Consider the following 111071-nt stretch of genomic DNA (forward strand, 5'->3'; position numbering starts at 1 on the left):
CGAGCTTGAATTTGATTTCCTCCAAGGTGCGGGCGGCGTAACCCTTGTCCGGCAGCCACTCGTCCGTGAAACGCTGCAGCAGGTTGCTGACGATCGGCAATCGATCCCCAGTCAGGACAGCGAGCAGCGATCCGTCGTCCACGACCAGCTCCGCGAACTTCAAGTTTGCCGCCCTGGCCAGCTTGATCGCTTCCTCCAGCGGCCGGTTGATGCTGGTCATCACGCCGGTGACGGGGTTTCGGTACCGCCAATACTTACCGTTCGGGTAAAGGTTTGGCGGAAGCTTCTTGTTTTGAAGCGTGCGCGGCCGGGCAGCCATCACCCGATCTCCAGCATTTTGGCCAGCAGCGGGTCACTCGAACCCATAATCGCTGCCTGCACATCGACGAAATACATCCCGCCTTTTACCTCTCCAATCACTTCGCCTTCCTCAATCCATTTTTTCAACTGTTGCAGGCTCGGCTTTCCGCCGACGTACCGCAGCTTTCTGTATTCGCCGGCCTCCATGAGGCGCGGCAGCTTGACCGTAATTTGGGCCAGAACTTTTGCCATGATGATGCTCCGCGCCGCGTGGCGGCATAAGGTGGGGTCAGTGTTTGATGAGGCGAAGGCCGGTGCCGTCGGCAACGATGTTGATTCGGCTGGCCTCGAACGAGGGCGAACGCAAAACCGTGGCAATCAGATCCGGTAGAGCCTGAAGCAGCTCGGGGCGCATCTGGTTGTAGTCGACGCAGTGCAGGGTGTGCAGGATGCTGTAAGCCTCCCTGTCTGGTTTCACATCCATCATTTTTATGATGGTGTCGAGCGTGCAGATGCTGAAGTGCGAGCTTTGCACCATCTTCTTGAGCGCGGCCTCGGCCGCCATTACTTTCAATTCAGACACAGGGATTCCTCGCCCGCCGTTCACCGGCAGGCTGGTAGGTGGAAGAGGGGTTAGGACTTTGTCGTCTGCTGGCGTTTGCGCGCCGCTGCAACCAAGGCTTTCGATGTACTGGCAACGCCGCCGGCAACGTCCTCGGGCAGGATGGCGGTATTGCAGTGCGGGCAGAGCGGGGCCATCTTCGTACTGCGCCAGGCTTCGTCCATCACCTTTGCGGCCCGGCTTCGGATCTGGAACTTCTCAGCCTCAGCCAGCTCCGCCGAGCGGCGATTAATTCGGGATGCCGCGGCGCTGAACTTCTCAACCAGGTTGGTGAACGCGTCGAATGGCTCGACCTCCGCCTCGCAATCGCTGCACCAGACGCGCCGCTCTTTTTCGTCATAGACGAGTTGCTTGTGCCGGCAGGAGGAAGCAGGGCGCCGGGTCATGCCGCGAGCCACCCGGATGTCCTCGATCTGCACGACCTTCACGCCGTACAGGTATTCTTGCGGTTCAATCGGTGCATCACTCATCGCCACGGCCCCTTGTAGATGAGCCAGAGCATGTAGAGCGGGGCTGCTATTGGGATGATCATGTGGCCACCGCTGCGACAGAGAGGAAGATGGCGCCCCAGATGCAGGCGCTGACAGCCATTGCTTTCAGGATCATGGCGACACCTGCCGGCTGACATTCCTGACATCCTCAGCGGTAACCGTGTACGGAACGATGTCCTTAACCGTGAAGAAATCCGGCTGGCAGTACTTCCGTGCCCATGCCTTAAGTGGCTCAAGGGCTGCCTCAAGATCAATCAGTGCGGACTTATCTATGGATGGATAATCGTCTACCCACTCGCCCGCATCGCCGGATGCAGCGTTATCCCACATGATTTCCGTGATCTGGTTCGCGTCAGGTAAGTAGCCCGCCGGGTCATCCTTGCATTCAGTGCCGCGAGAAATCGTGTCGCCTATGGCCAGCCCGTTACCGAGGCCGGGGCCAAAGCTTGTACCTTCACTGGCGCTGCCGTAGTTGTCGCGGATCAGATCGGCGAGGCTGTTGTAGTCCCACGATCCGTTCTTGCCACTGATAGACCACTTTTCATTGACTGGCTTTTCCATTGGGCAATACCTGTCCTTGCCGCTATAGCGGCTGACTTTGAAGGGGGAGGGAGTTACTGCGCTGGTGGCAGGAGTTTCTGTGCTGCTTCAACCATCCGGCGGCCATCGGGCAGCAACATGTGAGGCATGAACACCTCTTCGAACGTCATCAGCTGACATTCGACGGCGGTGACCTGGGCTTTCACCCAGTCTCGCAGCAGTGAGCACACGGCGATTTGGGCGACATCGGCTGCCTTCTGCATGTGCTCAGCCGGTGTTGAGCGCATTCTGCTGCTATGCGGGTGCTCGCGGAGCCAGGCTGTAGCGTAACCACCCCAGTGGCCGGGCAGTTGTACGGTGCGGCCGTGGTGCTCGAACTGCACCAGGGTGATCTGCTCTTTCGCCTTGTGCATGATCCCGTAATTGTCGCAGCCGAACCGGCCAAGGATCTTCTGAATTTCAGCGAAGGCCTTGTCGCCGCTGGTTGCATTCTCGTACGGCAGGCTCATGGCTCGTCGTACTCCATTGGAGGCATCGACTCGATGCCGATGATTGCAGCAGCGGCTTTAAGCTTGCCTCGGACAATCCCCAAGGCATAGGCTCGATCCTGAAAGTCGGACGCCTGGTCGACGAGGTCTTCATATTCACCGGCGATGAACTGCCGGTGGTCGTCGATCAGCAGTTGACCGTCCTCCGGGTGCTGCTGAGTCAGCTCATCAATCCGCTGATCCGCTGCGTTCAGGCGCAGCTGCAGTGCGTCACGCTCGGCGATGAGCCGGATGACGTGGGCGCGGTCTACCAGCTCAGTTCCCACGAGCAGCCGGTCAATCCCCGGACGATGCTCAACAAATGTTTCCTTGAAGTACTCGCCTTGCTCATTGACCACAGCGACTACTTCGATTTGCCCATCGGTTGGCGCGGAGGGAGCAGATCCGAGCATGGCCGCCCAGCAAAGCTTCGCGCGGAACGCCGCTTGTTGGCAGCCGCTCATCTCTTGGTACTGCTCCCACACTTCCTCGTCGGTGAAGCACTCGTCTGGTTCCGATTCAAAGCCGTTGATCACCATGGTTTCGGTCGGCTCTACCGGTACAAGCTTCCACTGCCTGTCCATCCTGAGATCTCCGCTATCAGCCTCGCACGCCGGGCCGAGATAAATAATTTTTGGCTCGCTCACCTTGAACCCCCTCAATTGTCCGTACCCGTGTAGGTGCGCCAAGGGACCTTGACGCCGTTGACCAGAAAGCCCCAGTCACCGCGCCACTTGCTGGTGATGAAGAGGGTGATGACGCCGCCGGGGGATACCTGGTCGATGCGGTGGTATTCGCCGTGGTTCAGGCGAGCGGTGTCGCCTGGCTGGCGATCGAGGTGCTCGGTGGCTTGGTAACCAGTGGGCAGGGTGCGCCCGAGCAGAACCGGGTCGTCGTGATCGAGCAGCCGCTGTTCCGTGTACCAGCCGCGCAGGATGATCGTCCTCGCATTCCACGGGTGGTCATGCAGATCCCGATCTTCGTCCGGCCGCATGATGTGGTGGATACGGAAGGACCACGGGAACCACCAGAGCGCCGGCTTATGCGTGGTTCGGGAGTAGGGGTTGAACAGCCACCAGCGGCCCATGTACATCTCGGCGCCGTCGGCAGACATGATGTGCAGGTACGGGGTGCGCTGGGCACGGGCGATGAGCCAAGCGGCAATGGCCGGGCGGGCCAGCAGCTTGGCGACTAGGCGCCAGAAGAGATTGATCATGCAGCCTCCAGGACTGGTTGACGGAAAACGGGAAGGGCGCCGGCCTGCTCGCGCACAGCCTTCATGCCAGCCTCGTCGTAACCCCAGATATTGCTGTCTTCGAACCGTTCAGGCCCGAGATAGCCACGGTTCAGCGGCTCACCGGTGCAGATGTAATCGCGAAAGGCTTCGACCAGACTGCGCAGCGTGCCGCCATGACTGAACCCGCGCCACCGGCCACCCCAGACTGTTTCATGCGTGAAGACGCGCTTGCCGCTGTAGTCGTCAATGATCCACACCTTGCCGCGGTGATCGACTTCCATGCTGGCGTAGCGATTTACCGCCTGGCTGTAGAAGAATCGGCGGCCGTGGTCGGCGATTATCCGGATAGCCTGATTGACGTGCTCGGCGCGCTGGCGCTTCAGAGCGAGTTTGTTTTCTGTGGGCATGGGGCGTCCTATGCCGGGTCATGCCCGGGCGGTGGAGTGGGTGAGTTACGCTGCTTCGGCTTGGCGTTCGGCAATTCGCCATGGATCGTTGGCGCGAGCCAGAGCAGCCATCGGCGGCGGGCTGACGCTGTTGCCGCACATATGCACCTGCTGGGTCTTGGTGAATGGCTTGCCGTCGGCGCCGTGGCTGATGATGTAGTCAGCCGGGAAGCCCTGAGCCTTGTAGAGCTCGGCCGGTTGCAGCATCCGCAGGCAGATGTCGACGATCACATAGGGGGTGCCCTTGATTGTCACGGTGACAAGGCCGAGGCGATCCTTGGTGGTGATCGTTGGTGCTGGCGCATCGGCAGCGCTCATGTTCTCCGTGCCGTAGTAACTGATCAGGAACGCGGCGACGCGCAGTGCACCGGCTTCAACCTCTGGCGAGAGCTGGAACTCGACCAGTGAGCTCTTGCCGCCACCTCCGGCCGTGATGGTCGGCGCTGGCTCGTCCACTGCCTGGCCAACGCTGGCGCCGAACTGACGCTCCATGAACGCGGTGACCAGCCCGTGGTGAGTGCCGCCGGCGCTGATGGTGTGCAGCGGGTCGGCGGCGTTCCGCGCATCGCAGTTGCCGCGCAGGTGCACCAGGTTGGCGGTCACCAACTGCTGCTGGCTGCCGGTGTTGGTCACCGTGGTCATCGGGTCCTCTATGCTCTTGGCGGCTGTGGTGTTGAAGCCACCATTCATCTGGGCCATGAACACCGTCGAGATTCCCATGGCGTGCGCAGCGCCGGCCGGGCGCTGATAGTTACCGCCACTGGTGATGGTCGGTAGCGGCTCGTCGAGTGCCTTTCCCTCATCAGCAAATCGGAACTTCACCAGATGTGCCGCGGCCAGTGCGTGTTTCACGCCGCCGGCGACTACTGTGCCCAGCGGTTGGTCGAGTCCCGGCACTCGCGGATGCTGGCCCTCGCGCTCGCCATAACCGGTTTGAATCAGGGTGGGACTGATCAGCGTCAATTCGCCACGATTCGCGCAGGTCACCGTCGGCAGCGGGGCGTGCGGATCGTTGACCCGGTCACTGCCCTGGTGCGTGGCTGGCGCGATTATCGGGCTGGCCATGGCGAATGATCCGCCGCGTGGCCAAGAGGTCACGGTGCGTAGCGGGTCATTTGCGGACTGGACGCTTTCGCCGGACCAATTCGCGATCGGCACAATGAACGGGTCCGCGGCATCAATGACGAACTTTTTCATACCCTTTGCGATCCGGCGCAGGGTGGCGTCGGCCAGCGGCTTCGGCCGACCGAAGATGCTTTTGCTCGGCACTGTCCAGTCGATGCACTCGGCGGCGGTGCGCCACTTCTTCTGGCCTTTGACGGGGTTCTTCGCGTGGGTCGGCTCAGGCCACACAATCGGCTGTCCATCGCATCGAGCGATCATGAACAGTCGCTCACGGCTGGTCGGTGCACCGAAGTCGCAGGCCTTGATCACTCGCCACTCAACGTCGTAACCCAGGCGCTCTAGTTCGGCCACGAAGACGGCCCATGTCTGCCCGCGGCGTGACGGATCAGGAACGAGAAATTGATTGTCCACTGGTACCACCTCGCCTTGGTCTGCGATGCGGTTCACCATGCTCTTCGGTTTGGTCGGGTGCGGCACCAGGTCGAGAGTCACCACGCGGCCGGTGGCCTTGCAACGCTTGGCGATCAGTGGACCCCACTGGAGGATCTGTTTCACGTTCTCCAGGCTGATGACTCGCGGCTTCTTCTTGCCGGCCCACTTCAGGCCGATCCACGACAGGTTCCGGATCTCGCGCTTGCGGGGCTGGCCGCCGGCGGCCTGGCTGTGGTGCGTGCAGTCTGGCGACATGTGAAACCAACCTACTGCCTTGCCGCCGCATTCAGTATCCGGATCACCGTCGAACACGTCGGTGGTGTAGTGCACAGCGCCCGGGTGATTCACGGTGTGCATGCTGATCGCCTGAGGACTGTGATTCTTCGCGACATTCACCGCGCGGCCCAGGCCCATTTCCAGCCCGGTACCGGCGCCGCCACCACCACAGAAGAAGTCGACAACGATCTCATCGTCCTGAGTGCTGAAGCCGAGTCCGTATTGAGTTTTGAAATCGAAGTGGTGTTTCTTCTGTTGTGCGGACATAGGGGATCCTCGCCGGCTGGCGTGATTCGTAGAAGTGGGGTATTTGTGTTCGGCCCGGCATGGAGCCGGATCAAGGAGAGCGGCGTGATAACAAAAAAGATATCGAGAGTGATGGAGTCAAAACTTTTAGGAATTATTTACGACAAGTACATCCATCGCTTTGGGCACGGCGTTCGCAATTTGGGTGAGTTCCCCATATACATTACGAGTGCTGAAGTTTATGTAGGAGACATGCCGGAACTTCAGGAGCAGGAGGGGAACGTCATAAGGCATCGTTTCATTGACATCATGCAAGAACTTGAGGCCAGCGGTTACGTTGTGTATGACCAAAAAACGTCTTTCTTTCTGACTGACGCTGGATATAAGCGCGCTGCGATGTCGGTGAAAGACAAGGTGCTAGATTTCTGCAACAAAAACCAAGGGTTAGCGGTACCAATATCTGTGATCAGCCTGATAATTTCGATCATTGCACTAGGGGTCGGTAAATAAAACACTCCGACCGGTTGCGCAGCGTGCGTGTGTTTATTGCGGGGTTTCAATTTCGTCTTCAGGCTCTGGCGGATCGTCGGTGAGCGACTTCATGCCGGCTTCCTTGATGAGTCGCGACACCTTTTCGGTAATGACAAAAGGTGTCGTGACACATTGCAGCATCTTGGCCTGGGTTTCGAAGTCGGCGGCGATCAGGTTCATCAGCAACCGCTGGTGAATGTCCTGCTGGTTGTTGATGCCGTGGGACTTCATCACTCGCTGCAAGTCAGGCTTGAACACCCCGGCCACTTCGATCTGAAATTTCCCAATGCCGAGTGCGGCATCCTTCAACGCTGATTTCTCGCGCTTCCGTCGCTGCTTGAGTGCTTCCGCCGTCGGCTCCTGCTCCAGCTCCAATTCCTCGGCCATGGCCTGCCTCTTCAATTCCGTGGGCCGGTAGATCCAGCCATGTCTGTCGTCGGCGCTGGCGCACCTGGTTGCTGATGCGCTTCATTTGGGCGAGGCGAACTTAAAGCCGTTCTCTTTGGCTATCAGCTCGATGCGCTTTTGCCGGATGCGGGTTTGAGTTGCTGCTGCGCTGGAGGTGATGCCGGTCGCTGCCAAGGCCTTGAGCATGGGAGCGAGCTTGGTGCGCTCATTACGTAGGCGTTCGCTGTGGCCGCTGGCGCCGGAAAGGCTTACCTCACCGCTGACGCCTGCTTCGATTTCCTGCACGGTGCGGCCGGCGCCGAAGAACTGGTCCAGCTGCTGGCTCAGGGTCGCGATGATTGAATCCCGCGGGTTGGGCATTGGTACGCCGATCATTTCAGTTCACCTGACAGTGAGACCTTGATGCCGTCGGCGCGCGCTTCGAGTACCTGGGCGAAGTTGATGGCATCTTTCCACGTCCAGCGGAAGCCCTTCACCTTGCCGGTGGAGCGCTCGACGATATGGAAGGCGTTGCCCTTCGATTGAACCTGGTAGCGAATCTCGGGCACGGGCTGATCCTTGCCGATCATGGCGTAGAGCTCAGTGGTTGCGATGCTTGCCCGCACACGGAGGGCGGCAAGTCCGGCATTGCGTTGTTGCATTGATGGGTGCATGACGACCTCCAGTGTTTGGGGTTAGGCGGTTGCTATGACCGCTTCACGAAAGCGCGATGGGCTCCAATCGCACGATTCATCAGCAGGGATGTGGCCGAACATCAGCGTGCAGCGACGGCAATGCACGCAATCGCCGCAGGTCTTGCCCTCGGGCAGGTTCATCTGATCAGCGTTGTCTGCCGACCGTGGATATGGCGCTCGTTGCTCGCTCATGAATGTCTCCTTTGATTTGGTTCACCTGTATTCGTCAGCACTCGGTCCGCCTGCTGGTTGCCGTTGGGCGCAGGGGAGAGTGCTGACGGATAAAGGCAGGCGAAAAAAAGCCCGAGATCACCCGGGCTTTTGTTTGCGTCAAGTAGACCTCCCTACGTAACGCGATGTGCCGCCATGAGGGCGGGCTTCGGTTGGGCTGTTACATGGCTGCCAATCCTCCGTCTGTTCGCTCACTGGGTTGGCAGTGGCCACCGTTTCTCAATGGTTGTTGCAGATGGCAGGCTAGGCGAACCGTTCCTGCTCCCGGCGTTATCACCTCGTCGCGCTTTCAGCTCTACAGCCGCGATCAGGTATCCGGGGACGGATGGGCAATTCCCGCGCTCGGCGGTTCATCTGCGATGCAGGTGGCCGGTATAAGCCGGAGATTCGTCCGCATCGGGGTGGACGCTGAAGCACTCCGCTTTGCAATCACGGCGCTTGCATTGTCACAACGTCCACTCCGATGCGGCCTGGTGCTGGGGAGTACCAGGTGCTCGGGCAGTTAACGTCAGGCTGACGTGGCGCTGGTTGTTCAGTCGTACGGCAATTCAACGGCTTCGCTACCGCTCTCCATTACGCCGAGCGCAGCCTGGTCAAACGCGAGATGGATCGATGTGGCGCCTTGCTCGTCGTCCCGTTCAAGCTCTCCCACGAGCTCCTTGAGGAACTGCGCTCGGTCGAGAATCTTGCAGGGTTCGCCGTCTTCGTTCTTGGCAGGCCAGGTGTCTGCCATCTCCGTGATGTTGCAGAGGCAGTCGACACCGATTCGGATCACCAGGTGATCACCCTCAATGCCAATGGAAAGTGCTTCTTGAGCGGGTTCTACGTTCATGGCTGATCCTCGGTTGTCATCCCGCTGCACCCTGTTGCCAAAGTGCAGAAGTGATGCTGTCCTTTACCCGCGATAGCGGTCTTTCAGGATGCGAACCCGGTCTTCGTCGAACCACTCGGGTTGAAGCAGCACGTTGTTTTTCAGCGCGCAAGGAGGCTGCAGGCGGTATTGATCTGGCCCATTAAGCTGCTGGGCACGCGCGGTGATGACGCCGTAGAAGCCGGTAATCGTGTCCTCCGCTTTCTGTCCGAGCTCGATCATGATTTTTCCTTGGGGTGTGGGTTAGGCGGCGCGCTCGAGCGTTTCGGCGCGACGTGTAATGCGGATCTGGGCGATTCGAACTGAAGGCGGCCGGCGATCGCGGCGAGCTGGTTCGACTGACTGGATGTTGGTGATGGCGTTCATGGTCATCAGCGTGGCCAGGACGAAGCACATCGGCGAGATGATCTGGCGGCGCATTGCTTCGGCGACCAGAGCGGCGCGGCGGGTGACGCCGAGCTTGAACATTGCGTTGGTGAGGCGCTTGGCGACGGTGGCCGGTGATATGCCGGCTTCCCGTGCGATTTCCTTGGCGGTAAGCCCAAGGGCAACCCACAGAAGGAACTGAAGCTCTCTCGGCGCGAGGCCGCGACCCAGGTGACCCTTCCATGCGCCATTTACGATTTGTGATTCCATCGCGTTGACTCCCGGTTGTTTTCCCAATGCACCCGGCCAACCAGGTGCATCAGTGAAAAATTCCGTGTCCCTTCGGCGCTGCTGGCGCGGTACGGGCTCAATCAAGTTGTTCGTCCGGCCGCGACTCAGTCCGCCGGATAACTGTTTGCGGTGCTTTACGCTGCACACCTGGGTCAGTTGCCAACCCTCTGAACCGTTGAGGCCGGTTCATCGCTGCCTTCCATCTGGCCGGTTGTTATCCGGCGATGGGCAAAATATAGGGCAGCCTTTATTTTGAGTCAACAGGTATGCCTTTATTTTTTTAATGAGACGAAAAAAATCCCGCACAAGGCGGGATCTGTTCAGCCAGTAAGCAGAAAATTACCAGAGGGCGGAGGACCAGAAGACCCGACCCAGCACTGCAATTTCCTTCTGAAGCATTTCTTGAGGCGTGTACTCTTCATCGGGATGTTCATCACGATTGAAGCTGCGCATCCGAATCCCGCCACCAGGCAACCGGTAAAGGGTTTTTACCCGGAGCTGTCCGCCGTGGTCCAGCGCGTACATTTTCCCATCGGTGATAGTGGTAGTGCCACGGTCTACACCAACTGTGCTTCCATCAGGCAAAACCGGTTCCATGCTGTTCCCAGAAACCGTAACGCATACTGCTTCTGAAGGCTGAACGCCTTGGCGGCGCAAAGTCACCTTTCCAAAACGCAGCTTCTGTTTGTGGGACTGTTGGACGGCCGTGATCCCTGCGCCTGCAGACAATTCGACTTCCTTGAGAAACGGCACATAGACCTCGTCATCATCCAGCGGTGTGTCATCGTCCCATACATCTATGGGGCCGAGAAGCACCGCGTTTGATTCGACATTCGCGTATCCGTTTTCGGTATTCGTTGAGGGTTTCCCCTCAGGTGATCCCGTTCCCTCGGATAACCAAACAGGATCGACACCGCATATCTGAGCCAACTTAATTAAATGCCCAGACGTCCTGGTAAGCCCGCGTTCAATTTCTGAAACGGACGCCTGCTTTATACCTGCGCGCTCCGCTAACTCGACCTGAGTAAGGCCAGCGTTCTTGCGTGCGCGTTTCAATCTGTCTTTGAGTTCCATACCCGCCAATTTATAGGCCAGCCTTTAGAGTTGCAAAAAGGTATCCCTTTCCATAACATAAAGGCATCCCTTTATATGGGCGGAGATTTGATGAACAAACATTTCAAAAAGCTCGTGGCTTATTTCGGTTCCCAAGCCGCGACTGCTACCGCCCTGAAAGTAAAGCAAGGGTCGGTGAGCGGTTGGGTTCGAGGACTTCATGGCTGTTCGGCTGAAGTCGCGCTGCGGGCAGAGATCGTAACTGGTGGAAAAATCCTTGCCCGCGATTTGCGCCCGAGTCTTCCGGATCAAGCGGCCTGATCCTTGAGCTGATTATCCAGGCTCTGAAGGGGAAGGGCATTACTCCGGGTTTAGCTGTTGATTCATCCAGTACCTAAATGACAGGCACAAAAAAGCCGGTGGCTAGACCGGCTTCTTCACAACGCAAACACTTGAGGGGCCATTATGAACACGATCGTCACCCCCGGCAATACCCGCCATGTCGCGACACTTTTCGGCCAATCGCAAAACGTGTCGCGCAGCACCATGTCTTCTCGCGAAGTTGCAGAACTGACGGGCAAATCGCACGACAACGTTTTGCGTGATGCCCGCGGCTTGCTCGCATCGGGTGTCCTCAAATCTGAGGAGACCACCTACCGGCACCCACAGAACGGTCAGCTCTATCCGGAATTCATTTTGGATCAGCGCGACTGCCTGGTTCTTGTTTCCGGCTACAACGCAAAAATCCGGGCAAAGATCATCGACCGTTGGCAAGAGCTGGAATCCCGCGTTGTTGGCCAGCTGCAAATCCCGGCCAGCTTTGCCGAAGCTCTTCGGCTCGCAGCAGATCAGGCCGAGCAGAATCTTCAGCTCCAACAAGTCATCGCGAAGCAGGCCCCGAAGGTTGAAGCGCTTCATCGCCTCGCGAAAACCCACGGCGACGTCTGCATCACCACTGCCGCCCAAATTCTCGGCATCCGTCCAACGAACCTGTTCGCCTGGCTCAATCAAAACCGCTGGATTCACCGCCGCACCGCCCATTCAAGCTGGGTGGCCTATCAGCCACGCCTGAACAATGGCTGGCTGAAGCACAAGCTGGTCAAGGTCGGTGGCGGGGAAGGGCAGGACATCAAGGTTGTTGAGCAAGTAATGGTTACCCGCTCGGGCATCGTCACGCTCGCCGAACAAATTCAAGGAATCACGCTGTGAGCGTTCAAGCAATGTCCTGGGCGCTCTCTTTGCCCACCGAGTCACTGAAAGACTCCAGCGCGCGTCACGTGCTGCTGTGCCTGGCCAACTATGCCGGCTCGAATGGTGCCGGCGCCTTTCCGTCTGCCTCTACCCTGGCTCAGGACACCGGCCTTTCCGAGCGCACCGTTCGCTACAAGCTGGACGATCTGGAGAAGTCCGGGCTGATCCAGAAAGGCAATCAGGCCATCGCGGCTGTGCACATTGATCGTCATGACCGCCGCCCAGTCGTTTACGACCTCCAACTATCGCGGGGTGCAAATCCTGCACCCCGTACAAAACGGGGTGCAGATGACGCAACGGGGTGCAACTCACAACAGAACGGGGTGCAGCCTGAGACAGAACGGGGTGCAGCGGCTGCACCCAATCCATCACTTAACCATCAGGTAACCGAAGAGCAGCTGCAGCGCGAGTTGGCTGACGAAATCGAGCAGCAAGAGCAGTTCGCCGCCGAATGCCCTGCGGCAAATCGACGCTTCGCCATGTTCGCCGCTTGGGTTCCACCGACCAAGGCTCTGTCGGATCAGATTTCCATCGCCGGACTGCCTGCCGACTGCGTTCCCGATGAAGCCATCCGCAAGTTCAAAGGCTTCCACTGCGCCAAGCCGAACACCCTGGATTCCGCTGCCGGCTGGTGCTACCGCCTTGTGCAGTGGGTCAAGCGTGAGCGCGTTCAGGCCGCTGGGCGTGGGCAAGAACCCGACTTCAATGACACCAGCTGGGGCGATGACCTAGGAGGTCTGTGATGAAAACCGTTTCGAACGTGCTGCAATCCCTGTCCAACGTTCCGACTGCAGAGGTCGTGCCCCTCAAAGCGGATTCGGGCACCGTGCAGGTGATCAATGCGTTGTTCCGTGAGCTGATGGCGATCTTCCCAGCGTGGAAGCAGGCCTGGCCCGACCAGGAAGCGATCAACGCGGCAAAGGCAACCTGGACCAAGGCCTTCATGGCAGAAAAAATCACGAAGATCGAGCAGATCCGCTTCGGCATCGAGCAGTGTCGGAAGGTTGGTTCTGACTTCGCGCCGAGCGTTGGTAAATTCATCACCTTGTGCCAGCCCACCCCAGAAATGCTTGGTATCCCCGAGCTCCACGCGGCCTTCCGTGAGGCTTGCCGCAATGCCCACCCATCTATGGCCGGCCAGGCCACCTGGTCCCACGACGCGGTATGGCACACGGCGAAAGAGGCCGGGTTCGAGAACCTGAACCGTCTTGAAACGTCGCTGGCTAAGAAGCTGTTCGAGCGCAATTACGTGATCACAGTTCGCCGCTTGGTCGATGGGCTCCCTCTGCAAAAAATGCCCTTGGCGCTTCCAGCTCGAGCGGAAGAACGCCGTACCCCCGAAGTCGGGAACAAGGCCTTGGCCGAACTGCGCGCTCGCCGCGCCGGAGCTTCTCGATGAACGACAAATTGAACCTGCTACTTGGCGACTTCGACAAGAAGCGTTTCGAGCTGGAAGAGCTAAAGCTCAACATCGAGATCCATCTTGAGTACGTTGAGCTGGGTTGCAAATTTACCCGCACCAAATTTCTCGCCCTTGTCGCACAGGGTTTTACCGAAGCTCAGGCACTGGAGTTGTGCAAATGAGCGCGCTCGAAAAACAAGTGTCTGGCGGCCATTACAAGTCGCTGAAGATCCAGCCGATCGAGTACATCCACGCAAACGGAATCCCCTTCGCAGAAGGCAGCGTTATCAAGTACGTGACCCGCTGGCGGGAAAAGGGCGGTTTGGCCGATCTGGAAAAAGCGAAACACTTCCTTGAGTTGCTGATCGAGCTGGAGCAGCGGTCGAGGGATCCGGAATGAAGGTGACCTCGAAGAAGCTGCGCGCCTCGGCCAACGGCCAGGACTGCACCGTCCGCCTGCCGAGCGTCTGCAACTTCAACCCGGCCACGACCGTTCTCGCACACCTGCCGTGCGGGCAGAAGGGCATGGGCATGAAGGGCTTCGACACCGTGGCGGTTTACGCCTGCAGCGCCTGCCATGACGTCATCGATGGCCGCGCCGCCGGCGACGTTGATTGGTCGGACATGCCGCGGGCCATCGCTGAAACACATGAGGCCCTGATCGGGGCCGGAATCCTGACCGTAAAGGGGGCTGCATGAACGACATTCTGATCCACCTGTGGTTTTCCTTCCTGCTGATCACTTTCGGTGGTTGCGTCGAGGGCATTCGCCGCCTGTGTCGCCGGGAGCGCATCACACGGGGGGAGCGCAATTGAAGGCCTTGACCATAAAACCTTTCGCGCTGAAGCCGGTGCGCAAGAAGGTCATTGACCGCGAAGGCCAGGAGCAGGCCGCGCTGCTGACCGAGCTGCGCATCCGCATGCCTGAAGTCGCCGACCTGATCTTTCACGTCCCCAACGGCGGGCACCGGGTGAAGGCCGTTGCGGCGAAATTGAAGGCCCAGGGCGTAAAGGCCGGAATTCCCGATCTGGTCCTACCGATGGCGCGCGGTGGTTACTTCGGCTTGTACATCGAGTTCAAGGCCACGCCGCCAAATGACGCTGCGATCTCCGACAGCCAGCACGAGCGCATTCGCAAGCTCAATGCCCATGGTTATCTCGCGGTGGTGTGCCGTGGCCACTTCGACACGATGGAGCAGATCCGCGCCTACCTGCGGCTCGCTCCTACAGTGGTGGCCGCATGAAGCTCGCTGACAACCAAGAAATTCAGTCAGAAGCCCTAAAGCGAATCGGGTTTCCGGCATCCATGGATGCATCTCAGCTCACAACGCCAAACTTCGATCGGTTACTCCGGCAAATGGACGACCTGAAGGCTTCGGCAGGGCAGTATCAAAACGTCGTAATCTGCGTGGACTGCCTAAAAGTGCATGACTGCCCATTCGCTGCCAAGTTTGAAAATTCTTTCTCGCACAGGCGGGTATGTGGACATTGCGGGAGTCGCGCGGGGTTTCGTGACGTTGTAGGGCGCTGGATATCATTCACGAAACCTTGGGCAATTTGGACATGGGGTAGCGGTTGCTGGGCGTTCGATTTCTGCACGGAGGCGAAGCCATGAGCAGCGCGGCCGTGAAGTTGTCTGACGCCGAGATCAAACGCCAAGCCAGCGGCAACGTCCGCGATCTGCGTGATACCGACAATCGCGGCCTGTACCTACGCTTCACCAAGGCTCGCGATCGCGCGTCCTGGTACCTGGTGACCAAGGGCGAGTGGAAGCTGATCGGCAACTACCCCGACCTGAACACCAAGCAGGTAGTCGCGGCCTTGCCGGGCATTCGCCTGCGCCTGGAAGCGGGTGAGGGCTCCAACCTGTCGAAGTGGGTGCTGACTGATGAGCTGCTCGACTGGTACGCCGACCGGATGGCTCGCGACCGCAGCCTGTCGAGCAAGCGCAAGAAGACGGGCGCCTCGCTGATCAAGTGCCACCTGAAGCCGCTGCTGGGCGACGTGCCGCTGGCATCCATCAACAAGGCCACGCTCGATGACAAGTTCATGTGGCCGGCGCAGGAAACCATCGGCATCGATTACGTGCGCTCTGCGTTCCAGTTGCTGGCCTTGGCCTTCCGTCAGGCCTTTAAGCTGCGGCTGATCTCGGTCAACCCGATGAAGGACGTCAAATTCAGCGACTTCTCCAAGGCCAAGGTCGGTGTGAAGCCGTCCCGGCTGCGCGTCACCCAGTTGCATGACCTGATTGCCCTGCTGCTGGAGGCCAAGGCCAGCGCGCCGGCGGATGCCATGCTCGCCTTGATGATGCTCTGCCACGGCACCCGCATCGGCGAGACACGGCAGGCCCAGTGGTCGCACATCAGCCTGGCCGAACGTGAGTGGTTCATCCCGGCCGCGAACACCAAGACCGGCGTCGAGCATCACTTGCCACTGACCGACCAGGTGCGCCAGTTGATGATCAGCTACCGCGAGCTCCAGTGGGCGAATGGCTACGACGGCCAGTACCTGTTTCCGGCACGCAACGGCAAGGCGCTCAGTGAAGGTCAGGCCAGTGCCGTGTTCACACGACTGGGGCAGGGCGAGTGGACCAGTCATGACCTGCGCAAGGTGGCACGCACCGGCTGGGCAGACATCGGCATCGACCACCTGATCGGTGAGCTGCTGATCAACCATGCCATGGGCCACAACGTGAAGGTGTACATCCAGTCCGACGTGATGAGTCGCAAACGTGATGCCCTGGAGAAGTGGCATGCGTATCTAGACCAACGTGGCTTTGACCTGATTCACGGATTGACCGGCTTTAGAACGGGAGATTTCGGTAATTCTCTAGAAGCCACGGAACACAAGGCATGCGAGGCCATTCAAGAATCAACCATAGGCGAGGTTTAAAAATGGATAAAAAGACCCACGGCCCCGCCTTTGTGCGTTGCCTGATCCCTCTCACCGACTGCCCGTCCTGTGCCGGGAAGGGGATCATCCAAGGTGTGTTCCACCAGCTCGACTGCATCGGCTGTCACGCTTCCGGTCTGGTGCACGCAATCACCCTGGAGCCGTTGCCGGTGGAAGACCTGGCGGTGCAGTTGGGCATGCTGCTGCGTCGGGAGCGTCACCTCGCAACCCTGACACCGGCAGCGAACGACACCGTCGAGCAGTACCAGCAGTGCAATAGTCGCGGCGCCGGCCGCTCGTCTTTCAAGGGGGATTGAATCATGGCGAGAACAAAAAGCTTCACCGAGCGCACTTCTGAAGACCTGCTGGAACATTGGGGTCGCTGGGTGGTGTTGGGCTCAGGCGTGTCCTGCTGCGCATCCCGCGAAAACACTCTGCATACGCCGATGATCACCGACGACGACGCGCTGATGATCGATGGCTTGATGGGCCGCCTGCTCAAGCGGTACCCGGAATGCGGTAACGTGCTAATGAAGTACTACACCGCACGTGACAAGGCGCTGGTCGACGTAGGCAAGAAACTGGGCTTCGGTGAAGAGAAGACTAGGCAACTTTGGAAGGCCGGAATTGCGTGGATTGATGGGGCTTTAGATATTCGTCGAGAGGCCGCTTGACAGGACCGGGGTCGGTATATAGATTTCAGTTACTTTGCGGTTTTTCCGCGAGCAAAGCCCGACCCTGAGTTGGGCTTTTTGCATTCTGTAATGCGGATGAATGCGCAGGCTGATGCGCTACAGGCTGGAAGAGATCGAAGAGCGGTACCGGCCACTCATTACGCTACGGTTCCCCTCGAAGCCGGAGATCAGCACCGGCCATCTGCACCAATTCAAAGCCTCGGCATACGCCGGGGCTTTTTTCGTTTTCGGCTCCACCACACCCATTGCTCCGAGCTGGGAGTGCTGTTGGAGCCGATTCTATTTAAGACATGCCCCACGGAGTCGAGCGCATGGAGTTTCTACAGCGCCTGTTCGAAAAGCTCGACTGGGCATTCGCCGGACTATTGGGTGCCATCGCTGCCAGCTTCTGGCACCGGGATGACCTGGTAGACCGAAAGGCCTGGGCAATTTTCATTTTCTCCGGCGCAGTCTGTGCGCATTACCTAACCGGCTTGATCAGCTCCTACTTCGGTGTGGTCGAGCCTCGCAGTGTCGCTGGAGTCGGGTTTCTACTCGGTACGTTCGGCGGATCATTGATCGCTGCAATCACCCGCGCCATTAAAGCCGCTGACCTCTGGGCGTTCATCCGCCAGCGGTTTGGGGGAGGCAACCCGCCATGAACTACGAACTGATCAGCTCCATCGCCTGCGGGCTGATAGCGCTGTGGGCAACTTGGTGCGTGCTGAGTGGCAAGGTAAGGGACGGCATCCTTGGGAAGCTGATTTACTCCACGGTTGCCATCAGCGGCTTCGTGGTGATGACCCGCACTCAGAACGTTTTCATCGGCCCGACCACTGCTGGCGTGACGCTGCATGTGGCTCTGGCATTGGCAGGAGTTCGGCACGTGTTCATGGTTACCTGGTGGCAGAAGGTAAAGGTCTGGCTGTGTCGAACACTGAATTGCGAGCACTGCATTGGCTGTGACAGGCAGTACGGCCCGGACAAGATAGATCGCAGAAAGCACTAAATCTACGAGGTGAGGCATGGTCAAGATCGATGCCAGCACCAATGTGGAAGAGCTGTCGAAAGCCTTGCGTACTTTGGGTGCCAAGCAGTTGCCCTTCGCTTTTGCGTTGATGGCTACCCGATTGGCAGTGTTGGTGAAGAAAGGCGAGCTATCCGTCATGCGGCAGCGCCTGGATCAGCCGACTAACACCACAATGAACAGCCTCTACGTGAAGGTCGCCAAGAAGGAAAAGCCCGAGGCGCGGACCTTTTTCAAGGATGCGTGGACCTCTGGCGTTCCCGCTGATACTTACCTTCAGCAGGCAGTGAAGGGCGGGCGACGACCACACAAACGTTTCGAAAAAGCCCTCATCGCGAAAGGCCTGATGCAGCCAGGGCAGTACGCAATACCGGCGCCATCAGCGCTAAACCAATTCGGCAACGTACCACGCGGCACGATCATGAAGATCCTGTCAGGCCTTGGCGCTGCCGAGACTGTCGGTGGCGTGGGAGCCAATGCCACGGGCAGCAAGCGCAGTAAGCGCAAGGGCAACGCCGAGAAGTATTTCGCGGGTGATGTCGATGGTACCCAAGGTATCTGGGAGAGGAAGAAGACTGCGTTCGGTGATGCCGTTCGCCCTGTCTTCATCTTCAGTGATAGCGAGCCCGGGTATCGAGTGATCATTCCGTTCTACAAGATCGCAGACAACATCGTGAAGGCGAACCGTGAGCGAGAGTTCGCCAGCGCGATGGATCAGGCGCTGTCGTCAGCTCGGGGCTGACGGGCAGGGCAGGGGCCACCCCCCCCTTTGGGTCCTTCCCAGGCCCCCAGCCCCATGCGGGTAATTCGGGCCCCGCCCATCAAATATGTATGACCTTTTTTCAGAGGTTGGTTGTTGTTTAATCATGGCCAAAAACGAAACAACCAAACAACGCGGGTGGTTGAACAAATCCGAGATGGCTTCGAGCCTTGGGATTTCCCCGCAAGCCTTTGACAAATGGGGAGTTGCGCCTGTCGCACGCATCGGTCGAGAGGCGTTCTACACCGTTCAGAACGTGGTCGAAAACCGCGTTGAACACTCGCAACGGAAACAACAACCGGCGGGTGATGGAACCGAAGCTCCGAATCCGTTGGTCGAGTATCAACTGCTCGAAGAGCGCCGCGGACTCACCGCTGCTCAACGCATCGCCCAGGAGAAGAAGAACCTGGTGCTGGACAAGCAACTGGTTCCGGTCCCGTTCGCCACATTTGCCCTTGCCAAAATCGCCGCACAGATCGGCTCGAAACTGGACACCGTCGGCAAGACCGTCACCCGTCGTCACCCTGAGGTTGACCCTCGAATCATCGAGTCGGTGGAGCGGGAGATCGCGCTTGCTCGAAATATTGCCGCCAGCTTTGGTGAGCAACTTCCGGAATTATTAGATGAGTACGTTGAGTCCATGGCTGAATGATCTGCGCAAGTCGATCAAGCTAGGACTCCAGGCGCTCTATAAAGAACCACCGCAAACCGCCGTCGAATGGGCGGATGCAAATTTCTACATGTCCGCGGAGTCCTCCTACAACGAGGGCAAGTGGACGACCGAGCCGTTCCAGGTTGCGATCCTGAACAGCATGGGCAACGACCTGATCAACGTCGTCAACTTCATCAAGTCGGCGCGGATCGGTTACACCAAGCTGTTGATGGCGAACATCGGCTACAAGATCCAGCACAAGCGCCGCAACGTCATGATGTGGAGCCCGACTGACCCGGACGCCGAGGACATCAGCAAGAGCCACGTCAACGGCATGGTCCGTGACGTACCAGTGCTGGGCGACTTGGCTCCGTGGTTCGGCCGCAAGCACAGCGACAACACCCTCGACCAGAAGATATTCGCGAACCGGCGGACACTCTGGATCCGGGGCGGCAAGGCTTCGCGCAACTACCGTGAGAAATCAGCCGACGAGGTGATTTACGACGAGCTCTCAAACTTTGACGAAAGCGTCGAAGGCGAGGGCGCGCCGATCACTCTGGGCGACAAGCGACTCAACGGTGCGATCTACCCCAAGTCAATTCGCGGCTCAACGCCGAAGCGCGTTGGTTCCTGCCAGATCACCAAGGCCGTCGAAGAGTCGCCCTACCTGCTCAAGTTCCACATCAACTGTCCGCACTGCCGGCAGGAGCAGTCACTCAAATGGGGCGGCAAGGATTGCGAATTCGGCCTCAAGTGGGAAAAGAACGCGCTCGGTGAGGCCGAGAAAGCCTGGTACGTGTGCGAGCACGCCGCCTGCATCATCTGGCACAACGAGATGGTCGAGTCTTCCAAGACCGGCCGCTGGATTTGCGAACACACCGGCATCTGGACTCGCGACGGCATGGACTGGTTTGGCGCTGATGACGAAATCATCCGCACCCCTCGCTCCGTCAGCTTCAGTATCTGGGCGATCTACAGCACCTGGAGCACGTGGCTCAGCCTGGCAGAAGAATGGCTGAAGGTGAAAGGCGACGTCTCGAAGCTGATCACCTTCATCAACACCACCCGCGGCGAAACGTGGGACGACGACCAGGGCGAGAAGCTCGACTCCGAAGTTCTGTACGGGCGCCGCGAAGTTTATCCGCAGGTCCCGGCCCTCGGCCTGGTCCTGGTCGGTGGCATCGATACTCAGGACGACCGTTTCGAGGGGCGCGTCTGGGCCTTCGGTCCAGGCGAGGAAGCTTGGCTGGTCCATCGCTTCATCCTGATGGGCGACCCGGCCAGCGAAGAGTTACGCCGCAAGGTTGGCCTCGAGCTGCATCGGCAGTTCACCCGTGTGGATGGCACCATCATGAAGGTGGAGCGCTGGGCGTGGGACGCCGGGGGCCACTATGCCGATGAGGTCTATGCCGAGAGCCGCAAACACGGCGTGCATTGGGTCGTTCCAATTCGTGGTGCGACCATCTATGGCAAGCCGATCGCGAACTTCCCGCGTACGAAGAACAAGGTGCACAAGGTTTTCCTCACCGAGGTCGGCACCGACAACGCCAAAGAGCTGCTGTACAGCCGGATGGGACTGCCCATCGATACGGCTGCGTCCCAGGCTGGCGTTTCGCAGCCAGGGGTTGTTCACCTTCCGGCTAACGACAAGATCTGCGACGAGCCAGAGGTGAAGCAACTCACCTCAGAAAAGAAAAAAGCAGCCATCTCCAAAGGCAAGCGTGTCATGCGCTGGGACAGTGGCGGCCGCCGAAACGAGGCGCTCGATTGCTTCGTGTACGCGCTCGCCGCACTGCGCATCTGCCAGCAGCGGTTCGGGCTCGATCTCGATCTGTTGGTCGCTGCTGTACCTGGTGGCAATGATCCGGACGCTGAAGAACGGCCGCGGAAGAAATCCTCTCACTGGAATAAAAACTGATGGCCTACACGATCGAGCAATACAGCGCCCTACAGGCGGCCATCGCCGAAGGCGCGTTGTCGGTCCGCTATGCCGACAAGAGCGTCACCTACCGATCACTCGACGAGATGATGCGGATCCTAAAACTGATGGCCACCGAGCTTGGATTGAATTCCTGCAACGACGGCGGCCGTCGGTACGCCTCCTTCTCCAAGGGGTACTGACATGGGGATGATTGATGATCTATTCCCCGGGTTCGCAGCCAAGCGTTCAGAGCAGCGGTTGAAGAAAGCGCGCACTGACTTAGCGTTGCAAATGATTGAGCGTCGGTTTGAAGGCGCCGCCGGCGGTCGCCGTAATGATGGCTGGCGTGCGACTGGTGCCGATGCCAACGTTGAGAACGCCCCGGCCCTAGCTATTCTTCGTAACCGGGCACGGGACCAGCGTCGAAATAATCCATTCGGCGAGCGGGGTATCACGGGCATTGCCGATAACGTAGCGGGCGTGGGCATCGTTCCGCTTCCAATGGCGAAGCGTGACCGGGACAACCTACGGCTGGTTGATTTATGGAAGGCTTGGGCAGAGACGACTGACTGTGATGCTGATGGGCTGGATAATTTCTACGGCCTCCAGCACATGATCACGGAAGCAGTAGCTGAAAGTGGCGAGTGTCTTGTTCGCCGTCGTCGTCGATTTAGTTCCGATGGTCTTCCAGTACCCCTGCAACTTCAGGTTCTTGAAGCCGATTTTCTTGATGAGTCCAAAGCACAAATCGTCGGCAGCAACCGCATTATTCAAGGCGTTGAATTCGACGCGCTTGGTCGGCGTGTCGCTTATTGGCTGTTTGACGAACATCCAGGAGCAAACGCCGCTTGGGGTTCGCTTCAGTCTCGCAGGGTCCCCGCAGAAGATGTGATTCATGTCTTCCTGCGAAAACGCCCAGGCCAGGCTCGCGGTTATAGCTGGCTGGCACCGGTCATCCAGCGCATGCGCAAATTCGACGAAATGGAAGACGCCGTGATGGATCAGGCGAAGGTCGCTGCCTGCTTCGCCGCATTCGTTACCAAAGACGAAAACACAGCCGCGCCAGGTGGCAAGAAGCCTCCACTTATTGATCGTGTTGAACCTGGGATTGTTCAGGAGTTGGGGTTTGGAGAAAGTGTCAGTTTCGGCACGCCTCCGACATTCAACGGCTACACGACATATTCCTGGCAGCAACTTCACGCCATGGCCGTCGGCTTAGGCGTTCCGTATGAATTGCTTACTGGCGACCTCAAGGGCGTCAACTTTTCGAGCGGGCGAATGGGGTGGTTGCACTTCGCTCGCCGGGTGGATGTTTGGCAGTGGCGGATGTTGATTCCTCAACTGTGCGATCAAGTCTGGCGCTGGTTTATGGAAGCTCAGGTACTACTGCCTGCCGGTGTCACCGACGACGTCAAAGCTTACTGGGTACCGCCGCGCCGCGACATGGTCGACCCAAAAGCGGAAACGGAGAACGTCATCACCCGCGTGCGCAACGGCCTGACCACCTGGCCTGATGCCCTACGCGAGCTCGGGATCACGGACCCAAAACGGCATGCCGAGCAGATCAAGAAATCGAACGAAATGATCGACAAGTACGGGTTGGTGCTGGATTGCGACCCGCGCCGAGTAGCGGCCGCAGGTTCGCCGAGTCAGCCACCATCAAACGAAGAGAATACAGACGATGCCAACTCCGAATCAGGTGATGACGCGAAAGACACATGAGACGCCGGCGTTCAGCCTTCGTGCGGCCGTACGGCCTGGCTCAGTCGATATCGACGCGCGAACTGTCGAACTGACCTGGACGACCGGCGCTAAAGGTCGGCGCTGGTCTTGGGACGTCGGCAGTTACATGGAAGAGCTGGATGTCAGCGACGGCGCAGTCCGTCTTGATCGGCTCAACAACGGGGCGCCGCTGCTCGATACCCATAACCAGTACCAGCTGAGTGCAGTTCTGGCTGTAGTGGAGAGGGCCTGGCTGGAGGGTGGCGAGGGTCACGCTCTTGTCCGGTTCAGCAAGCGTGAAGATGCAGACGTGGTCTTCAAGGACGTTGTCGACGGCATCCTTCGCAACATCAGCGTCGGCTACGCCGTTCACCGTTACGAAGTTGTCGATGAGGAAGACGACAAGCTACCCACGTACCGCGCTGTCGACTGGGAACCACTGGAACTCTCCCTGGTCCCGATCGGCTTCGACGATGGCGCAAAGGTTCGCAGCGCTAAAACCCCGGCCGAGTACGAAGGCCATCGATTCAACACCATTTTTGAAGTTCGGTCAGCTGTTGAGCCGACCGTAGAACCGGCCGCCGTGCCTACTATCCAAGAGGAAGATGCAATGACCGAAGAAGAGAAGCGCGCGGCCGAAGAAACGCTTCGCCGTGAAGCTGCTGAAGCCGAGCGCAAGCGTAGCCTGACCATTCGCACTATGGCCCGCAAAGTGGGGCTTGGTGACGATGCGGTTGTCGATGATCTGATCGACCGCGGTGTGTCGGTGGCTGATGCGAGCTCCGCACTGATCGACAAAGTTGCCGAGCGCCAGGCTGGTGGTCAGCCAGAAACCCGGAACAGCCAGCCAACCATTGTCGGTGGTGTCGATACCGCAGTGCTGATTGCAAAGCGTTCCGCGATGATGAACGCCCTCGACCACCGTTGCGCACCAACCACCATCAAGCTGGAAGAAGCAGGTCGCGAATTCCGTGGCATGCGTCTGGTGGACATGGCCCGCGAGTGCGTCGAAATGGTTGGTGGTAACACCCGCGGCTTGATGCCTGCGGAAATCGCCAAAGCAGCACTTGGTTGCGACCGTCAGGCCATGCGCTCCGCTGGCATGCATTCGACCAGTGACTTCCCGCTGTTGCTGGGTAGCACTGTGAATCGCACGTTGCGCGCAGCCTACGAGCTTGCCCCGCAGACCTGGCGTCCGCTCGGCCGACCTACAACCGTGCCGGACTTCCGTGCAGTAACTCGGGCTGCTCTGGGCGACATCGCCGCGCTGGAGAAAATCAAGGAACACGGTGAGTACCAATATGGCACCCTCGAAGAAGAGGGCGCCCCGATCAAGGTCGCCAAGTTCGGCAAGATTATCGCGATCACCTGGGAAGCCATCGTCAATGACGACCTCGGCGCATTCACCCGTGTACCGCAGGCGTTGGGCGCCGCCGCTGCTCAGACCGAGTCTGATGTGGTCTGGTCGCTGTTGTTGGGCAACCCCAACTACACCGATGGGACGCCGATCTTTCACGCCGATCACGGCAACTTGGCCGCGTCTGGCGGTGCGATCAACACCACTACGTTGGCCGCTGCACGCGCTGCGATGCGCAAGCAAAAATCCAAGGCTGGTGCGTTCCTCAACCTGTCGCCGGAGTTTTTGATTGTGGGTCCAGACAAGGAGCTGGAAGCCTATCAATTCACCAGCTCCAACTACGTACCGGCCAAGAACGCCGACATCAACGACAGCCGCAACGCTGCGCTGACGGTGATCGTCGATGCTCGCATCACCGGCAACCAGTGGTACCTGTACGCCTCACCGGGTGTCGTCGATACCTTCGAGTACGCGTACCTGGAAGGTGAGCAGGGCGTATTCACCGAAACCCGCGAGGGCTTCGAGGTAGACGGCATGGAAATCAAGGCTCGCCTGGTCTTCGGCGCTGCGTGGATTGACTTCCGCCCAGCCTATAAGAATCCGGGCGCCTGATCCGGTGGGCGCCGAGAGGCGCCCGCTTCAACTTCCATCCCCTGTATCCATAGGTGAACCATGAAAAATTACATCCAAGCGGGTGACAACCTGACCGTTGTCGCGCCAAGTGGCGGTACCGTTTCGGGCGGTCTGTACAAAGTCGGCGGGATCATTGGTGTGGCTGCTACCACTGAGGTGGCCGGCGATCCGGTCGTTCTCAAAACCCGCGGCGTCTTCGATTTGAAGAAAACCAGCGCTCAAGCCTGGACCGTTGGTGATCTGGTGTTCATGAATACCACGACCCGCGATGTCACCAACGTATCCGCCACCGGCCTGGTGCTTGTTGGGGTGGCCGCCGAGATCGCGGCCAACCCGAGTGCGGCCGGTGCTTGCCGCCTCAACGGCGTATCCGCTCCGGCACCGGTGTAATGGGCTGGGCCTCGATGGCCCAGCGCATGCTCGGCGTTTCGATCCGCACTTTCAGCGAGCCATCAGCGACCCTCGATCCTGAGGGCGCTGTGTACTGGCTGACCGATGGCGCCGCGCCCGGCGTGCCTCTGGCCCAAGCCGTTTTCGATACCGCTCACGTCTCTGTTGATCCAGAGACAGGGGCGCCGGTATCGAGCAGCAACCCCATCCTCGGCGTTCGCCTGGTAGATCTTCCCAACAAACCAACGAGCCGTGACCGCGTCCAGGCTCGCGGCGTTTTGTACACCATCAACGACGTACAGGCCGATGGTGTTGCAGGTGTGACGCTCTTCCTCCGTAAGGTTTAAACATGGCTCACCCACGAGAACTGATCCGCAAGCAGGCCGTTGCGGTCTTGCTGGGCGCCACCAATGCCGGTGCCAGTGTATATGCCAGCCGCGTAGCGCCTCTGATTTCAAACGGCTGGCAGAACGAACTCCCTGCCATCATCGTTTACACGATGGACGAGTCGGCCGAAATCTTTAACCAAGCTCCCCGGGAGTACCGGCGCCGAGTTGAGTTGGTGGTGGAGATCCACGCTGAAGGCAACGTAGCGCTGGACGACACCCTCGATACGCTGGCTCGACAAGTCGAACGCCTGCTGCTCATGGACGACACCCTTGGCGACACCGTCAATGACTTGCAATACGTGCGTTCGCGCATGGTGCTGCTCGATCAGTCGGAGCAGTTGACCGGTGCCTGTCGCCTCATCTTCGAGGCTGAGTACTTCGACCGCCACCCCGACGACCTATTCAACGAAAGCCTGCCGGGCCTGAACACGGTTACGACCGAGTACAGCCTGGACAACGCGCAGCCGGATCCGGCTGACCGCGCCAAAACCATCATCGAGGACCTGAACCCATGACCACGCGTGTGCTCGTGAAGCCGGCCGAGGGCCGCCTGGTGCGACATCCCGACACCTATGAACAGATCAAGCCGGAAGGTTTGCCTGTGGAACTGAACAGTTACTGGATCCGCAAGGAAAAGGCCGGTGACGTCGTTATCGAAAAGGCTGTAGTACAGGCCGAAACCAAGGGTGAAAAACAATGACCATTGGAATGGATACGATTCCTGGCGCAGGCACACTCCGCAAGCCTGGCGTGTACAGCGAAATCGACAACAGCAAGGCGGTGCGCGGGCCTCAACCTGTCAGCTATCGTCGATTGCTGATTGGTCAAAAGCTCGCCTCCGCGCCGGCCGCTGCCAACACCCTGATTCGCATCACCAGCCCAGCCCAAGCCGACACACAATTCGGTAAGGGCTCAATGCTGGCCGGCATGGTCCGCGCCGCGATGGCCATCGACACCTATACCGAGCTGCAAGTGCTGCCGGTGATCGACAATGCTGCGGGTGTGGCCGCTACAGCCACCCTCGCATTCACTGGTACCGCGACTGCCTCGGGCACCATCGAACTGATGATTGCTGGCCGCCGTGTGTCCGTGGGCGTGATCAGTGGGGATACTGCGACGGCCATTGGCGCTGCCGTGGTCGCGGCGGTCACTGCCGCTGATGACATGCCCGTCACCGCAACTGCCACAACTGGTACCGTCACGCTGACCAGTCGCCACAAAGGCGAGGCGGGAAATACTCTCAACGCCCGGGTGAACTACTACACCGGTCAAGTTTTGCCAGCAGGTGTGGCGGTTACCATCAGTGCCTTCGCTAGCGGTGCCGGTAATCCGGACTTGGGCGCCGCGCTCGCCGCCTTGGGTGATGAATGGTTCCAGGTCTGGGGCCTGCCGTACTCCGACGCAGCAACGCTGGCCACGGTGAAGACCGAGCTCAACAGCCGCTTCGCCTGGGATCGCGAGATCGAGGCGCATGCCTTCACTGCCGCGCGGGGCACGCAGGGTTCGCTTGGATCGCTGGGTGACAGTCACAACAACCAGCATCTGGTCATCATGATGGCCAACGATGAGCCCATGCCTGCGTATGAGAAGGCGGCCGAAACCATGGCCATTGCCGCTCTCTATGCTGCGATTGACCCGGCACGCCCGATTCAGAACCTGCAATACGCGTGGTGCCTGGCGCCGGCGGCTGCCGACAAGTTCACCAATCAAGAACGCAACCTGCTGCTGTTCGATGGTATCGCCACCAGCAAGGTCAACAACGACGGCACGATGGTCGTTGAGCGGCTGATCACTACCTACAAAACCAACACCGCCGGCGGCGCGGACATCAGCTACCTGGACAGCGAAACGTTGTTCACCCTGATGTACATCCGTCACGACTGGCGCGACTACATTCTGCGCAAGTACCCGCGTCACAAGCTGGCGAACGACGGCACTCGCTACGGCGTTGGCCAGCCGGTTGTCACCCCGGTGTTGATGAAGGCCGAAGCCGTATCGAAGTTCCGCGAGTGGGAGCGCTTGGGGTTGGTCGAAAACATGGCCGACTTCAAAGCCAACCTGATCGGCGAGCGAAACGAAAGCGACCCGAACCGCATGGACATGCTGTTGCCGCCGGACCTGGTCAATCAACTGCGCATCGTAGCCAACAAAATTCAGTTCCGCCTGTAACGGCGACCGCCAGGAGAGAAACACATGGCAGGTAAAAACCGCATCGGCGGAATCATCGCCGTCAAGGTCAATGGCGATATCTATTTCGCCAAGGGTAACTGGACCTACAACCTCGGAAAACCGAAGCGCGAAGGCGTGGTCGGTGCCGACACGGTCCATGGCTACAAGGAGACCCCTCAGGTTCCCTTCGTCGAAGGCGAGATCAGCGATCGCAACGAGCTCAGCCTCGAAGATCTGGTAACGCTCGACGACGCCACCATCACGCTGGAGCTCTCCAACGGCAAGGTCATCACCCTGAGTGAAGCCTGGTACGCGGGTGAGGGCACCGGCAACACTGAAGAAGGCAACATTGCTTGCCGCTTTGAAGGCATGTCTGCCGAGGAAGTGAAGTAATGGCAAAGGAAAAAGTTCTGCCACTGGCTGAGCAGGTCACCTTCGGTAAAGACACTTTTACCGAGCTGACCGTCACCCGCAAGCTGAAATACCTGCGCGGCCATGCGTTGCGTATCACTTCTGATGGCAAGGGCAACGGCGGCGCGGATATGGATTTTGCCACGCTGATTGACCTCGGCGCCAAGATGGTTGGCCATCCTCCTGCGTTGCTCGACGAGCTGAGCGAGGACGATCAAGCCGCCGTCATCGGCGAGGCCCGCGATTTTTTGCTGAAGCACCTCGGGGGTGGGAAGGAGGCGTAACAGTCGTCGTCAAGGTTATGAGTGTTCAGCCGTCGGAAGTCATGGAAATGGATTTTGACGAGCTGAACTGGTGGCTTGAGCGCACCGAGGAATGGGTTGAATGGCAGACAAAGGATACTCCCTAAGCTTAATCATCAAGGCCGTCGACCGGGTAACCGCCCCTTTGCGGGGGATATTCGGCAAGGTCAAGGCGGCCAGTGCTGGCATTACCGGGGCGCTCGATCGGGTTGGGCTGCCGGTCTTCGCCAATAGCCTGAAGAACGTTGGCGGTGCCATCGGCGGAGTCGGCAACGCGGTCGCGTCCAGCACCAAGAGATTACTTGGGCTCGGGGCGACACTCGGCATCACCGGTGCAGCACTGAACCTGTTCTTCCAAGGCTTCGCGGATGCAACTGGCGCAATTGGCGATACAGCGGAGCGGACCGGCATCAGCCGCGAGCGGTTCCAAGAGCTGAGTTTTGCGGCGAAGTTGACAGGGTCATCCGCAGAAACTCTCGGCGGTGCTTTGCAGAAAATGCAGATCAATGTCGGCGCAGCCACGGCAGGCTCGAAAGAACTCAAGGAGATGTTCAAAGGCCTGGGGATCAACATCAAGGATGCATCCGGCAAGCTGAAGAGTTCGGATGCACTGTTCGATACCTTCGTCGATCGCATCTCGAAGATCAAAGACCCATCGCTCCAGGCCCAAGCCGCCGTGAAGATCTTCGGCAAAAGTGCAACCGAGCTGCTGCCGCTGATCCGTGGCGGCGGTGCGGGCATCAAGGAAATGGCAGACGAGGCTCGTCGCCTGGGTTTGGTGATCTCCGATAGCGCGGTTCGTGAGGGCGAGACCTTCGGCGATACCCTGGACACCTTGCATGCTGCACTGAGTGGCGTGGGCAACACCATCGGCAGTGCGCTGGTTCCGCAGTTGAACAAGCTTGGTACCCAACTGATCGAGACCATCGTGAAGTACCGGCCGCAGATCGAGGCGTTCGCCACTGCGTTTGCGGCGAACCTGCCTGGCAACATTGAGCGGGTGACCGGCTTCCTGGGTGATCTCTACGACGGCGTGCAGCCGGTCATTCGTGTTTTCGGGATGCTGTCGGACACCTTTGGTGGCGCCAACGTGGTGCTTGCCGCCGTTGGCACTTACATCGGGGGAGGGCTTGTGGTGAGTCTGTACAGTCTCGCCGTCGCACTGAAGGGCGTCGGTGTCGCCATTCTTACGACGCCGGTCGGATGGTTCCTGGCTGCGATCGCTGCCATTGGCGCGGCGGCATTCATCATCTACAAGAACTGGGACACCATCGTCGCGTTCTTCGAAGAGAAATGGGCTGGCGTGAAAGCCGCTTTCAGTGACGGCATCATCAACGGCATCTGGAAGCTGTGGAAGGAATTCAACCCCGTCACGCTCATGATGGAGAGCTTCAATGGCCTGATCAAATACCTGACGGGCTGGGACCTTGGCGCAATCCTGGGTGCAAAAATCTCCGAAGCAGTTGCCGCCATCAAGAATGGCTTGCCTGACTGGGCCAAGAACCTTCTGGGTATTGATGGTGCAAGTGTCGGCGGTGGCGTTGAGGGTGGCGCGCCCGCGGCTGCCACTGGTGCGGCCGATACAGATCTGGGTCGCCGGGCCGCGCAGATCGGTCAAAACGCTGTTCAGCAAATGGCCCAACCGCCGCAAGCGGTCAGGGTTCAGGTCGACCTGAACAACGTGCCGGCTGGCTCCAAGGTGAAGACCGAGGGCAGCCAGGGCGCGACCTTCGACACCGATATCGGGTATTCAATGATGGCCCCATAACCGGAGCTCCCCATGGCTTGGAGAGACAACTACCGCGCCGCGACCTTTCGCGGCGTGGGCTTTTTTGTGGCCACGGCAGACAGCAGTCACGGCCGGCGCCAGGCTGTTCACGAAACAGCACAGCGCGATATTCCATATACCGAAGACCTCGGCCGCAAGTCGCGGGAGTTCGGCATTACCGGCTATTTGCTGGGCAAGGAATACGATGTCGTCCGCGAGGAGCTGATCAAAGCTTGCGAACAGCCCGGGCCGGGAGTGCTGGTTCACCCGTATCGCGGCGAGCTGACGGTTGTGTGCCGTGGACTCACCGTCAGTGAAAGTTCGGAAGAGGGGGGCATGTGCACCCTCACGATGACATTCCTGGAGGCGGGCGAGGCGTCGTACCCATCGGCGAAGGTCGATAGCGTCAACGCTATCAGCGCAAAGGCGGGTGAAGTCACCGAGGCAGGCAAAGAGAATTTCGTTTCAGACTTCCTTACCAAGGGTTACCCGTCGTTCGTGGCTGAGGCCGCGACGACGCAAATTCAGGGGCTGAGCGATTTCCTCAGTTCGCCCGAGTTCATCGTCTCCAGCGACATACAGGCGGTGTCTGATTATTACGACAAGGTCAAAAGCATAGGCTCTGACGCGTTCGACTTGATCCAGAAACCGTTCGAGTTTGCCGACCAGGTCGTCGATGCGATCAGCAGCATTCGGTCTGCCTTCGGTGGCAGTTCCTTCGGAATGCTGATGAGCCTGTACAACCAATACTTTTCCAGCAGCGACAGTGGTTCCAGCAACAAGACGCCAAGTCGTCAGCAGGTAGTGACGAACACCAACGCCGTGGCCGGGTTGGTTCGCCAGGCCGCTATCTCTCAGGCAGCGGTGGCGGCGGTGGTCACGCAGACGACCGAGGATGTCTCGAACGGTGGCACGAAAACTACGTCTTCACCGACGAAGTACGACAGCTACGAAGCGGCTATTGCCGTGCGCACTGAGCTCGCTGACCGCCTGGACGAGGAAAGCGAAACGACCAATAGCGATCCGGTCTACATCGCGGTCACTGATCTCAGGACCGCTGTGGTCCAGGCCGTTCCCGCTCCGGAGCAGGACCTGCCACGTCTGGCGACATTCTCGCCGCGACAGACTCTTCCTTCATTGGTCGTTGCCTATCAGCTTTACGGCGATGCCAGTCGTGCCGAGGACATCGTGACGCGTAACGATCCGCGGCGACCAGGCTTTCTGACTGGCGGCCAACAGCTTGAGGTTCTTGCAAATGGATGACCTTGAACTGCTGGTCAACGGGACAAACTATTTTGGCTGGACTTCGCTCGGCGTTACCCGCGCGGTCGACGCTTCCTCGGGCGCTTTTACAGTGACGCTGACAGAGCGCTGGGAAGGGCAGGATGGAATGGCCGCACAAGAGGAGCCTTGGCCGATCCTTCCCGGCGACCGCTGCGAGGTGCGCCTTGGCGGAATTCCGATGGTGATCGGCTACATCGATATCTTCAAACCTTCGTTCAGTGCCAACGACCACACCATCAACATTCAGGGTCGTGACCGCACGGCTGACCTGATCGATTGTAGCGCCGTGCACACGCCGGACGAGTGGAAGAACATCGATCTTTTCCGTTTTGCCCAGATTCTGGCAAAGCCTTTCGGGGTAGATGTATCAGCTGACGTACCGGTGGGCGAGGTTTTCCCGGTGTGCAAGCTGCAGCAGGGCGAAACGGCATTCGAAGCGATCGAGCGATATGCACGGCAGCGCCGCCTGCTGCTCATGCCGGACGGCGCGGGCGGCCTGCTGATTACCCGGGCCGGCAATAAGCGGGCGTCAGTGGGGCTGGTACAGGGCGAAAACATCCTCAGCGCCTCGGGCAGCATTGACCACAGTCAGCGATTCCGTAACTACCTGGTGAAGGGACAGGCCGCATACGACCCGACCAGCGAAGGCGAGACGGAGGCGCACATCGAAGGCGGTGCCAGTGACAGCGGCATCAGGCGCTATCGCCCCCTATTGGTCGTTGCTGAGTCCGGCAGTTCGTCCGGTAGCGCCCAAGAGCGCGCCACATGGGAGGCCAACAGCCGACTTGGCAAGTCCGCTTCAGCGTCCATCACCGTACAAGGCTGGCGCCAGACCCCGGGCGGCCCGCTGTGGGAGCCGGGCATGTTGGTTCAGGTCAAGTCGCCGTGGTTGCGCATGGATGGGCAAATGATCATCCGCCAGGCCACCTATGAACGCGGCGAAGGCGGCACCACCACAAAACTCGACATCGTAAGCCCGCAGGCGTTTTCGCCTGAACCGCCTGACTCGAATAAAGGGGTGAAGGGGAAGGCAGGGAAAAAGGGCGGTCGAAACATTTGGGCGGAAGCCATCGGGGAAGAGGACAGAAAGGATGGGTAACCCAATTCGCGAGCTCGGTAACCGCGTGATGATGATGTTTGGCCGGGGCGTGCTGCGGGGCGTCAACGACTCGAGTGGCCGTCAACAGCTGCAGGTTGAGTTGTTGAAGGACGAGCTGCGCGATGGTGTCGAGCACATGCAGAACTACGGCTTCACCAGTCACCCGAAGGGCGGCGATGTCGCTGTGGCTTTCATCGGTGGCAACCGGGAGCAGGGCATTGTTCTGGTGGTTGATGATCGCCGGTACCGCATCAGCCTGGAACCGGGCGAGGTGGCCATCTACGACGACCAGGGCAACAAGGTCGAACTGCTGCGCGACATGATCAAGGTCACGGCCGTGGCAAAAGTCCAGATTGATGCGCCTGTGGGCGAGTTCAACATCACTCAACTCGACATCAACGGTACCTCGCTGAAGCACAACGGCAAGGATATCGGGGCCACCCACAAGCACGGCGGCGTGACCATCGGTACGGCGTCTTCTGGAGTACCTGTCTGATGGCCGATGCAGCGATGGTAATGACCGAGTTCGGCGGCGACCTGGTGCTGTTCGGATTCGACCTTGAGCGTGATGACGGACTTGAAACTGCCGTCATCATTAGCCTGTTCACCGACCGCCGCGCCAGTGCCGAACAGATCCCGCCCGAGTACCCGCAGGATGATTTTCGAGGCTACTGGGGCGACATCAACAATGCCTCAGCTACCGACCAGACAGGTTCACTGCTCTGGCTGCTGGCGCGTGAAAAGCAATTGCCACAGACCCTCAGCCGGGCGGAACAGTACTGCCGCGAGGCGCTGGCCTGGATGATTGACGACGTGGTCTCCACGAAGATCGGCGTCACCGCGACGTATTACTCCATGGGCGTGATGCTGTTGGAGATTGATATCGACCGGCCTACCGGCCCCGCGGTTCGCTTCCGATACAACTACGAATGGTCGGCTCAGGCCGGCAAGAGGGCTGCCTGATGCCATTTGCTCGACCCACGTTACCGGAACTCATCGACCGGGTTACCACCGACATCAGCGGCCGCGTGACAGGCGTTCAAAGTGCGGTGCTTCGCCGCTCATTGCTGGGGATTCTCGCCCGGTCAGAGGCAGGCGCAGTGCACATGCTGTACGGCTTCCTCGAATGGGCAGCCAGGCAGGCGATCATCGACACCGCTGAGAAGGAATATCTTGAGCGCTGGGCGGCCATCTGGAAGGTTTTTCGCAAGGCTGCCGACTATGCGACGGGTGCGGCGCTGCTCACTGGCGCGATCGGCCGGCCAGTTCCAGCGGGGACGATTCTTCAGCGTCAGGATGGTGTGCAGTATCGCACCTTGGTGGACACGGAATTTTCTGGCACCACACTCCAGATCGCCGTTGTGGCAATGGAGGCCGGTGCTGCTGGCGACACACCTACAGGCACACCGCTTTTTCTTCTGTCGCCCTTGGCTGGCGTGCAATCGACCGGTTCTGCCGCAACTGATATCGAAGGTGGGCTTGATGTTGAAACTGACCCTCAGTTGCTCAGTCGCTTATTGAAACGCATCCGGAAACCGCCGCACGGTGGGGCTGAGTCCGATTACGAACTTTGGGCGTTGGAGGTGCCAGGCGTTACCAGAGTCTGGGTTTACCCCCTGCAGATGGGAGCGGGTACTGTGACGGTCCTTTTCGTCTGTGACGGAGAAACGGACATCACTCCTTCCCCGGCAAAGGTCGCGGAGGTGCAGGCCTACATAGATGACCCAGCACGCAGCCCCGTGACCGCCGAGGTATTTGTGGCGGCCCCGGTCGCAGATCCCCTCAATATGACCGTCAAGCTTTCGCCGAACACCGCGGCCGTGCAAGCAGCGGTTCGCGCTGAGTTTGATGATTTGATCATTCGCGATTCGAAACCGGGCGCAACAACCCTCATCAGCCGATTGAGAGAGGCGGTCTCGATCGCTGCGGGCGAATCTGACAACGCTATCACGTCGCCGACTGCAGATGTTCCGCACGCCACCGGTCACATGGCGGTACCGGGAACCATAACCTTTTCCAGCTTTTAAGGAGGCGTGATGCCGACAGCTGCCGACTACCTGGAGCAGCTGAAAACGCTGCTGCCCCCCGGCCAGGCATTCCCTCGGGAAGCCGGTACCACGCTTCACAACTTGCTGGATGGCATGTCAATCGAACTGGCTCGCGTCGATGGTCGGGGCGAATCACTGCCGATCGAGGCCAACCCCGCGAGCACAAACGAGATGCTTGCGGACTGGGAGCGAGTGGCTGGCCTGCCTGACAAATGCTCTGGCGTGCTGGAGGAAACTCTTCAGGGGCGCAAAAACGCACTTCTCACAAAACTCACGAGTACAGGTGGTCAGTCGCCCGCGTACTTCATCGAGCTCGCAGCATCCCTCGGGTACGCGGTAACGATCGAGGTATTCCGGCCGTTCCGCGCTGGTAAGTCACGCGCCGGCGACCCTCTAACCAATGGACCTTGGGCTTTCACCTGGTTGATCAGAGCGCCGGAGGTCAGCGTGACTGAGTTTCGAGCAGGTCGATCGGCTGCCGGTGAGCGGCTGCGCACATGGGGTAACGACACCCTCGAATGCAAAATTAATCAATTGAAGCCAGCGCACACGATCGCGCTATTCGCATATGGGGAATAAGCATGCACAGAATTGACGGCCCAGGCGCTACGGTCGACAACAAGTTCACCGATGGCGATCCGGTGGGCGGTATCCAGGCAACCCTAGTCACCGATGACTGGTTAACTGCAGTTCAAGAGGAAATTTGTGCCGTTATTACCGACGCGTCCGTTTTACCTGCGGTGCCGCTAAATAAGGCAGCAAATAATCAGCTGATCACAGCATTGAAAAGACTTTTTGGGCAGCCAGTTGGCCGGTTAATTGGCGTTCAAACTTTTTCAATAGGCGGAACGTATACTCCCACTCCTGGTACTACCTCAATAATCGTTGAAGTAAATGGAGGCGGTGGTGCCGGCGGTGGGGCTCCAGCCACTGGTGCAGGTGTAGCGTCTATCGGGACCGGTGGAGCCGGCGGCGCGTACGGTCGAAGTCGCCTAAGTTCTGGTTTTTCTGGTCTAACGGTAACTGTTGGTGCTGGTGGCGTTCCTGTGTCAGGCGCAGCTGGCGGAGCCGGCGGAGCATCTTCCTTTGGTGCTTTAATTAGCGCGCCCGGCGGTCCCGGCGGCACAGTTATATCCGGTGTTTCAAGTTGCCTTGGCGGCGGTGGCAGTGCTATTGCTACCGGTGGGAATTTGCTTAACGCTGCCGGCGGTCCTGCTGGATTTGCCACTATTTTATCTGTCGGTGCTGCTATCGGCGGCGCAGGAGGGAGTTCAATTTTTGGCGGCGGCGGCCGCATTAGCAGCGTAGGCGTGGCAGGTGTAGCTGCTTCCTCTCCTGGGTCTGGCGGGGCAGGTACAGCCCAAAATGCAAGTAGTGCAGCACTCTTAGGAGGCGCAGGTGCGCCTGGTCTTGTTATTATTTATGAGTACGCATGAAATGAAAATTTACGCTTTGATTGACAGATGTGTTGTTGTTGAAATTATCCTTCCTTTTTTTAACAATGAAGGTGAGTACGTTCCCATTGATCAGCGATATACACCTCAGATGGTGGCTCAGATGGTAGATATCACAAATCTTAATCCTCAGCCGGAATGTTTTTGGACTTATGACGGCTCTGTATTCGCTGCACCGGTCCCGTATCAGCTACCTCCTGAGGAGATCGAGGCTGCCAATCAGGCTCAACGCGCTGCGTTACTGGCCCAGGCCTCCCAAGCCATGGCACCGTTGTTTATGTCCTTGCAACTCGGGGACGCTACTGACGAGGAGACAATCAAGGCCAAGGCGTGGCAAGCCTATTACCGGGCATTGCAGACCGTGGATGTGACGGTTTCTGAACCCGCGTGGCCGCAATTGCCAGCGTAATCACAAGGCCCGCCACTAAGCGGGCTTTTATTAGTTTTGATCAGTTTTTGAATTCTCGTTAGTTACCAGATCAACAAGTAGCTTTTTTGCTAAATATTCGGACGCTAATGGCGTTAGGTGTCCATAATCCCAGCTAGTGATGCCTGTTTTAATGTCATCTCCCAAATAGGTCATACAACCATCTTTATTGCAAAAAGCGTTTATGATGTCCGCATATACTGCTCCAGAGTTAGCTAAACGTTTTTTCAACTCGGTATTTTGGTCTATAACTACGGTGTTTAGTCCTGAATTGGTACGTCTTGGCGTGTTAATCCATAGCGATTTCATAATTATTTTAGGAAGTTCAACCGCCCAGTGTGGTGTGGGTCCTGTAAAAATAACGCGTTTAACTCCAGCTTTTTTCAATACTACGAAGATGCGTCGAAGAGTTGCAGCGTCATGGTTCTCATTTTGTCCAACTATTACTACGTCTGGAGTTATTTGCTTTATCTGCTTTAGAGCAAACCAGTTCGACTGCGCACAGAAATCAGTCGTTGAAGGACTATTTATATCCGGCGACGCCACGCATCCTGAACTGGCGACTTGTAAAATGTCCCAATTCTCAGGCATTTCTTTTCTTAGTCCTGAGTAAAGCTGTTGAGCGTGAGAGTCCCCCCAAATAAAAAGCGTCTTGCCTTTTGGAAATTGCTTTGTATAGCAACTGCTGTCTATTTCGGTGACTGGTGCATTTGTTGAGTTTCCTTTAACGTACTGGGCTGTATTTTGAAAATTGCATTCGCCACGATAATTCTTGAATAGATCAAGTTTTGCAAAGTATTTTCGTTCTGGTAAAGAGTTTTCAAAATAATCCGCGAATTCCGATCTGTCATTTAAGCGAGACTTGAAGCCGTCATTCGCGTATGTGGTGTATCCGGTTATACCGGAAACTAACATGAGAGCGATCAGCGCTGTTGTTTTTGTATTGTTGTAACCGCTAAGACGCAATGGCTGCTCGACAAATTTATATGTCAGCCAAGACAGAAGTACGGAAATAACAACGGCTAGGCTCAAAGTCGTTGGTGAGGCTGTGCTCCCTTCCAAGATATGGACAAATGATAGAAGAGGCCAATGCCAAAGATACAATGGGAAACTGATCAGGCCGAACCAGACCAGGAGCCTGCTGGATAGCACAGTTTTGTTGATCCAGGCGAAAGGGCCTGCAGCGATGATCAGCGCTGCGCCGATTGTAGGCAGCAGCGCCCACCAGCCTGGGAACTGGTGGGTTTTCGTGGTCAGGGCAAATGCTGAAATAAGCATAGCCATCCCGGCCAGCGATTGAAGATTTCTGACTGTCGGGCCGCTTGCCGCTCTCCAACTTGGGAAAGCCTGAGATTTATGGAGTGTCACATAGGCCAGCAATGAGCCCACCAACAACTCCCAAAATCTGGTTTGTGGCGAATAGAACGTCGCCACGGGATCGGCGTTTACGCTCATGACATTGATCGTGAAAGATATGCCACCCACCAGCACTATCAAGATCAGCGCATTGACTCGAGCTTTCCAGGCTGCCCAAACCATAAGCGGCCAGACCAGGTAAAACTGCTCTTCAATCCCTAGCGACCACAGGTGCAATAGCAACTTGGTTTCGGCGCTGTTATCGAAGTAACTGGATTCACCGAGCAGTACGAAGTTCGATACAAACGCAGCCCCGCCAGCCATGTGTTTGCCCAATTGCGTGTATTCATCAGTGAGCAAACTGAACCACCCGAAAATCCAGGTCGCGGCCAGCATGATCAGTAATGCAGGGAATATTCGGTTAACGCGGCGGGTGTAAAAATTCAAGAAGCTGAAGCTGTTTTTCTCAAGGCTACCGAAGATGATGCTGGAAATGAGGAAGCCGGAGATCACAAAGAAAACGTCAACACCTACAAAACCGCCCTGAATTATGGACGGGAAAGCGTGGAATGCGACCACGGATAGAACAGCGATCGCGCGAAGCCCATCGATATCGGGGCGGTACGTTGGGTGGCTGAGTTGATTTTCAGTCGCCGGCAGCGGCGCTTCAGATAGAGCGGTCATTGTTGATATCCGTTTAATAAATTCGCCATGCTCGGGCGCTGGGCATCGTACCAGCACCACAAACCTTTCCCGCCATCGAGCGGGTATTTTTTTGCCTGGAGAAAAGTGATGAAAGTAACTGAAAAGGACCGTGACATCCTCGCCCGCACGTTGTGGGGAGAGGCGCGCGGCGAAAGCTTGGCGGGACAGATCGCCGTAGCCTGGACGATCCGCAACCGGGTGAATGATGGAAAGGATAAGTCGTGGTGGGGAGAGGGTTATGCCGGTGTGTGCCAGAAGCCGTACCAGTTCAGTTGCTGGAACAAGACCGACCCGAACTATCAGTTCCTGATTGGCGTGAAGCAGATACCGTTTCGCGAACTGGCGCAGGCGCGGATTGCCGCTGACCAGGTGATCGATGGAAAGGTGCCGGATCCAACCGGAGGCGCCACGCACTATTACGCGGTCAGCATGAAGAAGCCGCCGGAGTGGGCTGCGATGGCGAAACAGACCCTTAAGCTTGGCGGCCACGTCTTCTTCAAGGATGTGCCATGAGTCCGGCCGCACTGAAGCTGGCTGGGGTTGTGGTGATGCTGCTGATCACGGCTGGCGGCGTGTGGCAGGTGCAGGACTGGCGATACGGCAAGCAACTAGTCGAGCAAGCCGGCCTGCATCAGGGCGACCTCGCCAGCATCAGTAACGCAGCCGCCGCCCAAGTGCGCGCCGATCAGGACAAACGGCTAGCGCTCGAGCAGCGCCTTTCTGCCAGCGACAAATCCCATCACGAGACTTTGACCAATGCTCAAACCAATCAGGCTCGCTTGCGCGATCGCCTTGCCACTGCTGATCTGCGGCTGTCAGTCCTACTCGACACCACGGATTCAGCCGGTGGCTGTTCAGTGCCAGCCGGTCCCGGCCCCGGCGGCGTGGTTCATGGAGGAGCACGCGCCCGACTTGACCCAGCGCATGCTCAACGAATTGTCGCCATCACCGACGCCGGTGACCAAGGACTGATCGCGTTGGCCGCTTGCCAAGCCTATGTGCGGGCTATTGGCTCCTCCGATCACTTTTCTCCATGAGCAACCTTTGGTTTTCTCGAAAGAGGTGATCCCTCTGATCGGAAACACGTAATAGGCTGCCGACTTGTCCAGCTAGGTCAGAGTTTTCCTCTCGGAGGCGGGATGTATCCGCCTGAGCCGCAGCCAACCGTGAGCGCAGCGCATCACGATCATTTGCCACTTCGGCGTGCAATTCGACGAGTTTGAATATCCTTTCCCGGGCCTGGCGCAGTTGCAGGGTCAGTTCCTGGACTTCGTTCTCATAGATGCGCAACGAATGGCGGCAGGTTTCGAGTGGCGTCGGGCTGCCGAGCCAGTCGTCGGTGTCTTCGATTTCGTGCGGGTCCATCGTAGCGCCTTACTGATACTGTTTTTATATACAGTAATCGAGGCGAGAGGTTTCGGCGAGGACCGCGCGACGAAATGTTTTCACTCCGGCGTCATCATGACGGCGAGCGTCATCTTGATGAATTCCTCGTTCCGGTCGATCGCTTCCAGGGCACCGCGCACGTTTTCGGCAACGTCGGCCGCGCCGCGTTGTTCGACCCAATTGGAAAGTTCCATGATCGCGGCTTCGAGGGCGAGCTGGTTCTCGTTGATTTTGAAGAGCAGGGAAGGGAGTAGATCTGAGTTCGGCATGTGCTTTTCCTCCGTGGATCAGGGAAGCGTAGCACCGCATTCAAAGGATATTTAACGGTCGGCAGAACGCCTTGGGAAGGGAGACTACTGTAGGAATATACAACGCTAAGTTATTGATTCTTATAGGTTGATGTGGCGAAGTTGAGCCCCCTCGAAAGCACTACATTTTCCTTTTATATCAATTGCTTGCGTCGGTTTCGGGGTCACCTTGACATGGTGGGGGTCGTTGGTTCGAGTCCAATCGCGCCTACCAAACAAAATCCGCTCTGCTGGGCGGTCTAGAGGGGTCACCGGAAACGGTGACCCCTTTTTGCTCTATGCCTTTGGGCAAACTTTGGGAATATTTTGGGCAAACGACCTCCGCGCTATACCTTCAGGTCGGCTTTCACCTTCATATAAACAACCGCGTCATCACCGTGCCCTGCCTGGTAGTGCTCGGTCATCTTCACGTCAGCGTGCCCCATCAAGCCTTGGATATATTCCTGCTCGAAACCCTGCTGCTCGTACAGCCAGGCGCCGAGTGCCCGTATCTCGTGAAAGGTTGGGCGCTCACCGGCCGGTATGTCGTCGTAGGCGTATGAATCGTCCCGCGCCTGGGCGAACGACTTGGTCAAGTAATCCGCTGTCACCGCATTCCAGTGTAGCTTGGCGTCGAGCTGGCTCCGCCTGTCGGCCAGCGAGCAATCCCACTATAAGGAACTGAGCGATGCTCAAACCAGTCAGACGCGCCTGCGCGATCGCCTTGCCACTTCTGATTTGCGGCTGTCAGTCCTACTCGACACCACGGATTCAGCCGGTGGCTGTTCAGTGCCAGCCCGTACCGGCGCCGGCGGCGTGGTTCATGGAGGAGCGCGCGCCCGACTTGACCCTGCGCATGCTCAACGAAATGTCGCCATCACCGACGCCGGCGACCAAGGACTGATCGCGCTGGCTGCGTGCCAGTCTTATGTAAAAGCGGTGTCTGGATTACAGAGAGAGCGCTGATAGTAAGCTTTTGAGTTTTTTGCCAATTTTATCCATGGGGAGGTTACGCAAAAGCTCATGCTTACGCATTCTAGGAAGGATTGATAAAGGCAGGTAGACTACCCGACTTTTTACTCTAGAAAGAATCGCATGGACAGCCTGAGCAAATCTAAACCTGTTACGCACCCGGTGAAATTAGCCTATCGACCGGATATTGATGGCCTACGTGCGGTGGCAATTCTTTCTGTTATTATTTTTCATGCCTTCCCCGCGAGATTTCAGGGCGGATTTGTTGGGGTAGACATATTTTTTGTCATCTCAGGTTTCCTGATATCGAGCATTATATTCAAGGGGCTTCATCGGGGTGATTTCAGTTTCACTGAATTTTATGCTCATCGTATTAAACGTATATACCCTGCTTTAATTGTTGTGCTGGTGGCGTGCTACATATTTGGGTGGATTTCTCTGTTGCCAGATGAGTTTCAACAACTGGGTAAGCACATAGCGGCAGGAGCCGGCTTTGTTCAGAACGTCATTCTTTTGAATGAGGTGGGGTACTTCAATGTCGACGCCGAATTGAAGCCGCTGCTGCACTTATGGTCGCTAGCAATAGAAGAGCAGTTTTATTTGGTCTATCCAGTTCTTGCTTTTTTTGTTTGGCGCGCCGGTCTGAATTTGCTAACAATTGTTATATTGCTGAGTCTTGTGTCTATCGGGTTGAATGTCGATGGTGTCAGCCGAGATCCTATTTCTACATTTTTCATGCCTCAAACAAGATTTTGGGAACTGTTGGCAGGTTCCATTTTGGCGTACATTCAGCTCTATAAAAAAAATCAATTAACTCGGTTTTTGCAAAATTTGCTGTTCCATCCAGTTTTGTTTCGTCATCCTCCTCAGTCAGATCAGAGAGGCGCGGTACTAAATAATTTATACTCAATATTCGGGTTATTTTTTCTAATTGCAGCATTTTTTCTTATCGATAAAAGCAAGTTGTTCCCCGGTTGGTGGGCGATATTGCCGGTTTCAGGCGCGTTTTTACTCATTCTCTCTGGCCCAGATGCATGGGTGAATCGCGTAGTTCTATCGAATAGGCTAATGGTATTTATTGGGGTAATCAGCTATCCGCTTTATCTCTGGCATTGGCCAATTCTCTCGTTTGCAAGAATTGTCGAGTCCGAAATACCATCGCGGGAAATTAGAGTTGGGGCGGTATTGCTAAGTGTATTACTAGCATGGCTTACCTATATTTTAATTGAAAAGCCTATCCGTCTTGGGCGGAAAAGTTGGATGAAAACTGCTGTTTTGAGTATTTCAATGGTGGTTGTAGGTCTTGTGGGTTACAGCACGTTCTTGAAGGAAGGGTTGCCTTTTCGAGTAGAGCGGTTTGCAAAAATTTCAAAAGCCGCCGGTGAGTGGGAATACCCTGGAAGGCTAGTAAATGAAAAGTTCAGCGGCATTAACTATTACGCTCAATATTCGAATAAGAAGTCGCTTACGCTGTTTGTCGGTGACTCTAATATTGAGCAATATTACCCTCGAGTTCGCGCTTTAATTGAAGATGATGCTATCGATGCCAATGGGGCTATTTTCAAAACTGGCGGTGGATGTCTAGCTATACCGGATGTGGAATACGATCTTCAGCATAAACATTGTTCCGCATTAATGCAGGAGGCATTTAGGTTGGCGCAGGAAAGGCCTGATATAAGTACTGTGGTGATTGGTTCGCTGTGGAACGCATACCTTACGAATGGCACGTTCATGGCTGCGCGATTTGGGGTAGGGAGTTCGGAGTACGTTGAAGCTTTGAATAAACTTGGCTTGTATATAAAGAATCTACGGTTGTTAAATAAGCGAGTATATGTTGTGCTTAACATACCAGCTGGTAATAAGCTTGACCCAAAATACATGGTTCAGCGTGACCTGATGTCATTTCCAAGTGTTTTGTCCATAAGGGATAGCAGTGTAAGGCGCGATGATTTAGACCAGCTTTATGGGCAGGTCCAATCTGATTTAGCGAGAGTGGCTAAGACTTCCGGAGCTTCCACAATCAATCCGATGGATTTTTTATGTGCGGATAATTGCCCGGGCGTTGATGCTCAGGGCGAGCCTATGTACAAAGATGCGGATCACCTTAGGCCAAGGTTTGTGCGCCAGAATGCGAACTTCATCGATGAAGCTCTCAGATAGAAAATCTCATTGGCATGCGCGCAGCGGGCGTTGGGGTGAAACAGGTGTAAACCTATTTCAGGACTAGACACTTGGATTTCACGTACCGAGATCCAGGTACTTTGGCAGCCTGTCACTCAATACTCTTCAACCCCACCGTATTCCGAGCCAACTTCGCACGCTCACTCCATGCGATTGTGTGGCTGGCCTTGTTCCATCGCACCTTCCTGATGTCGCGCCTCGAAGCTTTTTCAATGGCGTCAGCGATGTAGCGAATGTTGAAAGTGCTGCCCGCGCACTCTCCATGGTGAAGCAGGGCTGCTTTCCAGGCCTCCAGATCGCTCATGCTTGAGCCTTCGATGATGATGACTTTCTTGAATCCGCCAGCCACAAAATGGATCTCGTAACGTTCCCTCATTACCAGGCTGTCCCCGCCAGCAATTTTACTTGAGAAATATTATCATTTGCGGAGTCGGATTAGGATGTCCGTGCTGCCAAATGAAAATCATTTCTACCCGATGTTGAACTGTGGGCAACGAACTGCATCCAACCAGAACAGGCGACCAGGCGTTTGATTGGCTCAGTGAAGCTGGAGGGGAGATGATGGGGAGGCGAGCGATGATCCGATTCTTTGCGGCTTACTTGTCCATTTGCCTTTTGCTTCAATGGACTGTGGTTGAGGCATCCCCCTGGATTGCCACTCATGTGCTTCTGAGATGGATCCTGTAACGCGGTGATTCAGGCGTAAAATGGGCGGTGCTCCCTCATCTAAAGGAGTCACATATATGATCTCCGACCAAATCAACAAGCAGTCATCCGACAGCCAAACTGCTTGGGATCGATACTTCTGCGCTGCGTTGATTGCAGAGAGCAATCTGACGGCACCCGTAGTAGGCGGGGCCACTCACGAAGACAGGCAGAATCTGTTGATCGAGAGGGCCAAAGCCCTCGCCGACAAAATGATGGAAAACAGAAAATAACCAGAGCCCAGCCATCGTGCTGGGCTCTTCACATCTGGCACTTTTTACCGATGCCCTATGACTCAGGCAATCAGTTCGACCTTCCCGGTCGCCAGGCGATAGATGCCCCCCACTATTTTCAACTTGCCGTTGCCGAGCGCGTCGGTCAGCAGTGGTGTGGCCTGCTTGAGGCGTGCAACCGAGTCTTTGACATTTTGTACGGTCGCGTTTTCCATCAGGTCTCCAGGTTGTTTGATCACTGTTTCGATAGCGGGTTTGAGTGCGTCAGTCAGTTTCGGGATCTGTCCGGGGAACACCGTTTTATCCTTGACGGCTTTGATGCCGGCCTCGATAGCGCCGCAACTCTCATGCCCCAATACCAGAATGAGCGGCGCGCCAAGCACGGCGACACCGTATTCGATACTCGCCAGACCTTCGTCCGTAACAAAGTTACCGGCGACGCGGATGGCGAAAAGATCGCCCCGTGCGGTATCGAATGCGTACTCGGGGGCGATGCGCGAGTCGGAGCAACTCAGGACCGCGACGAACGGGTTCTGACCGGAAACCAACGCCTCGCGCTCGTCCTTGAAGTCATGGGTTTCTGAGTTGCCGCTGACATACCGTTCATTTCCCGCCATCAGTCTTTTGAGGGCCTCATCAGGGCTGATGACGTTTTTGGGTTTGGGGGGCGCTGAGGTTTTTTCGGCTGCCTGAAGGATTCGGTCGGGCAGGGCACCGGCGAGTAGCAGGGCGCCGGCTCCTAATCCGGCAAGGCGAAGAAAGCGGCGACGCTCTTGGGTTTTTGAAGCAGAGTTTGAATCACATGATTCACACATGACTTTGTGTACTCGGGTCAATTCGGTGGGAATGACTGCTTTTGGGCAGTGCGGCAAGAACATGTCGCACTGGCGAGTTGGAGTCTAGTCGGTCTCTGTAACGCCATGTCTTTGCCGCTTGCGGGTTGGCTCCCATGAGCAGAACAGAGGCATCTGCTAATGGTTGGACAGATGCAATCATCGATTGATGAGCTACTACTGACAGGTTTATTCATCTTCGTCCTGACAGGAGTTTCACGATGCTGGCTCACTGGTTTCTTGCGGCGGTACACCTTTTGGCGTTAACGATGGGGTTTTGGGCGGTTCTGGTTCGCGGTACGAATTTTCGGCGTTTGGCGAGCGGCGTGGGAGAGGCTCGCAGCGTGCTGATCGCGGATAACCTTTGGGGGATTTCCGCACTCATTCTGCTCGTCACCGGTGGGATGCGAGCCTTTGGCGGGTTCGAAAAAGGCACGGATTACTACCTGCATCAGCCGTTGTTTCACCTCAAGATGACGCTTTTCGTTCTGATCCTGCTGCTTGAAGTAGCGCCGATGGTGACCCTGATCAAATGGCGGGTGGCGCTGGCACGTGGCGCGGCAATCGATACCGGGCGCGCGAAGTTGTTTGCGCGGATCAGTCATGTCGAAGCGTTACTGGTGCTGCTGATGGTTGTCGCGGCCACTGGTATGGCGCGTGGTGTGACGTTTGGGTAGCCAGGGGCGAGCGAGGAAGATGGAGGGCGTAGCGGCAGATGAATCTTTAGCCAGCCGTCGTTCCGGGGCGAACGGGCTGGCTACTGAATGCATCAGGATTCAGGGAGTCTGCGGCTTGTCCGGGGCGGTCAGGCCAGCTTGAATGCGCTGATAAATCTCTTCGCGATGCACCGCAACGTCTTTCGGGGCGTTGATGCCAATTCTGACTTGCTGGCCGCTTACGCCCAGGATGGTGATCGTAATGTCATCACCAATATTTATGCTTTCACCGACTTTGCGGGTGAGTATCAGCATGGTCTTCTCCTTGATTGCTTTGTGGGGCACCTGATTCGGACAGTGCAGAGGTCGGTGGTATGTATAGATTAGTGCGAAGTCTCACAGTTTGGGTGCCTCTTTCTGACGCGCAGATGCAGCATTAATTCCCAAGGCGTAACTATACAGAGGCCGCAACCATGATTCTCGTTGTTTTGTGCCCATTTTACGGCACTCGGGAAGTATTCATGAGTGTTAAAATTCCAGCTTTAAGCATTCAGAGGGAAACGCTGTGCGCAAAATGGTTTTGGTAATGGCGGTACTGGCGCTGGCGGGATGTGGTGAGGGCAAGCGTGGGGATGCGCAAAAGCCGCAGCCTGCAGCGGCGGCGGTAGCGCCGGCGCAAGTGTCGGGACCGCAATGGGATCTCGAAGTGCGAGGCGAAACACCTCAGGCAGTCAGCGACCTCAGCGGCTGGCTGATCGAGCACAGCTTCATGTCCAATGTCATCAGGGAAAATGGCAAGACCCGGATTCTGATGGGGCCATACGGTTCGAAGGCTGAAGCCGACGCCAAACAGGCGCAAGTGAACGCAGCGCTGGTCAAGGCGAAGAAACAGAATATTGAAGTGCTGGTCCTCGAGCGTCCGGCAGCCCAATAAGTACCGCGCTTCTCGATGAGAAATTAAAAAGGCCTCGGGTATTGAACCCGAGGCCTTTGTGTTTTCAACGCGTATTCAGCCGCAGGATTTCATGTCCACCGGGCCGACAAACTCGTTGCCGCGCCCCATGACGCACGCCACGCTTTGGTTGCGTTGACGTTCCCAGGCCTGAACCGGATAGGTTTTGTCCCAGGCTTCGTACAGTTGGCGATCCTGTTTCGACAGGCGCAAGCCGTATTGCTTGCTCATGTAGAAATACGTCCGGGCGATCATCCCGCGAATGGATGGGCGAGGCATGACCTTCTTCGCCTTGAAGTCGACCTGGGTCAGGCACGAGCCGTATTGACCCGATTGCTCGGGCAGCCAGCCGAAACTGAAGTTGCTGCGATCGCCGTTCACCTCACCGATGCTTGGCACCAGGTTATGCAGATCGGCCTCGGCCTTTTGGTAGGTCGGATCGTAGCGCGTACAGTTCTTGCGTCCGCCTTCCTGCCAGCATTGGCGCTGGTGACCGATCTGCCAGGCCGGAACGATGTGTTCCCACTCGATGCGCGAGGCGCGCTTGGCATTTTTACGCGGCACGTAGCCACATGCTGCGAGGTTCACCTTGTTGCCGGTGTATTTGCAGCCGCAATAAAACTCGGTGGATTGGGGCGCGTACAGCTTCCAGGCGACTTTCTTGGCTTCGTTGAAGGTGCGGGGCGCATCGGCCTGGGCGCCCATGGCGAACAACAGAAACAGCAAAGCAAAACAACGGACACTCATTGACTCAGTCTTCCTTCGGCACGACCCAGAAAATCTGCACACCGCCGTCATCGCGATAGGCGAGGGTGACGTTGTCGTTTTCATCGATTTCTTCGAGCAGGCGTTCCCACTCATCCACAGGCTCGTCCGGCAGACGGAAGATCAGTGCGGCCTTGGCTTTTTGGGCGGTGGGGGAATTGATGATTTTCTGAACTCGCGTGCCCATGCGGACATAGGAGTCAGGTGAGGCAGAGGTGGTGTCCACGGGATTATCCTTATTAAGCTGTACGTGCATACAGTATTTAACTGTAGGCATTTTCGCAACTGCTTAAAATTCAAGAAAATCCTCTGACAGCGGTTTGCTCCATTTGGTGTAGGACGAAGGAATATTTTTTCGAAAGGCAAGGCGGTGCCCGACCGGAATCGGTCGGGCGAGGGTGAATCAGTATTCCCAGAACATCCGTTGCAGCTCTTTGCTGTCGTTGGTCTTGGTCAGGGCGACCATGGCCAGGATGCGGGCTTTCTGTGGGTTCAGATCGTGAGCCACGACCCAGTCGTACTTGTCGTCAGGCTGTTCGGCGTTACGCAGTACGAAGCCACCGGCGTTGACGTGGGAAGAGCGGATGATTTGCACGCCGTCCTTGCGCAGGGCTTGCAGGCTTGGAACGACCCGCGAAGACACCGAGCCGTTGCCGGTACCGGCGTGGATGATGGCTTTGGCGCCGGACTGAGCCAGCGCTTTGTAAGCGGTGTCGCTGACGTTGCCGTAGGAGTAGGCGATTTCTACGTCAGGCAGGCTCTTGATGTTCTTGATGTCGAATTCCGAGTCCATGGTGTGGCGCTTGGCTGGCAAGCGGAACCAGTAGGATTTGCCTTCAACCACCATCCCGAGGGGACCCCAAGGGCTTTTAAACGCCTCGGTCTTGATGTTGATCATCTTGCTGACATCGCGACCCGATTGGATTTCATCGTTCATGGTCACCAGCACGCCTTTGCCGCGAGCCTCTTTGCTGCTGGCCACAGCCACGGCGTTGTACAGGTTCAGCATGCCGTCAGCCGACATCGCGGTGCCTGGGCGCATCGATCCGACCACGATGATCGGCTTGTCGGTTTTCTCTACCAGGTTCAGGAAGTACGCGGTTTCTTCCAGGGTGTCGGTGCCATGGGTGATCACGATGCCGTCGACGTCAGCGCTGTCGGCCAGTTCGGCGACGCGGCGACCCAGTTGCAGCAGGTTTTCGTTGGTGATGCTCTCGGACGCGATCTGCATCACTTGTTCGCCGCGAACATTGGCGACCTGGCTCAGTTCTGGAACGCCGGCGATCAGTTTATCGATGCCGACTTTCGCCGCCTGGTACGTCGCGCTGTTGGCCGCGCTGGCGCCAGCGCCGGCAATGGTGCCGCCGGTGGCTAGAATCACCACGTTCGCCAGTTTCTGTTGGGTTTCGACTTCTTTTGCCTGAAGGGCAGTAGGCAGGAGCAGCAAGAGGGCCAAGGCGCCCGGAACAAAATGTTTGATAGCAGATGTCATTATTTTTCTCTCTAGTAGTGACGGTGCTGATGCAAGTTCATCTAGATGCGCCCCGAGCGGATCTGAACGCTTGGGGTGCTGGAGAAGAGCAGAATCTGTACCAATTACACTTTGTATTGAGCGAATCGCTTAACTTGCTGATTTGTTTAAATATTTAAACGCGATTTCAACATGATGGTGTCGCGGGTTGTCCGGGTTTCCGACTGATTGCGGGTTTTCCGTTCGGCTCTCCGACAGTCGGATCGTCGCTTACTGCTAAAGAAACCGGTACGCAGGCCGATCTCTCCATGAGGAATCATTTTTTCATGGAGTTCACATGTCGCTGACCGTCGGTTTTTCAAATGCGTCCGTGATCAACATTGGCGGGAAGTCTCCCTCGACTGTTGAGACCTTGAGCGAGGCGGCGGCTGATACGTCGACACAGCGCCTGGGGCTGGAAGCGGACGAGAAAAAGTCTGTCAGCCTCGGCGGCGGAACGCAGGGTAGTGAGAAAGCCGAAAGCGCGGGCAGCAAGCAGAGCATTGCCGTGCAGATGTTGCTCAAGCGCATGCAGGAACTGCAGGAGCAACTGCGCGAACAGCAGCAGCAATTGGCGGCAACCCAGGCTGCGAAATTCCAATCGGCGGAAGCCAAGGCGACCGCAGTCATGTCGATCCAGTCGCAGATTGCCGATACGTCCGCGGCACTGATGCAAGTGGCGGCGGCGCTGGCGAAGGAGCTGACAGGTTCCGGGAATGTTGTCAGTACCACAGCGTGAACGGTTCCCTCAGATGGCGGTTTCTCGTCATTGACAAATCTCGACAAGATTCGCATAGTCCGGTCTACGCAAACGTTTGCGCGACAGTCCTGATGGGCTAAATCCATCAGCGAACGCCACGCAGCTTACGCCAGCGCAAGCGTTGCTCACAATAATCATAAGATCGGAGTGAACCCATGAAGCTGCCATTCGCTGGACGTCTTCTTGCTGTCGCTATGCTGGCTGCCGCCTCTGCTGCGCTGCCTGTCTCTTCGGCTTTCGCTGAAACGCCTGCCAAACCCAAAGTCGCCCTGGTGATGAAGTCCCTGGCCAACGAATTCTTCCTGACCATGGAAGACGGCGCCAAGGCCTACCAGAAAGATCACTCCGGCGAGTTCGAGCTGATTTCCAACGGCATCAAGGACGAAACGGACACCGCGGGCCAGACGCGCATCGTCGAGCAAATGATTCTGGCCAAGGTCGATGCGCTGGTCATCGCGCCGGCTGACTCCAAGGCCATGGTGCCGGTGATCAAGAAAGCCATCGATGCCGGTATCACCGTGATCAACATCGACAACCAGCTTGACCCGGCCGTGGTCAAAAGCAAAAACATCAGTGTTCCGTTCGTAGGCCCGGACAACCGCAAAGGCGCGCGTCTGGTCGGTGAGTACCTGGCCAAGACACTCAAGGCCGGTGACGAAGTCGGCATCATCGAAGGTGTGTCCACGACCACCAACGCCCAGGCTCGCACCGCGGGTTTCAAGGACGCGATGGAAGCCGCGCAGATCAAGGTTGTGTCGGTGCAGTCCGGTGACTGGGAAATCGACAAGGGCAACAAGGTTGCCGCGTCGATCCTCAGCGAATACCCGCAAACCAAAGCCCTGCTGGCCGGTAACGACAGCATGGCGCTCGGTGTAGTGTCGGCGGTGCGTGCTGCGGGCAGGGCCGGTAAGGTTGAAGTCGTCGGCTACGACAACATCAACGCCATCAAGCCGATGCTCGCGGACGGTCGAGTGCTGGCCACGGCTGACCAGTTTGCCGCCAAACAAGCGGTGTTCGGCATCGAGACGGCGCTGAAAATCATCAAGGGCGAAAAAGTCGACAGCAGCGCGAACGGTGTGATCGAGACGCCGGTAGAGCTGGTTACCAAGTAATCCTCTGGCGACACAATGGTGCTCGCCCGTCCGGGCGAGCGCATGGAGAGTTTTTATGTCCGTTCGCGACCCGAACGCTGTCCTCACGGTCAGTGGCATCGGCAAGACCTACGCCCAACCGGTCCTGACCGGCATCGACCTGACGCTCATGCGCGGTGAAGTGCTGGCGCTGACCGGTGAGAACGGCGCGGGCAAAAGCACGCTGTCGAAGATCATTGGTGGGCTGGTCACGCCGACCACTGGCCAGATGCAATTCCAGGGGCAGGATTACCGACCGGGCAGCCGCACTCAGGCGGAAGACCTCGGCATCCGCATGGTCATGCAGGAACTCAATCTGCTGCCGACCTTGTCGGTGGCGGAAAACCTGTTTCTCGACAACTTGCCCAGCAACGGCGGCTGGATCAGTCGCAAGCAACTGCGCAAAGCAGCGATCGAAGCCATGGCTCAGGTCGGCCTCGATGCGATCGATCCGGACACCCTGGTCGGCGAACTGGGCATCGGTCACCAGCAAATGGTCGAGATCGCCCGCAACCTGATCGGCGATTGCCACGTACTGATCCTCGACGAACCGACGGCCATGCTCACAACCCGTGAAGTCGAGATGCTGTTTGAACAGATCACTCGCTTGCAAGCTCGCGGCGTGTCGATCATCTACATTTCCCATCGCCTCGAAGAGTTGGCGCGGGTTGCCCAGCGCATTGCGGTATTGCGCGACGGCAATCTGGTGTGCGTCGAGCCGATGGCCAATTACAACAGCGAGCAACTGGTCACGTTGATGGTCGGTCGTGAGCTAGGCGAACACATCGACATGGGCCCGCGCAAGATCGGCGCTGCGGCGTTGACGGTGACGGGCCTGACCCGTGCCGACAAGGTTCGTGACGTGTCCTTCGAAGTGCGCGCCGGCGAGATCTTCGGCATTTCCGGCCTGATCGGAGCAGGGCGCACCGAGTTGCTGCGGCTGATCTTCGGCGCCGATACCGCAGACAGCGGCACAGTGGCGCTGGGTTCGCCGGCGCAAGTCGTCAGCATTCGATCCCCGGTCGACGCAGTCGCTCACGGCATTGCCCTGATCACCGAAGACCGCAAGGGTGAAGGCTTGCTGTTGACGCAATCGATCGGCGCCAACATCGCGCTGGGCAACATGCCGCGTATTTCGAGTAGCGGGTTCGTCAATCCAGGCGACGAAGCGTCCCTGGCCCAGCGTCAGATCGACGCCATGCGCATCCGCAGTTCCGGCCCGGCGCAATTGGTGTCCGAGCTGTCCGGTGGCAATCAGCAGAAAGTGGTGATCGGCCGTTGGCTGGAGCGCGACTGCTCGGTGCTGTTGTTCGATGAGCCGACTCGCGGTATCGACGTCGGCGCCAAGTTCGACATTTATGCGTTGCTCGGTGAACTGACCCGCCAGGGCAAAGCGCTGGTGGTGGTCTCCAGTGACCTGCGCGAATTGATGCTGATCTGCGACCGCATCGGCGTGCTCTCGGCCGGACGGCTGATCGACACCTTCGAGCGCGACAGCTGGACCCAGGATGACTTGCTTGCCGCCGCTTTTGCCGGCTACCAAAAACGTGATGCGCTGCTCAACGAAGCCGCGCCTAGGGATCTTCCATGAAAACCGTATCTTCGCCCGGCAAACGCAGTGGCAACTTTTATGGCCTCGGCACTTACCTGGGCCTGGCCGGTGCGTTGCTGGCGATGGTCGTGCTGTTCTCGGCCCTGAGCAGCCACTTCCTGTCCTACGACACTTTCAGCACCTTGGCCAACCAGATTCCGGACCTGATGGTCCTGGCGGTCGGCATGACCTTTGTGTTGATCATCGGCGGCATCGACCTGTCGGTGGGCTCGGTGCTGGCGCTCGCCGCCTCGACGGTCAGCGTGGCGATTCTCGGCTGGGGCTGGAGCGTCCTGCCCGCGGCGTTGCTTGGCATGGCGGCGGCCGCACTCGCGGGGACCATCACCGGTTCGATCACCGTGGCGTGGCGCATTCCATCGTTCATCGTGTCCCTCGGCGTGCTGGAAATGGCTCGCGGTGTGGCGTATCAGATGACAGGTTCCCGCACGGCGTACATTGGTGATGCCTTCGCCTGGTTGTCCAATCCGATCGCCTTCGGGATTTCGCCATCGTTTATCATCGCCTTGTTGATCATCTTCATCGCCCAGGCTGTGTTGACCCGTACCGTGTTCGGTCGCTACCTGATCGGCATCGGCACCAACGAAGAAGCGGTACGGCTGGCGGGGATCAATCCCAAGCCCTACAAGATCCTGGTGTTCAGCCTGATGGGATTGCTGGCGGGTATCGCCGCGCTGTTTCAGATTTCGCGCCTGGAAGCGGCCGACCCGAATGCCGGCTCCGGCCTGGAACTGCAAGTGATTGCTGCCGTGGTTATCGGCGGCACCAGCCTGATGGGCGGTCGCGGTTCGGTCATCAGTACGTTTTTCGGGGTGTTGATCATTTCCGTGTTGGCGGCCGGTCTGGCGCAGATTGGCGCATCCGAGCCGACCAAGCGCATCATCACCGGCGCGGTGATCGTCGTCGCGGTGGTGCTCGATACCTATCGCAGTCAGCGCGCAAGCCGGCGGACCTGAGTCATGGCAACGATCAAAGATGTGGCGGCACTCGCAGGGATTTCCTACACCACGGTTTCCCACGTGGTGAACAAGACCCGGCCGGTCAGCGAAGAAGTGCGGATCAAGGTCGAGGCGGCCATCAAGACCCTCGACTACGTCCCCAGCGCGGTGGCCCGGTCGCTCAAGGCCAAAACCACGGCGACCATCGGTTTGCTGGTGCCCAACAGCCTCAACCCGTACTTCGCCGAACTGGCCCGGGGCATCGAAGATTACTGCGAGCGCAATGGCTATTGCGTGATCCTCTGCAACTCCGACGATAACCCGGACAAGCAGCGCAGCTACCTGCGCGTGTTGCTCGAAAAACGCATCGACGGGCTGATCGTCGCCTCGGCGGGCGGCGATAGCGGGTTGGCGCAGGGCTTGTCGAACGTACGCACGCCGATGGTGATTGTCGACCGCGGACTGGACGGTGTCGATGCAGACCTGGTGCGCATCGATCACGAATACGGTGCCTACCTGGCCACCCGGCATCTGCTTGAGTTGGGGCATCGGGACATCGCCACCATCAGCGGCCCGGCGACGACGAGCGTGGCGCAAATGCGTCTGGCCGGATTTTGCCGGGCCCTGAAACAAGCGGGCATCGAAGTGCCGAGTGAGCGCATGCTTGAAAGCGATTTCACCAGCACCGGCGGCTACAACGCCGCGGCGATCCTGCTGGAGCGCAACCCGCCCAGCGCGATCTTCGCCGCCAACGACATGATCGGCATCGGTGTGCTTCGAGCCGCTGCCGAGCGCAATGTCCGTGTGCCCAGCGAGTTGTCGGTGATCGGCTTCGACGATATCCAGATGAGTCGCTACGTCTATCCGGCGTTGACTACCGTGGGGCAGTCGATCCTGCAGCTGGGCGAGATGGCGGCTGAAGTGTTGTTGCGCCGGATCGCCACGCCGGCTCTGGCCACCGAACAAAGGATCGTGACGCCCAGCATCGTCATGCGCGAATCGACCGCGCCATTGGCCGGCGTATTTGCGCAATTCCGTTAAATCAAAAGCGTCGCTGAAACCGAATGAATGAGTAGCAATGTATGTCAGCAAAAGTAGTGGTAATTGGCAGCCTCAACATGGACCTGGTCACTCGGGCGCCACGGCTGCCACGTGGTGGTGAGACGCTGATCGGCGAGTCGTTTGCCACGGTTTCCGGTGGCAAGGGCGCCAATCAGGCAGTGGCGGCCGCGCGGCTGGGTGCGCAAGTATCGATGGTCGGCTGTGTGGGCAGCGATGCCTACGGCAAAGAGCTGCGTGAGGCGTTGTTGGCCGAGCAGATCGATTGTCAGGCGGTCAGCACCGTGGAAGGTTCCAGCGGCGTGGCGTTGATTGTGGTCGACGACAACAGTCAGAACGCAATCGTGATCGTTGCCGGTGCCAACGGCGCGTTGACGCCTGCGTTGATCGGCTGCTTCGATTCGGTCCTGCAGGCCGCCGATGTGATCATTTGTCAGCTGGAAGTGCCGGACGCCACGGTGGGTCACGCGCTCAAGCGCAGTCGCGAACTGGGCAAGACTGTGATCCTCAATCCGGCCCCGGCCAGCCGTCCATTGCCGGCGGACTGGTACGCGAATATCGACTACCTGATTCCCAACGAGAGCGAAGCCTCGGCATTGAGTGGTTTGCCGGTGGACTCTCGGCAAACGGCGGAAATCGCCGCAACCCGGCTGATCGAGATGGGCGCGGGCAAGGTGATCATCACACTCGGTGCTCAGGGTTCGCTGTTCGCCGATGGAAAAGGTTTTGAACACTTCCCTGCACCGACCGTGAAGGCGGTCGACACCACGGCGGCCGGCGATACCTTCGTCGGCGGTTTTGCTGCCGCGCTGGCGGGCGGCAAGAGCGAGGCCGAGGCGATTCGCTTCGGTCAGGTCGCTGCGGCGCTGTCGGTCACCCGAGCTGGCGCGCAACCGTCGATTCCCTCCCTTTGCGAAGTACAGGCGTTCAAGCCAGCATGAAAAAGACTCCGTTGCTCAACGTTGCACTGTCGCGACTGATCGCCTCGCTTGGTCATGGCGACAAAGTGGTGATCGGCGATGCGGGCCTGCCGGTACCGCCAGGGGTCGAACTGATCGACCTAGCGCTGACCCACGGCATTCCGGATTTCATCAGCACCCTGAAGGTGGTGCTCAGCGAAATGCAGGTCGAAAGCCATGTGCTGGCCCAGGAAATCCTTGAGAAAAAACCATCGGCACTGTCGACCCTGGACGAACTGAATGCCGAGGGGGCACTGGGGCAGCGTGAGTTACTCAGCCACGAACAATTCAAGGTTCTCAGCCGACAGGCCCGGGCGATCGTGCGCACTGGCGAATGCCAGCCGTACTGCAACATCGTGCTGGTTGCCGGGGTAACGTTTTGATCGGGCCGGAACAGATCGACCTGATCATCGACACCGACCCCGGTGCCGACGATGTGGTGGCGTTGCTGTTTGCGTTGGCATCACCCGATGAGTTCAACGTCCGTGCGTTGACCACTGTTGCCGGTAACGTGCGCCTGGACAAGACCTCGCGAAACGCGCGGCTGGCGCGCGAATGGGCGGGGCGCGAGGACGTTCCGGTGTATGCCGGGGCGCCGAAGCCGATGATGCGCACGCCGATCTATGCCGAGGACATCCATGGCAAGGAAGGCCTGTCCGGTGTCGCCGTGTACGAACCGAAGGCAGGCCTGGCCGAGGCCAATGCCATCGACTACCTGATCGATACGCTGATGGCCGCCACGCCCCGCAGCATCACCCTTGCCATTCTCGGACCACAGACCAACCTGGCCCTGGCGCTGATCCAGCAGCCTGGAATCGTTCAGGGCATCAAGGAAGTGGTGATCATGGGCGGGGCGCACTTCAACGGCGGCAACATCACGCCAGTGGCCGAGTTCAACGTGTTCGCCGATCCGCACGCGGCCGAGGTGGTGCTCAAGAGCGGATTGAAGCTGATCTATCTGTCTCTGGATGCGACCCACAAGATCCTCACCAGTGACGAGCGCCTGAAGCAGATAGCTGCGTTGAACAACCGTGCCAGCAAGCTAGTAGTCGATATTCTGAATGACTACATCAAGGCCGATATGGAGCACTACGACATCCCCGGTGGCCCGGTGCACGACGCCGCCGTCATCGCCTGGCTGCTCAGGCCGCAGCTGTTCAGCGGGCGCGAGGTCAATGTGGTGATCGACAGTCGCGAAGGCCCGACCTTCGGCCAGACCATCGTCGACTGGCATGACCGTCTCAAAGCGCCCAGAAATGCGTTCTGGGTAAACGACGGCGACGCGCAGGGCTTTTTCGATCTGCTGACCGAGCGGCTGGGTCGTTTGAAGTAAGTCTCACAGACCCAGGCTTTCACGCCGAGTCAGTTGCACTCTTGTGGTCTGCCAGGTGCTTCTCGAACACCTGTTCGATGAAGGACTGGGCTGCCTCAGTTCCCAAGTCTCGAACCAGCAGATCGATGCCGATGATTGCAAGCTCTTCCGTCGTGCCCGGGCTGTAAGAGCTATGGCCGTCCTGCCACTTTGCTTTGATGTCGGCGTCGATACTTACAGTGGTCATGATGGCGCTCGTGCGGTCGGGGAAGTCTGAGCCTCGAGTTAACCATTTTGCGGCGCGTTTGGCACTCCGACTTAGGCATGAGTGAAGGGCTATGCGACACTTGGTCTTTGATGGATTTTCAAGGATTGTGCTGTGCAGATCGATTTGAACACTCCCGACGGCTTGACCCTTGAAGCCGTGCGCCAACTGTTGGCGGCGGCCAGCGACGATGAGCATACGCAGTTGCGTGTGACCAAGGGCGGCATCGCCTATATTTCATCGGGTGTCGTGGGCGGCACCGATATCGATGGCTTGTTGTTCCGTCTGGAAACCTGGGCCAAGGGCTCCGGTTATGTTGGGCGGGTCGCGGCCAGCGATGAAGTCTGGGTCATGCAGATCTTCAATGCGCTGAAGCAGAACTGGCCACGTCCGGCTTTCGATTACATCGACGTGTATTGAGCACCGTTCATATTCAGTCACGATTGAAGGGTGAAGGGCAGGGCGATGCTCAGGCAAACTTGCCGTTTGTCCGAGGCGAAGGGCAGGGCGCTCGGGCTCCCTGTGAAACCAAACGCCGGATTGGCGGTCGCACGATCTCAGCTTAACTCTCGAAAATAGGAGGCTTCATGCCTTGGAAGCTCGCGTCATTGGGTACTTTGTTGGCCGTTTCCCTGCTGGCGGGTTGCAGCACTGCCACCACCGAGTCGGCAACTGACCCTGTAACGACGACTGACACAGGTCACAGCCGTTGCGAGGCCAAAGCGGCCGAATTCACCATCGGCAAACAGGCTTCACCCGAGTTGCTGGAGCAGGCGCGTACCCGTGCCGGTGCGCAGAACGCGCGATTCCTGCAGCCGACCGACATGGTGACGCTGGAGTACCGCTCCGATCGTCTGAACCTCAACACGGATGCCAATCGGGTCGTCACTCGCGTCAACTGCGGCTGATCGCTCAGGCTTTTACGACGCCCACAAAAAACCCCGTCACATGGACGGGGTTTTTTTAGTGCGCCTGGAAATTACTCTGGGCGAACTTGAGCAGCTTGCATACCCTTTTGGCCTTTCTCAGCCACGAAGGAAACGGTTTGGCCTTCTTTCAGGCTTTTGAAACCGTCGCTTTCGATAGCTTTGAAGTGTACGAACAGGTCGTCACCGCCACCTTGAGGAGTGATGAAGCCGAAGCCTTTTTCATCGTTGAACCATTTAACGGTGCCGGTTTGGCGATTAGACATGGTGTATCTCCAAGAAACATATATTTTCAGTAGTACTGTGCTGCTCAGGCCAACTGGGCACACCGGGGTATCATAGTCGAAATGTTCGCTTTGGGAGCCCCCCACAGGTGCTGTTTGCCCTACAGTCGCACATTCTTTGTTGCCTGATATGGCTGAAAGCCCCGTTTTAAAAGGCTTTCAGCCGAAAGTAAAGACGATAAAAAAAGCTGCAAAACCTGCGTAATTTGTCGAAAAAAGTGTTTTTCAGCGGTTTTTCACCGGTTGAAAGCGCATTTTTTACGTGGTTTCAGGCTTATTTTTTCGCCGGATTGTTGGCCTTGCACTTGGAAATCTGGGTCAGGGCCTGTTGCTTCAGCGAGTCGCTGGCCGTGTTGTCCATCAAGGACTGAAGGTCCTTGGCCGGGTACGATTTGATCGCGTCGGCACCGCAAGCACAGTGGGATTTGGCACCAGCTGCGCCGATCTGCGGAGTGGCCGCTTCGGTGCACTGAGCCATATACTTCTCTCGCTCACCCTTCGGCCATTCGGCGTGGGCGGCCAGTGGCAGCAACAGGACGATGGGGGCGACTACAGCGAATAAACGATTCAGACGCATGCCGGGATGCTCCTTTTTGGGGTCAGTGTCTTGTTATCTGAGGGGTAAAGCGGGGATCAAGTTCATCACTCTGGCACAAAAACGCCGGATTTGCCCTGGCAGAAAACCTGCGCACCGCCACGACCGTTCATCTGTGCTAGCATGCCTCGCTCGGGCGCTTGCAGGCGCCGGTCGACCTTCAGTCCCGGCTGCGGCGAATGCCCGAATAATCCTGATTTGAATCCCAGTCACTCTGGTTCGATTTTCCGGTTGGCCGAAAGGCTCCTGCCGCTGTAAGGCAGGCGTTCGTCATTGAATGGCCTGGATCGGATCTTGTACTGGCTCATCCCAACCCACGTGACCTTTGGTAGGGGTCACCACTAGGAGAGGAGGCGCCATGCCAACTATTACTCTTCCCGACGGCAGTCAACGTTCATTCGATCACCCGGTTTCCATCGCCGAGGTCGCCGCATCCATTGGTGCCGGTTTGGCCAAGGCCACCGTGGCCGGCAAGGTCAATGGCAAACTGGCTGACGCCAGCGACATCATCGACAGCGACGCTACGCTTCAAATCATTACGCCAAAGGATGAAGAGGGGCTGGAGATCATTCGCCACTCTTGCGCTCACCTGGTTGGCCATGCGGTCAAGCAGCTGTATCCGACCGCCAAAATGGTCATCGGCCCGGTCATCGACGAAGGCTTCTATTACGACATCGCCTTCGAGCGTCCTTTCACTCCGGACGACCTGGCGGCCATCGAACAGCGCATGCAGCAGCTGATCGAGAAAGATTACGACGTGATCAAGAAAGTCACTCCGCGCGCCGAAGTGATCGAAGTGTTCAAGGCCCGTGGCGAAGACTACAAGTTGCGCCTGGTCGAGGACATGCCGAACGAACAGGCCATGGGCCTGTACTATCACGAAGAATACGTCGACATGTGCCGCGGTCCGCACGTGCCGAACACGCGTTTCCTGAAATCCTTCAAGCTGACCAAGCTGTCCGGCGCCTACTGGCGCGGCGATGCCAAGAACGAGCAGTTGCAGCGCGTTTACGGCACCGCTTGGGCTGACAAGAAGCAGCTGGCGGCCTACATCCAGCGCATCGAGGAAGCCGAGAAGCGCGATCACCGCAAGATCGGCAAACGCCTGGGCCTGTTCCACACCCAGGAAGAGTCGCCGGGCATGGTGTTCTGGCACCCGAACGGCTGGACTCTGTACCAGGTGCTCGAGCAGTACATGCGCAAGGTTCAGCGCGACAACGGCTACCTTGAGATCAAGACGCCTCAGGTCGTTGACCGCAGCCTGTGGGAGAAATCCGGGCACTGGGCCAACTACGCCGACAACATGTTCACCACCCAGTCGGAAAACCGCGACTACGCCATCAAGCCAATGAACTGCCCTTGCCACGTGCAGGTGTTCAATCAGGGCCTGAAAAGCTACCGCGAGTTGCCGATGCGTCTGGCCGAATTCGGTGCCTGCCACCGTAACGAGCCATCGGGTGCGCTGCACGGCATCATGCGCGTGCGTGCATTCACTCAGGATGACGCCCACATCTTCTGCACCGAAGAGCAGATGCAGGCCGAATCCGCGGCGTTCATCAAGCTGACCATGGACGTTTACGCCGACTTCGGCTTCAAAGATGTCGAGATGAAGCTGTCCACTCGTCCGGAAAAACGCGTCGGTTCCGACGAGTTGTGGGATCGAGCCGAAGCTGCATTGGCTGCAGCCCTTGATAGCGCTGGCCTGCCGTACGATCTGCAGCCGGGCGAGGGTGCGTTCTACGGTCCGAAGATCGAGTTCTCGCTGAAAGATTGCCTTGGTCGCGTCTGGCAGTGTGGTACCCTGCAGCTCGATTTTAACCTGCCTGTCCGTCTGGGAGCCGAATACGTCTCCGAAGACAACAGTCGCAAGCACCCGGTGATGTTGCACCGGGCGATCCTGGGCTCCTTCGAACGTTTCGTCGGAATCCTGATCGAGCACTACGAGGGTGCATTCCCCGCGTGGCTGGCTCCGACCCAGGCAGTGATCATGAATATCACTGATAAACAGGCCGATTTTGCCGCCGAGGTTGAAAAAACCCTCAACGAAAGCGGATTTCGTGCCAAGTCTGACTTGAGAAATGAAAAGATCGGCTTTAAAATCCGCGAGCATACTTTGCTCAAGGTTCCTTATCTCTTGGTTATCGGAGATCGGGAAGTCGAGATGCAGACTGTCGCTGTGCGTACTCGTGAAGGTGCTGACCTGGGCTCGATGCCCGTCGCCCAGTTCGCTGAGTTTCTCGCGCAAGCGGTTTCCCGGCGTGGTCGCCCAGATTCGGAGTAATTACTATTAAGCGTGAAATGAGACAAGATAAACGAGCTGCACCGAAAGCCCCGATCAACGAGAATATCTCGGCACGCGAGGTTCGGTTAATTGGGGCTGAAGGTGAACAGCTTGGGATTGTGTCAATTGAAGACGCGCTTCTTAAGGCTGAAGAGGCCAAACTGGATCTGGTGGAGATTTCCGCCGATGCAGTACCCCCTGTTTGCAAACTGATGGACTACGGCAAATCGATCTTCGAGAAGAAGAAGCAGGTTGCCGCGGCCAAGAAAAACCAGAAGCAGATTCAGGTAAAAGAAATCAAGTTTCGTCCAGGGACGGAGGAAGGGGATTACCAGGTAAAACTGCGCAACCTGGTACGTTTCCTGAGTGACGGGGACAGGGCCAAGGTATCCTTGCGATTCCGCGGCCGTGAGATGGCCCACCAGGAGCTGGGGATGGAACTCCTCAAGCGAGTTGAAGGTGACTTGCTCGAGTACGGTTCGGTCGAACAGCATCCTAAGATGGAAGGACGCCAGCTGATTATGGTCATCGCCCCGAAAAAGAAGAAGTAATCAACAGGGCACGGCAGGCCTTCTGATTATGTTTATCAACTGAATGCGGAGTATCCGAACATGCCAAAAATGAAGACCAAAAGTGGTGCTGCTAAGCGGTTTCTGAAAACTGCTAACGGTATCAAGCACAAGCACGCTTTCAAGAGCCACATCCTGACCAAAATGTCGACCAAGCGTAAGCGTCAACTGCGCGGTAGCAGCTTGCTGCATCCGTCTGACGTGGCAAAAGTCGAGCGCATGCTGCGCCTTCGTTAATTTTAGTCAAGAATAGAGGAAGTAACTCATGGCTCGTGTAAAGCGTGGCGTCATTGCCCGTAAGCGTCACAAAAAAATTCTGAAACTTGCTAAAGGCTACTACGGCGCACGCTCGCGCGTATTCCGTGTTGCCAAGCAAGCGGTAATCAAGGCAGGCCAATACGCCTACCGTGACCGTCGTCAGAAAAAACGTCAGTTCCGCGCTCTGTGGATCGCTCGTATCAACGCTGGTGCTCGTATCAACGGTCTGTCCTACAGCCGTTTCATCGCCGGCCTGAAAAAAGCGTCCATCGAGATCGACCGTAAGGTTCTGGCTGATCTGGCAGTGAACGAAAAAGCGGCGTTTGCTGCGATTGTCGAGAAAGCTAAAGCCACCTTGGCTTAAGTACCCCCGACAGTCACCCGGCCTCACCTCCGTGGGGCCAGGTGTTAAACGTCATAAATAGGGGAAGAGCCTTCAAGCTCTTCCCCTATTTTGTATCTGGAGTCTGTACATGGAAAACCTGGATGCGCTCGTCTCTCAAGCACTAGAGGCTGTGCAAAGCGCTGAAGATATCAATGCCCTGGAGCAAATCCGGGTTCACTACCTTGGCAAGAAAGGTGAATTGACTCAGGTGATGAAGACCCTGGGGAATTTGCCGGCAGAAGAGCGTCCGCAAGTCGGTGCGCTGATCAACGTTGCCAAGGAACGTGTCACAGACGCTCTCAATGCGCGCAAGGCGTTGTTTGAAGAGGCCGACCTGGCCGCCAAACTGTCCGCCGAGTCCATTGACGTGACCCTGCCGGGCCGCGGTCAGACCTCCGGTGGTCTGCATCCGGTTACCCGCACTCTGGAACGTATCGAACAATTCTTCACCCACATCGGCTACGGCATCGCCGAAGGCCCTGAGGTCGAAGACGATTATCACAACTTCGAAGCGCTCAACATCCCAGGCCATCACCCGGCCCGGTCGATGCATGACACCTTCTATTTCAATGCCAACATGTTGCTGCGCACCCATACCTCGCCGGTACAGGTCCGCACCATGGAGTCGAAGCAGCCGCCGATCCGCATCGTCTGCCCAGGCCGCGTATACCGTAGCGACTCGGATATCACCCATTCGCCGATGTTCCACCAGGTCGAAGGCCTGCTGGTTGATCGCGACATCAATTTCGCCGATCTCAAAGGCACCATCGAAGAATTCCTGCGTGTGTTCTTCGAAAAAGAACTGGCTGTGCGTTTCCGCCCTTCGTACTTCCCGTTCACCGAGCCATCCGCTGAAGTCGACATGGAATGCGTGATGTGCAGCGGTAAAGGCTGCCGCGTCTGCAAGCAGACTGGCTGGCTGGAAGTCATGGGCTGCGGCATGGTTCACCCGAACGTGCTGCGCATGTCCGGCATCGATCCGGAAGAGTTCTCCGGCTTTGCTTTCGGCATGGGCGTTGAGCGTCTGGCCATGCTGCGTTACGGCGTGAACGACTTGCGTCTGTTCTTCGACAACGACTTGCGGTTCCTCGCGCAATTTCGCTAGTCGTAACGAATTCTTAGGAGAGCAGGATGAAATTCAGTGAACAATGGCTGCGTGGCTGGGTTAGCCCGCAGGTAAGTCGCGACGAGCTGGTTGCTCGTCTGTCGATGGCCGGTCTTGAGGTCGATAGCGTTACGCCGGCCGCCGGTGTTTTCAGTGGCGTGATCGTGGGTGAGGTGCTCAGCACCGAACAGCACCCGGACGCCGACAAGCTGCGCGTTTGCCAGGTCAGCAATGGCTCGGAGACTTTCCAGGTCGTGTGCGGTGCGCCGAACGTGCGCCCGGGCCTGAAGATCCCGTTCGCCACCATCGGTGCCGAACTGCCGGGCGACTTCAAGATCAAGAAAGCCAAGCTGCGGGGCGTCGAGTCCAACGGCATGCTGTGCTCGCAAGCCGAACTGCAAGTGGGTGAAGGCAACGATGGCCTGATGGAACTGCCGGCCGATGCGCCAGTGGGTCAGGACATTCGTGAGTACCTGAATCTGGACGACGCCAGCATCGAGGTCGATCTGACCCCGAACCGCGGCGACTGCCTGTCCCTGGCCGGTCTGGCCCGTGAAGTCGGCGCGCTGTATGCCGCTCAGGTTACTCGTCCAGTGGTTGCCAGTGTTCCGCCGGTGCACGACGAAGTGCGTTCGGTAGAAGTACTGGCCCCGGCTGCGTGCCCGCGTTACCTGGGTCGCGTAATCCGAAACGTTGACCTGTCCAAGCCAACACCGCTGTGGATGGTCGAGCGTCTGCGTCGTGCCGACGTGCGCAGCATCGATGCTGCCGTCGACATCACCAACTACGTGATGCTCGAGCTGGGTCAGCCGCTGCATGCCTTCGATCTTGCCGAAATCAATGGCGGCATCCGCGTGCGCATGGCCGAAGAAGGCGAGAAGCTGGTTCTACTCGACGGTCAGGAAGTCAGCCTGCGTAGCGATACGCTGGTCATCGCCGACCACACCCGCGCTCTGGCCATTGCCGGTGTCATGGGTGGCGAGCACAGCGGCGTCAATACCGCGACCACTCGCGATATTTTCCTGGAAAGCGCGTTCTTCGATCAGATCGCCGTTGCTGGCAAGGCTCGTTCCTACGGCCTGCACACCGACGCCTCGCATCGCTACGAGCGTGGCGTGGACTGGCAACTGGCCCGTGAAGCCATGGAGCGCGCCACTGGCCTGCTGCTGGAAATCACCGGTGGCGAAGCCGGCCCGATCATCGAAACCGTCAGCGAACAGCACTTGCCGTCGATCGCGCCGGTTACCCTCCGCGCTCAACGCATCACCCAGATGCTGGGCATGGAAATGGATTCGGCTGAAGTCGAGCGTCTGCTCAGCGCTTTGGGCCTGACCATTACTGCCGACGGGGCAGGGCAGTGGCGCGTTGAAGTGCCAAGCCATCGTTTCGATATCAGCCTCGAAGTCGACCTGATCGAAGAACTGGCTCGCCTCTACGGCTACAACCGCCTGCCGGTTCGTTACCCGCAAGCGCGTCTGGCGCCGCAAGCCAAGGCTGAAGCCCGCAGCGATCTGCCTGAACTGCGCCGCCTGCTGGTCGCCCGTGGTTATCAGGAAGCGATCACCTACAGCTTCATCGATCCGAAACAGTTCGAACTGTTTAATCCGGGTGTCGAGCCGTTGCTGCTGGCCAACCCGATTTCCAACGACATGGCGGCCATGCGTTCGTCCTTGTGGCCTGGTCTGGTCAAGGCGCTTCAGCACAACCTGAACCGTCAACAGGATCGCGTACGTCTGTTCGAAAGCGGTCTGCGTTTCGTTGGTCAGCTCGAAGGCCTGAAGCAAGAGCCGATGCTGGCTGGTGTGGTTTGCGGTAGCCGCTTGCCGGAAGGCTGGGCGCAAGGTCGCGACACCGTGGACTTCTTCGACGTCAAGGCTGACGTGGAAGCGGTACTGGGCTTCGCCGGTGCTCTGGATGCGTTCACTTTCGTGCCGGGCAAACACCCGGCGTTGCACCCGGGGCAAACCGCGCGCATCGAGCGTGAAGGTCGTCTGGTTGGCTTCGTTGGCGCTATCCACCCTGAATTGTCGAAAACCCTGGGCCTGGATCGTCCGGTCTTCGTTTTTGAGATGGTTCTGGCGGAAGTGGCTTCGGGCAAAATGCCTAAATTCCACGAGTTGTCGCGCTTTCCTGAAGTGCGTCGTGACCTCGCACTGATTGCATACAAAGACGTTGCAGCCTCGGCTGTACTGGACGTAATCCGTGAAAATGCAGGCGAATGGCTGACAGACCTCAGGCTATTTGACGTATATCAGGGTAAAGGCATTGATCCTGATAGAAAAAGCCTTGCAGTCGGCTTGACCTGGCAGCATCCATCGCGCACTCTTAATGACGATGAGGTGAATAATACGACGCAAAATATCCTCACCTCGCTCGAACAAAGGTTGAACGCCACGTTAAGGAAGTGACGTATGGGGGCTTTGACGAAAGCTGAGATGGCGGAACGTCTGTATGAAGAGCTGGGCCTGAACAAGCGGGAAGCCAAGGAATTGGTCGAACTGTTTTTCGAGGAAATCAGGCACGCTCTTGAAGACAACGAACAGGTGAAATTGTCCGGTTTCGGCAATTTCGACCTTCGGGACAAACGCCAGCGGCCTGGCCGCAATCCGAAAACGGGAGAAGAAATCCCGATCACGGCTCGCCGTGTGGTCACCTTTCGTCCAGGGCAGAAGTTGAAGGCCCGAGTTGAGGCTTATGCTGGAACCAAGTCATAACGACGAGCTACCCGTCATCCCAGGCAAACGCTACTTCACCATTGGTGAAGTTAGCGAGCTGTGTGCGGTAAAACCGCACGTACTGCGCTATTGGGAGCAGGAGTTTCCTCAACTCAACCCCGTCAAACGCCGCGGAAACCGCCGGTATTATCAGCGCCAGGACGTGCTGATGATCCGGCAAATCCGCGCGCTCCTTTACGATCAGGGTTTCACCATCGGCGGCGCGCGCTTGCGTTTGTCCGGTGACGAAGCCAAAGACGACACCACCCAATACAAACAAATGATCCGCCAGATGATCGCCGAGCTGGAAGATGTTCTGGTGGTCCTCAAGAAATAAATTCCTGCTTTTAAATACTTTCAGTTTTCAAAAGCTTGCGATATATTCTTGAGCGTTCTTCGAGAAGAGGAACAGGTTTCACGCCTAGTCGGGGCGTAGCGCAGTCCGGTAGCGCACTAGCATGGGGTGCTAGGGGTCGAGTGTTCGAATCACTCCGTCCCGACCAAATAATCCTAGAAAATCCAGTCACTTAGCGGTGATTGGATTTTTTTATGCCTTCAGGTTTTTCTTGTCACTTTGAAACTGTGCTTTCTGGTTGCCAATTGGTTGCCAATTGAGATTGTCTTGTCATCATTGTGGAGATGGGATCAATTCTTAGGGTGGAGTTGGTGTTCGGTAAGTGTCCGGCGAGTAAACCTTGTCGGTGTGAGTGAGGAACTCTGCGGTGTGACTGCAAAGAGTTGGGTTGTCAGTTCTTTCAGTTGCAGCGGTCTTTGGTGGCTAAAAATGGCTGTAATTAGTCTTTACCCAAGCTAACCCGACTTAACCCATGCAAATAGGTCTGAATATCTGTAAGCTCATTTCATATCCCTATACAGCAAGAAAGCAGGATCTCGCTATGGACGACCGCTGGCTCTCCGTCGATGAAATCGCCGATTACCTCGGTGTGGCCAAAGACACCATCTACACCTGGGTGACCTCCAAAGGCATGCCGGGGCACAAGGTTGGGCGCTTTTGGAAATTCAAGAAGGAAGACGTGGACGCCTGGGTACGAGAGGGCGGTGCCGCTTCCAGTAGTGATGACTTTGATGACAAGGGGGCGCGCAATGCCTAAACAGCGCTCCATACAGGACAACAACGACATGATAGACCTTGATCAAGAAGCCCAAGCGCCTGAGCGCGCGCTCGAAGAGGGCAAGGTCTTTGACTACATCACCGGCAACCCGGTGAAAGACAGTGACAAAGAAAAGGTCCGCCAGCGTATTGCTCGCGCCATCATCCATGAATACGGCATCGCAGCCGAAGACATGGAGCCAGATTTCAAGATCAAGATGCTGGGCAAGAATCGCAAGCTCGATATCGCTATTTTCAAGCCCGGCCAGGCGCACACAGTAGAAAACCTTTATCGCGCCGTGGTGGTCGAGAAAGAACCCAAGATCGGTACTAAGGGGGCGTACCGTATGCGCGACCCTGAAGAGGCGCGCAAAGAGTTCGAGGTGCTGGAAATCGTGATGGCCGAGGTCGAGAGCTGCGACTACGGCCTGTGGACTAATGGCCTGGAATTCTTCTTTTTTAAGAAGGAGGTCACCCGTTTCGATACTAAGTTCAAACCCATCGGTGACTGGCCATTAGGTGACGACACCTTTAGCGTTGAAGGCCGCTCCATGGGACGGATGCGCCGTGCGGACCCGGTGATGCTGCGTACCGCTTTCCGTCGTTGCCATAACTACATCCACGGCAACGAGGGCATGCCCAAGGACGCCGCTTTCTGGCAGTTCCTGTACCTCATTTTCTGCAAGATGTACGACGAGCAGCAGCCAAATGAAGCCCGAGGGTTCTATGTAGGCCCTTTCGAACCGTTTGACCCCGAAGGCCAGAAAGCCATCCGTCTTCGAATCAGACCACTCTTTGAAAGAGTAAAGAAGAAGTACGATGGCCTCTTTAAGGGCAACGAAGAAATCACCCTGTCCGACCGGGCTTTGGCTTTCATCGTTTCGGAGCTGGCCCGTTACGATTTCGGCCGTACCGATGTTGATGCTAAAGGCACGGCCTACCAAGAGATCGTGGGCACCAACCTGCGTGGAGATCGCGGCCAATACTTTACGCCGCGTGGGGCCATTAGCCTCGCTGTCAAGATGCTCGCACCCAAAGAACACGAGCGTGTGCTGGATTCGTCATGCGGTACGGGGGGCTTCCTGGTTGAGACCCTGAACTATTTGAACAAAGTCTTTCACGAAGAGAAACGCGTCAAGGCGGGCGACGAGAACACCGAAGAGTTCGTATCCATTCGTGATCGACTTGCCAATTACGCAGCCAAGAATCTGTTCGGCGCCGACTTCGACCCCTTTTTGGTACGGGCCGCGCAGATGAACGTGATGATGGCTGGCAACTCGCTGGGTCATCTTTATCACATGAACTCACTCGAGTTTCCGGTGGGGCACCTGCCTGGCGTTCAGGCAGCGAAAGAGTCCATCCCTCTCGGTACGATTGATGTCTTGATGACCAACCCACCGTTCGGGTCAGACATCCCTGTCACCGAGAAAACCATCTTAGAACAGTACGAATTGGCTCGCCGCTGGGAGCGGCAAGGTGATGGATTTGTGATGACCAACGCGATCAAGCCTGCGGTTTCGCCCGAGGTCTTGTTCATCGAGCGTTGTGTTAAATGGCTCAAGCCGGGAGGCCGTGCGGGCATCGTCTTGCCCGATGGCATCTTGGGCAACCCTGGTGACGAGTACATCCGCTACTGGATTCTGCGCCATTGCTGGGTGCTCGCTAGCATCGACTTGCCGGTGGAGTCGTTCATCGTCGAGGCCAACGTCAACATCCTTACCAGCCTGCTCTTCCTCAAGCGCAAGCCTGCGGAGGTCATTCAAGCCGAAGATTTGGGCCAGAAGAAGGACTACCCCGTGTTCATGGCTGTTGCTGAGAAGGTGGGCTTCGACCGCCGTGGTAACACGCTGTATAAGCGTCACCCCGATGGCGAAGAAATCCTCGTCGATGTGAGCCATGAAGAAAAAGTCCGCATCGGTGGCGGTCTGCAAGTGCGTACGCTTCATCGCAAAGAGCGCATCCTCGACGACGACCTCCCGGAGATCGCCAAGGCCTATGCCGAATTTCGCGCCAAACACCCGGAGCCCAGCAAGTGATTACACGACTGGAGGCCACACGCTATCGTTGCTTTGAACGCCTGGCTGTTGATGTCGGCGACTTTCGGGTGCTGGTCGGGGCTAACGGGTCGGGCAAGACCACACTGCTAGACATGCCGGTGCTTTTTGGAGATCTGCTGCGCGCAACTAACGTCTCCGCTCCCTTCATGGAGCGTCGGTCCGAGCTACCGCCGCGGGCGGGTAGTTTGAACGAATTGGTCTTCGCAGGGCGGGGTAGCGACTTTACGCTTGCTGTCGAAGCACGCCTGCCAGACGCTGTGCAATCTAAGGTGATTGAAGGCATGTTCGCCAGGAAGCGCAGCGAGCGATCTCGTCAGGTATTGCATAAAGACCGCCGTCATTGGCCGACCCACATTCGTTACGAAATTGGCTTGCGGATCGGTGCCGATCAGGCACTGCAGGTGGCTTACGAATACCTGTTCATGTTCCCTGAATTGGATGGGCCTGACCGTCGCCAAGCGGGCTTTCATGGCGTTGCCGCTGGCAATAAAAAGCACTGGCACCTCACCTTGAAACGCGAAATTGGCTACGAGTCTGAGTTCGCACCTGAAACGCCACAGGCGAACGTAGCCAAAGTGGGCCTTCCCGAAACTCTGCTCGCCATGCCGCGCGTGCTGTTTGAGTCCGAGGCGGGTTACCCCGCCGCCCGCTGGTTACACAGCTTGTTGACTACCGATGCCGTTTTCCTCGAGCCTAATTGGTCCGCCATGCGCCAAGCCAGCCCACCAGGGCAGCCCAAAGTCATCACGGCCAATGGTCGCAATATCCCTTGGCTTGCGCTGGAATTGAAACGCGAAGGCGCGCCGGATGGCGTCCCTGTTGACTTTCGTAGCGAACGCTATGCCGATTGGATTGCCCACGTGCAAACCGCGCTGCCTCAGGTGACGGATATCGACGTGCGTGAGCGCGAGGACGATCACCACGCCTACTTCGTGGTCAGCTACAAGGGGGATTTCAAAGTGCCTTCGTCAGGTTTGTCAGATGGCACCCTACGTGTTCTCACGCTGACGCTGCTGCCTTACCTCAGCAAACACCCATCCATCCTGGTGACCGAGGAGCCCGAGAATGGCATCCATCCGCGCGCCATCGAAGCTGTTTTGCAATCACTCTCGTCCATGTACGACAGCCAGGTGTGGGTATCTTCGCACTCACCCGTGGTGCTGGCTCGTGCCAGGTTGGATCAGTTGCTGTGCGCAAGGCTTGTCAGTGAAGGTGGGGTAGAAATGGTAGCTGGTACCAATCACCCTCGCCTACAGGAATGGCGCGGTGGTATCGATCTCGGCAGCCTATTTGCAGCGGGGGTACTGGGATGATAAACAAGCGCCCCTGCGTCATCTTGGTGGCCGACAGCAACATGGCCGCCACCTTCCGTGGCTATTTCAAGCGTGACCGCTGGCATCTCAGCCTTGGCTGTGCGCCCTTTGAAATCAACACCGATGTCGGTGCGGACATGCTCGTGGATGAAGGCGGCAACGATCCAGGTGTCTACACCAAGGGCCATGAGCTGCTACGTCCCTACCAAACCAGTCACCATCGCGCGCTGGTGGTCCTGGATTGCGAGTGGGAAGGCTCACCAGGCAAGGCCGCCATTGTTGAACACATCACCGGCCACCTGGTCGCAAGCGGCTGGTCGGAAGATGCGGTCAAGGTGATCGCCATCGATCCGGAACTCGAAAACTGGCTATGGCAAGATAAGCCGCAAGTAGCTGACGCGCTTCGCTACAACGGCAAAATACCGTTGCGACAGCATCTGGCTGACAACAATTGGTGGCCTCTTGATGTCGCCAAACCGCCCCGGCCAAAGGAGGCGGCAGAGTGGGTGCTGAAGCAAACTCGGCAGCCGCGTTCCTCGGCGATTTACCAAAAGCTGGCGGAACTCATCTCGATCAAAGGTTGCACGGACTCAGCATTTGCCGAGATGCACGCAGCGTTTCTGGCGTGGTTCCCTGTGGAGGTGGCGGCATGACCTTCACAAGTTTCAATAATGCACGAATTGTTCAGTCCGCCTGGCTTGAAGAAGGCGGGCGGCGGCTGGATTGCAATCCGTATATGTCTGGAGCATTGGAAGCCCGGGATGCTTTAAAAAAACTCGCTTGCAAAAAGGACAGACTTGCAGACGTTACTCTTGCAATGTTCGATTCTGGGCGCGAGAGCCGTAACTGGGTTGATGATCCTCGATACGGCGTACGTTACATGGGTAGTTCGGCTATCAGTTTGGCAGACCTTTCAGCCCTGCCATTGATCTCGAACAAACAGGTTGCACGCAATCCGAAACTTCTGGTTGAGGAGGGATGGTCTCTAATCACGCGATCCGGGACTATTGGCCGAATGGCCTATGTGCGACCAGATATGGCCGGATTGGCCTGTTCTGAGGATGTGCTGCGTGTCGTTCCCAACTCAGAGCGGATTCCGACTGGATATCTGTTTGCCTTCCTTTCCTGCCGCTATGGCGTACCGCTAGTGGCCTCAGGAACCTATGGCGCGATCATTCAGCATATAGAGCCACACCATATAGCCGACCTCCCAGTTCCACGATTTACGAATGAATTGGAGATGCGAGTACACGAGGCGATTGAGCAAGCTGCCTACCTCAGAGCAAGGGCAAATCAGAAGCTGCAAGACGCACAAACGCGCCTTGCACAGGAGATTGGTCAACCAGAACCCTTTGGAAGAAGCGCGTCTGCGCGCGAACGATTGACGCGAGTTGTACATGTCTCAGACATACAGAGAAGCATGCGCATGGAGGGGAATTTTTTCAATCCTAACGCTGCTCACGTGGAAGACTGGATACTGTCTTCCGGCAACTGGACTCAACTAGGTGATGTTGCGGACGTCTATGACGTCCCGATGTTTAAGCACATCTATGTTGAGGAGGGTAATGGGGCGCCGTTCTTTACAAGCGGCGACCTGTTTGATCTTGATCGAAATGCCAGAAAATTTTTGTCAAGAAGTCGAACTGTCAACCTGTACAAGTACATATTGAAGCGCGACTGGGTGCTACTGGCTAGATCTGGGCAACTCGGTGGAATTATTGGTCGTCCGCAATATGTCGACTCTGGTCTCGAAGGAGCCGCCACGTCTGATCACGTCTTACGCATAGTCCCCAAAGAAATTCCTGGCGGTTACCTATTCGCATATCTGTACAGCACGAAGATTGGGTATCCTCTCCTTACTCGCTGTGTGACGGGGCATTCCATTCCGGCCCTCTGGCCTTCGCAATTGAAATCGCTGCCGATTGTTTTAGCATCGCCTGAAGCGATGGAGGAGATTTCCCAGTTAGTTGCCGAAGCATTTGAGGACAGAGTCAAAGCTACTCAAGCCGAAAGTATTGCACGGCTGCAAATTGAGAACGCGATAGAAGGCAAGGAATAGTTCATGGCTAAAGTGATCCCCGTTGGTCAGCCGGTCAACGATGCAGAACGCAGCGCTATCGCTTACCTGAGGGATCGCTTGCCAGACAGCTACATCCTGCTACACAACTTTGAAATTGAACGTCATGGCGAGCGTTTCGAGATCGACATCGCGCTGCTGACTTCGCATACGCTGTACCTGATTGATGTGAAAGGCACACGCGGCACCATTGATGTATACGGCAACAAGTGGTATCCCGAAGGGCGTGCGCCATACCCTTCGCCGCTGGGCAAACTGCGCGGGCATGCGCGCACTGTGAAGGGCTTGGTCACTCAAGCCCATCCGGGGCGACATGAGCTGGACGACATCTACGTGGATGCGGCCGTTCTGCTTACCGCGCCGGATGCGCATCTGAACGACCGCGAGCAAATAGACGCAGACCGGGTGGTGAAGTTGAAGGATGCCGAGCGCTACTTCAAAGACGCTACGCGCATTCCTGCACGCTTTTCGAAGAGTATTCTGCAGCAGCAAGCGTTGATCCTGCATGCCTTAAAGGTAGTGAAGCCGGCGTCTGCCATGCAGCGCTTTGGGCACTGGGAGGTGAAGGAAAAACTTGGTGCGGCCCAGGCCTACGTCGAGTTCCGCGCAGAGAACGTCTTTGCGGGCGGTACGGCCCGTTTGCGTGTTTACCAAGCGGACCCTTACCAGCCTGAAGAAGTGCGCAAGGCTCAGGTCAACCGTATCGCTAATGCCTATCGGGCATTGTCCAAGCTGCCCCTGCATCCCAACATCGTCGCCGCTAGGGACTTCTTTCCCACTGACGACGACAAATCATTCATCCTAGTCTTGGATGACGCACTCGGCCAGGCGCTGACTGTGCACATGGCTCGGCCGCAGTTGGCGCTGACCCTGGATCAGAAGTGGCGCGTGGCCAAAGACCTGCTGGCTGCTCTGGTTCATGCCCATCAACATGGTGTGGTGCATCGTAACCTCACGCCGGGCGCGATCTTGATTGGTCAAGATGGTACCACTCGCATAACGGACTTTGACTTCGCCAAGCCCCGCGTGGACCGCAGCTCGACGATTGCGGCGGACATCGTTGATTTGGTCGAGAAAGCCTACGTAGCCCCAGAGGCATTTCGCGAGCCGGGTGCGGCGTCAGTCGCGTCGGACATCTTTGCGGCTGGAGTCATCATCTATGAATTGTTCACCGGAGAGCGTCCGTTTGCAGGCGAGCCCACCACCGTATGGGATCGCGACGGCGAGTTTCTGAACAAGCCTTCTGCGCTGCGGCCTGAGTTGAATGACGCTTTCGATGCTTGGCTGCAAAGTCTGTGTGCGTTTGACGAGTACAAGCGGCCACTGGCTCCCAATGCGTTGGCGGCATTGAATGCCTTGCTACAGCCTGTGGCACTACAATCTGCGACTCCCGTTGAAGTATCTGGTTCTGAACCCGCGGAGGTGTCTGATGACCAAGCCGACTACCTGAACCTGGTGGCAGGCTATCGGTTGACCCACAAGTTCATCATTGAGAAGAAGCTGGGGCGTGGCAGCTTCGGCGTGGTCTACAAAGTGATCGACACACTGGGCGATGTGGCACGCACGGTGAAACTAATTGTCAGCGACCGGCACTCGACCCTGGATCGTCTAAAGCAGGAGTACCGCCACCTGGTGCATATTCCTGAGCACCCGCACGTGGTGCGCGTCTTGGACGCGGATGTGATCCAGGGTCGTGACATTCCTTTCCTCGTCTTTGAGTACGTGGAGGGCTCCGACGTTGGCGACATGATTCAGGAGCGACTGCTGTCACCTGAAGATGCTTTGGAGCTGGGCAAACAGGTGATTGAGGGCCTGGTGCATCTGCATACACATGGCTTTCATCATTGTGACATTAAGCCGAGAAACCTCCTGTGGACGCAGAAGGGTGCGAAGATCATTGACTTCAATGTGTCGGTGCGGGCTGATGATAAGGATTCGCGAGGAGGCGGCTCGCGTCGTTATTTGCCGCCTGATTTCGACCCTGAGGTCATTCCGCATAACGGGGAACGCGCAGACCGCGATCTGTATGCCTTGGGGCTGACGCTGTATGAAGCGCTGACTTCGCGGTATCCCTGGGACACGACAGAGCCACCCATCAATAGGTCTGCGCCAGACCCTCGCGAGTTGTCGGGGTTCTCTGACCTTGAGCCAGAGCTGGTGAACGTGGTGCTGAAGGCCATCGCCCCGCGTCGTGCGGAGCGATTTGCCGCTGCTACAGATTTTCGTGATGCCCTAACCGAGATACGCCACGCGCGGCGCATCCAAACCACGAGCTTGGCGACGATGGCCGCAGCCGCTAGTTGCGGCAATTCCGTATTCTCAGGGGCCGCGCCTAACAGCAACGCCTTCGTGTCGCACCTGCTCACACTCTTCAGCCAAAGCCGCCGCAGTAATGCCGGTACGCGCGGCATGGACGCACTGGGTTTTTCTACCTATGTGGACACCGCCTTGGATCGGGCACTGTTGCCAGCGGTACTGTCGGGCGAGTTTCGTTTGGTACTGATCTCCGGCAACGCGGGCGATGGAAAAACGGCCTTCTTGCAGCGTTTGGAGAAGGAGGTTGAAATCCGCGGCGGATCGTCCAATCGCGGCCTGCCCAATGGCAGCGAGCTGGCTTTGGACGGCAAGCGTTACCTGGTCAACTACGACGGCAGCCAGGACGAAGGCAACAAAGACAACAGCCAGGTGTTGTTGGACTTCTTGGCCCCCTTCAAGGGCGGTGAAGCAAGCGATTGGAAGCCGAAAGAAACCCGCCTCATTGCAATTAATGAAGGCCGCTTGGTGGACTTCCTTGCGACGCACGAGCGCGACTTTCCTGAGCTGACTGCCCTGGTTCGACGGTCGTTTTCGACGGGTGAAGCCGAGTCCGGCGTCGCGGTGGTGAACCTAAATCTGCGCAGCGTGGTGGCAGAGGCTGAAGGGGGCTCGATTCTAGAGCGCACACTGCAGAGCATCGTACAGACCAAGAATTGGTCGGCCTGCGAGAACTGCGACCTAAAAGACAGCTGCTACGCCTTGCATAACGCGCGCAGCTTCCAGGATGAGATTGCTGGCCCGCGCTTGCTGGAGCGACTCAAGACCCTCTACACAATGGCGCACTTGCGTGGGCGCTTGCACATTACGATGCGTGATCTGCGCTCGGCGCTGTCGTTCATGCTGATAGGCAACCGCGATTGCGGCGAAATTCATGCGCTGTACGCGGCCGGTAAGCATGACGAAGTGGCTCGCAGCTATTACTTCAACAGCTGGATGGGCGGTGGGCAGCCGACTTCGGATCGATTGCTCACCTTATTGAGCGATCTAGATGTGGGCAAGCAGGAAGACCCACGCTTCGACCGAGGACTGGATTTTGTGCAGCCGGATGACCGTGCGCTGTTCCGTTTCGAGCAGCGGGGGAAATTCGATTTCGAGGTGCTGAAGCGTCTGTTCGGGGATCTGCCTCGCGGGGTTTCTGACGTATCGGTTCTACAGCGCGCACGCAAGCATCGTGAGTACGTGGCGATGGCCCGGCGCAAGCACTTCTTTGAGCGACGTGACGCGAGCTGGGAAAAGATGCTGCCGTACCGCTCGGCTAAACGCATGGTCGAAATCGTTCGTGGCGAAACGTCAATTGACGCACTGATAAGCGAAATTCTGCATGCCATCAACCGAGGCGAGGGCCTGCAACGACCGGAGCGCTTGGGGGCTAGCTTGGCTTTGCAGTTGCGTCAGGTTGAGCGCGGTACGGTCCGCAGCTATCGGCTCTTCCCCGTAGAGGGGTTTGGTCTGCAGGTACAGGACTTCGCCGCCAAGGCACGCTTCGTCGAGCACCTGCCAGCAGGCCTGCTATTGAAGTTTCAGGGCCAGGGTGCCGGTGCTATCTCCAGTGAGTTGATTATCAACCTTGATGTGTTCGAGATGTTGATGCGATTGAATGAAGGCTACCGGCCCAGTGTGGAGGAAATGCAGGGCTTCTACCTCTGCTTGGGCGTGTTCAAGAACAGTCTAAATGCTCAGCCCTATCGGGAGATTCTGTTGACTACCACGGGACATGATTTCTACCGTTTGGCGCGTCATGACGACGGCCGGGTGGAAATGCGTTTGCTGCAGGGTACGGTGATCAGTGGGCTCAAACAAGAGGCCAAAGAACGAGGTCTTAGGGGGAACTGATGGCGTTGCAAAAGAAGGACAGAGAGTTCCGCCTCCCGAAAGTCAGCTACCTCGATTTCAAGACCATCGAGATGGACCGCGTGCTCACGGGCTTGTTTGAGCGCTTGGAGCACGGCGGCTATCCGAGCGTGTTTCGCGACAAGCGCGAGCTGACTGTGGACAAGTTCGTGGACGACATCCTAGATGCCGGTGACCGCTTCTTGGGGTTCGCTCAGCACCGAGATATGGTGCAGCGCTGGGTTGAAACCCATCTCATGGACATCGTCAATCGCGGCAAAAAGAATGCTGCGGTGGCTGGCCCACGTCCCCTCCATGGTTATACCTACCGCTTTCGCAACCCCAAGCATTCACGTGACTATGGTGCTGCCCAACACCTGTATCAGATGCTTCACCACGCTCGGCATCTTTCGGGGCACAAAGCCATCGAGCACTTGAAAGCCTTCTTCTTTGATGGCTTCGACAAGCTCACACGAGAGCTGAACGACAAGGCGCTGACTGACATTGAAACGTCCACGCTGCTGCACTTCCTGTCGCAGCGCAAAGATACTGCGGATACCCGTGCCGGGGGCGACCGCTTCGCCCCAGTGTGTATTGGATCAGCAGACTTGATGGCCGAGGACATTCAGCGACTGCTGTTCTACAAGCCCTTCATGCCGCGCTCGGTGATGGTGGAGTACCTGAAGATATTGCTCTCGTTCCACCTAGCCCTCTACCACTTGCGGCTACTGAAGCTCTTGCCCGCCTGGCAGAAACTGGGGGGGGCAAATTCGCTTTGTGCAGATACAGCATGCCCGATGAGGCCGCGTGAACAGCGTAAACCGCAGGGGGACTGCCCTTATAAGCTGGGGTTGTTTGTTGACCTCACCGGCAGCGCTGACTCGACAACCGCCACCCTCGCTGAGCGTAGTGCCGATGGCTATTACCGGCGCATCCCTAGCTTCATCCGTGCGTACTTTGTTGCGAAGAAGCTAGACGAGTTCTCTGAACACCTTGTTCGGCGCGGCAAATTGATACGTCCATTGAATTCGGTGTTCACCGTCGGTGAACTGTATGGACTTCAGGCCGAGCCATTTGCGGAGGAACGGGACAAGTTCTTCGGTGAGCGCCTGGCGGGGCTCTTGGAGTCTTTGTCAGAGGGCGAGGCCGGGCTGGATGCCGAGGTTGAGGCCATCACCAAGATGGGGCTATCGGATTTTGAGACCTACATCGAGATTCTTGTTGCCCTCCGTGGAGCATTCCACAGGAAGTACATCGTCGAGTCGCTTGACGCGACGATGCTTAAAAACAAGCCCGGGGCGCTTCTGGCTCAATCGCGTGCGCGGAGTGCCCCGCGCCGATTTGCTCTTGAGAGTCGTTTGCTGGAAGTGTTGCTGCAGATCGCGGTGCTGCGTCCAGGAGGTGATGCGGGCTACTTTACGGGTGAGATGCGAATTGACGATCTGCTGTCCTTTCTGCGCGAGCGTTACGGCCTCTACATCGATCAGTTGCCTCCCGGCGAGGGTTTTTCAACGCCAACCATCGATGAGCGTAAAACCCTACGAAGCAACGTTCAGGCATTTACTGGACGCCTGCGGGAGATTGGCTTCTACCGCGATTTGTCCGATGCCTATGTGACCCAGACGGTTGTGCCGCGTTATACGATTGCAGAACTAACAGAAGGAACGCGCACATGACGCAGGGACTGCGTGAAATCACTAGCCAAGAACTGAGCGCGGCGCTTGAGTCTGTCTTGCTACCGAGGCTTTGCAAAGTCTTGGCTACTCGTGATCTTGGGCATTGCATGCGTGTCACCGACCTGGACCGTGAGCTGATGATCCGCTTAGCAGGGGGGCTGCGTGCGGCCATACCCTCTGCCAATGTGGTTGTGCTCGCAGACGACGCACTGCGTGCCCACGCACCGGAATTAGCGGTGACGAGCACCAAGCTCGTTGAGCTGCGCAACCCATTGCCTAACGATGAGCTAAGGCCCCCGTTGCTGGTCTTTGTGCCGAACGATCTACGTGCCTCTGCCGAGGATTCGTTCGGTGTCGCGACGTTTGAAGAGGTGTCGATTGATGGTGCCTACGCTGAGCTGAATACACTGGTGATCACGCAAATTCCGGCCAATCTTCGGGTTTCGGTCGAAGCCTGTTTGGGTGAGTTGCGTCGGAGCGATTCGCGCTGGCGATATGCCGACGACGCTGCTGTTGCGCGATACTTGTTGACGTGTCAAGTCAATGGCTTTGACCCGGAGGCGATGGGGGCTGCGCTGTTCGAGATGGCCCTCGTGCCAGATTTCGAGTTGTTCCAGCAGGCGGAACGCGCCCCTGCGAGGCTGGCGCGCAACCGCGAATGCGTAGAACAGGTCACATGGTCAACCAAGACAGAACGGGTGCGCGCCCTTGAGTTGGGCCTACTCGATCCGGTTTTCTGCAAGCAGCTTGGTGAGTTCTTTTCGAGGGTTGGTGTAGCCAATCCAAAGGAATGGACCCAACTGATCGTCCGCGACCGGGTCAATTGGCCCCTCGCGTTCAACAACTGGCTATTCGAGGACGGGGGCGTCAATCCGGATGCCATCTTCATTGGTGATGTTGAGCTGCCAGATTTGCCGGTGGTGAAGGATGACAATGAAGATATCCGTCTGGCAGAGCTGATCGGTCACCGAGTATTGCCCATCTCGAAGACGGGGCTGAAGAAATTCAGTGTGTCCTTCAGGGTCGATCCTGTGCCGTCCAAGGTGGAAGGCTTGTCTCGATTCGTGGCTGAGGTGGTGTCGCGCGACAATGGCCCCACAGGCTTGCGCCGCCGCAAGGCAGCATGGGGCAAGGGAGCGGATTCTGGCGTGATCGCATTTTCGTCGATTGGCAAGATCGACTGGGAAGAGGGTTGGCACTTTGTGCGCGTATACGGGGAGACCGAAGATGGTGACCGTATTCCGCTTGCTGATGGGGAGGGCAATCTTGTTCGCCTCAACAGCGATGCTTCCGAGACCTTTGCCAATGCCAACGAGAGCGATCTTTTTTATGTGGTCACCGACGACGAGATAGAAGTTGAGCCTCCACAGCGTGCGGTGCCGCGCGAGCCAAGCTTGATGCATGCGCTGCTGCGTGCGCGCTTTGCTGCTGTGGCTCAGGATCGAGACCCCAGTTCTGTCTCGATCACAGGTTGCGCTTGGGTGGAGCGAAGCAGCAAGGCTGCCGCTAGTGGTGAGACCCTGGAGGTTCGGCTGGGGAAAGAAGGGAAGGCGAATGTCTTGGTGTCCGCTGTGTTGGCTGGCCTGGAGCGCGCCTTTCTTGGCGACCCGGATGGCCTCAATCGATTGAGGCTGTCGATCAACGCTTCCGGCGTTACCACGCGATCAACTATCTCCTTCAAATGGCCGACTTCGGATGAGGCGGCGAGGTTTCGGGAGTCTCGGGCTATCTTCTTTGGCGTAGTCCTGCAAGACGATCAGCGGCTGATCATGCAGGCCAGCGACCTTTTGAGCCTGCAGGAGCCCGCTCAGAACTACGCAGCAGCCTACCTGGCCTGGATTGATGCTGTGTTCGTCCGATGCAGTTCAACAGATGCAGTCATTGTACGCCAGGCCTTTGAGGAGTTGCGTTGCGCACTCACCATCGATTCGGTTGCTTTGGTGTTGGAGGATTATCAAGGTAGGCGGCGTGACGCCGTTCTTTTGGGCCCGACTCATCCGCTTCGTGCCAGCTGGCATGTCGCCTGGAGCCAGCTGGGGCAGACCTGGATGGAGCGCAGCCAGGCTAGTGGCCGCGAGTTTGTGGTGCCGACCCGAGACGCTGTGATCAAGCAGCTTGCACCTGCGGCGTTTCCACCTGTATTACCTTTCGGTGAAGAGCTGGGGCGCACGGCGCTGGCTGTGGACAACATCAACCCGTTTTGGTCGCTGTATGCGGCGACCGACGAGAAAGACCCGCGTGGTTTAGTTGGAGAGGTGTGTGCTGCCCTAGGGCTGCCCGAGCCCGCAATTGGTGGCGCGACCATTGATAGCGCCTACTTGGCGGCTCGGGTACAGCGCTATCTGATCCAGCACCCGTATGTTGAGACGTTGACAGTCAATGCATTCAATGCAGGACGGGCAACAGCCTTGGCTGAAGTGCTGCTTGCCCTGCAGCGTCATCCCGAATTTGCCGATCTTCGGTACGATATCAGGCTGTTCGTGCCCGATCCGGCGGCTCCTTCAACGGGGGATGCGCTGCTGGAACTGTTAGCCCCCGACTCGGGAAACAGCGCAAAGGAGGCTGACGCATTCTGTTCGCCGACCGACAGCCACTTGCACCCCAAGTTGCGGTTGGCGATTCGCGCGATCAAGGAGTTCCGAGACGAGCCTGAATCGCATACCGCGCACCTGTCGTTCTTGTTTGACATGTTTCCGGCGGAGGAAATCCGCGCTGTTGACGTTCAGGAGTCAGATGACTCCTCATTCGTCCATGGCCTTGTCCAGCCCTTCCAGGTGGATTACGTGGAGGATGAGCAATCCATCACTTGGCTTCGCCGCCCGTTGCACGGTATGGCTCAGCCGATTGAGGGGGCGGAGGCTTTGTCCGACCTGATGGGAGGCATCTCCCGCGCTGTTTCGGTTGCCGTGGCGACCGTTGCGCGCAGCCAATATCTGCCGCATGCGCGGCCGGTGGTGGCGTTGAGCTTGTCCGCCGACGAGCGCGCGATGCTCCATCAGGTGCACGAGGTTAGCGATTGGGTGCTCACCATTGATCGGAACCTTGGCATCGAATTTTTCGACCATCGGCGGCATTCAACGCGCCCCGACTACCTGATTGATCACTCGCCCGACATGGCCAACACAATGAGCCATCGGCTGGCAATCACGTCCCGTTCGGTGGCCGAGCTGGAATCATTGTTGGTGCCAATATTGGGCGAATACGGGCTACCTAATTCAGGTAGTCATGCATTGGTGATGCTGGATCAGCTTCGCTCGCTGTCTGGTCGGTTGGCCCTGAAGCTGTTGTCGTCGTCTTCGCAAAGAGCGGAGGCGATGGGACTCGCGCTTTCACGGTTGTTTCTTGAACATCAAGGTGTGTTTCAGAACCAGGTTGTTGTGCCCTTGGATGCGCACCTGGAACTGTACAAGGCCCTTCGTCAGAACGCCGAGGAAATGGGAGATGAGGTCAATTTCCGGCGAACGGATCTCGCACTGTTCGACCTTAATCCGACGACTCGGGTCGTGACCTGTAGGCTGGTCGAGGTGAAGTGTTACAGCCAGGTTGGGGACGTGGCAGCGTATGGGCAATTGAAGGTATCCATTGCTGAGCAGATCGCGCAGACGGAGCACGTTCTCGCCTACCACTTTGACCCTAGCTTGGCTGAAATAGATCGTCCGGATCGCCCAATCAAGAACCGTGACTTGGCAGCTCTGCTGGGTTTCTATTTGGACCGCTCGGAACGGTACGGTGTTGTTCTGCCCGAGGCTGCAGAAGAGGTGCACTTCTTCTTGCGCCGTTTGGATGAGCGGCCTTACACACTGCAGTTTACGCGGAGTGCCGTGGTGTTCGACTTCAGCAAGCCGGGCACGGAACCGGCCGAGCATGAGAACGGTATCGAGTTCTACCGCATTGGCAGTGATCTGATTCGCCAACTGGTCGAATCCGCGGTGACCGACACCGAGACAATTGCGAGCTTGCAGAGTGCGCCGTCTACCGATACGGCGCGCGAGATCACCCAAGAACTGCTGCGTCGCAGGACTTTGGCACCAGCTGTCCCGACCTTTGAAACCGCTGCTTTCTTAAGCCCGCCTCGTGATCGAACTCTGGCATGGGGCGACAGTCCACGGGCTTCGCAAAGCCTATCAAACCTCGCGCCTGTAGTGCTGGTGTGCGAACCAGAGCCTGCTGTGGTGTTAGCCCCAGAGGTGATTGATCCGCCTCAGCTGCCGATCACGCCAGAGCCGAAGCATTCCGCCATGGCTGACACCGAGCCCGCACCTGCGTTATACGAAGAGAAGGTGGAGACTCCCATAGCCCCAACAGTCTCTGCTGCTTCGCCTGAAGTGGTTCAGCCTCTCAATAGCTGTGTCGCCTACGACATCATGCTCGGCGCGACCGGATCAACGCCTCAATACGGTTTGCTCGGAGAGGTATCTGGGCGCAAGGTTGCTCTAGACCTGAACCAGACTCACACCATCAGTCTGTTCGGTGTGCAAGGGGGCGGAAAGAGCTACACGTTAGGCAGTATTGCGGAGATGGCCTCGTTGCCAATCCCAGGTATCAACTGCCTGCCTGAGCCGCTGTCTACGGTGATCTTCCATTACAGCCCGACCATGGACTACAAGCCCGAGTTCACGTCGATGGTGGGTGCCAACAGCGTTGAAGATCAGGTCCGAGCGCTGAAGGAGGTGTACGGCGCAGAACCGAAGGCTCTAACTGATGTCTTGTTGCTTGTGCCGGCAGATAAAATTGAAGAGAGGCGGGCGGAGTATCCGGACATCGAGGTGTTGCCACTGCAGTTCTCTGCATCGGAACTGAAGGCTTCGCACTGGAAGTTTCTGATGGGGGCCGTGGGCAATCAGGCCACCTACATCCGTCAGATCATGCGCATCATGAAGTCCATGCGCGATGACATTACTCTGGAGGGGCTGCGAGTCGGTGTCGAGGCGTCGTCGATCCCGGAGCATCTGAAGGAGCTGGCCAGGATGCGTCTGGAGTTGGCTGCCGAATACATCAACGATTCAACTTCGCTCACCGAAGTGGTCAAGCCTGGTCGCTTGCTCATCGTGGACCTTCGAGATGAGTACATTGAGAAGGACCAGGCACTTGGACTCTTCGTCGTGCTCCTGCAGCTATTTGCAGAGGCACGAATCGAGGGGAGGAGCTTCAACAAGCTGGTGGTGTTCGATGAGGCGCACAAGTACATAGAAAGCCCAGACCTCGTTGCGGGGCTGGTCGAAGTTGTCCGTGAAATGCGCCACAAGGGCGTGAGCATCATGGTGGCTAGCCAGGATCCACCATCTGTTCCGGTCAGCCTGATAGAACTATCCACCCAGATCATCATGCACAAGTTCAATTCGCCCGCCTGGCTGAAGCACATCCAGAAGGCAAACGCTGCATTGGCCAATTTGACCCCTGAACGCATGGCTCTGCTCAAGGCCGGCGAGGCTTACATCTGGTCAAGCAAGGCCACTGACGAGGCGTTCTCTAAGGGGGCCGTAAAGCTCAGATGTCGGCCACGAGTAACCGAGCATGGCGGAGCAACTAGGGTCGCCGTTAGAAGCTCGTGATGGATGCATCATGAGCAGGCTCAATCACAATTAGCGAAGTAAATAAAAGAAAGGGGTAAGCGAAGTGCTTACACCTTCTATATTTAGGGCTATGGGGGGGCGCCCGGGGGAGCGCGGGTGTGTGATTTTTGTGCCAAGCTGTATTGAAAATACAAATGGGCGTTACCAATGACGGGACGAAGAGCAACGGTAATGGATGGTAGCGGAGTGCGAACATCAGCAGCGAGAGGGTGACTGCACAGCATGCTAGAACGCCGAAAGACACAAAGAGCCCGAGCGAATACGGCTTTCAATTTACGTGACATCCCGCTTCCGGCGGGCTTTTTGGGCGCAAGCATCTCGGTGGAATTACCTAAGTATCTAAATTTCGCAATGTACTTCGATTGTCCTAGCATATTCCCTTAGACATTGTTTCAGTTGATACCAACGATGCGATGTGGAAAAACTATGGAAAAACTTCTTCAGGGTAAGCGCTCAAAAAAACCTGGCCGACCTCGGTTAGAGACGCTGTTCGCTCGGTATGAAATACAGATCACAAGCTGGGATTTTAGCTGGTCATTCTGCCTAAATCGCCCCACGGATCGTGGCAAGGGAAGAGCCACTTCAAGGAGATGGCAACCTTAACCTTGGATGGGCGTGTTATTGAGCCAGAGGGATTCAAATATCCAAAAGCACTCCTGCGGCTAGTAGCTGATCCATGGCTGGAAACCTTGATAGAGCAACCAATGGCCATCGGCTCAGTCCACATCAATGACAAATAGTTCACGGTTATGTGTGTATTCCCAGCTATCAGATGCCAATGCTGGTGAGCGCGGCAAATCGACTGTTATCTGTCGAGCTCAATGGAACACCGTTGCGGTATCGCAAAGCTTTGATCAAAGACCTCCATTTAAGTACGGCCCCAGAATAATTCACCCATACCCGAATCCGTTCCATATCATCCAGGCTGACGCCATCGCTGTGTCGATCATAGAGCTGCGTGGTGAGGGTGGACGCGTGGTTGGCCATCGCTGCCGCGTTCTCCAGCGTGCCGCCGTTTTTCAGGTAGGCTGTGATTCCGGTCGCTCGAAACGTGTGAATGCCGATCAAACGTCTGGATTCCAACGGCTAGGCGCGCCGGCGTTCCATGGCGTCGGCGTCGGCGTCGGCGTTGGCGTTGGCATTGGCATGTGGCTGGGCGGTAGCGCTCAGCTGCCCGGTGCCGCGTTGAATCGTACGAAACAGCGGCGCTTTCAGATCGCTTTCGATGCCGGTTTACACTCCCCCCTAAGCAATCGTCTTGGTTTGGTCATGCCTTAGCTGATACGTGCACATTCAAATTTATCTTCCCTTTCCGCTTGATAAGTGACACTCATAGTGCAACAGTATTAGTAGAGCACCCTAACTGATACGGAAGGCACATCATGTTCATCCGCGCATATCTCCGAGCATCCACTGAAGAACAAGACGCCAGTCGCGCCCAAGCCTCGCTTGACCAGTTCGCCAGCGAACATAACAAGGTCATCGCGAGCGTGTATTTGGAGAATGCCAGCGGCGCCTCCGCAGACCGGCCAGAGTTGCTGCGTCTGCTCAAAGATGCGCGCAAGGGTGACGTGCTGCTGGTGGAGTCGATAGACCGGCTCTCCCGCTTGCCGGTGGAGGACTGGCAGAAGCTCAAGGCCACAATTGATTCCAAGGGCCTGCGCATCGTCGCGCTCGATCTCCCGACCAGTCACCAGGGAATGCAGGACACGAAGGGCGACGAGTTCACCGGGCGGATGCTTGGCGCTATCAACTCGATGCTGGTGGAAATGATGGCAGCCATTGCGCGCAAGGATTACGAGCAACGTCGCGAGCGTCAGGCCCAAGGTATCGAGAAGGCCAAAGCTGCCGGTAAGTATCAGGGCCGGCCGATTGATGAAGATCTACACAAGCGCGTTACGGAGCTGCTCGGTGCAGGCCTTGGCATCCGCGCAACAGCCAGGCACGCTAACTGCTCAACCACCACAGTCCTCAGGATCAGGGACTTGGCCAGCGCCTGAATGCGAATCCATGGTCGATTTCTGCCTGTCGCCGCTGTCAGCTATGGGTCGTTCTCTCGCCCCTTCTAACAGGCAGAAATCGGCCGATTCTGTTGAAAAAGTCGCTTCTTCCAGAGTGCCCGGACACTGACCGCTGAAAACGCCTTTTTTACGCGCCACTACGCGAAATCTGAGCCCGGAGCCTTCTGTTCAACGCAAAGATTTCAATCTCAAGCGCGAACTTTTTGTCGTGGAAACCATGACGGATTTTTTCAACAGAATCGGCCAAAAGCAGACTTTGCGCGCTCAGTGTTCGGCAAAGCTCCTGGCGGTAAGGGCCTCGTTGACAGCACCCTGAACACAACTTTTTCAAACTCGTCATTTTCAGGTGGAATCAATAGTGTCACTTTGATAGCTTCTATGCCCGTAGTTCGCCCCTAAAACAGGAAAGTTCTTTCGAGAAGGAATCATGGGCCCACAATACGAACAAAAGTCGCTATCTCCATTGGCGAACCTTATCGTTGATCGCGCGATCGAGAACACCAATCGAAAACTGATCGCCGGCTTTCGCAACAAGAAGAACTCCCGCCCGAACGCTAAGACAGCCGACCCTTTGCAGGCGGGCAAGGACACCCTTGCCGCCACGTCGGCGAAAAGTGCGATGGATGTTGCTAATCGGGGGGTAGCGTGGAAGGAGATTCTGCTCAAAAGCTTGTCAGCGGGAATCGGTTCACTTGCTACCTTGCAGTTCGATGGAGAGTTCGATCTCAGCGCTGCCGACACCTCCCGTACCAGCCAACTGCCCGAGAAGCCAGGCGTTTATGTGGTGTATGACACGAGCGGCAAGCTGGTCTATATCGGCGATAGCACCAACATGCGGCAGCGTTGGCAGGACGGACACCTGAACGACCATCGCAATGGCAACAAAAAGGGCGAACCGTACAAGCTTTCCGAGCAACTGGAAGCGGGATGCAAGGTGAAATTCGTGACCATGGACTCGGCCGAAACAGCTGCTGCCCTGGAAGCACACCTCATCAAAACTGAAAACCCGCCCATCAACAAGCGCCAGGAACTGCATCAGGAACAAGGCACTCGCAGCAACATCGAAGCCAAAAAGCTCAAAGACACCCTGGGCAATGCCACTGACGTCGCTCTGGGTGCTGGCAAAGAAGCGTTGAAAAACTCAGGCTGGCAGTTGCTGGAACAACTGACTTCAGCCGCGATCATGGCCGTTAAAGACGAACTGGTCGACGTGTTCATGGGTGGCGCTGCTCGCCTGAAACAGCGCGTGGAGCGCTTCCTCAAAAAGATCTGGGCGGTGATCGAAAAAATCATCGAGGCGCCCCTGAAGCTGCTCAACGGCATCGTCGAATTCATCGTCAATGCCTTGTCCAAGGCGATTCGCCAAGTCTACAACCTCGCCCGCAACCTTTTCGACCTCGCTCACGGCGCCTGGCAACTGTACAAAGGCGCGCAATCGATGAGCCGGGAAGAGTTGATTCAGAAGATCGTCGAGACTGTAGTCGTCAGTGGCACGCTGGTGCTCTGGGACGGCCTGGAACCGGTGATCGAGTCGCAATTGATTCCGCTGACCGGGGTGGCAGCACCCTATATATCCTGCGTGTTGTCGGCCATCGGTTTCGGGCTGTGCAGTTATCACTTGCAGAACCTCGTGCCCCCTATCGTTGCCTACTTGGTGGATTTCAAAACCGGGTGGAGCGAGGCGCTGGAAGCCAAACGAGAGGCGGCGCTGCAGCTTATCAAGGTGCAGGAAAACGAATGGCTGATGGCCGAAGGGCTGATCGAATATGCACATTCGGTAGATGTGCTGGCCAGGGAAGCAATAGACCACCGCGAACGGCTGGCTCGGCACACCAGTGTGCGTGCAATCGATTTTTCGGCACTTTTGCCAACCAAACGTATTTCGCAGGAGTCCTGACGTGTTCAATTTTCTGGGTGGCAGGGTCGTACTTACCGTGTCGCCGGCCGATGAAGTAGCCCTTCAACCGGTACAGCAGTTGCTGCCGGCGCCGCGTTCCGAAGAGAACCAGCTGAAAGACTTCCATGAAGGCCTGCAAAAGCTCAACGCCGCGATACAGCGTGGTTCGAAGACCAGAGCGCAATTGAACGACTTTCAGAACCAGGGCAGCTGGGACTCTTTCTGGGGCGGCTTGTCGGGCAGGAATGACAAAGACTTGGCCAAATTGCTGACCGAATTTGGCGCGAGCCTTGAGGTGACGCAGAGCGTGGTGCAACTGGTCACCCAGGTGCATACCGTGAACAACAATGTACTGCGCGGTTTCAATGATGCCCTGGTACGCGAGATCGAACGCCTGCAAGCGGATACACAGACCCTGGAAGGCAACCAGAACGGGGCGTTGGTGGTGCTCTACGAGTTCAAACATCAGATCGACGAACTGTTGGCGTTGGCAGACGGGTATGAGTACTGCAGGCATGCAGTGAACCAATTGGCTACCGCGCAGAATAACCATGAGACGGAGTTGCAGGCATTGGGCCTGGCCTTCTTGAATGGCACCCGGATGCAGGAACAACTCAACGCGGCGTCCTCGCGTCAGTTAGTCCAGCAAGGGGAGGTTCAGCGGACCCAGCAGAAGCAGGTCGAGCGAGTGACCAAGCTGCTCGGCAGTGAAATCCAGGCGAGGGAACGCCTGTCGACCTCTACGGCGGCGTCATTGAAAGAAGTGAGCGACGCATGCGAGGCGCTAGCCCAGCGTCTGGAACACGTCGAGTCAAAGATGGGCGAATTACTGGAAAACCAGCAACAAACCCAGGCTCGAATCGAGCAGCTAGAAGCGCAGTTGCTGGCCAAACCGGGCTGGCTGCGGCAGCAGGTCGTGGCCCTTGTCGCGGTGGTGTTTTCAGGCGCGGCGCTCGCCTCGATGTTTGCCTTTTGATGCAAGCGCGTGGGGAGTATCGACCTCGACGACTCTCACCATCTGAATCGTTCCTGGTCTCGTAGATTCCTCCAAGCCGGTTAGTGGGTTCTGCTTTGCATCGACTGCTGCCCCTACCGAGACCGCGCTAGCCAGAGTGATCGCGGTCTTCGGTGCGGCGAAGCCGCACTGCGCTTATTTGTTTGCCAATCGCCGGGCCAATCGCATGAAAGTGCTGGTAGGTTGGTCCATTTAGAGGGGGACTGACAAGCAATAATTTATGAGCCTGTCAGAATTTCATCAGTTCCCAAAGGACTGTTGATATACCCATGTTTGCGGTAATTTTCGACCTTGCAGGGTGCAGTCGATACAGGTCAATTTTTTTGGATCGGTCCCATCAAATGCCAACGTTTGTCCGTATTTTCTGACGTTGTTTTCGGTGTAAACCTCGGTCCAGATTAGTGAGGAGCCTTTTCGACGTCCTTCGAAAATGACGAACTTCTCGCGATCGGCGCTCGACCAAATCATTGAACCATTCCCTTCTTTCCCAATTTTCAGTACGAAATGGTCAAGGTTGTATCCAGTTGCTTCGTATACCCCATCCTTCGGGCCATTCTCTCCGCAGCAATCCTCTGCTTGGCCGACAACAACCCCCTTTGACCATAGTCCTTGGCCAATCACGTTTGGCATTTTTCCCCACCCCGAGCTGAGCACGGCGTGATACATGGGTTTTGCTTCGGCAAAACTTGCGAAGTGCTGTCCCTGTGCATCATTCAAATAGAGATATTTTTTGCCCTCAGGGTACTCGACCTCGAAATCTGTTTCTCGAATCCCAGTTGACGAGCTTTCAATGAGATGAGCGCCGTTTCCTTTGATCAGCAAAGTCATGTCCATAAGGGGAGCATAGGATCGATATTTATAGGCACCATTCGCGTCGAACGTTGCTTCGCTCGCGTTCACAATGCATGTAGTAAAAAAAGTAATTAAAGCGAAATTCGCTAATTTCAACGTAAGTCTCCTTTTAACTTGTCTTTCAATTGGATGTCAGTTGGGGAGCGCTATTTTGGCAAGGTGAAGAACTGCCAAGTATTGGGAAGGCCGCTACCCAGTCCACAGTTAAGGCAGTCCAGATTTTTTTCATCCAAGGCACGAGCAAAGACGAATGTTTTACCTTTGACATTAGTTACAAGAAGTTTTCCGTATCTTTCTTTAACGCTAAATTTGTCTTCACTCAGGATGAGTTTGCGAAAGGGGTCGATTCTTATCGCTTTGGCTTCACTTCCATTTATCGAAAGTACGATCATGGGGCCGATAATTCCGTCCATTGACCGATACATACCGTTGTAGTCGTTTCCACAACCGCTAAGCATGACAATGGATGAGAAAAAACCTGCCCACATCATGTTTTCTAAGTGCATTTTTTCATTTCCATTGATTTACTGAGTGGTCAATGCTCAGCCCAGCTCATCCGTGCCAGAAGCTCTATGTCAGAATTTTTCTGATCATTTCCTGTGGTTGATGCAGAATTTTTCAACTCATAATAGGCGAGGGGAGGCAGTCCGTAGATCTGCCTCCCCTTCATCCAGCAGACTGAGCACCCTTTCATTTCTTGAGTGGAACGCTCCTTCCAATGCTCTACTGACGCTGCATGGAGCCACTGTATTGGAATTTTGGATCATGTCAATAAGCCATCAATGGCGTGTGTGAAGCTCTTCACATCACCCCGGTAGCTCAAATTCACGGGCGAATCTCGCTCGTTGCACGGACGCATCTGATGACAGGCATTCTCCCCAACAGCTATCTAGTAGTTGTTGTCTAGCGACCTCTTGTGTTTCTGCCAAGATGTGCAGCAGACAGTCTCGTACGACCCCATGATTCGTCATTAATGCGATGGCGCGGATTGCATAATTCTCAACGGCGTCAGTGTCAACCAGCCTGCTACTGACAGTCAGCGCTTGTTCCAATTGAAGGAAGCCCGATTCGAGCACGAGGCTCCAGCTTGAGTTTGAAACGGCTTGTCGAGCCTCATCTATCGTCTCGCCTAAAACCCGTAACAAGGCTTCGCGAGCTTTCTGGTCAGGGCAAAGTAAGGCTACTGCTCGAAGGGGATTTCTGGCTCGTGTCATGTAAATAGGTCCTAACTGTGGATGAAAATCTGCGATGCGATCATCCCGGTTCCTAGGCCGATGAGGACACTGAACATCTCTTTGGCTAACTGCTTTTCCTGCCTACCCCGCAAAACGAATATGGCAGTCGCAGTCGTGAGGAGTGCCGCCAGTTGGCCTGTTAGAAAACCCGGCCAGGCCGGCACGGCGGCTATCGGCGGTATGCTTAAGAGCAAGGTGGCCAACCAAACAGCACGAATTTGAGTCGAGCTCATGTCAGGCGCTTCCCACATAAGTGACGGTGGCAGCCGGAAGTTGTTCCACCAGGCGTTGGTACCAGCACAGGTGTATCTCCTCCAGTCGCGCGTCTAATCGATTCCGCTTGTTCAGTTCGGCCAATACCAGAGCGAAAGTAAAAACATCAATCTCGGGTGTTTCTACCAGCCGTACTTCAATAGGTGTCTGTTCCTGCCAGTCAAACGCAGGGATGCCACTCAGCTGAGGGCGTAGATGCTCCGGGTCGCCACGCAAAACCCAACACAACCCAGGCCATGGCGCGAGCGCATCAAACAGGTATCGAAGATCTACTGGGGTATCCCAGGTTTTGGTCCAATCAGCAGTTAGGTGATCATCAAATGTTAGGCCCATGATTGGCTCTCAATAGTTTGCTGGAAGCCGCATCGTTACTGAGAGTTTTGTGTGCCAGTAGCTATTTCGTGTTTCCGATCTTGGGATCTGAAATCAGGGTGTGACGAGTACGCAGCCCAAAATTAGGTTTGATCATCACGATCTTTCGGTGACCTCGTTTTCTGGCTGCGCGGAGTCCGTCCTTGGGCGAACTTGTTGGCGTTGCTCGCTGGGCGCAAGTTATCGATACTCGTTCGTTTTGGATTCAAGCTTGGTCCGCTGTAATTACCTCGGTCGGAGCCTTGAGTGTTCTGCCGTGCTGCAGGATTCAAAACGACCGCGCGGCCCTTGGTGCCGCTCCCACCGCCACCACCACCTCCGTTGTTTTTGCCGGACGGACCAGCCTGGCTCGCGAATTTAAGTGCAGCCTTTTTATATCCGGCAAGCGACGTGACTAAATCTGCCGTTGCCTTCATCGCTTGAGGTGCAGTCACCGCTTGAGCGCGGGCTGCTCCGAGAATCGCTGTGACGCTAACTCCGGTGAGTTTGGTGGCAAGCCAGGTTGCAGTTAATAACAGCACACCAAAAACCATCTGAATCATGCCGTACACCATATCGATATCAGCACCACCACCCTGCCAACCCGCCGCAGATGCGGCTTGGGCCAGAGCCGCGCTGCTCATTACCACCGACGAGCTCACGGCGATTAGATGAGCGAAAAGAATACATAGCACGGGAAAAACCAGCATAGAGAGCCAGCTCGTCAAACTGTGGAAGCCACGTAAAGGCGATAGTAGAAATGCAATTGGTCCGGTGATGAGAACAAGCCAAAATATGCCAGCCATCGCTCCCACAAACATCGGAAGTAACGTTTGAAGTTCGAGCCAAGCGACCGCGTTTTTTCCCATCTGCCAGGTAGACATCGTTCCAGAAACGATGGCATTCAGACTGCTGGGGGCTACCTTTTCTCCGCCCGCAAACGTCGCCTGTTGGACACGCATCCATGCTTTTTGAGCGGCTAACACGCCAGTGTCGCTATCGATATTTTGTCCACCTGACGCTTTCACGCTGCCGGTTTCTACTAGCCCGTTGTAGGCTTGCTCGGCGGCAAACTGGGCGACTTGGTAAGCCTCGACGCAGTTTTTGGGGGCGTAGCCTAAGGCTGCTTCCTTGCCTCCTTCCTCCGGTTGCCAAGCTGCGACATTGTTTATCATCTTCGTCGCTAGCTCGGCGGGGGCATCATTTATCTTCAAGTAGCTGGGATTTGATTCCGGGTTGCCAGAAGCAATTGCCGTCCAATATTCCCTAGTGGGAAGCGCATAGGCTCTGGCGGTTACAAACGGTTTTGCATCTTTTTCTAAGGCGCTTATCCCCTCTGCTCGACGGTCTCGTACCGAGCCAGCATCCAGAATGCTATTAGCCATGTTTTGCATTGTTTGAATCTGTGTCCAAGGCATGCTGCCGATAATCTCTTTCGCGCCTTGGCCCGCGATTTTCATTTGCGCGATCCGACTGATCTTTTCATCCGGTATGCCCAGTCCACTACCACCTAACAGCCCAACGGCGTGGTAGGCCTCTATTGAGGTTCCGTCGGCATAGTCCCTGATTGCGCGTGGGGATGGCGAACACTGCCCGTTGTAGTCACGGATGAGCCTTGCCAAATCGCTATTCGCATACTCATTAGCCGAACGCTCAACGCTGTATTGAATCAGCGCAGAGGTTGGTATGAAGGCACCGTCAACATGCATCTCCGCCATGGTGTTGCTAAGCGTCGCATTCAAGGTTCTATTGAAGGACATCACAAGGGAATAGGCTATCCGTTGGCCATGAGTGGCCTCAATCGTAGAGCCTCCCGTTAATGTCAAGGTGGTCGGGCTGAGGCCGTATGTAATAACCAGAAAAATCGCCGCTGTGCTGAAAATTGCTTTGAAAGGGCCATCGGCAGGCAGGCGAATAAGCGCGATGATCAAGGCGATGAAGCCGACTGCTGGTAGCCAAGCATTGATACTTTTACCCAGGGCAGAAAAAAAAGGCGCAGTCGCAACGATCAGGAAGTCGAGTGCGCCGTCAAACAATCCGAACAGCCATTCAAGGCCAGCCAGTGAGTCGGCGCCCATTTTTATAGGCTCCTGTCGTCGTTGATTTTTTTCCCGGGGGCAAGCCAAACGAGTAACAAGGTACCTAATAGCAGTCCAGGCGCGTGCCCCATGTAGGGAACCTGATCAATGCCATACCGGGCCAGCCAACCACAAAGACCAACTACCATGCCCATCCCCGCAATTCGAAGAACCCTGACTTTTCTTCCTGCTGCTTGATTGCCGCAGGTGTTCATTGCCCAGGAATCGGCATCGCCTTTTTTGAGGCGTTCGAACAGGCGGGCGATTTTTTGCGTCGGCGTGTCGCTGCATTTTTTCTTGCTGGGAGAAGGGCGCATATTTTTGCTATTACGCATATCAAGCTGTCCTTTTGATGACCTGGTAGGCAGTAAATCTCACCGTAAATGTGGGTGCCAGCCAAAATAGGCCCTAGAAATTCACCCATGGTGTGATCGACTTATTTACTTGATCCGAGGTAAACGCTGGTGATCGAAATTCGTTCGTGACCGAGCTCCAGCGAGATGAGCTGCCGCGCTTCGCGATCGCTCAAACCCGCGTGGGTCGAGTCTGTGAGCGAAGGTATTGACCCGACCCGGCCTAGCCAACCAGACTCGAGACCACCAATCAGTTGGCCTTGTTCGATACGCTCAATAGAGGCCCTTACCGCGGGGGCTTGTTTGCCGGTGAGCTCCAAATATCGCTGTTGTGCATAGTGATGGCGCAGCCCGTGCATACGAGTAAGTCCCGCAGCTCGAAGCTGATCTTCATAGCGCCTCAGTTGCTCCCGATAGTTAAGTTGTGCAGGAATCAGGCTGGCATTGCCCGCAAACGCTCTGACCTCGTCCAACACCGTCCGCTGGAGAAGTGTTCGAACCGGGATGGATCTGGATTTTCCCCCTTTTGTCCAGGAAGCTTTCAATTCGATTCGGTTTCCCTTGTCGGCGACTGCAACGATGAACTTGATTGCTTCTTCTCGACGCAAGCCGAATGCCGCCTGCAGGCGCAGGCTCTGACGGACATGTGGGTCTGTGATTTTTTCGAGATTGGCAGCTGGCAAATCGCGTGCTTTGCTTTCCTTCGCGACATAGGTGCGCCGAGCGATACCCAGCTCATCATTGGTGATTCGCGCAACGCCGACACGTCCTGCTTTTTCGAGTGCCCAGCGCAGATGACTCATTCGGTTTTTTTGGACTCCGGGACTGATGCCGGTTTCCTGCCAGTGGGCTACGAGCGCCTTGATATGTCGTTGTCCAAACGTTTCGGAGCGTAGATTGCGATATCCCAAGTCGCGCAGTTGCTGGGCGCTTAATTTCAGCGTTGCCGCCCGCGCCGTCTGAGTCGAATAAGAACCGTCGCGGTTGCGCCTTTGCTGCTGGGAAAAGTCCCACTGTAATTTGTCCATAAGCTCGTCCCATCCGTTGCTAGAAATCCACAAGACTCGTCGAGTTCGAAACGCCAAAATTTCGGTAAGTGTTGGTTCCTGTCCTCGTCGCAGGAGCGAGAGGAGCTGAGCTTTCGCTCAGGAGCGGAACGGCGTTTCCACAGGCGGCCCAGTTGGGCATCGACTACGGCATATCCCGGGGGAATTGCGGTAACGATAGGCGGGCGCTTGATCCCGGAGGAATAGCTGCAGCCACCATCAGCTGTGCGCGGTTTTAGACCGCAATCTCGTCGAGCATGGATCGACAACCCAACCAATTCTGGTTGGTGGACGGGAGCCCGAGCGCCATGCTGCGCCGGGAGGACTTGCTCCGAAGAGTCTGCCCATTACTGATTAGATCCCTGGTCTAATCAGGCCTTTTTTCGCGGTGGGCACGACTCAGTTTTAAGTCCGGAGCTGGACGTTTGCTCTACACCCCAATCAGCAGTTGAGCCATCTACTGATTGGTCCGGTTTACGACTTGGCTGTCGGGTGATGAAGCACATCAGGTCGGTTACCAATCCGATCGATGTTGCCGTGTCGTACACCTGCAGTAGCGGGTGAGCGACTTGGCGACGGCACGTGATCAGAAAGGCTGATCACGTGCCATCTCTCATCAGCAAGGTCTCAAGAAATAACGAGAGGCCCCGGTTGCTGATGATGAGAATTTGTAGGTCATCACTAGGCTGTCACTGAGCAAATTAGCTCAAAAGTAGGCAGTGGCAAAGTGAAAATGAGGGCTGAAAAATCCGTAGGCGTACTTGGTGATTTTAGGGGGTACTGCCTTTGTCGGATTCACCTCCATGCGGCGGCCAGTCTGTCCTAGTTGGGATGATCGGATCACTAAATAACTCCGCTTCCAGACTGAGTCGCAGCAATTTTTTATAAATTCGAAAGGGCTGCTGCCGGCTCGTATCGCGAGCCGCTGGGGGCCGCTTTGCGGCCCTACGCTTCGCGTCACTACCGAGGTGTAGTGACGCGAAGCTAAAAGCTGCGTGCGCCTATCCCTGAAATACACCTTATTATCCCCGAAGCGCCCCGAGTCTCCCTGAAGCACACCTCAATATCCCCTCATTTTTACCCAAAAATTCAGCGCGGAAAATCACTGTGTCTACCTGTTTTCCTCAGAAATCCCTCATTCTCCCCATAATGGCCAAACGCTCCCCGAGGCTCCCCCTGTTCTCCCTAATCAAAACGTGACGTCCGGCGCCGTGCGCATGGCCAAGTGTAGATCTGAGCTTGTCATCGGATCTACTGTGAAGGGTGTAGTGGTCAAATAAGACGATGATCGATAGGGCTGAAGGGCATTGCGATATCACGCCGGAATACCTCGTCGGTGATACCGCTTACGGTACCGCATCATGCTGACCTGGATGCAGGAGGAAAAGCCATTGAGCCACATGTGCCGGTGTGGGAAAAAGCCAAGGAAATCTGGACGTCCTGATTGTTTTTGACATTGCTCATTGTCATCATTTTGCCATCGCGTATGCTTCAGGGTCGTTGCTAAAGGGGGGCAAGGACGACAAAGTAAGCCTCTCTCATCTCGCTATTCCGGGTCGAAGCAGCTAATCCCTACTATCAAAATTTTGGTTTTTCTTTCGGTGCCTCCTTGGACAACACTCGGCTTCTCTACCAAACGGAAGAGCGCTAACTTGAATGGTTACACAAAAAAGCGCGGTTTTTTCTGCCGTGCTTGATCTCCGGTAGCTGCTTTCGCAGGAACCGATAAAATTCTGGAGTATTCATAGTTGCCAAAAAAAGAATTCAAGGACTGGCTGCGTGCAACGGGCAAGACGCCGAACACTGCCAGTTCCTATTTATCCGGTGTTAACACGGTTTCCAAACACTTAAAAAAAGATGTTTTCGAGATCTGCGATAGCGATGAGCTAGCCGGGATTTATCAGTTGTACGGCCCTCAGGGCGAGCACGCGCTGATTGGCGCCAGCAATAGTAATAACGTTCAGAATGGGCTCAAGCAGTGGCTGGTTTACCAAAAACAGCTAGCCCTGCCTGGTGGTGTCGAAGCAGTTAAAGGGTTGGTTGCTCGGTCGTACTCTCCGGCTTTGAACCAGATTTTTTACGGCCCGCCTGGCACCGGTAAAACCTACGCGACCATTGATGCCGCGCTGGAAATTCTCGATCCGGAATGTTTGATTGCCAATGGCGAGAATCGAGAAGAGCTCAAGAAACGATTCGATGAGCTGTCAACAGATGGTCAGATTCGTTTCGTGACCTTCCACCAGAGTTTCAGCTATGAGGATTTCGTTGAAGGCCTGCGTGCTGTCAGCGACGACGAAGACAAGCAGCTTCAGTACATGGTCGAGCCAGGCGTATTCAAGCGCTTGTGCGATGACGCCCGCACTCAAGGCGTTCAGTCCGAAACCGGCATTCGCGGCAATCCGCGTATCTGGAAAATTTCGATTAATGGCTCGGGAAGCTCCCAGACCAAGTCCTACTGCCTGGACAATGGTGAGGCACGAATCGGTTGGGGCAAAACAGGTGACCTCCGGCAAGACCCCGATCAGAACCCTTATTACCAGAACTTGGGTTCGGGCGATAAAGGCACGCTGAGTTACTTCGGCGGGGAAATGGTTGTTGGCGACATTCTGCTGTGCATCCACTCGGCTGATCAGATTGGAGCCGTGGGCGTGGTCACCAGTGATTATCGCTACGAGGAGAACGCACCCGCAGGCGTCATTAGCGATTATCAGCACGTCCGTTCAGTGAACTGGTTGTACCGGGAGGTGAAGCAATCGATTTTGCCGCTCAATGACAACCGACAGTTTACACTCAAGACGGTCTATCCGATGGGGCGCTTCGGTTGGGCTGACCTGCTGAGTTACCTCGAAAAGCAGGGGGTGAAGCCGCAGATGCCATCGATCGCCATCAGCAACCAGCGAATACCTCATGTGTTGATCATCGACGAGATCAATCGTGGCAATGTCTCGCGCATTTTTGGTGAATTGATCACCTTGATTGAACCCTCCAAGCGCGAAGGTGCGGCAGAAGCTCTGAGCGTCGAGCTGCCCTATTCGAAGCGTCCGTTCAATGTGCCGGGAAATGTTTATCTTATCGGCACGATGAATACGGCAGACCGCTCGCTGTCCGGACTGGACATTGCCCTGCGCCGACGCTTCAATTTCCGTGAAATGCCCCCACAACCGGAGCTGCTGGATGATTTGGCAGTCGAGGGAGTGAACATCGGCCAACTGCTGCGCGTGATGAACCAGCGTATCGAAGTATTGCTGGACCGCGATCATTGCTTGGGCCATGCCTACTTTATGTCGCTGAAGGCCGATGATCCCTTGGATAAGCTTGGGCTGATCTTCCGCAACCAGATTCTGCCGCTGTTGCAGGAGTATTTCTTCGAGGACTGGCAGCGCATTCAGTGGGTCCTTAACGATCATCGCAAGAGTACAGGCGATCGTTTTGTTTACCAGCGTAAGCGGGACGTACAGTCGTTGTTCGGCGCCAATGTAAATGTGTCGGTGCACAACCTGCCTTGGACCATTAACGACGACGCCTTCGAAAGAGTTTCGGCCTACACCGGCATCATCAAAGTGCAGGCAACGACGGAAGACTTCATGGAAACGCTTTTGGGTGAAGAGGCGTGATCACACAGGTCACCGTTCGAGAATACGCTCGGTTGACGACTGAGCCGATCGAGAGTTCGCTGGACTGTGCTCAGGTCTCCGTTAGTGCATTCGACTGGCTTTGCGAGTTGAGCGCTTCGTTCAGCAAGTCCGGCGCAACCTTGTTGTTGGTCGAGGGGCGGCGCTCGCTTAAGCTCGATAGTTACGTTGGGGTGATAGAAACACCCTGCGGCACGCAACTGGAAATCCTTCCTAAGCATACCGAGCGTCTTGATTGCCTGGAGGACAGTCGGGATCTTTTGCAGCGGATGATTCAGGCTGCTTTGAAGCTGCCTACGCGAGAGGTTGGTGCGGCAAATTTGAAGCTGTTCAACGCGCCCTTGTCGGAATGGGTGATGCGTCAGTTTCTGGAGGGGCTGGATTATCTGATCAAGCGCGGTATACGTTTCGATTATCAGCGCGTCGAGGAAGAGCAACGCTTTCTGCGGGGGCAGCTCAATGTAACGGCACAGATGCGTCAGCCACCTGGACGCCAGCATCGTTTCCAGATTCGCCATGATGTATTTCTACCGAACCGTCCAGAAAACCGCTTGTTGAAGCTGGCATTGGAGCGGGTGTGCAAGAGCACTCAAGCGCCGGAAAACTGGAGGCTGGCTCACGAGCTTCGAGGCGTACTGACAGATGTGCCTTCAAGCACTGACAAGCGCGAAGACTTCAAGTTGTGGCGCAACGAACAACTCATGGCGCATTACCAGCCGATCAAACCCTGGTGCGAATTGATTCTGGGTGAGCAGTCGCCTTTATCTGTGAGCGGAGAATGGCGGGGTATAAGCATGCTGTTTCCGATGGAGAAATTGTTCGAGCAGTATGTTGAGGTGTTGCTGCGCGAGCAGTTGGTCGAGGGAGTGCGTCTGCTGCCTCAACGCGCCAGATACTCGCTATGCACACATCAGGACAAACCTATGTTCAAGCTCAAACCAGATTTTCTGCTTGAGCATGACAATCAAACCTGGGTGATGGATGCCAAGTGGAAGTTGATCAACCGCGCTGACCGTTCAAGTAAGTACGGGCTGAGCCAGGCCGATTTCTATCAGCTGTTTGCGTACGGGCAAACCTATCTGAAAGGCACTGGTGAAATGGTGCTGATTTATCCAAAGACCGAACGCTTTGCTTTTGCATTGGATGAGCCGTTCGTATTCTCAGACAAGCTGAAGCTTTGGGTTCTGCCGTTCGATCTGGAGCACGGCAGGTTGACCGGTGGAGGGTTAGCGAATTTGCCGTTAGCAGAGCGATTCACGGGGGCTGCTTGATCGATGCAGCTTGTTTTGCCGGGCTGAGTTTTCTGCTTGGCTATTCCGGAAACGAGTGCGGCCGTTGCACTCCTTATCCTCCATACAGAGTCAGCGCGCTCTGAAGCGTGTCACGTACATGAGCTCGGAGGTTTGCCGGCTTTTTTACCTCATCAGCAGCCAATTCCTGCTCTATATCTGATATGGCTTTTATCCACCTATTTGTTGAGCCAGCTTTTGATTGTTTGGTGGTGAACCCCAAGCGTGCGTGCAACGTCGCGTAAGCTTTTACCTTCGCCCACCATCGATTTAGCCATGGGTAGCAACTGCTCCCGTATCACGGAGCCTTTCCTTCTCCCTCTGGCGGACTGTATCGCTCGGAACTCGGTAGGTGTGAACCGCTCCCATGTCCATTTGCTGATGCTTCGCGCGATCGTCCGGCACTCGCTCAACTGCATCGGATTGCCTATTTCGGTGTGATTTGCAACCAAAACTAAATTCAGTACGGATGCGGCAAAGGAGGGGCCTCCACCCGGCCGCCAATAGTCGCGAACGGCGCTGTAGGCCTGCTTGCGTACGATCTCAAAAACGGTGCAATTGCGGCCAAGACCTGCATAGTCAAACTGCCGGCTGCGGCATTTCATCTCTGCTGGGGAGGGCAGGTCTATGTAGTCCGCCAAATCGTCAAGTTGGTAGGGCGCATAAGCCCATTGCCGGGTAATCCAATGGTCATGCATTGGATTCTTCACAATCAAGCCCGCATAGCACCTGTCTGCATCAAGCCTGCGGCGTAGGCCCTCCTGAATTGCAGCCAAATATTTTGCAGGCTTGACTCGGGCAACGTCTGATACCGGCACAGGTGTTGCCAGCAGATAGATTAAGTGCGCGTGTCCGTTGGTCGGGTTCATCATCGCTATGCTAGGTGGCGGAGCATTGCGATCGCTCCAGTCCAGAGCACCGCCAAGTCTATCGATGTCGAATACAAGATTCGAAATTAGACCTGATGAGTTAGGTTGAATTAGTTTATGTAACAGAGCGCTCGAAAGAGGAAGGCGGTAAATTCCCTCGGTAGTCAGATCATTACTGCAGTATGGACGTCTACTAAGACGCTTTTGAAATAGTTCTGCGGCATCTTGTCTTTGCATAAGACGTGGCTCATTGAGCCGCGTCGAGGCGTTCAGTTATCCAAATGTGAATTTCTTGGCTGTCCCATCCAACTGCCCTCGCACCGATGCTCCTGGCGCGTGGAAATTTCCCGGTCTTCATTAAGTTGTAAATAGACGCGCGACGATAGCCCGTGGCTTCAATTACTTCGGGCAGACGCATAATGCGTCGAAAATTATTTGCGTTTTGCATTAGCTAAGCTCCGTAGCGCTAGGTAGCGCGTAGTGGATTCATAGCTAGGCAAGGTATGTAGGGATTAAGATCTTTAAAAGATCAGTGAGCGTGCAAGATGTACACTCTGCGCGCAGAGTGTACAGTTCTAACGGGGTTGTCGCTGCTTGTTGTCCTCTGAAATCCATTTTCTTAGTGTGCGTTGGTCGAGTTTTATTCCATCTCTAGCGCTAATAATTCGTGCGAAATCTGATATTCCATTATACTCTTGTCCGGCCAAGCGCCATTCGTTTAAAAAATGCTCTTTAAGTGCGTTTGTGGGCGCATTTTTTGCCGTGGCTCCTCGTCTATTTGTTGCACTTACTGCTGCGCGGCTTGACTCTATTGCTTCCCTAAAAATCATCGCTGAGGTTGCTGAGCGTTGAACGCAATCTAGTGCTGTACTATCCATCACGCCACGTTGGAAGTCGCTAAGAGTATCGTCTATCCAAAGGAGGCTTAGTCCCCAAAGAAACCCCTCAATATCAGGGATAGCAAGGTAGTCTACGGAGCGGTTTATAATGAGAGGTTTCAAGATTTGCATTGTTACATTTGTAAACCATCCCTCGTCATAATTTGATGCATTAACTACGGTTCTTACGTCTTTTATTGGAGGGGAGTCCCTGTCGAACTGGAGACTATTGTTGCCGTGATTTATTGCATAATTGACAAGATCTAGCCAGTTTTCATTTTTTTCAAAGTTTATTATTTCGTCGGCTAGCCAATAAAATTCATTTTCAGAAGGGGGGATGCCAAAGCATTTAACCATGAAGCAGTATGCCTCACGACCAATCCTCCAAAGGTTCTGGTGTGCAGAATTGCTTTCTCCGCTTTTATTTATGAAAGATTTATTTTTAACTCCGGGTTGTCCTTCAGAGAAGGACATGAACGGGTCAAAATTTATGAATAGGTTTTTATTTTGGTCATCTTTGAAGCCACGCATTTGCGCCTCCTTTGGATTGGTCGCCACTGTCGCATAAATCTTCGGATTAATGTTTTGCCGCTATAGGAGTAATATTTTCGGCATCTGACCCCGTTATTGAGTCAAGGTGCTCGCCGAGCAGGACCCAAGCTTCAGTCATCTCTTTGGCGTAGCTATGTCGTTGGTATATTCGCTTAATCTTTTTTTCTTCAGTGTGATTTAGACAGCGTTCGGCAACCTCGGGGATTACCCCCAGAGCGGTCATCAATGTGGCTCCAGTGCGGCGCAGATCATGAGGGGTCCACTTACCGCCCGCTAGGAGTAGCGCATTAGGTTTGGCGCTGCGGCGGCTCATAACGCCTTGATCCGGCTGTCGCTGTCGATCGCCAAGCTGTTTGGTAACTGTCTTACTAGAAACAGGGCCACTGTTGTCAGTGTTGGGGTAGCACCACGTAGATTTGCCGTTGATGGTTTTCACTCGTTCGAATTGGCGAACAGCAAAGTCAGAGAGATAAATCAGGTGTGGTTTACCATTTTTACTGTTCTGGGCGGGGATGATCCAAGTCTTGGATTCCAGGTTGATATCTTCCCAGCGGGCTCCTAAGAGCTCACCAATGCGACAACAGGTAGCGAGGGCGATCCATATCGCAACTTCTGTAGTAATCAGAAGTCTGGCATCATGGATTTTTTTTGCGAGTTGCTTAATTTCCTCGTCGCTCAGTACGCGATCACGCTCTGTATCCTTTTGCCCAATCTTCGCCTTTCTAATGCTGGCGGTGGGGTCGTGTTCGATCAAATCCCGGTCTACTGCAAATCGGAACATCTGGCGCATAAGGGAAAAGGCTATCTTCGCTGCTCGGTTAACACCCCGTGCTAACATTGCGTCCGTTACTTCGGTAACGTGGCTTTTTTTTACGTCAGCAACAAAACGATTTCCGATCGAAGGAAGCACATCTTTCTCAAACATTCGACGTACTTCGGCTCCCCCGTCCTTACGGTTGGCAATATCGATCATCATCCAGCGCTCGAACAATGCGGTGACAGTCTGTCGGGCGGCAAGGGCGGCGACGGCGGCTTCCGCTTCGGCTCTTTCTTTTTCCATTCGTGCTAATTCGGCATTGCGAGCTGCTTCAGCTGTTGTCTGCTCGGCTTCGACGAATTCGCGGATGTCTCTCGTGCCGTTTTTGTGCAAGGTTGCAAGTTCTGCGGCCCGTTTTCTAGCGTCTGCCAGGGTCATCATGCCGCCTCCATCCCGGCTATAGCTGCCTATCGGGTAGGTAGCTCTTTTGCCCTGGCTGTCCATATAGCGAAAATAAAAAAGCCGCTCACCAGATGGAGTGATCCTTGCGACTAGGCTGCCATGCCCCCATATGATCGTCTCACTGAGCCAGCGATCCGAAGCCCCTGGCTTGGCAGACATTTGTCGGTCGGTAATGTTCGCCATTGTAGTACCCCCGCAAATAGAGAACCAATCCATGGTTACCAAGCAGTTGCCAATTGGTTGCCAATTCTGACTGGATTTTGGAGGATATTACTGGACGGTAATAGAAGATTGGAAGCAGTCAATTTTTCTGAAGTGGCCTATTTTGCTGGCTTTAGCGGATATTTTTAGACGCCGCTGGAAATGAGGTTACCTTCATGGGGTGCTAGGGGTCGAGTGTTCGAATCACTCCGTCCCGACCATATTTTTCAATGACTTGGCCCAATCTGAAAAGGTTGGGCTTTTTCATGTCTGTATTAAAAATGTCCACCCAGGTTCTGATACCCGCCGCAATGAAGCGCACTCTGGACTGAACGGAATGAGATGGTATACAGCGACAATCGCATCGACTGCAAAAGTTTCGAAGCGGATTTCGAAACGGCAGCGACGCATCGCTGCCGCGGTTCTGATGGTTTGCTGGGGAGCGGCTCTGTATTTTCGGTGGCTGATCGAGCCGGTTTTCATTTTTATCGTTGCCTTGCAGCTAGCGATCTCCTCTTTTTTTATCAAAGAGCAGGCACCTGTGAAGGTCAGGCATAAATCCACTAAGGCGCAATGAGGGTAACCGCCAGATCCCCGTCACGGCCTCAAATCATAAAACCAACGGCCTGCCCAAGATGGCCTTCCTGCGCGCCAGCAATCAGGTGCAGCGGAACCTGTTGTTGCGGTTCCAGGGACGGGATTTCAAAACTACCCACTATCTGAAGCTGTCGCTCACTCAGCCCGGTTGCCTCGACTTCTTTTGCCTTGGCCATTCTCGCGTGGTTCGCTGCGATTTCATTGAGAGTTGACACGTTACATCTCCGGTGACTGACCAAGCGTACTGCTGGAGTCCTTAAGCATGAGTTTGAAGTGCTGCCGTGTCAGAATTATGTCGTTCTGGGGCGGCTACGACGGCCAGCTGCAAAGGCTACGCCAGACGCTGGCATATGCTTTCCCTAGCCGCGTTATTTGCGACGAAAGGTTGCCCAGCGCAAGGGTAAGGTGTGAGTTTGAAGCTATGCTGGACGCAAGTGAAATGAATGGAGCGCCGAGTTTTAATCAAACAAACTCTTTGTCTAAGAATTTACCGTCGCCTCGCTGGCGTGCAGCGTTTCCAAGCTAGTGAACTTTCAGATTTTCTGTGGCCCTAAGCACTTGCTGGAGATGAGGTGTGCGGCTCTTATGTGACTGTCTGCACTTGGGATACTGGACCAGTTCCTTGCTGGTAAACAGAGCAATGTCCACGGTATTTTAAATGAATAAGAAAAGTGTAATTCCCGTGTTAGCGGCGTTGGTGGCTTTCCTGTCAGTTTCAACCATGCTTCGCTTTCCGGGCCTGCCTATAGGCATGGCGGAAATCACTGTGCTCTTTGCTTCTTTTGCAATTATTCGCCGCAATGTCTTCATGCAAAATGTTAAGCATCCCCTCATGTTGTTTTGGTTTGCCTTCATTGCAACGACAATGATTGGCTTTTTTGTTGGTTCCATCCGTGGGGAGGGGGCAATACATACAGCGATTGCCTATTTATACACCGCAGGCTTTACGCTAATAGCATTGTCCTATGTGGGCGGCTTGGATCAGTTTGAGTTTCAAAGATTTATGAGGGCTATGGCGACAATTCCGGTTGTCTTGCTTTTCATACCGCTGTTGATTTTTTTACTTGGCAGCATCTGGTTTTCGGACTTATTGGAAATCAATACCACCTATTATCCATCCCGTGTAGCTGCCTGGTCGATGAACCCTAACCAGCTCGCATTGTTTTTACTGCCTATTCCAATCTGGCTGGCTGCTATTTCTCAGAACAGTCATTGGCAAGGTTGGCGGTTCGTTAAGAAGTTTGCTTTTTTGTGGCTTTTCTTTTTTTTGGGACTGTGTGTAAGAAGCGATGCGCTGCTTTTGGCATGGTGTATTGGGATCCCATTGTTGACAATGATAGTATGGCGCTGGTTACCCAATATTAATTGGAGATTTTTTGGAGCGTTGATTGCGGCATTTATTCTGGCTTTTATATCGTTTAAGTTTATTTTTGATGGGCCTGGTCAACAAGTTTTCGAATCGGTTCGGGCGGTTGTCGCTGAGCGGGAAAGCGACGTCATAGCTGAACGGGATCTCAAAAAAGAAAATACGAAAGCAATTTCTGGTTTTGCACTGTCTTTCGAACATGATGCTATAACTAAAGAAATTAAAGTTCCACTTGCGCTAGGGAAATCTGACTCTACCTTCGGAGTCGGGATGGATCCAAACAAAGCAGGTGTGCGCAAAACATTATGGGTTCATGCATTGGAGGTTTGGACGCTATCCCCGGTGTTTGGTCATGGACCTGGAGCGTTCTCCTATCTGGATAATCCGCAAGCAAGGCAGGAGGCTCACAATTTGTTATTGGATCTGCTAACCCAGGCGGGTATTGCAGGATTGATAATTTTTGCTGTGTTGTATCTTTGGTTGATAGCTGGAGCTATAAAGGCGCGAGATCCATTTTCGCTAACAACATTGATTGTTCTGATGATTTTTTCCGGTGCCCATTTCATGCTGCGTCAGCCAGTCTTTATGCTTTATATGGTGATTTGTGCGGTAGTCGTCAAAAATCGGATCTTTGAAAAGCTGGATAGAAGTCCGGGGATTACCTCAAGTGGTATCCCCGGAATTTCGACAGTCTTGAAGCCCTAGCGCGCACGAGCGGAATGCGGGGTTTGAATGTTTTGTAAATGTCAGCTTCTGGTTTCCGAATTTCGCTTCTTGACCGTCAACATGTTGCGCTGAGAAACGCGGTTGAGGAGATAGCAGGCTCCCACGATGGCGGCGTAAGCAATCAGGAATGGTACGACGCTATATAACCCGGTCCTGGGAAGCAGCATGACTTTGACGAAAATCATTACATGCGCACCGAAAACGAGTGGATTCCTGGAGTTTACCAATCTGGATAAAACTACCCCGAACCCTGCCGCAGCAATCAAATACATGCCTGGAATCCATAGGGTGTATGCGTAGAAGTCTGAAAATAACGACCAACCCATACCAAATCCTTTTTGGTACGCATCGCCCGAAAGTAGTGCCTTTGAAAGAAATTGCCCAAAATATAGTTGGTCCAACGGGACGTTCATGCCGAAAAATGTAGCGATCGTTGGTGTTGCCGGAAAAACGCTATGGAGATAAGCAAGGGTGGGATAGCTTTCAACTTGTGTCGCGGCATGGATATAGAGTGCTGTTAACCCTTGATTGTCGATGAACCAAGGCAAAAATACCGCTGTATTTTCACCAAAGTAAGGATTGCGGGGTCCGAGTGCGGCCAACATGAGTATGCTGGCAAGTACGATCGGAATGCCTACCAGTGCAATTCGGTCAATGCGCTTTATTTTTACATGAAATAACCACACGCAGAGTAAAGAAAATCCCATTATTCCGCCGCGAATTCCAAGTTTCAGATTGGCCGCGTAATAGATTGCCAGCAGGCCGAGGACACACCAACCCAGCCATTTGGTTCTTGAGGCGAATGCCAGGCCGAGAGCGAGTAAAAGTCCGTATTGCGCTGCTGTGCTTCCGCGCATAGTGAAATCGGTCGACGCTGAGGTGTACAGCGAGGTGTAACCACTGCTTTGAACTATTCGATGAGCTTCAGGGAAACTAAGTAGAAAGGCTGCGGTGGACAATGTGGCAAGTATGATTGCAGGGATCTGCAGGGTCTTGGTCCACTTTGGATCGATTAGGTGCTCGGTCTTGTTTGTACTTTTCCATATTGAAAACATGTACCCCGCGTGTATGGCGAGAAGGCAGGTAACGATGTAAAGAGTTAGGCGAAGTGCTTCATTTTCGGTTAATTCAATGGTTACGAAGTCTGGTCTTTGGACAGAAAAGAAATTACTCTCCATTTCCAGTATCGAGAGATCAAATCCCATGGCGTAGGCGATGAAGCGGCCGCCAATGAAGAGCGATATGCAGGCGATGAAAAAAACGTACGTATGTACGATAGTTCGATGAACGGCAATGCTGGTTATGAACAAGTAAGCCAAGGTGCCGATCATGCCGACAGTTGACCAGAGTTCAGCCTCTTGCATCGTCGGATTTTCTGGGGAAATCAACCAGATAAACGAAAAAGCCGGGATTAGCCAGAGGCTGGTGAAGGCTATATGCCATGGCTCCATAAATGTATTGTAGATTACACGGTTCATATGCTTCCTGTTTCTGTCTAATTCAAGAACCACTCATGACGCCAAATCGATGAGTGTCAGATGGCTAGATAAAATTCGGTGTCGAAAAAACTGAAAAGTTCAGAAAAGACACTTTGCTTTAGACGAAAAGGGAGTGTATGTAGGGCGATTCTCGGAAATAGGTGGGTATCTTCCGAAACTGTAAATGTCTTGATTTCGATCTGGGCTGAGGGCCCTATCGTATTGAGCGCGCTTTTGGCGTGGAGGCAGGGTTGGCGTGGTCGCGATCAGGCCCAATCACAGGAAAAATGATGAGGGCAATCGCCAGGACAGTGAAACTCAACCCCGTAGAGGATGACTGCGGGTTACGAGAAAGCTAGCGGTATTTGATGACAATGCCCTTGAGCTTTCGGCCGTTTATGGTCTGCACATCCCGAGCCCACAGCGGTCCGTTGAGGTAGGCGCCCACCGGCCCGATATGGTCATAGACCACCACCACGGCATCGCCACCGAGCTTGGCCGCTTCATCCCGCAGTTTCGCTTCTACTTCTGTGATGGGCGGAGCGGGGTCGACACTGGCGTCGATCAGCACTTCACCTAAACGAATGTGCGGGCGCAGGGGTTCGGAGCGCAGCACGACGACTTCGCTGGGCAGGGTTGGTGCCGGATGTTCGACGCCGACGTAGGCGGTAGTCTGAGCATCGATACTCGTGCAACCACTGAGTGCGAGCAGGGTGGCGGTGAGCCCGCCAGCCAATAGCGATAATTTGAAACGGGCAGACCAGGACACGGGCATGTTGGAATCCTCCGGACAATCCGCTGCTATGCGGCGGGTGGCATGTTGACGGTAGCAGACAGCCCGGGAGTTGCCAGAAAGCCCAACCCTTGCAGGTTGGGCTGTTTCATGCGGTTAACATCGGTGATCAGGAAGGCTTCTTACTGATCCTTTTCACAGTTGACCATCCACGAGACGCCGAAGCGGTCGACCAACATGCCGAAGCGTGCTGCCCAGAAAGTGGCTTCCAGCGGCATCTCGATTCTGCCGCCGTCCGACAGCGCCTTAAACACCCCCTCGGCTTCAGCGATGCTGTCGACATTCAGCGAAATCGAGCAGCCGCTCATGCCCGGGGTCGGGCGGTCGGGCGTGGTGTCCGAAGCCATCAGCATCTGATCGCCAACTTTCAGGCAGGTGTGAATGATCAGGTTGTGATGTTCCTTCGGCACATGCTCGGCGGCGGGTGTTTCGCCGAACGTCATCATCGCTTCCAGCTTGCCTTGCAGGCACTGTTGGTAAAACGTGAAGGCGGCGCGGCAGTCGCCGTTGAAGATGAGATACGGATTGATTTTCATGATTTGCTCCCGGTCATTGAAGGGCACACCGGATTGGACGCCGCGTTCATGGGCGAATTCCGATGAGATTGACTGGGCAAGCAAAGCGCTAAATCGCGATGGGAGCCTGGGTTTTTTTAGATGTTTTATCGATAGACCGGGCGAGGCTTATTGCTTCGTTCGGACGCCGTGGCGCCAGCACGCGTTCGATGGCACCGCTCACCAGATTTTCCAGCAGTTCATCATGCTCTTGTTCGTCAAGCGCATGGGGTGTCAGCCAGCTGGGCGCGTTGTTGAGCAGGGCCGCAATCGCATGGCCGGCCGCCAGTTGCCCCGAATCACTAAAGCGCGAGCGCGCGCCGAGCATCACCAGCAACCGGCGTTCGTACTGCTCGCGCAATTGCCGGACCCGCGCCTGCTGTTCTTCATTCAGGCAGCCGCTGTCGCGTTCCACCAGGCGAAAATGCCACGGCATGTCGCGGTGCAGGTTCAGGTGTGCGCGGATCAGGTTGTTGAGCCGATCGCGTTTGGCCGGGGCCTTTTTTTCGATACGCCCCAGGGTGGCCAACAGCTCTTCGTAGAACTCTTCGATCAGGTCGAGCAGCAAGTGCTGTTTGCTGGGGTAGTGGTGATACAGCGAGCCCGGGGAAAGCCCCAGACATGTGGCGAGTTCACGCATGCCGACCTGACCGAAACCCTTGCTGGCAAACAACTCCAGCACCTTGTCCCGGTACTCGGCGAAACGTGAACAACGCTCAGGCATAGGCATGGAAGCCGCGCCCCGATTTGCGACCCAGGTAACCGGCGGCAACCATTTCCTTGAGCAGTGGCGCCGGGCGATATTTGCTGTCGTTGAAGCCGTCGTAGAAGGCTTGCATGATCGCCAGCAGGGTGTCGAGGCCGATCAGGTCCGCCAGTGCCAGCGGGCCGATCGGCTGGTTGCAGCCCAGGCGCATGCCGGCGTCGATGTCTTCGGCGCTGGCCAGGCCTTCCTGGAACACCAGGATCGCTTCGTTGATCATCGGCACCAGAATCCGGTTGACCACGAACCCCGGACGGTTGCCGGCGGTGATCGCGGTCTTGCCCAGCGTGGTCGCCATGTCCAGCGCCAACGCGTGGGTGGCATCGCTGGTTTGCAGGCCGCGAATGACTTCGATCAGGCCCATCACCGGCACCGGGTTGAAAAAGTGCAGGCCGATGAAACGCTCGGGCTGGCTGACACTGGCGGCGAGTTGGGTGATCGACAGCGACGAAGTGTTGGAAGCGATCACGCAATCGGCGCTGACTTGCGCCGCGATCTGTTGCAGCACCCGCAGCTTCAGTTCGAGGTTTTCGGTGGCCGCTTCGATCACCAGTTGCGCGTTGTGCAAACTGCTGTAATCGGTACTGGTGCGGATCTTGTCGAGGGCGGCGTTTTTCTGCTCGGGCGTCAGGGTGTCCTTGGCGATCTGCCGATCGAGGTTTTTGCCGACGGTGGCGACGGCTTTTTGCAAC

General features: G+C 56.2%; 121 protein-coding genes, 1 tRNA gene and 3 pseudogenes (2 of these 125 cut by a window edge). 77 read left to right on the forward strand and 48 right to left on the reverse strand.

Annotated features, from left to right (window positions below; all coding sequences use genetic code 11):
- The 10 genes from V6Z53_RS12605 to V6Z53_RS12650 form a co-directional block, all read right to left on the reverse strand.
- Positions 1-319: the beginning of a tyrosine-type recombinase/integrase gene (locus tag V6Z53_RS12605; RefSeq protein WP_338585829.1), read on the reverse strand. Its footprint begins 818 nt before the window's first position; the window shows 319 of its 1137 coding nt (coding positions 1-319); its start codon is at positions 317-319; the stop codon falls past the left edge of the window.
- Positions 319-552: a hypothetical protein gene (locus V6Z53_RS12610; protein WP_223511471.1), complete on the reverse strand. Its 234-nt coding sequence runs from the start codon at positions 550-552 to the stop codon at positions 319-321. Before V6Z53_RS12610 ends, V6Z53_RS12605 begins: the two co-directional genes overlap by 1 nt.
- Positions 553-589: 37 nt before the next feature.
- Complete coding sequence (locus V6Z53_RS12615; RefSeq protein ID WP_338585831.1) at positions 590-883, reverse strand: hypothetical protein; 294 nt, start codon at positions 881-883, stop codon at positions 590-592.
- Between the two features lie 50 nt (positions 884-933).
- Positions 934-1392 carry a hypothetical protein gene (locus V6Z53_RS12620; RefSeq protein ID WP_338585832.1) on the reverse strand — a complete coding sequence of 153 codons (459 nt, stop codon included), beginning with the start codon at positions 1390-1392 and terminating at the stop codon, positions 934-936.
- 132 nt (positions 1393-1524) lie between these two features.
- On the reverse strand, positions 1525-1974 hold the full coding sequence (locus tag V6Z53_RS12625; RefSeq protein ID WP_338585833.1) for a hypothetical protein: 450 nt from the start codon (positions 1972-1974) through the stop codon (positions 1525-1527).
- Between the two features lie 53 nt (positions 1975-2027).
- Positions 2028-2462: a hypothetical protein gene (locus V6Z53_RS12630; RefSeq protein WP_338585834.1), complete on the reverse strand. Its 435-nt coding sequence runs from the start codon at positions 2460-2462 to the stop codon at positions 2028-2030.
- The gene (locus V6Z53_RS12635) at positions 2459-3127 is read right to left on the reverse strand and encodes a hypothetical protein (RefSeq protein ID WP_338585835.1); all 669 of its coding nucleotides are present in this window, start codon (positions 3125-3127) and stop codon (positions 2459-2461) included. The genes V6Z53_RS12630 and V6Z53_RS12635 overlap by 4 nt, the downstream gene beginning before the upstream one ends.
- 11 nt (positions 3128-3138) lie before the next feature.
- A complete protein-coding gene (locus V6Z53_RS12640; RefSeq protein ID WP_338585836.1) occupies positions 3139-3696 on the reverse strand; it encodes a hypothetical protein in 558 nt (185 codons plus the stop codon).
- Entirely contained in the window at positions 3693-4124 is a 432-nt protein-coding gene (locus tag V6Z53_RS12645; protein ID WP_338585837.1) for a hypothetical protein, read from the reverse strand. Before V6Z53_RS12645 ends, V6Z53_RS12640 begins: the two co-directional genes overlap by 4 nt.
- A gap of 45 nt (positions 4125-4169) precedes the next feature.
- Positions 4170-6263, reverse strand: coding sequence for a DNA cytosine methyltransferase (locus V6Z53_RS12650; protein ID WP_338585838.1), 2094 nt, complete (start codon positions 6261-6263; stop codon positions 4170-4172).
- Here V6Z53_RS12650 and V6Z53_RS12655 point away from each other — a divergent pair.
- The gene (locus V6Z53_RS12655; protein ID WP_338585839.1) at positions 6219-6752 is read left to right on the forward strand and encodes a hypothetical protein; all 534 of its coding nucleotides are present in this window, start codon (positions 6219-6221) and stop codon (positions 6750-6752) included. The two genes, V6Z53_RS12650 and V6Z53_RS12655, sit on opposite strands and share 45 nt — an antisense overlap.
- Before the next feature lie 33 nt (positions 6753-6785).
- On the opposite strand, the gene V6Z53_RS12660 is transcribed toward V6Z53_RS12655, so the two are convergent.
- From V6Z53_RS12660 to V6Z53_RS12695, 8 genes are all read right to left on the reverse strand, one after another.
- Complete coding sequence (locus V6Z53_RS12660; RefSeq protein ID WP_338585840.1) at positions 6786-7160, reverse strand: hypothetical protein; 375 nt, start codon at positions 7158-7160, stop codon at positions 6786-6788.
- 81 nt (positions 7161-7241) lie between these two features.
- On the reverse strand, positions 7242-7556 hold the full coding sequence (locus V6Z53_RS12665; protein ID WP_338585841.1) for a hypothetical protein: 315 nt from the start codon (positions 7554-7556) through the stop codon (positions 7242-7244).
- On the reverse strand, positions 7553-7834 hold the full coding sequence (locus tag V6Z53_RS12670) for a hypothetical protein (protein WP_338585842.1): 282 nt from the start codon (positions 7832-7834) through the stop codon (positions 7553-7555). Before V6Z53_RS12670 ends, V6Z53_RS12665 begins: the two co-directional genes overlap by 4 nt.
- 21 nt (positions 7835-7855) lie before the next feature.
- Entirely contained in the window at positions 7856-8047 is a 192-nt protein-coding gene (locus V6Z53_RS12675) for a hypothetical protein (protein WP_150733428.1), read from the reverse strand.
- A gap of 571 nt (positions 8048-8618) precedes the next feature.
- Positions 8619-8918: a hypothetical protein gene (locus V6Z53_RS12680; protein ID WP_338585843.1), complete on the reverse strand. Its 300-nt coding sequence runs from the start codon at positions 8916-8918 to the stop codon at positions 8619-8621.
- 63 nt (positions 8919-8981) lie between these two features.
- The gene (locus V6Z53_RS12685; RefSeq protein ID WP_338585845.1) at positions 8982-9179 is read right to left on the reverse strand and encodes a hypothetical protein; all 198 of its coding nucleotides are present in this window, start codon (positions 9177-9179) and stop codon (positions 8982-8984) included.
- Between the two features lie 21 nt (positions 9180-9200).
- Positions 9201-9593 (reverse strand): helix-turn-helix transcriptional regulator, encoded by a 393-nt coding sequence (locus V6Z53_RS12690; protein ID WP_338585847.1) that lies wholly within the window; start codon positions 9591-9593, stop codon positions 9201-9203.
- Positions 9594-9953: 360 nt separating this feature from the next.
- Positions 9954-10688 carry a helix-turn-helix transcriptional regulator gene (locus V6Z53_RS12695; protein WP_338585848.1) on the reverse strand — a complete coding sequence of 245 codons (735 nt, stop codon included), beginning with the start codon at positions 10686-10688 and terminating at the stop codon, positions 9954-9956.
- A 90-nt stretch (positions 10689-10778) separates the two neighbouring features.
- Between V6Z53_RS12695 and V6Z53_RS12700 the strand changes: the two genes are divergently transcribed.
- From V6Z53_RS12700 to V6Z53_RS12870, 35 genes are all read left to right on the forward strand, one after another.
- On the forward strand, positions 10779-10988 hold the full coding sequence (locus V6Z53_RS12700) for a YdaS family helix-turn-helix protein (RefSeq protein ID WP_338585849.1): 210 nt from the start codon (positions 10779-10781) through the stop codon (positions 10986-10988).
- 144 nt (positions 10989-11132) lie between these two features.
- Complete coding sequence (locus V6Z53_RS12705) at positions 11133-11876, forward strand: phage regulatory protein/antirepressor Ant (protein WP_338585850.1); 744 nt, start codon at positions 11133-11135, stop codon at positions 11874-11876.
- An 11-nt stretch (positions 11877-11887) separates the two neighbouring features.
- Positions 11888-12661, forward strand: a complete 774-nt coding sequence (locus V6Z53_RS12710; protein ID WP_338586488.1) for a helix-turn-helix domain-containing protein — start codon at positions 11888-11890, stop codon at positions 12659-12661.
- Positions 12661-13317 (forward strand): replication protein P, encoded by a 657-nt coding sequence (locus tag V6Z53_RS12715; protein WP_338585851.1) that lies wholly within the window; start codon positions 12661-12663, stop codon positions 13315-13317. Before V6Z53_RS12710 ends, V6Z53_RS12715 begins: the two co-directional genes overlap by 1 nt.
- Positions 13314-13502, forward strand: coding sequence for a hypothetical protein (locus V6Z53_RS12720; RefSeq protein ID WP_338585852.1), 189 nt, complete (start codon positions 13314-13316; stop codon positions 13500-13502). Before V6Z53_RS12715 ends, V6Z53_RS12720 begins: the two co-directional genes overlap by 4 nt.
- Positions 13499-13720: a DUF3310 domain-containing protein gene (locus tag V6Z53_RS12725; protein WP_338585853.1), complete on the forward strand. Its 222-nt coding sequence runs from the start codon at positions 13499-13501 to the stop codon at positions 13718-13720. Before V6Z53_RS12720 ends, V6Z53_RS12725 begins: the two co-directional genes overlap by 4 nt.
- Positions 13717-14019 carry a nuclease domain-containing protein gene (locus tag V6Z53_RS12730; protein WP_338585854.1) on the forward strand — a complete coding sequence of 101 codons (303 nt, stop codon included), beginning with the start codon at positions 13717-13719 and terminating at the stop codon, positions 14017-14019. The genes V6Z53_RS12725 and V6Z53_RS12730 overlap by 4 nt, the downstream gene beginning before the upstream one ends.
- Before the next feature lie 112 nt (positions 14020-14131).
- A complete protein-coding gene (locus tag V6Z53_RS12735; protein WP_338585855.1) occupies positions 14132-14563 on the forward strand; it encodes a VRR-NUC domain-containing protein in 432 nt (143 codons plus the stop codon).
- A 367-nt stretch (positions 14564-14930) separates the two neighbouring features.
- Positions 14931-16211 carry a tyrosine-type recombinase/integrase gene (locus V6Z53_RS12740; RefSeq protein ID WP_338585856.1) on the forward strand — a complete coding sequence of 427 codons (1281 nt, stop codon included), beginning with the start codon at positions 14931-14933 and terminating at the stop codon, positions 16209-16211.
- A gap of 2 nt (positions 16212-16213) precedes the next feature.
- Positions 16214-16528, forward strand: coding sequence for a hypothetical protein (locus tag V6Z53_RS12745; protein WP_338585857.1), 315 nt, complete (start codon positions 16214-16216; stop codon positions 16526-16528).
- Between the two features lie 3 nt (positions 16529-16531).
- Positions 16532-16885 carry an antiterminator Q family protein gene (locus V6Z53_RS12750; RefSeq protein WP_150704043.1) on the forward strand — a complete coding sequence of 118 codons (354 nt, stop codon included), beginning with the start codon at positions 16532-16534 and terminating at the stop codon, positions 16883-16885.
- Positions 16886-17217: 332 nt separating this feature from the next.
- Positions 17218-17547: an MFS transporter gene (locus V6Z53_RS12755; RefSeq protein ID WP_186639173.1), complete on the forward strand. Its 330-nt coding sequence runs from the start codon at positions 17218-17220 to the stop codon at positions 17545-17547.
- Positions 17544-17894, forward strand: coding sequence for a hypothetical protein (locus tag V6Z53_RS12760; protein WP_338585859.1), 351 nt, complete (start codon positions 17544-17546; stop codon positions 17892-17894). The genes V6Z53_RS12755 and V6Z53_RS12760 overlap by 4 nt, the downstream gene beginning before the upstream one ends.
- 16 nt (positions 17895-17910) lie before the next feature.
- The gene (locus tag V6Z53_RS12765) at positions 17911-18654 is read left to right on the forward strand and encodes a hypothetical protein (RefSeq protein ID WP_338585860.1); all 744 of its coding nucleotides are present in this window, start codon (positions 17911-17913) and stop codon (positions 18652-18654) included.
- A 124-nt stretch (positions 18655-18778) separates the two neighbouring features.
- Complete coding sequence (locus tag V6Z53_RS12770; protein WP_338585861.1) at positions 18779-19324, forward strand: terminase small subunit; 546 nt, start codon at positions 18779-18781, stop codon at positions 19322-19324.
- Entirely contained in the window at positions 19296-21242 is a 1947-nt protein-coding gene (locus V6Z53_RS12775; RefSeq protein WP_338585862.1) for a terminase gpA endonuclease subunit, read from the forward strand. The genes V6Z53_RS12770 and V6Z53_RS12775 overlap by 29 nt, the downstream gene beginning before the upstream one ends.
- Positions 21242-21445 (forward strand): hypothetical protein, encoded by a 204-nt coding sequence (locus tag V6Z53_RS12780; RefSeq protein WP_338585863.1) that lies wholly within the window; start codon positions 21242-21244, stop codon positions 21443-21445. The genes V6Z53_RS12775 and V6Z53_RS12780 overlap by 1 nt, the downstream gene beginning before the upstream one ends.
- A 1-nt stretch (position 21446) precedes the next feature.
- Positions 21447-22967 carry a phage portal protein gene (locus tag V6Z53_RS12785; protein ID WP_338585864.1) on the forward strand — a complete coding sequence of 507 codons (1521 nt, stop codon included), beginning with the start codon at positions 21447-21449 and terminating at the stop codon, positions 22965-22967.
- On the forward strand, positions 22948-24936 hold the full coding sequence (locus tag V6Z53_RS12790; RefSeq protein ID WP_338585866.1) for a prohead protease/major capsid protein fusion protein: 1989 nt from the start codon (positions 22948-22950) through the stop codon (positions 24934-24936). Before V6Z53_RS12785 ends, V6Z53_RS12790 begins: the two co-directional genes overlap by 20 nt.
- Before the next feature lie 60 nt (positions 24937-24996).
- On the forward strand, positions 24997-25347 hold the full coding sequence (locus V6Z53_RS12795; protein WP_338585867.1) for a DUF2190 family protein: 351 nt from the start codon (positions 24997-24999) through the stop codon (positions 25345-25347).
- Positions 25347-25694 (forward strand): hypothetical protein, encoded by a 348-nt coding sequence (locus V6Z53_RS12800; RefSeq protein WP_338585868.1) that lies wholly within the window; start codon positions 25347-25349, stop codon positions 25692-25694. Before V6Z53_RS12795 ends, V6Z53_RS12800 begins: the two co-directional genes overlap by 1 nt.
- A gap of 2 nt (positions 25695-25696) precedes the next feature.
- Positions 25697-26251 carry a hypothetical protein gene (locus V6Z53_RS12805; RefSeq protein ID WP_338585869.1) on the forward strand — a complete coding sequence of 185 codons (555 nt, stop codon included), beginning with the start codon at positions 25697-25699 and terminating at the stop codon, positions 26249-26251.
- Positions 26248-26436 (forward strand): DUF2635 domain-containing protein, encoded by a 189-nt coding sequence (locus V6Z53_RS12810; protein WP_338585871.1) that lies wholly within the window; start codon positions 26248-26250, stop codon positions 26434-26436. Before V6Z53_RS12805 ends, V6Z53_RS12810 begins: the two co-directional genes overlap by 4 nt.
- Before the next feature lie 8 nt (positions 26437-26444).
- Positions 26445-27905 (forward strand): phage tail sheath subtilisin-like domain-containing protein, encoded by a 1461-nt coding sequence (locus tag V6Z53_RS12815; RefSeq protein WP_338585872.1) that lies wholly within the window; start codon positions 26445-26447, stop codon positions 27903-27905.
- Positions 27906-27929: 24 nt separating this feature from the next.
- Positions 27930-28298, forward strand: a complete 369-nt coding sequence (locus V6Z53_RS12820) for a phage tail tube protein (protein WP_338585874.1) — start codon at positions 27930-27932, stop codon at positions 28296-28298.
- Positions 28298-28600: a hypothetical protein gene (locus V6Z53_RS12825; RefSeq protein WP_338585875.1), complete on the forward strand. Its 303-nt coding sequence runs from the start codon at positions 28298-28300 to the stop codon at positions 28598-28600. The genes V6Z53_RS12820 and V6Z53_RS12825 overlap by 1 nt, the downstream gene beginning before the upstream one ends.
- 100 nt (positions 28601-28700) lie before the next feature.
- On the forward strand, positions 28701-30386 hold the full coding sequence (locus V6Z53_RS12830; protein WP_338585876.1) for a phage tail tape measure protein: 1686 nt from the start codon (positions 28701-28703) through the stop codon (positions 30384-30386).
- Between the two features lie 12 nt (positions 30387-30398).
- Positions 30399-31649, forward strand: a complete 1251-nt coding sequence (locus V6Z53_RS12835) for a DNA circularization N-terminal domain-containing protein (protein WP_338585877.1) — start codon at positions 30399-30401, stop codon at positions 31647-31649.
- Positions 31642-32769, forward strand: coding sequence for a phage baseplate assembly protein (locus V6Z53_RS12840; protein ID WP_338585878.1), 1128 nt, complete (start codon positions 31642-31644; stop codon positions 32767-32769). The genes V6Z53_RS12835 and V6Z53_RS12840 overlap by 8 nt, the downstream gene beginning before the upstream one ends.
- On the forward strand, positions 32762-33265 hold the full coding sequence (locus V6Z53_RS12845) for a phage baseplate assembly protein V (RefSeq protein ID WP_338585879.1): 504 nt from the start codon (positions 32762-32764) through the stop codon (positions 33263-33265). Before V6Z53_RS12840 ends, V6Z53_RS12845 begins: the two co-directional genes overlap by 8 nt.
- Positions 33265-33732 carry a phage GP46 family protein gene (locus tag V6Z53_RS12850; protein WP_338585880.1) on the forward strand — a complete coding sequence of 156 codons (468 nt, stop codon included), beginning with the start codon at positions 33265-33267 and terminating at the stop codon, positions 33730-33732. Before V6Z53_RS12845 ends, V6Z53_RS12850 begins: the two co-directional genes overlap by 1 nt.
- Entirely contained in the window at positions 33732-34796 is a 1065-nt protein-coding gene (locus tag V6Z53_RS12855; protein WP_338585881.1) for a baseplate J/gp47 family protein, read from the forward strand. Before V6Z53_RS12850 ends, V6Z53_RS12855 begins: the two co-directional genes overlap by 1 nt.
- A gap of 9 nt (positions 34797-34805) precedes the next feature.
- Complete coding sequence (locus V6Z53_RS12860; RefSeq protein WP_338585882.1) at positions 34806-35396, forward strand: putative phage tail protein; 591 nt, start codon at positions 34806-34808, stop codon at positions 35394-35396.
- Between the two features lie 2 nt (positions 35397-35398).
- Positions 35399-36253 (forward strand): hypothetical protein, encoded by an 855-nt coding sequence (locus tag V6Z53_RS12865; RefSeq protein ID WP_338585883.1) that lies wholly within the window; start codon positions 35399-35401, stop codon positions 36251-36253.
- Positions 36216-36680 carry a tail fiber assembly protein gene (locus tag V6Z53_RS12870; RefSeq protein WP_338585884.1) on the forward strand — a complete coding sequence of 155 codons (465 nt, stop codon included), beginning with the start codon at positions 36216-36218 and terminating at the stop codon, positions 36678-36680. The genes V6Z53_RS12865 and V6Z53_RS12870 overlap by 38 nt, the downstream gene beginning before the upstream one ends.
- A gap of 30 nt (positions 36681-36710) precedes the next feature.
- On the opposite strand, the gene V6Z53_RS12875 is transcribed toward V6Z53_RS12870, so the two are convergent.
- A complete protein-coding gene (locus tag V6Z53_RS12875; protein WP_338585885.1) occupies positions 36711-38738 on the reverse strand; it encodes an acyltransferase family protein in 2028 nt (675 codons plus the stop codon).
- 108 nt (positions 38739-38846) lie between these two features.
- Here V6Z53_RS12875 and V6Z53_RS12880 point away from each other — a divergent pair, with 108 nt between their 5' ends.
- Together V6Z53_RS12880 and V6Z53_RS12885 are read left to right on the forward strand one after the other, a co-directional pair.
- Positions 38847-39272 carry a cell wall hydrolase gene (locus tag V6Z53_RS12880; RefSeq protein WP_338585887.1) on the forward strand — a complete coding sequence of 142 codons (426 nt, stop codon included), beginning with the start codon at positions 38847-38849 and terminating at the stop codon, positions 39270-39272.
- A complete protein-coding gene (locus V6Z53_RS12885) occupies positions 39269-39796 on the forward strand; it encodes a lysis system i-spanin subunit Rz (protein ID WP_338585888.1) in 528 nt (175 codons plus the stop codon). The genes V6Z53_RS12880 and V6Z53_RS12885 overlap by 4 nt, the downstream gene beginning before the upstream one ends.
- Here the strand turns inward: V6Z53_RS12885 and V6Z53_RS12890 are convergent.
- From V6Z53_RS12890 to V6Z53_RS12900, 3 genes are all read right to left on the reverse strand, one after another.
- A complete protein-coding gene (locus V6Z53_RS12890) occupies positions 39765-40124 on the reverse strand; it encodes a hypothetical protein (protein ID WP_338585889.1) in 360 nt (119 codons plus the stop codon). The genes V6Z53_RS12885 and V6Z53_RS12890 overlap by 32 nt on opposite strands.
- 80 nt (positions 40125-40204) lie before the next feature.
- Complete coding sequence (locus tag V6Z53_RS12895) at positions 40205-40414, reverse strand: hypothetical protein (RefSeq protein ID WP_338585890.1); 210 nt, start codon at positions 40412-40414, stop codon at positions 40205-40207.
- 365 nt (positions 40415-40779) lie between these two features.
- Positions 40780-41028, reverse strand: coding sequence for a tyrosine-type recombinase/integrase (locus tag V6Z53_RS12900; protein WP_338585891.1), 249 nt, complete (start codon positions 41026-41028; stop codon positions 40780-40782).
- A 49-nt stretch (positions 41029-41077) separates the two neighbouring features.
- Here V6Z53_RS12900 and V6Z53_RS12905 point away from each other — a divergent pair.
- Positions 41078-41398: pseudogene (locus V6Z53_RS12905) on the forward strand (lysis system i-spanin subunit Rz); the annotation flags it as partial.
- Between the two features lie 129 nt (positions 41399-41527).
- The gene (locus V6Z53_RS12910) at positions 41528-43564 is read left to right on the forward strand and encodes an acyltransferase family protein (protein ID WP_338585892.1); all 2037 of its coding nucleotides are present in this window, start codon (positions 41528-41530) and stop codon (positions 43562-43564) included.
- A gap of 112 nt (positions 43565-43676) precedes the next feature.
- Here the strand turns inward: V6Z53_RS12910 and V6Z53_RS12915 are convergent, their stop codons facing one another.
- Positions 43677-43961 (reverse strand): hypothetical protein, encoded by a 285-nt coding sequence (locus tag V6Z53_RS12915; protein WP_338585893.1) that lies wholly within the window; start codon positions 43959-43961, stop codon positions 43677-43679.
- A 367-nt stretch (positions 43962-44328) separates the two neighbouring features.
- Here V6Z53_RS12915 and V6Z53_RS12920 point away from each other — a divergent pair, with 367 nt between their 5' ends.
- The gene (locus V6Z53_RS12920) at positions 44329-44523 is read left to right on the forward strand and encodes a hypothetical protein (RefSeq protein WP_338585894.1); all 195 of its coding nucleotides are present in this window, start codon (positions 44329-44331) and stop codon (positions 44521-44523) included.
- A 62-nt stretch (positions 44524-44585) separates the two neighbouring features.
- Here the strand turns inward: V6Z53_RS12920 and V6Z53_RS12925 are convergent, their stop codons facing one another.
- Positions 44586-45338 carry a carbonic anhydrase gene (locus tag V6Z53_RS12925; RefSeq protein WP_338586489.1) on the reverse strand — a complete coding sequence of 251 codons (753 nt, stop codon included), beginning with the start codon at positions 45336-45338 and terminating at the stop codon, positions 44586-44588.
- Between the two features lie 239 nt (positions 45339-45577).
- Here V6Z53_RS12925 and V6Z53_RS12930 point away from each other — a divergent pair, with 239 nt between their 5' ends.
- Positions 45578-46033, forward strand: coding sequence for a DUF2214 family protein (locus V6Z53_RS12930; RefSeq protein ID WP_338585895.1), 456 nt, complete (start codon positions 45578-45580; stop codon positions 46031-46033).
- A 99-nt stretch (positions 46034-46132) separates the two neighbouring features.
- On the opposite strand, the gene csrA is transcribed toward V6Z53_RS12930, so the two are convergent.
- Complete coding sequence (gene csrA, locus V6Z53_RS12935; RefSeq protein ID WP_007938114.1) at positions 46133-46327, reverse strand: carbon storage regulator CsrA; 195 nt, start codon at positions 46325-46327, stop codon at positions 46133-46135.
- 250 nt (positions 46328-46577) lie between these two features.
- Between csrA and V6Z53_RS12940 the strand changes: the two genes are divergently transcribed.
- On the forward strand, positions 46578-46946 hold the full coding sequence (locus V6Z53_RS12940; RefSeq protein WP_338585897.1) for an SPOR domain-containing protein: 369 nt from the start codon (positions 46578-46580) through the stop codon (positions 46944-46946).
- Between the two features lie 75 nt (positions 46947-47021).
- Here V6Z53_RS12940 and V6Z53_RS12945 read toward each other — a convergent pair whose 3' ends face one another.
- From V6Z53_RS12945 to V6Z53_RS12955, 3 genes are all read right to left on the reverse strand, one after another.
- Positions 47022-47711, reverse strand: a complete 690-nt coding sequence (locus tag V6Z53_RS12945) for an endonuclease I family protein (RefSeq protein ID WP_338585898.1) — start codon at positions 47709-47711, stop codon at positions 47022-47024.
- A gap of 4 nt (positions 47712-47715) precedes the next feature.
- Positions 47716-48006, reverse strand: a complete 291-nt coding sequence (locus tag V6Z53_RS12950) for a DUF1654 domain-containing protein (protein ID WP_338585900.1) — start codon at positions 48004-48006, stop codon at positions 47716-47718.
- A 126-nt stretch (positions 48007-48132) separates the two neighbouring features.
- The gene (locus V6Z53_RS12955) at positions 48133-49221 is read right to left on the reverse strand and encodes an asparaginase (protein WP_338585901.1); all 1089 of its coding nucleotides are present in this window, start codon (positions 49219-49221) and stop codon (positions 48133-48135) included.
- Positions 49222-49537: 316 nt separating this feature from the next.
- On the opposite strand from V6Z53_RS12955, the gene V6Z53_RS12960 reads away from it, so the two are divergent.
- The 8 genes and pseudogenes from V6Z53_RS12960 to V6Z53_RS12995 form a co-directional block, all read left to right on the forward strand.
- Positions 49538-49978: a hypothetical protein gene (locus tag V6Z53_RS12960; protein ID WP_338585902.1), complete on the forward strand. Its 441-nt coding sequence runs from the start codon at positions 49538-49540 to the stop codon at positions 49976-49978.
- 176 nt (positions 49979-50154) lie between these two features.
- Entirely contained in the window at positions 50155-51111 is a 957-nt protein-coding gene (locus tag V6Z53_RS12965; RefSeq protein ID WP_338585903.1) for a sugar ABC transporter substrate-binding protein, read from the forward strand.
- A gap of 55 nt (positions 51112-51166) precedes the next feature.
- Positions 51167-52720: a sugar ABC transporter ATP-binding protein gene (locus V6Z53_RS12970; RefSeq protein WP_338585904.1), complete on the forward strand. Its 1554-nt coding sequence runs from the start codon at positions 51167-51169 to the stop codon at positions 52718-52720.
- A complete protein-coding gene (locus tag V6Z53_RS12975) occupies positions 52717-53694 on the forward strand; it encodes an ABC transporter permease (protein WP_338585905.1) in 978 nt (325 codons plus the stop codon). Before V6Z53_RS12970 ends, V6Z53_RS12975 begins: the two co-directional genes overlap by 4 nt.
- Before the next feature lie 3 nt (positions 53695-53697).
- On the forward strand, positions 53698-54717 hold the full coding sequence (locus V6Z53_RS12980; protein ID WP_338585906.1) for a LacI family DNA-binding transcriptional regulator: 1020 nt from the start codon (positions 53698-53700) through the stop codon (positions 54715-54717).
- A gap of 41 nt (positions 54718-54758) precedes the next feature.
- Positions 54759-55676, forward strand: a complete 918-nt coding sequence (gene rbsK, locus V6Z53_RS12985) for a ribokinase (protein WP_338585907.1) — start codon at positions 54759-54761, stop codon at positions 55674-55676.
- Positions 55673-56077 (forward strand): D-ribose pyranase, encoded by a 405-nt coding sequence (gene rbsD, locus V6Z53_RS12990; protein ID WP_338585908.1) that lies wholly within the window; start codon positions 55673-55675, stop codon positions 56075-56077. The genes rbsK and rbsD overlap by 4 nt, the downstream gene beginning before the upstream one ends.
- Positions 56078-56085: 8 nt before the next feature.
- Positions 56086-57027: pseudogene (locus V6Z53_RS12995) on the forward strand (nucleoside hydrolase); the annotation flags it as partial.
- A gap of 19 nt (positions 57028-57046) precedes the next feature.
- Here V6Z53_RS12995 and V6Z53_RS13000 read toward each other — a convergent pair.
- Positions 57047-57253 (reverse strand): hypothetical protein, encoded by a 207-nt coding sequence (locus V6Z53_RS13000; protein WP_338585909.1) that lies wholly within the window; start codon positions 57251-57253, stop codon positions 57047-57049.
- A gap of 132 nt (positions 57254-57385) precedes the next feature.
- Between V6Z53_RS13000 and V6Z53_RS13005 the strand changes: the two genes are divergently transcribed.
- Complete coding sequence (locus V6Z53_RS13005; protein WP_338585910.1) at positions 57386-57691, forward strand: hypothetical protein; 306 nt, start codon at positions 57386-57388, stop codon at positions 57689-57691.
- A gap of 167 nt (positions 57692-57858) precedes the next feature.
- Complete coding sequence (locus V6Z53_RS13010; RefSeq protein ID WP_338585911.1) at positions 57859-58179, forward strand: I78 family peptidase inhibitor; 321 nt, start codon at positions 57859-57861, stop codon at positions 58177-58179.
- A gap of 71 nt (positions 58180-58250) precedes the next feature.
- Here the strand turns inward: V6Z53_RS13010 and V6Z53_RS13015 are convergent, their stop codons facing one another.
- Positions 58251-58463 carry a cold-shock protein gene (locus V6Z53_RS13015; RefSeq protein WP_003179963.1) on the reverse strand — a complete coding sequence of 71 codons (213 nt, stop codon included), beginning with the start codon at positions 58461-58463 and terminating at the stop codon, positions 58251-58253.
- Between the two features lie 292 nt (positions 58464-58755).
- On the reverse strand, positions 58756-59058 hold the full coding sequence (locus V6Z53_RS13020) for a hypothetical protein (RefSeq protein ID WP_338585912.1): 303 nt from the start codon (positions 59056-59058) through the stop codon (positions 58756-58758).
- A 376-nt stretch (positions 59059-59434) separates the two neighbouring features.
- Between V6Z53_RS13020 and thrS the strand changes: the two genes are divergently transcribed.
- From thrS to V6Z53_RS13105, 17 genes are all read left to right on the forward strand, one after another.
- On the forward strand, positions 59435-61357 hold the full coding sequence (gene thrS, locus V6Z53_RS13025; protein WP_338585913.1) for a threonine--tRNA ligase: 1923 nt from the start codon (positions 59435-59437) through the stop codon (positions 61355-61357).
- Positions 61357-61908 (forward strand): translation initiation factor IF-3, encoded by a 552-nt coding sequence (gene infC, locus V6Z53_RS13030; protein ID WP_176469887.1) that lies wholly within the window; start codon positions 61357-61359, stop codon positions 61906-61908. The genes thrS and infC overlap by 1 nt, the downstream gene beginning before the upstream one ends.
- 60 nt (positions 61909-61968) lie before the next feature.
- Positions 61969-62163 (forward strand): 50S ribosomal protein L35, encoded by a 195-nt coding sequence (gene rpmI, locus V6Z53_RS13035; protein ID WP_002553160.1) that lies wholly within the window; start codon positions 61969-61971, stop codon positions 62161-62163.
- 28 nt (positions 62164-62191) lie between these two features.
- A complete protein-coding gene (gene rplT, locus V6Z53_RS13040) occupies positions 62192-62548 on the forward strand; it encodes a 50S ribosomal protein L20 (protein ID WP_007905879.1) in 357 nt (118 codons plus the stop codon).
- A gap of 109 nt (positions 62549-62657) precedes the next feature.
- Positions 62658-63674: a phenylalanine--tRNA ligase subunit alpha gene (pheS, locus tag V6Z53_RS13045; RefSeq protein ID WP_338585915.1), complete on the forward strand. Its 1017-nt coding sequence runs from the start codon at positions 62658-62660 to the stop codon at positions 63672-63674.
- A 26-nt stretch (positions 63675-63700) separates the two neighbouring features.
- Positions 63701-66082: a phenylalanine--tRNA ligase subunit beta gene (gene pheT / locus V6Z53_RS13050; RefSeq protein WP_338585916.1), complete on the forward strand. Its 2382-nt coding sequence runs from the start codon at positions 63701-63703 to the stop codon at positions 66080-66082.
- A 3-nt stretch (positions 66083-66085) separates the two neighbouring features.
- On the forward strand, positions 66086-66388 hold the full coding sequence (gene ihfA, locus V6Z53_RS13055) for an integration host factor subunit alpha (RefSeq protein WP_002553164.1): 303 nt from the start codon (positions 66086-66088) through the stop codon (positions 66386-66388).
- Positions 66369-66725 carry a MerR family transcriptional regulator gene (locus V6Z53_RS13060; RefSeq protein WP_003179985.1) on the forward strand — a complete coding sequence of 119 codons (357 nt, stop codon included), beginning with the start codon at positions 66369-66371 and terminating at the stop codon, positions 66723-66725. Before ihfA ends, V6Z53_RS13060 begins: the two co-directional genes overlap by 20 nt.
- An 89-nt stretch (positions 66726-66814) precedes the next feature.
- A tRNA-Pro gene (locus V6Z53_RS13065) sits at positions 66815-66891 on the forward strand.
- Positions 66892-67284: 393 nt separating this feature from the next.
- A complete protein-coding gene (locus V6Z53_RS13070) occupies positions 67285-67500 on the forward strand; it encodes a helix-turn-helix domain-containing protein (RefSeq protein WP_338585918.1) in 216 nt (71 codons plus the stop codon).
- Positions 67493-69535, forward strand: coding sequence for an N-6 DNA methylase (locus V6Z53_RS13075; RefSeq protein ID WP_338585919.1), 2043 nt, complete (start codon positions 67493-67495; stop codon positions 69533-69535). The genes V6Z53_RS13070 and V6Z53_RS13075 overlap by 8 nt, the downstream gene beginning before the upstream one ends.
- Positions 69532-70869, forward strand: coding sequence for an AAA family ATPase (locus tag V6Z53_RS13080; protein ID WP_338585920.1), 1338 nt, complete (start codon positions 69532-69534; stop codon positions 70867-70869). The genes V6Z53_RS13075 and V6Z53_RS13080 overlap by 4 nt, the downstream gene beginning before the upstream one ends.
- Positions 70866-71522: a hypothetical protein gene (locus V6Z53_RS13085; RefSeq protein ID WP_338585921.1), complete on the forward strand. Its 657-nt coding sequence runs from the start codon at positions 70866-70868 to the stop codon at positions 71520-71522. Before V6Z53_RS13080 ends, V6Z53_RS13085 begins: the two co-directional genes overlap by 4 nt.
- Positions 71519-72928 (forward strand): hypothetical protein, encoded by a 1410-nt coding sequence (locus tag V6Z53_RS13090; RefSeq protein ID WP_338585923.1) that lies wholly within the window; start codon positions 71519-71521, stop codon positions 72926-72928. The genes V6Z53_RS13085 and V6Z53_RS13090 overlap by 4 nt, the downstream gene beginning before the upstream one ends.
- Positions 72929-72931: 3 nt before the next feature.
- The gene (locus tag V6Z53_RS13095; protein ID WP_338585924.1) at positions 72932-77095 is read left to right on the forward strand and encodes a protein kinase; all 4164 of its coding nucleotides are present in this window, start codon (positions 72932-72934) and stop codon (positions 77093-77095) included.
- Positions 77095-78768: a hypothetical protein gene (locus tag V6Z53_RS13100; protein ID WP_338585925.1), complete on the forward strand. Its 1674-nt coding sequence runs from the start codon at positions 77095-77097 to the stop codon at positions 78766-78768. Before V6Z53_RS13095 ends, V6Z53_RS13100 begins: the two co-directional genes overlap by 1 nt.
- Positions 78765-84320: a hypothetical protein gene (locus tag V6Z53_RS13105; RefSeq protein ID WP_338585926.1), complete on the forward strand. Its 5556-nt coding sequence runs from the start codon at positions 78765-78767 to the stop codon at positions 84318-84320. The genes V6Z53_RS13100 and V6Z53_RS13105 overlap by 4 nt, the downstream gene beginning before the upstream one ends.
- 789 nt (positions 84321-85109) lie before the next feature.
- Here V6Z53_RS13105 and V6Z53_RS13110 read toward each other — a convergent pair.
- Positions 85110-85409: a hypothetical protein gene (locus tag V6Z53_RS13110; RefSeq protein ID WP_338585928.1), complete on the reverse strand. Its 300-nt coding sequence runs from the start codon at positions 85407-85409 to the stop codon at positions 85110-85112.
- A 314-nt stretch (positions 85410-85723) separates the two neighbouring features.
- Between V6Z53_RS13110 and V6Z53_RS13115 the strand changes: the two genes are divergently transcribed.
- From V6Z53_RS13115 to V6Z53_RS13125, 3 genes are all read left to right on the forward strand, one after another.
- Positions 85724-86341 carry a recombinase family protein gene (locus tag V6Z53_RS13115; protein ID WP_218424194.1) on the forward strand — a complete coding sequence of 206 codons (618 nt, stop codon included), beginning with the start codon at positions 85724-85726 and terminating at the stop codon, positions 86339-86341.
- Between the two features lie 448 nt (positions 86342-86789).
- Positions 86790-88259 (forward strand): GIY-YIG nuclease family protein, encoded by a 1470-nt coding sequence (locus tag V6Z53_RS13120; protein WP_338585929.1) that lies wholly within the window; start codon positions 86790-86792, stop codon positions 88257-88259.
- 1 nt (position 88260) lies between these two features.
- Positions 88261-89235, forward strand: coding sequence for a hypothetical protein (locus tag V6Z53_RS13125; protein WP_338585931.1), 975 nt, complete (start codon positions 88261-88263; stop codon positions 89233-89235).
- Between the two features lie 279 nt (positions 89236-89514).
- On the opposite strand, the gene V6Z53_RS13130 is transcribed toward V6Z53_RS13125, so the two are convergent.
- From V6Z53_RS13130 to V6Z53_RS13155, 6 genes are all read right to left on the reverse strand, one after another.
- Entirely contained in the window at positions 89515-90222 is a 708-nt protein-coding gene (locus V6Z53_RS13130; RefSeq protein WP_338585932.1) for a hypothetical protein, read from the reverse strand.
- A 50-nt stretch (positions 90223-90272) separates the two neighbouring features.
- Complete coding sequence (locus V6Z53_RS13135; RefSeq protein ID WP_338585933.1) at positions 90273-90632, reverse strand: hypothetical protein; 360 nt, start codon at positions 90630-90632, stop codon at positions 90273-90275.
- Positions 90633-91595: 963 nt separating this feature from the next.
- Positions 91596-91967 (reverse strand): hypothetical protein, encoded by a 372-nt coding sequence (locus V6Z53_RS13140; RefSeq protein WP_338585934.1) that lies wholly within the window; start codon positions 91965-91967, stop codon positions 91596-91598.
- A 122-nt stretch (positions 91968-92089) separates the two neighbouring features.
- Complete coding sequence (locus V6Z53_RS13145) at positions 92090-94063, reverse strand: hypothetical protein (protein WP_338585935.1); 1974 nt, start codon at positions 94061-94063, stop codon at positions 92090-92092.
- Positions 94064-94065: 2 nt separating this feature from the next.
- On the reverse strand, positions 94066-94398 hold the full coding sequence (locus tag V6Z53_RS13150) for a hypothetical protein (protein WP_338585936.1): 333 nt from the start codon (positions 94396-94398) through the stop codon (positions 94066-94068).
- A 101-nt stretch (positions 94399-94499) separates the two neighbouring features.
- Positions 94500-95444: a phage integrase N-terminal domain-containing protein gene (locus V6Z53_RS13155; protein ID WP_338585937.1), complete on the reverse strand. Its 945-nt coding sequence runs from the start codon at positions 95442-95444 to the stop codon at positions 94500-94502.
- Positions 95445-96734: 1290 nt separating this feature from the next.
- Here V6Z53_RS13155 and V6Z53_RS13160 point away from each other — a divergent pair.
- The 3 genes and pseudogenes from V6Z53_RS13160 to V6Z53_RS13170 all read left to right on the forward strand — a co-directional run.
- A pseudogene (locus V6Z53_RS13160) lies at positions 96735-96888 on the forward strand (IS5/IS1182 family transposase); the annotation flags it as partial.
- A gap of 322 nt (positions 96889-97210) precedes the next feature.
- The gene (locus tag V6Z53_RS13165) at positions 97211-99076 is read left to right on the forward strand and encodes an AAA family ATPase (protein WP_338585938.1); all 1866 of its coding nucleotides are present in this window, start codon (positions 97211-97213) and stop codon (positions 99074-99076) included.
- On the forward strand, positions 99073-100365 hold the full coding sequence (locus V6Z53_RS13170; protein ID WP_338585939.1) for an McrC family protein: 1293 nt from the start codon (positions 99073-99075) through the stop codon (positions 100363-100365). Before V6Z53_RS13165 ends, V6Z53_RS13170 begins: the two co-directional genes overlap by 4 nt.
- A 197-nt stretch (positions 100366-100562) precedes the next feature.
- Here V6Z53_RS13170 and V6Z53_RS13175 read toward each other — a convergent pair whose 3' ends face one another.
- The 5 genes from V6Z53_RS13175 to V6Z53_RS13195 form a co-directional block, all read right to left on the reverse strand.
- Complete coding sequence (locus V6Z53_RS13175; RefSeq protein ID WP_338585940.1) at positions 100563-101489, reverse strand: replication initiation protein; 927 nt, start codon at positions 101487-101489, stop codon at positions 100563-100565.
- A gap of 10 nt (positions 101490-101499) precedes the next feature.
- A complete protein-coding gene (locus tag V6Z53_RS13180) occupies positions 101500-101700 on the reverse strand; it encodes an AlpA family phage regulatory protein (protein ID WP_338585941.1) in 201 nt (66 codons plus the stop codon).
- 127 nt (positions 101701-101827) lie between these two features.
- Positions 101828-102661, reverse strand: a complete 834-nt coding sequence (locus V6Z53_RS13185; protein WP_338585942.1) for a hypothetical protein — start codon at positions 102659-102661, stop codon at positions 101828-101830.
- Positions 102662-102707: 46 nt separating this feature from the next.
- Positions 102708-104084: a tyrosine-type recombinase/integrase gene (locus V6Z53_RS13190; protein ID WP_338585943.1), complete on the reverse strand. Its 1377-nt coding sequence runs from the start codon at positions 104082-104084 to the stop codon at positions 102708-102710.
- Between the two features lie 623 nt (positions 104085-104707).
- Positions 104708-104914 (reverse strand): hypothetical protein, encoded by a 207-nt coding sequence (locus tag V6Z53_RS13195; protein ID WP_338585944.1) that lies wholly within the window; start codon positions 104912-104914, stop codon positions 104708-104710.
- Positions 104915-105357: 443 nt separating this feature from the next.
- Between V6Z53_RS13195 and V6Z53_RS13200 the strand changes: the two genes are divergently transcribed.
- On the forward strand, positions 105358-106770 hold the full coding sequence (locus tag V6Z53_RS13200) for an O-antigen ligase family protein (RefSeq protein ID WP_338585945.1): 1413 nt from the start codon (positions 105358-105360) through the stop codon (positions 106768-106770).
- A gap of 41 nt (positions 106771-106811) precedes the next feature.
- Here V6Z53_RS13200 and wzy read toward each other — a convergent pair whose 3' ends face one another.
- From wzy to V6Z53_RS13225, 5 genes are all read right to left on the reverse strand, one after another.
- The gene (gene wzy / locus V6Z53_RS13205) at positions 106812-108269 is read right to left on the reverse strand and encodes an O-antigen polysaccharide polymerase Wzy (RefSeq protein ID WP_338585947.1); all 1458 of its coding nucleotides are present in this window, start codon (positions 108267-108269) and stop codon (positions 106812-106814) included.
- 355 nt (positions 108270-108624) lie between these two features.
- On the reverse strand, positions 108625-109044 hold the full coding sequence (locus tag V6Z53_RS13210) for a hypothetical protein (RefSeq protein ID WP_338585948.1): 420 nt from the start codon (positions 109042-109044) through the stop codon (positions 108625-108627).
- Between the two features lie 140 nt (positions 109045-109184).
- On the reverse strand, positions 109185-109598 hold the full coding sequence (locus tag V6Z53_RS13215; protein WP_338585949.1) for a VOC family protein: 414 nt from the start codon (positions 109596-109598) through the stop codon (positions 109185-109187).
- Between the two features lie 88 nt (positions 109599-109686).
- The gene (locus V6Z53_RS13220; protein WP_338585950.1) at positions 109687-110346 is read right to left on the reverse strand and encodes a TetR/AcrR family transcriptional regulator; all 660 of its coding nucleotides are present in this window, start codon (positions 110344-110346) and stop codon (positions 109687-109689) included.
- Positions 110333-111071, reverse strand: the 3' portion of a protein-coding gene (locus V6Z53_RS13225; RefSeq protein ID WP_338585951.1) for a 3-hydroxybutyryl-CoA dehydrogenase. 113 nt of this gene lie beyond the right edge of the window; 739 of the gene's 852 nt are visible here — the last part of the coding sequence; the start codon falls outside the window, past its right edge; its stop codon occupies positions 110333-110335. The genes V6Z53_RS13220 and V6Z53_RS13225 overlap by 14 nt, the downstream gene beginning before the upstream one ends.

The organism is Pseudomonas sp. MAG733B (assembly GCF_036884845.1).
Taxonomy (GTDB): domain Bacteria; phylum Pseudomonadota; class Gammaproteobacteria; order Pseudomonadales; family Pseudomonadaceae; genus Aquipseudomonas.

Excerpts from the sequence above, each read along its gene's own strand:
- V6Z53_RS12610 (WP_223511471.1), bottom strand. The coding sequence starts at position 552 with ATGGCAAAAGTTCTGGCCCAAATTACGGTCAAGCTGCCGCGCCTCATG.
- V6Z53_RS12620 (WP_338585832.1), bottom strand. The coding sequence starts at position 1,392 with ATGAGTGATGCACCGATTGAACCGCAAGAATACCTGTACGGCGTGAAG.
- V6Z53_RS12625 (WP_338585833.1), bottom strand. The coding sequence starts at position 1,974 with ATGGAAAAGCCAGTCAATGAAAAGTGGTCTATCAGTGGCAAGAACGGA.
- V6Z53_RS12630 (WP_338585834.1), bottom strand. The coding sequence starts at position 2,462 with ATGAGCCTGCCGTACGAGAATGCAACCAGCGGCGACAAGGCCTTCGCT.
- V6Z53_RS12640 (WP_338585836.1), bottom strand. The coding sequence starts at position 3,696 with ATGATCAATCTCTTCTGGCGCCTAGTCGCCAAGCTGCTGGCCCGCCCG.
- V6Z53_RS12645 (WP_338585837.1), bottom strand. The coding sequence starts at position 4,124 with ATGCCCACAGAAAACAAACTCGCTCTGAAGCGCCAGCGCGCCGAGCAC.
- V6Z53_RS12650 (WP_338585838.1), bottom strand. The coding sequence starts at position 6,263 with ATGTCCGCACAACAGAAGAAACACCACTTCGATTTCAAAACTCAATAC.
- V6Z53_RS12660 (WP_338585840.1), bottom strand. The coding sequence starts at position 7,160 with ATGGCCGAGGAATTGGAGCTGGAGCAGGAGCCGACGGCGGAAGCACTC.
- V6Z53_RS12665 (WP_338585841.1), bottom strand. The coding sequence starts at position 7,556 with ATGATCGGCGTACCAATGCCCAACCCGCGGGATTCAATCATCGCGACC.
- V6Z53_RS12670 (WP_338585842.1), bottom strand. The coding sequence starts at position 7,834 with ATGCACCCATCAATGCAACAACGCAATGCCGGACTTGCCGCCCTCCGT.
- V6Z53_RS12675 (WP_150733428.1), bottom strand. The coding sequence starts at position 8,047 with ATGAGCGAGCAACGAGCGCCATATCCACGGTCGGCAGACAACGCTGAT.
- V6Z53_RS12680 (WP_338585843.1), bottom strand. The coding sequence starts at position 8,918 with ATGAACGTAGAACCCGCTCAAGAAGCACTTTCCATTGGCATTGAGGGT.
- V6Z53_RS12685 (WP_338585845.1), bottom strand. The coding sequence starts at position 9,179 with ATGATCGAGCTCGGACAGAAAGCGGAGGACACGATTACCGGCTTCTAC.
- V6Z53_RS12690 (WP_338585847.1), bottom strand. The coding sequence starts at position 9,593 with ATGGAATCACAAATCGTAAATGGCGCATGGAAGGGTCACCTGGGTCGC.
- V6Z53_RS12695 (WP_338585848.1), bottom strand. The coding sequence starts at position 10,688 with ATGGAACTCAAAGACAGATTGAAACGCGCACGCAAGAACGCTGGCCTT.
- V6Z53_RS12700 (WP_338585849.1), top strand. The coding sequence starts at position 10,779 with ATGAACAAACATTTCAAAAAGCTCGTGGCTTATTTCGGTTCCCAAGCC.
- V6Z53_RS12705 (WP_338585850.1), top strand. The coding sequence starts at position 11,133 with ATGAACACGATCGTCACCCCCGGCAATACCCGCCATGTCGCGACACTT.
- V6Z53_RS12710 (WP_338586488.1), top strand. The coding sequence starts at position 11,888 with ATGTCCTGGGCGCTCTCTTTGCCCACCGAGTCACTGAAAGACTCCAGC.
- V6Z53_RS12715 (WP_338585851.1), top strand. The coding sequence starts at position 12,661 with ATGAAAACCGTTTCGAACGTGCTGCAATCCCTGTCCAACGTTCCGACT.
- V6Z53_RS12720 (WP_338585852.1), top strand. The coding sequence starts at position 13,314 with ATGAACGACAAATTGAACCTGCTACTTGGCGACTTCGACAAGAAGCGT.
- V6Z53_RS12725 (WP_338585853.1), top strand. The coding sequence starts at position 13,499 with ATGAGCGCGCTCGAAAAACAAGTGTCTGGCGGCCATTACAAGTCGCTG.
- V6Z53_RS12730 (WP_338585854.1), top strand. The coding sequence starts at position 13,717 with ATGAAGGTGACCTCGAAGAAGCTGCGCGCCTCGGCCAACGGCCAGGAC.
- V6Z53_RS12740 (WP_338585856.1), top strand. The coding sequence starts at position 14,931 with ATGAGCAGCGCGGCCGTGAAGTTGTCTGACGCCGAGATCAAACGCCAA.
- V6Z53_RS12745 (WP_338585857.1), top strand. The coding sequence starts at position 16,214 with ATGGATAAAAAGACCCACGGCCCCGCCTTTGTGCGTTGCCTGATCCCT.
- V6Z53_RS12750 (WP_150704043.1), top strand. The coding sequence starts at position 16,532 with ATGGCGAGAACAAAAAGCTTCACCGAGCGCACTTCTGAAGACCTGCTG.
- V6Z53_RS12755 (WP_186639173.1), top strand. The coding sequence starts at position 17,218 with ATGGAGTTTCTACAGCGCCTGTTCGAAAAGCTCGACTGGGCATTCGCC.
- V6Z53_RS12760 (WP_338585859.1), top strand. The coding sequence starts at position 17,544 with ATGAACTACGAACTGATCAGCTCCATCGCCTGCGGGCTGATAGCGCTG.
- V6Z53_RS12765 (WP_338585860.1), top strand. The coding sequence starts at position 17,911 with ATGGTCAAGATCGATGCCAGCACCAATGTGGAAGAGCTGTCGAAAGCC.
- V6Z53_RS12770 (WP_338585861.1), top strand. The coding sequence starts at position 18,779 with ATGGCCAAAAACGAAACAACCAAACAACGCGGGTGGTTGAACAAATCC.
- V6Z53_RS12775 (WP_338585862.1), top strand. The coding sequence starts at position 19,296 with ATGAGTACGTTGAGTCCATGGCTGAATGATCTGCGCAAGTCGATCAAG.
- V6Z53_RS12780 (WP_338585863.1), top strand. The coding sequence starts at position 21,242 with ATGGCCTACACGATCGAGCAATACAGCGCCCTACAGGCGGCCATCGCC.
- V6Z53_RS12785 (WP_338585864.1), top strand. The coding sequence starts at position 21,447 with ATGGGGATGATTGATGATCTATTCCCCGGGTTCGCAGCCAAGCGTTCA.
- V6Z53_RS12790 (WP_338585866.1), top strand. The coding sequence starts at position 22,948 with ATGACGCGAAAGACACATGAGACGCCGGCGTTCAGCCTTCGTGCGGCC.
- V6Z53_RS12795 (WP_338585867.1), top strand. The coding sequence starts at position 24,997 with ATGAAAAATTACATCCAAGCGGGTGACAACCTGACCGTTGTCGCGCCA.
- V6Z53_RS12800 (WP_338585868.1), top strand. The coding sequence starts at position 25,347 with ATGGGCTGGGCCTCGATGGCCCAGCGCATGCTCGGCGTTTCGATCCGC.
- V6Z53_RS12805 (WP_338585869.1), top strand. The coding sequence starts at position 25,697 with ATGGCTCACCCACGAGAACTGATCCGCAAGCAGGCCGTTGCGGTCTTG.
- V6Z53_RS12810 (WP_338585871.1), top strand. The coding sequence starts at position 26,248 with ATGACCACGCGTGTGCTCGTGAAGCCGGCCGAGGGCCGCCTGGTGCGA.
- V6Z53_RS12815 (WP_338585872.1), top strand. The coding sequence starts at position 26,445 with ATGGATACGATTCCTGGCGCAGGCACACTCCGCAAGCCTGGCGTGTAC.
- V6Z53_RS12820 (WP_338585874.1), top strand. The coding sequence starts at position 27,930 with ATGGCAGGTAAAAACCGCATCGGCGGAATCATCGCCGTCAAGGTCAAT.
- V6Z53_RS12825 (WP_338585875.1), top strand. The coding sequence starts at position 28,298 with ATGGCAAAGGAAAAAGTTCTGCCACTGGCTGAGCAGGTCACCTTCGGT.
- V6Z53_RS12830 (WP_338585876.1), top strand. The coding sequence starts at position 28,701 with ATGGCAGACAAAGGATACTCCCTAAGCTTAATCATCAAGGCCGTCGAC.
- V6Z53_RS12835 (WP_338585877.1), top strand. The coding sequence starts at position 30,399 with ATGGCTTGGAGAGACAACTACCGCGCCGCGACCTTTCGCGGCGTGGGC.
- V6Z53_RS12840 (WP_338585878.1), top strand. The coding sequence starts at position 31,642 with ATGGATGACCTTGAACTGCTGGTCAACGGGACAAACTATTTTGGCTGG.
- V6Z53_RS12845 (WP_338585879.1), top strand. The coding sequence starts at position 32,762 with ATGGGTAACCCAATTCGCGAGCTCGGTAACCGCGTGATGATGATGTTT.
- V6Z53_RS12850 (WP_338585880.1), top strand. The coding sequence starts at position 33,265 with ATGGCCGATGCAGCGATGGTAATGACCGAGTTCGGCGGCGACCTGGTG.
- V6Z53_RS12855 (WP_338585881.1), top strand. The coding sequence starts at position 33,732 with ATGCCATTTGCTCGACCCACGTTACCGGAACTCATCGACCGGGTTACC.
- V6Z53_RS12860 (WP_338585882.1), top strand. The coding sequence starts at position 34,806 with ATGCCGACAGCTGCCGACTACCTGGAGCAGCTGAAAACGCTGCTGCCC.
- V6Z53_RS12865 (WP_338585883.1), top strand. The coding sequence starts at position 35,399 with ATGCACAGAATTGACGGCCCAGGCGCTACGGTCGACAACAAGTTCACC.
- V6Z53_RS12875 (WP_338585885.1), bottom strand. The coding sequence starts at position 38,738 with ATGACCGCTCTATCTGAAGCGCCGCTGCCGGCGACTGAAAATCAACTC.
- V6Z53_RS12880 (WP_338585887.1), top strand. The coding sequence starts at position 38,847 with ATGAAAGTAACTGAAAAGGACCGTGACATCCTCGCCCGCACGTTGTGG.
- V6Z53_RS12885 (WP_338585888.1), top strand. The coding sequence starts at position 39,269 with ATGAGTCCGGCCGCACTGAAGCTGGCTGGGGTTGTGGTGATGCTGCTG.
- V6Z53_RS12890 (WP_338585889.1), bottom strand. The coding sequence starts at position 40,124 with ATGGACCCGCACGAAATCGAAGACACCGACGACTGGCTCGGCAGCCCG.
- V6Z53_RS12895 (WP_338585890.1), bottom strand. The coding sequence starts at position 40,414 with ATGCCGAACTCAGATCTACTCCCTTCCCTGCTCTTCAAAATCAACGAG.
- V6Z53_RS12910 (WP_338585892.1), top strand. The coding sequence starts at position 41,528 with ATGGACAGCCTGAGCAAATCTAAACCTGTTACGCACCCGGTGAAATTA.
- V6Z53_RS12915 (WP_338585893.1), bottom strand. The coding sequence starts at position 43,961 with ATGAGGGAACGTTACGAGATCCATTTTGTGGCTGGCGGATTCAAGAAA.
- V6Z53_RS12920 (WP_338585894.1), top strand. The coding sequence starts at position 44,329 with ATGATCTCCGACCAAATCAACAAGCAGTCATCCGACAGCCAAACTGCT.
- V6Z53_RS12925 (WP_338586489.1), bottom strand. The coding sequence starts at position 45,338 with ATGTGTGAATCATGTGATTCAAACTCTGCTTCAAAAACCCAAGAGCGT.
- V6Z53_RS12930 (WP_338585895.1), top strand. The coding sequence starts at position 45,578 with ATGCTGGCTCACTGGTTTCTTGCGGCGGTACACCTTTTGGCGTTAACG.
- csrA (WP_007938114.1), bottom strand. The coding sequence starts at position 46,327 with ATGCTGATACTCACCCGCAAAGTCGGTGAAAGCATAAATATTGGTGAT.
- V6Z53_RS12945 (WP_338585898.1), bottom strand. The coding sequence starts at position 47,711 with ATGAGTGTCCGTTGTTTTGCTTTGCTGTTTCTGTTGTTCGCCATGGGC.
- V6Z53_RS12950 (WP_338585900.1), bottom strand. The coding sequence starts at position 48,006 with ATGCCTACAGTTAAATACTGTATGCACGTACAGCTTAATAAGGATAAT.
- V6Z53_RS12955 (WP_338585901.1), bottom strand. The coding sequence starts at position 49,221 with ATGACATCTGCTATCAAACATTTTGTTCCGGGCGCCTTGGCCCTCTTG.
- V6Z53_RS12960 (WP_338585902.1), top strand. The coding sequence starts at position 49,538 with ATGTCGCTGACCGTCGGTTTTTCAAATGCGTCCGTGATCAACATTGGC.
- V6Z53_RS12965 (WP_338585903.1), top strand. The coding sequence starts at position 50,155 with ATGAAGCTGCCATTCGCTGGACGTCTTCTTGCTGTCGCTATGCTGGCT.
- V6Z53_RS12970 (WP_338585904.1), top strand. The coding sequence starts at position 51,167 with ATGTCCGTTCGCGACCCGAACGCTGTCCTCACGGTCAGTGGCATCGGC.
- V6Z53_RS12975 (WP_338585905.1), top strand. The coding sequence starts at position 52,717 with ATGAAAACCGTATCTTCGCCCGGCAAACGCAGTGGCAACTTTTATGGC.
- V6Z53_RS12980 (WP_338585906.1), top strand. The coding sequence starts at position 53,698 with ATGGCAACGATCAAAGATGTGGCGGCACTCGCAGGGATTTCCTACACC.
- rbsK (WP_338585907.1), top strand. The coding sequence starts at position 54,759 with ATGTCAGCAAAAGTAGTGGTAATTGGCAGCCTCAACATGGACCTGGTC.
- rbsD (WP_338585908.1), top strand. The coding sequence starts at position 55,673 with ATGAAAAAGACTCCGTTGCTCAACGTTGCACTGTCGCGACTGATCGCC.
- V6Z53_RS13000 (WP_338585909.1), bottom strand. The coding sequence starts at position 57,253 with ATGACCACTGTAAGTATCGACGCCGACATCAAAGCAAAGTGGCAGGAC.
- V6Z53_RS13010 (WP_338585911.1), top strand. The coding sequence starts at position 57,859 with ATGCCTTGGAAGCTCGCGTCATTGGGTACTTTGTTGGCCGTTTCCCTG.
- V6Z53_RS13015 (WP_003179963.1), bottom strand. The coding sequence starts at position 58,463 with ATGTCTAATCGCCAAACCGGCACCGTTAAATGGTTCAACGATGAAAAA.
- V6Z53_RS13020 (WP_338585912.1), bottom strand. The coding sequence starts at position 59,058 with ATGCGTCTGAATCGTTTATTCGCTGTAGTCGCCCCCATCGTCCTGTTG.
- thrS (WP_338585913.1), top strand. The coding sequence starts at position 59,435 with ATGCCAACTATTACTCTTCCCGACGGCAGTCAACGTTCATTCGATCAC.
- rpmI (WP_002553160.1), top strand. The coding sequence starts at position 61,969 with ATGCCAAAAATGAAGACCAAAAGTGGTGCTGCTAAGCGGTTTCTGAAA.
- rplT (WP_007905879.1), top strand. The coding sequence starts at position 62,192 with ATGGCTCGTGTAAAGCGTGGCGTCATTGCCCGTAAGCGTCACAAAAAA.
- pheS (WP_338585915.1), top strand. The coding sequence starts at position 62,658 with ATGGAAAACCTGGATGCGCTCGTCTCTCAAGCACTAGAGGCTGTGCAA.
- pheT (WP_338585916.1), top strand. The coding sequence starts at position 63,701 with ATGAAATTCAGTGAACAATGGCTGCGTGGCTGGGTTAGCCCGCAGGTA.
- ihfA (WP_002553164.1), top strand. The coding sequence starts at position 66,086 with ATGGGGGCTTTGACGAAAGCTGAGATGGCGGAACGTCTGTATGAAGAG.
- V6Z53_RS13060 (WP_003179985.1), top strand. The coding sequence starts at position 66,369 with ATGCTGGAACCAAGTCATAACGACGAGCTACCCGTCATCCCAGGCAAA.
- V6Z53_RS13070 (WP_338585918.1), top strand. The coding sequence starts at position 67,285 with ATGGACGACCGCTGGCTCTCCGTCGATGAAATCGCCGATTACCTCGGT.
- V6Z53_RS13075 (WP_338585919.1), top strand. The coding sequence starts at position 67,493 with ATGCCTAAACAGCGCTCCATACAGGACAACAACGACATGATAGACCTT.
- V6Z53_RS13085 (WP_338585921.1), top strand. The coding sequence starts at position 70,866 with ATGATAAACAAGCGCCCCTGCGTCATCTTGGTGGCCGACAGCAACATG.
- V6Z53_RS13090 (WP_338585923.1), top strand. The coding sequence starts at position 71,519 with ATGACCTTCACAAGTTTCAATAATGCACGAATTGTTCAGTCCGCCTGG.
- V6Z53_RS13095 (WP_338585924.1), top strand. The coding sequence starts at position 72,932 with ATGGCTAAAGTGATCCCCGTTGGTCAGCCGGTCAACGATGCAGAACGC.
- V6Z53_RS13100 (WP_338585925.1), top strand. The coding sequence starts at position 77,095 with ATGGCGTTGCAAAAGAAGGACAGAGAGTTCCGCCTCCCGAAAGTCAGC.
- V6Z53_RS13105 (WP_338585926.1), top strand. The coding sequence starts at position 78,765 with ATGACGCAGGGACTGCGTGAAATCACTAGCCAAGAACTGAGCGCGGCG.
- V6Z53_RS13115 (WP_218424194.1), top strand. The coding sequence starts at position 85,724 with ATGTTCATCCGCGCATATCTCCGAGCATCCACTGAAGAACAAGACGCC.
- V6Z53_RS13120 (WP_338585929.1), top strand. The coding sequence starts at position 86,790 with ATGGGCCCACAATACGAACAAAAGTCGCTATCTCCATTGGCGAACCTT.
- V6Z53_RS13135 (WP_338585933.1), bottom strand. The coding sequence starts at position 90,632 with ATGCACTTAGAAAACATGATGTGGGCAGGTTTTTTCTCATCCATTGTC.
- V6Z53_RS13140 (WP_338585934.1), bottom strand. The coding sequence starts at position 91,967 with ATGGGCCTAACATTTGATGATCACCTAACTGCTGATTGGACCAAAACC.
- V6Z53_RS13145 (WP_338585935.1), bottom strand. The coding sequence starts at position 94,063 with ATGGGCGCCGACTCACTGGCTGGCCTTGAATGGCTGTTCGGATTGTTT.
- V6Z53_RS13150 (WP_338585936.1), bottom strand. The coding sequence starts at position 94,398 with ATGCGTAATAGCAAAAATATGCGCCCTTCTCCCAGCAAGAAAAAATGC.
- V6Z53_RS13155 (WP_338585937.1), bottom strand. The coding sequence starts at position 95,444 with ATGGACAAATTACAGTGGGACTTTTCCCAGCAGCAAAGGCGCAACCGC.
- V6Z53_RS13175 (WP_338585940.1), bottom strand. The coding sequence starts at position 101,489 with ATGCAAAGACAAGATGCCGCAGAACTATTTCAAAAGCGTCTTAGTAGA.
- V6Z53_RS13180 (WP_338585941.1), bottom strand. The coding sequence starts at position 101,700 with ATGCAAAACGCAAATAATTTTCGACGCATTATGCGTCTGCCCGAAGTA.
- V6Z53_RS13185 (WP_338585942.1), bottom strand. The coding sequence starts at position 102,661 with ATGCGTGGCTTCAAAGATGACCAAAATAAAAACCTATTCATAAATTTT.
- V6Z53_RS13190 (WP_338585943.1), bottom strand. The coding sequence starts at position 104,084 with ATGGCGAACATTACCGACCGACAAATGTCTGCCAAGCCAGGGGCTTCG.
- V6Z53_RS13200 (WP_338585945.1), top strand. The coding sequence starts at position 105,358 with ATGAATAAGAAAAGTGTAATTCCCGTGTTAGCGGCGTTGGTGGCTTTC.
- wzy (WP_338585947.1), bottom strand. The coding sequence starts at position 108,269 with ATGAACCGTGTAATCTACAATACATTTATGGAGCCATGGCATATAGCC.
- V6Z53_RS13210 (WP_338585948.1), bottom strand. The coding sequence starts at position 109,044 with ATGCCCGTGTCCTGGTCTGCCCGTTTCAAATTATCGCTATTGGCTGGC.
- V6Z53_RS13215 (WP_338585949.1), bottom strand. The coding sequence starts at position 109,598 with ATGAAAATCAATCCGTATCTCATCTTCAACGGCGACTGCCGCGCCGCC.
- V6Z53_RS13220 (WP_338585950.1), bottom strand. The coding sequence starts at position 110,346 with ATGCCTATGCCTGAGCGTTGTTCACGTTTCGCCGAGTACCGGGACAAG.